Source organism: Azospirillum sp. Marseille-Q6669, from assembly GCF_965111635.1.
In genome coordinates this window covers 1316285-1429464 of record NZ_CBCOOP010000001.1, presented here as the reverse complement: position 1 = coordinate 1429464, position 113180 = coordinate 1316285, and the positions used below count along the sequence as shown (strand labels likewise).

Below are 113180 nucleotides of genomic sequence, written 5' to 3'. Positions count from 1 at the left end.
TGGCCCACGCCTGCCACGGCGACGAGCGGCCGGATTGCCCGATCCTGCGCGATCTGGAAGAGGGCGGGGAATGCTGCCATGGGGCGGAGCGCGATCATTGAGGGCTTGGCGTGCCTCCGCTGGCGCGGCGCAGCCCAAGGATTATATTGCAGGGCCATGCGCACCCTCCTCCTCGCCCTTTGCGGCATCCTCGCCGCCGTGCCCGGCTGGGCTGCCGGCCTGCACCATGACCTGACCGTCACGCTGGACCCCGCCGCGCGGCGGCTTGAGGTGGAGGACCGGCTGCGCCTGCCCGCCGGGACGCACCGGCTGGGGCTGGCGCCCGGGCTCGCGGTCGGCGAGGCCCGGCTCGACGGCAAGCCGGTGGCGGTGCGCGGCAACGCCCTGCCGGTCACCGTTCCGGAGGGCGGCGGCGAGCTTCGCCTGCGCTACGCCGGGACCCTGCCGCCCCTGACGCCGGAGTCGCGGGGCGGAGGTGGTGGGGCGGAGGGCGCCTATCTGCCCGCCGGGACCGGCTGGATTCCGACTCCTGAAAGCGGCGCGGCGGAGCCGCCTTCCTGGCGCCTGTCGGTGCGCGTGCCGGCGCCCTTCGTCGCGGTGGCGACCGGCCGTTTGGTCGAGGAGACGCACGATGGTGCCGTCTACACCGCGATCTTCGCCGAGGAGCGCAGCGTCGAGGAGCCGTCGCTCTTCGCCGGGGCGTGGCAGGTGACGGAACGGATGCACAATGGTCTTCGTCTCCGTACCTACTTCCATCCGGAGCAGGCCCCGCTGGCCGACGAGTATCTGGACCTCAGCGCCCAGACCATCGACGCGCAGGCGGCGCGGATCGGCGCCTACCCCTTCGCCGGTTTCGCCATCCTGTCGGCGCCGCTGCCCGTGGGGCTGGGCTTCCCCGGCCTGACCTACATCGGGCGGCAGGTGATGCCGCTGCCCTTCATCCGCGCCCAGTCGCTGCCCCACGAGATCCTGCACAACTGGTGGGGCAACGGGGTGCGTGTCGGCGGGGACGGCAAATGGCCCGGCAACTGGTCGGAAGGGCTGACCACCTTCATGGCCGACTACGCGGCGGCGGAGGCGCGCGGGGAGGACGCAGCGCGAGCGATGCGGCTGGACTGGCTGCGCGACTACGCCGCCCTTCCGGCGGAGCGTGACTCCGCCCTGACCGATTTCCGCGCCAAGGTCCACGACGCCGCCCAGATCGTCGGCTACGGCAAGGCGGCGATGCTGTTCCACATGCTGCGCGCCGAGATCGGGGCGGAGGCCTTCGACGCGGGAATCCGCCGCTTCTGGGAGGAGAAGCGCTTTCAGGACGCGGGGTGGGACGATTTGCGCCGGGCCCTCGCGTCGTCGTCGGGGCGGGACCTCGGTTCCTTCTTCGAACAATGGCTGACCCGCGTGGGGGCGCCGGCGCTGGAACTGGTGGAAGCGAGTGCCGACGGCGACGGGGTGGCGCTGACCCTGCGCCAGGGCGAGCCGGCCTATGGCCTGACCGTGCCAGTGGAGGTGCGAACCGCGGCGGGGACGGAGCGCCACGAGGTCCGCTTCGACGGGCGCGCGGCCACCGTGACGATCCCGACCGCCGCCGAGCCGCGGGCGCTCGCGGTCGATCCCGGCTTCGGCCTGTTCCGCCGTCTGGCGCCGGGGGAGGCACCGCCGACCCTGCACGACGTGACGCTGGACCACGCGGCCACCACCGTCATCGCCGCCGCTGACGGCCCGGCCGCCGAGGCCGCCCGTGCGCTGGCCGAGCGTCTGGCCGATGGCAAACCGCGCATTGCCGCCGCTGAGCGTTCCGATCCCGCCGCCCCGCTCGCCGTGATCGGGACGGCGGGGGAGGTCGACCGGCTGCTGGCCCGGCTCGGCCTGCCGCCGCTGCCGGACAGCCTCAAGGGGCGCGGCACGGCGCGGGTGTGGACCGCAAGAACCCCGCAGAGTCGCCCGCTGCTGGCGGTGGCCGCGGACGACGCGGCGGCGCTCCAGGCGCTGTTGCGCCCGTTGCCTCATTACGGCCGGCAGAGCTGGCTGGTCTTCGAGGGCGCACGCGCCGTGGACCGCGGCGTCTGGCCCGCCGGCAACAGCCCCCTGCGTGTGTCTTTCGAGTAGTTCCGCCCGCCCATCCTCTGCCCATGGAGCATACCCCGCCTTTGCCTGTTGTAGGGGAAACGGCGCGCAATGCGCGCGTTCTGCGGGAGAATGCACATGTCTCGGATGACGAAGACTTTTCTCGGAACCCTGGCCGGCCTCGGCGTGGCGTTGGCGTTGGCCCTGCCCGCGGCGGCGGCCTCCGGCGACATTCACACGGTGACCGGTGAAAAGGTGAACCTGCGCGCGGCCCCGTCCGACAACGCCTCGGTCCGCTCCACGGTCACCCGCGGCGACGAGGTGATCGAGCTGAAGCAGGAGGGCAACTGGATCGGCGTGCGCTCGATGCGCACCGGTGAGGAGGGCTGGGTCTTCGGCGACCTCGTGAAGCGGCAGACGCCGAGCACGCTGGGCGGCGCGTCCTCCGCGGCGTCGGACGCCGGGTTCGGGCGCATATCCTCGGGCTTCGACGGGCTGCTGGCCGGCATCAACAACCAGCTCGGCTACCGCTTCGCGGAGCGGGTGGAGCAGTCGGGCAACGGCGCGTTGCGCGTCATCCCGACCCAGGAATGGCTCTACAACACCAGCCGCGAAGCCAAGATCTACGCGGCGCTGGCGCTCTACGAGATGTGGAAGAACCACAACAACGGGCGCCCCGTCAGCGTGGCGCTGGGCTCCCCCGGCTCCTCCGCCATCGCCATCGAGGATTCGGGGCGGGGGCCGGAGCTGTCGCTGCCCGTGATGGGCGCCTCGAAGTAAGGGCGTTCGCGGCGCGGCGGTCGTGATGCCGCCGCGCCGCGCCCCATTCTTGATCCGCATCAACGCCAGCGCTCGCCGCCACCGTCCATATGCCGTGACGGCAGGCGGAAGGGGCTGGAGCGATGAAGTACGTCGATGAATTCCGGGACGCGGCGCTGGCCCGCGGCATCGCCGCCGCCATCGCGCGGGAGGCGGCGACCGGGCGCGCCTATCACCTGATGGAGTTCTGCGGCGGCCACACCCACGCGGTGTCCCGCTACGGCATCCCCGACCTGCTGCCGGACAATGTGCGGATGATCCACGGGCCGGGCTGTCCGGTCTGCGTTCTGCCGGTGGGGCGGATCGACGACGCCATCGCCATCGCGCGCCAGCCCGGCGTGATCCTATGCACCTACGGCGACGTGCTGCGCGTGCCGGGATCGGGGCGGATCAGCCTGCTGAAGGCGAAGGCCGAGGGGGCGGATGTGCGCATGGTGCTGTCCACCATGGACGCTCTGCGCATCGCCGAGGAGAATCCGGACCGCGAGGTGGTCTTCCTGGCCATCGGCTTCGAGACGACCACACCGCCGACCGCGGTGGCCGTTCATGCGGCACAAGCCAAGGGCCTCCGGAATTTCAGCGTCTTCTGCAACCACGTCCTGACCCCCGCGGCCATCCGGGGCATCATGGACAGCCCGGAGGTGCAGGAGATGGGCACGCTGCCACTCGACGGCATCGTCGGGCCGGCGCACGTCTCCGTGGTCATCGGCAGCCGCCCCTACGAGTTCGTGGCGGAGGCTTACGGCAAGCCGGTGGTGATCGCCGGGTTCGAGCCGCTGGACGTGCTCCAGGCCATCCTGATGCTGATCCGTCAGGCGAACGACGGGCGGGCGGTGGTGGAGAACCAGTTCACCCGCGCGGTGACCCCGGACGGCAACCGGAAGGCCCAGCGGCTTGTCGCCGACACCTTCGACGTGCGCTCCGGTTTCGAATGGCGGGGCCTCGGCTCGCTTCCTGACAGCGGCCTGCGGTTGAAAGAGGCGTTCGCCGCCTTCGACGCGGAGCGGCGCTTCGCCGTGCCGGGCCGCGCGGTGCCCGACCACAAGGGCTGCGAGTGTGGCGACATTCTGCGCGGGGTTAAGAAACCCAGCGATTGCAAGTTGTTCGGCACCGTCTGCACGCCGGAGAACCCGATGGGCTCCTGCATGGTGTCGGCGGAGGGGGGCTGTGCCGCCCATTACACCTATGGGCGGTTCCGCGACCACCAATTGGCGGTGCTGTAACCGTTGGTTTCAACCGCAAACCGTTTGTCACGAAATATTTCGTCGGGGAAGCTATTCGCCCATTGCACGGCTAACCTTTTGCGAGGGTTCGGAGGACGCTGATAGGTTCGTTCCTGAACAAAAGAACAGGAGGGGACTTCCCGTATGAAACGCCGTTCGTTCCTTGCCAGCGCCGGTGTCGGCGTCGCGGCCAGCACCCTGGCGGCTCCGGCCATCGCGCAGAGCACGCCTGAGGTGCATTGGCGTCTCGCGTCCAGCTTCCCGAAGAGCCTGGACACCATTTACGGCGCCGCCGACGTGATTTCGCGCCGCGTCGCCGCCATCACCGACAACAAGTTCACGATCCGCCCCTTTGCCGCCGGTGAGATCGTCCCCGGCCTCCAGGTGCTCGACGCCGTGCAGAACGGCACGGTCGAGTGCGGCCACACCGCCAGCTATTACTATGTCGGCAAGGACCCGACCTTCACTTTCGATTCGACGGTCCCGTTCGGCCTGAACGCCCGCCAGCAGAACGCCTGGATTCTCCAGGGCGGCGGCATGGAGCTGCTGCGCGACTTCTTCAAGGGCTACAACGTCGTCAACTTCCCGGCGGGCAACACCGGCACCCAGATGGGCGGCTGGTTCCGCAAGGAGATCAAGACGGTCCAGGACCTCAGCGGTCTGAAGTTCCGCATCGGCGGCTTCGCCGGTCAGGTGCTGACCAAGCTGGGCGTCGTTCCGCAGCAGATCGCCGGCGGCGACATCTACCCGTCGCTCGAAAAGGGCACCATCGACGCCGCCGAGTGGATCGGCCCCTACGACGACGAGAAGCTCGGCTTCAACAAGGTCGCCAAGTACTACTATTACCCCGGTTGGTGGGAAGGCGGCTTGAACGTGTCGCTGCTGGTCAACCAGCAGAAGTGGGAAGAGCTGCCGAAGCCCTATCAGGCGGCTCTGGAAGCGGCCTGCTTCGAGGCGCTGGCGATCATGAACGCCAAGTACGACGCCGACAACCCCGCCGCCCTGAAGCGTCTGGTGGCCGGCGGCGCCCAGCTCCGTCCCTTCCCGCGCGAGGTGATGGAGGCCTGCTACAAGGCGGCCTACGAGCTGTACGACGAGACGGCCAAGAACAATCCGAAGTTCGCCAAGATCTACGAGCCGTGGAAGAAGTTCCGCGACGAGGAATTCCTGTGGTTCCGCGTCGCCGAGAACAGCTTTGACAACTTCACCTTCACCGCTGGTCAGCGCCGGTAGGGAAGGGAAGGCCGGTGCGGCGCTTCACGGCGCCGCACCGTTTCGGCCGTTACTGGGCCGCCACTTTCTGGGACAGGCGTTGCAGATCCTGCGACGCGCGGTCGGCGATGCGCTGGGCGGCCACCAGCGTGTCCGTCAGATTGCCGACGTCCGGCGCGATCTCGCCCGCGGCATCGGACATCTCGTTCAGGGCCTTCACCGCGCTGTCGATCAGGCGGATGACCAGCCCCGCGGGGCCGTCGGCGTTGTCGTACCCAGCCATTCCAAAGTCTCCAAGGTTGCGCAACTCAGCCCGAACGACACGGGAACGAGTTTCCATGGAGGGGGCAGGCCGCGCAAGCCGCTTGTTGCGGCGCACGCGTTCCCGCCCCGGCCGGCCGGCGTCAGTGGATGCCCGGCGCCTCCTGCCCGGTGCTCGCCACATACTCGGTGTAGCCGCCGCCATACTGGTGGATGCCCTCCGGCGTCAGTTCCAGCACCCGGTTCGACAGGGCGGCAAGGAAATGCCGGTCGTGCGAGACGAACAGCATGGTGCCCTCATAGGCGCCCAGCGCCGAGATCAGCATCTGCTTGGTGTCGAGGTCGAGGTGGTTGGTCGGCTCGTCCAGCACCAGGAAGTTGGGCGGGTTGAACAGCATGGTCGCCATGACCATCCGGGCCTTCTCGCCGCCGGACAGGACGCGGCACTTCTTCTCCACATCGTCGCCGGAGAAGCCGAAGCAACCGGCCAGCGCGCGCAGCGACCCCTGGCTCGCCTGCGGGAAGGAGGCCTCCAGCGATTCGAAGATGGTCTTGTCGCCGTCGAGCAGGTCCATGGCGTGCTGGGAGAAATAGCCCATGCGCACGCTGCCGCCGACCGCGACGGTGCCGCTGTCCGGCTCGGTGGCACCCGCCACCAGCTTCAGCAGCGTCGATTTGCCGGCGCCGTTGACGCCCATGACGCACCAGCGTTCCTTGCGGCGGATCGTCAGGTCCAGCCCCTCGTAGATGGTCCGGCTGCCGTAGCCCTTGTGCACGTTCTTCAGCACCGCGACGTCGTCGCCGGAGCGCGGGGCCGGCGGGAAGTCGAAGGTCACGATCTGGCGGCGCTTCGGCGGCTCGAACCGCTCGATCTTGTCGAGCTTCTTCACCCGGCTCTGCACTTGGCTGGCGTGCGAGGCGCGGGCCTTGAAGCGCTCGATGAACTTCAGCTCCTTGGCCAGCATGGCCTGCTGGCGTTCGAACTGCGCCTCCTGCTGCTTCTCGCGCAGCGCCCGCTGGCGCTCGTAGAAGCCGTAGTCGCCGGAGTAGCTGGTCAGCGACCCGCTGTCGATCTCAATGATCTTGTTGACGATGCGGTTCATGAACTCGCGGTCGTGCGAGGTCATCAGCAGGGCACCCTCGAAGCCCTTCAGGAAGCCTTCCAGCCAGATCAGGCTTTCGATGTCCAGATGGTTGCTGGGCTCGTCGAGCAGCATGACCTCGGGCCGCATCAGCAGGATGCGGGCCAGCGCCACGCGCATCTTCCAGCCGCCGGACAGCATGCCGACGTCCATGTCCATCATCTCCTGGCTGAAGCTGAGGCCGGCCAGCACCTCGCGCGCCTTGCCCTCCAGCTCATAGCCGCCCAGCTCGTCGAAGCGGGCCTGGACCTCGCCGTAGCGCTCGATGATGGCGTCCATCTCGTCGGCGCGGTCGGGGTCGGCCATGGCGGCCTCCAGCTCAGCCAGCTCCGCGGCGACGGTGCTGACCGGGCCGGCGCCGTCCATCACCTCGGCGACGGCGGAGCGGCCGGACATTTCGCCGACGTCCTGGTTGAAGTAGCCGATGGTCGCCTGCTTCTCGATCGCCACCTGACCGGTGTCCGGCAAATCCTCACCGGTGATCATGCGGAACAGCGTCGTCTTGCCCGCCCCGTTGGGACCGACCAGACCGATCTTTTCGCCCCGGTTCAACGCCGCCGATGCTTCGAGGAAGAGGATTCGGTGACCATTCTGCTTGCTGATGTTGTCGAAGCGGATCATGTGCGGCTGCGTTCCTGCGGCGTTGTTCCCATGGCGTGGCGGGGGCTCTTATGCCACAGGATGCGCGGTGCAATGGAGTCCTGATCGGCGCCATGCGAAAATCGCAATCCGGAAACGATGTCATGGGAAGGATCGCCGCCATGGGGCGTCCGCCGCAGGTTTGGGACTATTGGCGCCCCACCGGCAGTGGCAGCGGCGGCGGCATTGTCGAGCTGGGGACGGTGCGCGGGCTCGACGTGGCCCTGCCGGTGCATTTCCATCGCGAGGATCAGCTGACCTTCGTTCTGGCGGGGCGGCGGCGCTTCGTCATCGCGGGCGACCTGCGCGAGGCCGGTCCCGGCGAGGGTGTGCACATCCCGGCGGGAACGCCGCATCGCTCGCTGTGCGGGGCGGACGAGGTCGTCTGCATCAACCTCTACACACCGCCCGGCCTGTACGCCGCGCCGGATATGGTCGCCGGGCTGGCCCGGCACTGGCGGAGGATGGGCGGGTTGGGCTGGGCGGACCTGACGCTGATCGCCGAGGATCATCGCCGCTGCATCGGGACCGGGGTGGAGCCCGTATCCATGTTTGCGGGGAGCGAAGCGTGGGACAGCGTCGGCGAGGCGGCCCGCCGCGCCGGGATGAGCCGCGAGGGCTACACCCGCCGGTTCCGCAAGCACCACGGCGTCCCGCCCCACGCTTTCGGGCTTCAGGAGCGGCTGAACGAGGCGCGGGGTCTGCTCCGCGCCGGGGAGTCCATCGCGGCGGTCGCGGCGGACACCGGCTTTGCCGACCAGAGCCATTTCGGCCGTTGCTTCCGCCGCGCCTTCGGCGTGACGCCGGGCCGCTACCGGGCCGGGTAGGTCACATCCGTACCAGACCGCCGCCGCTCCGCCTGCTACCCATCCGCCGGAGAGCGCCGCACGGACACGGTCCGGCGGCGCGCCCATAGGCAATCTTGGGAGCATGGCATGTCCATCGCAGTGTCCGCCGTCTCGTACCTCCTGGTGGTCGGCGCCGGGGTCAGCGTCGCGTTGCAACAGGTCCTCAACGCCAACCTCAGGGCCGACCTCGGCTCGCCCTGGTGGGCGGGCTTCGTCAGCTATGTCGTCGGCATGCTGGCGATGCTGGCGGTCGCGCTCTTCGCACCCGGCCCCCGCCTTGCCGAAGCAGTGAGCGGGGTGGGGTCATGGGTCACCTGGACCGGCGGGCTGTTCGGGGCGCTGTTCATCGGGACGGCCATCTTGATGGTGCCCCGCCTGGGGGCGGCGACGGTGCTGGCGCTGATCGTGGTCGGCCAGATGCTCGGCTCGCTCGCCTTCGACCATGTCGGCCTGCTCGGGCTGCCGCAGCAGCCGATCAGCCCGACCCGGCTGGCCGGCGCCGCCTCCCTGATCCTCGGCGTCGTCCTGATCCGGCTGTAGCGCGCCTAAGCGGTACGGTGCAGGGCGAAGCCCGACGCGCCAGGGGCTTCCAGTCCCGGGCGGAGTTCGAGGCTGGGGATCGCATAGTCGCCGCCGTTCTGGCGGCGGAAGGGGATCGGCGGCGTCGTCTCCAGCGTCTGCATCCGCTCCCGCAATTGCTCCGCCGCCTGCGCGAAGCCGGCCTCGTCGAAGCGGTCCACCCGGTAGGCGACGAAGGGCGGCAGCACGTCGTAGCCGGGGTAATGCAGGATGCCGTGGTTGATCGGGAACAGCAGGTCGTCGATCGGGCCGTTGATGCCGCGCGGCGCGTAATGCTCGGCCCAGCCGCCCGTCGTCACCACCAGCATAGCGCGCTTGCCGGCGAAGCGGCCCTCGCCGTAGCGGTCGCCCCAGCGGCGGTCGCTGTGCTCGCCGACGCCATAGGCGAGGCCGTAGGCGTAGACACGGTCGACCCAGCCCTTGAGGATCGCCGGCATGGTGAACCACCAGAGCGGGAATTGCAGGATCAGCGCGTCGGCCCACAGCAGCTTCTCCTGCTCGGCCTTCACATCGTCGGTCAGCGCGTCGGCGGCGAAGGCGGCGCCGGAGGCGGCGGCCACCTTCAGGCGCTCCCTCTCGCCGAGGCTGGGGAAGTCGGCGTGGTCCACCGTGGCCTTCCAGTTCATGGCGTAGAGGTCGGAGTCCCGCACCGTATGGCCCTGCGCCTCCAGCTCCGCGACGGCGGCATCGCGCAGGGCGGCGTTGAGGGAGCGGGGATCGGGATGGGCGAAGACGATCAGCACGTTCATCACAGGCACCTGTTCGCTTGAAGCACGTGCGCTCCAAGCTATGCGCGCGGCGATTGATCCGGTAGATTAGGTGAATGAATAGAACTCTGCCGTAAAATGGATCAATCGCTCGCCACAGCCGCCAACGTCACGCTGGACCGCATGCGGACCTTCGTCCGCGTCGCCGAACGGGGGAGCCTGTCGGCGGTGGCGCGCGAGATGGCCATCGGGCAATCGAGCGTCACCCGGCACATCCGCGAACTGGAAGAGGCGCTGGGTGTCGCCCTGTTCAGCCGCACCACCCGGCGTGTCGCGCTGACCGTGGAGGGCGAGCGCTACTATGCCAACACCGTCCAGATCCTGCGCCTCGTCGAACAGGCGGGCGACGAGGCACGCGACACTGGCCGCGCCTCGGCCGGGACGGTGCGGGTGTCCTGCACGGCAGCGCTCGGCGTCCGGCACATCAGCCGGCTGGTCTTCGCCTTCCAGGACCGCCATCCGGACATCGCCGTCGATCTCGGCCTGACCGACGAGCGCATCGACCTCGTGCGTGACGGCGTTGACATCGCCATCCGCCTCGGCCCGCTCACCGACAGCTCCCTGAAGCGGCGGGCGCTCGGGCTGAGCCGGCGCGTCCTCGTCGGGTCGCCGGCCTGTCTGGAGCGGCACGGCCGGCCGGTGACGCCGGCCGACCTCGCGGGGTTCGAGGGCGTTCGCATGTCGAACATCGCGGGAAGCGACCGGCTGACGCTCGAAGGGCCGGACGGCGCCCTCCACGCCGTTTCCCTCGGGGGACGGCTGCGGGTCGATCATGGGTTGGCCGCGCGCGAGGCCTACCTCGCCGGGCGCGGCATCGGCCCGGCCCATGTCTGGCTGGTGGACGACCTGCTCGCCGACGGCCGCCTGGAGGTTCTCCTGCCGGACCACGCGCCGCCCGCCGTGCCGCTCAACCTGTTGATCGTGCCGGAACGGGCCGGCATCGCGCGGGTCCGGCTGCTGGTGGAGTTCCTGGTGGAAACGGTCGCAACCATCCCCGGGATCGCGCGGTCGTCCCGGGGATAGTCGATAGGGCGATTACGGGGCCGCCCCCTCGGTCACCGCCCCTTTTCTTACCGTCAGGCTGCGGCGCGGCAGGCGCAGGCGCCCGTTGAGGACGAGATGGGCGACGAGGCCGATCAGCAGTCCCCAGAACGCACCGCCGATGCCGAGCAGCTTGATGTTCGCGGCGGACGCCAGGAAGGTGATCAGCGCCGCCTCGCGGGACGCCGGGTCGGCCATCGCCCCGGCCAGACTGCCGCCGATGGTCCCGAGCAGCGCCAGACCGGCGAGCGCGGGGATGAAGGTCGCGGGGAAGGCCATGAAGACGGCGGCCAGCGTCACCCCGAACACGCCGACGAGCACGTAGAAGACGCCCGCGGCGATCCCGGCGATCCAGCGCTTGGACGGGTCCTCGTGCGCCTCCTTGCCGGTGGCGATGGCGGCGGTGATGGCGGCGATGTTGAAGGCGTGGGAACCGAACGGGGACATGAGCAGCGAGCCGAGGCCGGTCACGGTCACGATGGGGTTGGCGCTCGTCTTGAAGCCGTCGTTCCGCAGGACCAGCATCCCCGGCATGTACTGGCCGGACAGCGTGATCAGGAACAGCGGCAGAGCGACCGACAGCAAGGCGTTCAACGAGAATTCCGGCGCGGTGAAGACCGGGGCGGCGAACTCCAGCGACAGCCCCGACAGATCGACGCGGCCCTGCGTCAGCAGGAAGGCCAGCCCGAAGACGAGGATGCCGACCACGGCGTAGCGGGCGGAGAACCGCTTCAGCGCGACATAGGCGACGATCAGCAGGCCGACCAGCAGCGGATCGACGCTGGCCCCGCCGAACGCCCCGATGCCGAAGGGAAGCAGGATGCCGGCAAGAAGGCCCGAGGCGATGCCGGGCGGGATCAGCCGGATGACCTTCTCGAAGCAGCCCGACAGGCCGAGCGCGACGAAGGCCGCCGCCGAGATCATGTAGGCGCCGACCGCCTCGGCGTAGGGCGTCGTCGCCAGCGCGGTGACGAGGAATGCCGCGGCCGGGGTGGACCAGGCGGTGATGATCGGCTCGCGATGGCGCCAGCTCAGGAACAGCCCGGTCAGCCCGACGCCGATGGAGACCGACCAGACCCAGGAGGCGGTGAGGTCGGGGCTGAGGCCCGCGACCTTCGCCGCCTGGAAGACCAGGATGAAGGTGCCGCCGTAATTGACGATGACGGAGATCAGGCCCGCCACGACGGGGTGGGTGAGGTCGTTGAGGCGAATGGGAGCGGAATTGGGTGGCATGGTTGCGCGGGACCTCCGGACGGTTCGAGCCGTAAGGGCGATGAGCGGCCTTGACAACTAGCCGACCAATGGCCTGATGTGCCCATCCGCTTTATCGAAGAAGGCCAGACCATTTGTTCCGACACTCCCAGCTTGAGTCCGTGAAGGCGTGGATCGCCAACCCCGCCCACGCGGCGATGCCGCTCCACGCGCGGATTCAGCGGGCCGTCCGACAGCTCATCGTCGACGGCGCGCTTGGGCCGGGCAAGCCGCTGCCCGCCTCGCGCGCGCTCGCCGCCTCGCTGGGGGTGTCGCGCGACACGATCGAGGCGGCCTACGCCCAGCTTCACGCCGAAGGCTTCATCGACCGGCGCGTCGGCAGCGGCAGCTTCGTCGCGGAGATCACCGAGTTCACCCCCGGCCGCCGCCGGTCCCGGGGCGACACGCTCCCGAGCGACCCGGCGCCGGCTCTCAGCCGGCGCGGCGCCGCCGTGTTCGAGGGCGGCGGCGTGCGCGAGATGCCGGCGCCGCGGCCCTTCGCCCACGGCGTTCCGGAAACCCGGACCTTTCCGCTCGCGCTCTGGGAGCGTCTGGAACGGCAGGTGCGCAAGGAGGTCGGCACGCAAAGCCTGTTTCACGGTGATCCGCAGGGGACCGAGCCGCTTCGCCGTACCATCGCCGATTATGTCAACCTCGAACGCGGCGCGCGCGCCACCGCCGACCGCGTTCTGGTGCTGACCAGTTCGCAACAGGCGATGTCGCTCTGTGCGACCCTGCTGTTCGACCCCGGCGACGGGATCTTTCTGGAGGACCCGGCCTATTACGGCGCGCGCAAGGCGTTCGAGGCGGCGGGGTTGGACTGCGTTCCGGTCCGCGTCGATCGGCAGGGCATCGTCGTCGATCACATCCTGGCCGAGCCGCAGCGGGCGAAGGCGGTGTTCCTGACGCCGTCCCACCAGTTCCCGACCGGCGCGACGCTGGCGCTGGACCGCCGTCTGGCCCTGATCGAGTGGGCGGCCCGGCATCGGGCCTGGATCATCGAGGACGACTACGACAGCGAGTTCCGCTACGCGGGCAAGCCCACCGCCTGCGTGCAGGGGCTCGATCCCCATGGCCGCACCATCTACATCGGCACCTTCACCAAATCGCTCTTTCCCGGGCTGCGGATCGGCTACGCCGTGCTGCCGCCCCAGCTCGTGAAGCCGATGACCGTCGCGCGCACCTTGCTGGACGGGCACACGGCGCCGATGGCCCAGCTCACGCTGGCCCGCTTCATGGAGGGCGGGCATTTCGGGGCGCATGTCCGGACCATGCGCGGCGTCTACGCCGAGCGCCTCGACGCGCTGGCGGGCCTCGTCGCCAAACACCTGTCGGATTTCGTCGAGCCGCAGGTTCCCATCGGCGGGCTGCAGATGCCCTGCCTGCTGACCGGCGACCTTACGGAACGCGCCGCCGTCGACGCGGCGCGGCGGGCCGGGATCGAACTGCTCGGCCTGTCGGCGCTGCACGCCGCCGGTGACGGCAGGGCCGGATTCCTGATGGGCTTCGCGGCTTACACGCCGTTCGAAATCGAGACCGCGGTCAGAAAGCTGGAGAAGGCGCTTCGCACGGCGACGACGCCGTAAATTCGGCGGGCCTCGGGGACAAGGAGAATTGGTCTGGACCATTGCGGGGAAATGGCTGGGCGCAGCGAACCATTCGTCTGATATTCGAGAGCCGACCAATCCACGACGTTCCCGGCGCGGGAGCGGGAGGCGACCCATGCACAAAACGGCACTGGCGATCCGGCACGTCCATTTTGAAGACCTAGGCATCTTCGGCGCGGTGCTGTCGGATGCCGGCTATTCGGTCCGCTATCATGATCTCGACGCGGCGCCGTTCGCGACGCTCGATCCGCTGGAGCCGGATTTGCTGATCGTCCTCGGCGGTCCCGTCGGGGTCTATGAAAGCGCCGCCTATCCCTATCTCGCCGAGGAATCCTCGCTCCTGGCGGCAAGGCTGGCCGCGGGGCGTCCGACGCTCGGCATCTGCCTCGGGGCGCAGCAGATCGCCAAGGCGCTCGGCGCGGCGGTGCGCCCCATGGGCCACAAGGAAATCGGATTCGGGCCGCTCACGCTGACCGATGCCGGTCGGGACGGGCCGCTTCGACATTTGGAGGGCGTTCCGGTGCTTCACTGGCACGGGGACGCCTTCCAGATCCCCGACGGGGTGGAGAGCTTGGCGTCGACGCCGCTCTGCGCAACCCAGGGGTTTTCGGTTGGCTGCCACACGCTGGCCCTGCAATTCCATCCGGAGGTCGATGTGGCCGTCGGCATCGAGCGATGGCTGACGGGCCATGCCGCCGAACTGGCCGGGGCTGGCATCGACCCGCGCGTGCTGCGCGGTCAAGCGGCTCGGATCGGCCCGGAATTGCGCGAGGCCGGGCAAAAGATGCTGGCCGAGTGGCTTCAGGCCGTGCCCTGATCCCTGTGCGATGAGGCGGGATGGCGTTTCCATCGATCTGCACGACACTGCCGATCTGTGGCACAGTCCGCTCCAACGAGCCGCCTCACAGGGAACCTGAATGAACCACGCAGCAAGGAATGTGCTGATCGACGGCATGGAGCGTTGGAGCGCCTTCATCGAAGCGAACGCCTCCTGGGCGGAGGTGATCTTCTTCCTGTGCGCCTTCGCGGAGTCCCTGGCCTTCGTCGGGTTCGTGGTGCCGGGCGTGGTGCTGATCGCCGCGGGAGGCGCGCTGGTCGCCTCCGGTGCCCTCGGCTTCTGGCAGGTCTACATCGCCCTCGCACTGGGCGCGGTGCTGGGCGACGCCGTGTCCTACTGGCTCGGCCGGGTGTTCGGCGATCGGGTCCCGGTCGTCTGGCCGTTCCGCCAGCGGCCCGAGCTTCTGGCGCGGGGCAGCCGCTTCTTCCTGCGCCACGGCGGCAAGAGCGTCTTCTTTGCCCGCTTCCTCGGTCCGCTGCGGCCGGTGGTGCCGATCACCGCTGGGATGATGGCGATGCCTCACCACAGCTTCCAGACCGCCAACCTGCTGTCCGCGGTGATCTGGGTGCCCCTGATGATGGCGCCTGGCATTGCCATCGCGAAGGGGGTCGGCATCGACGAACTCCTGTCCGGCGCCACGGCGACGCCGGCCGTCACCCGGAACGGAAACGACACGCCCTGCGTGCCGGCGCCGCCGATTTCCGGCGAGCCGTCGCGGTGCTGACCGCCCTCAGGCGCATCGCGAATAGCCGCAGTTCAGGCAGCTGTCGCAGCCTTCCTGCCGGATCAGGCCGGGCTGGCCGCATTTCGGGCATTGCCGGAGATTGGCCGGCTCGGCTCCGATAACCAACGGCGCGGGACCAGGGGCGGGGGCGGCGATCGGCAGCACAGTCGGCGTCCCGTCGGCGGCCCTTTCGTCCGGCAGCATGCCGATGGCCTTGAGGTGCCGTTCGATCACGTCACCGATGGCCGCCAGAAGGGACGGGACGTAGCGGCCCTGCATCCAGGCGCCGCCGCGCGGATCGAAGACCGCCTTCAACTCCTCCACCACGAAGCCGACCTCGCCGCCGCGGCGGAACACTGCGGAGATCATCCGCGTCAGCGCCACGGTCCAGGCGTAATGCTCCATGTTCTTGGAGTTGATGAAGACCTCGAAGGGCCGGCGGCGCCCGTTCTCCACGATGTCGTTGATGGTGATGTACATGGCGTGGTCGCTGTCCGGCCAGCGCACCTTGTAGGTCTCACCCGGCAGGGTCTCCGGACGATCGGGCGGCATGGCCGCCATGGCCGCCGGTGCTGCGGCGGGGTCGGGGGCCTGGGTCGGGGCGGGGTCGCGCCCTCCTTCTTCACCGACAGGACGGAGCCGGTGACCGCGTTCGGGCGGTAGGTGGTGCAGCCCTTGCAACCCAACTCGTAGGCTTGCCAATAGACGTCCTTGAAGGCGTCGAAGGGCAGGTCCTCCGGGCAGTTGATAGTCTTGGAGATGGAGCTGTCCACATGGCGCTGGGCCGCCGCCTGCATCACCACATGCTCCGCCGGGGTCAGCGACTGCGCGTCCACGAACCAGTCGGGCAGAGGCTGTTCGCTCCCGAACCGCGCGCGGAACAGGCGGTAGGCATGGTCGCTCACCTCCTCCGTCCGGCGGGTGCCGTCGGGCATCAGGACGGCGCGCTCGTAGCTGTAGGAGAAGACCGGCTCGATTCCCGACGACACGTTGTCGGCGAACAGCGAGATCGTCCCGGTCGGCGCGATCGAGGTCAGAAGCGCGTTGCGGATGCCATGTTCCGCGATCAGGCCGCGCACGTCCTCGTCCAGCCCGCGTACCATCGGGGCAGCCATATAGGCGTCGTGGTCGAAGAGCGGAAACGCGCCCTTCTCCGCGGCGAGCAGGGCGGAAGCGCGGTAGGCCTCGTTGCGGATGGTCCTCAGCCAGGACTCCGTCAGCGCGACCGCCGCCTCGCCGCCGTAGCGCGTGCGGCAGAGGATCAGCGCGTCGGCCAGCCCGGTGACGCCCAGCCCGATGCGGCGTTTGGCGTGGGCCTCCCGCGCCTGCGGCTCCAACGGGAAGCGCGAGGCGTCGACCACATTGTCCATCATCCGCACGGCGAGCGCCGTCAGTTCCTTCAGCCGGTCGGTGTCGAGCCGGGCCGTCTCCTCGAACGGGTCGATCACCAGGGCGGCGAGGTTGATCGAGCCGAGCAGGCAGGCTCCGTAGGGGGGCAGCGGCTGCTCCCCACATGGGTTGGTGGCGGAGATGGATTCGCAATAATTCAGGTTGTTCTGCCCGTTCACCCGGTCGATGAAGATGACGCCCGGCTCCGCATAGGCGTAGGTGGCCTGCATGATGCGGTCCCACAGGCCGCGGGCCCGCACCTCGCGATGGACCTGACCGTCGAAGACCAGCGGCCAGGGCCGGTCCGCGCGCACGGCGTCCATGAAGGCGTCGGTGACCAGGACCGACAGGTTGAACATGCGCAGCCGGCCGGGCTCGCGCTTGGCGTCGATGAAGTCCTCGATGTCGGGGTGGTCGCAGCGCAGGGTCGCCATCATCGCGCCGCGTCGGGCGCCCGCCGACATGATGGTGCGGCACATGCTGTCCCACACATCCATGAAGGACAGCGGGCCGGAGGCGTCGGCGCCCACACCCTTCACGAGGGCACCCTTGGGTCGCAGGGTGGAGAAGTCGTAGCCGATGCCGCCGCCCTGCTGCATGGTCAGCGCCGCTTCGCGCAGATGGGCGAAGATGGCGCCGAGGTCGTCCTCGATCCGTCCCATGACGAAGCAGTTGAACAGCGTCACCGTCCGCCCGGTGCCGGCCCCGGCCAGGATGCGTCCGGCGGGAAGGAACTCAAAGCGGGACAGCGCCCGTTCGAATCGCGGCGCCCACACCGCCGGATCGGACTCGGGCGCGGCGAGCGCCGTGGCGACGCGGCGCCAAGTGTCGGCGATGGTCTGGTCGATGGGGTCGCCCGCGGCGGACTTGAAGCGGTACTTCATGTCCCAGATCCGCTGGGAAATGGTGGCGATCCCCGTCATGCGTCTTCCCCTTGCGCGGGCGGCCGGTCAAAAACGCCGTCCCGCCGACAACCGTGTCCGAAGAGTAGGGGCCGCCCTTCCGAGGGTCAACCCGACCGTTCTTCTTGCGTTCCGGCCGTCAGTTGCTGATGCGGTCCCGCTGGTCCGGCATGGCCTTGAGCGTCGCCAGGATCCGCCCGGTGTCGGTGCCGGACCCGCACAGGCCGAGAGCGGTTTCGCCGAAGTCCATGAGGCTGTGGTGACGCGGGGCGGGCGCCCGCTCCAGCGGCACCAGCCACGCCGCGTGCCCGCGCTCCACCAGGGCGTCGAAATAGCCGCGCTGGGTGTGGAACGGAATGTTGGTCTCGCGCGGGTCGCCGATGACGAAGATGCGGCGTTCGGGATCGGGCGGGATGCGGTCGAGCGAGTCGGCGGGGTCAAACCAGCCCTGCGGGCGGGCCAGCACCCTCTGGAGTCCGCGCGCCTCCAGATAGGCTCGGTAGGCCGGCGCGCCGGAGGAGATGACCGCGCAGCGCAGGTCGTGGCGGCGGGCCAGGGACTCCGCGGTCAGCGTGCCGCCGGCGCTGTGGCCGCCCAGGGCCCATTCCTTCACGCCGTAGCGGGCCTTCAGGACGTCGAGCAGCGCGTTCATCAGGACCGCCTCGCGCGGCGTGTGGCGCGTCGTCCAGAAACGGCCGGAACTGCCATAGGCGCCGGGCCGGGCGAGGAACAGGAAAGGGATGCCGAACCGCTCCGCCAAGGTCCGTTCCTGGTCGATCATGGCGGCGACGCCCAGCCCTTCCTGGTGGCCGACGGAGGTCGGCTTGGTCCCCATGATGTCGCCGTGCATCCAGGCCGCGGCGATGGGGTTGGGGCCGGGGGCGGGGCGCAGGCCCGCCGCGTAGTAGCGCAGGCACTCCCCGCGCCCGTCCACCTCGACCCAGGCGGCGGTTTCCTGGGCCTCCAGCGCGGCGCAGGCCTTTCGGGTGATGGTGACGCCCTTGGTCACCGCGGCGTCGGAGAAGCGTTCCGCGCTCGGCTGCGACTGGGCGTGGGCGTCCGTCGCCGTCGCCATCGACATTGCCAGCACAGGACCGGCGAGGATGGCGAAGGCCGCGCCGCGCCGCATCAGGACGCGGTTTCGCTCACCGCGGCGGTGGCCGGTTCCGCCGCCTTCGGCCGCACGGTCGCCGGGCCGCCCGCGGCGACGACCAGCCGGTCGGTGGCCGCCTCCAGCCGCTCCTCCAGCTCCTGCATGGCCTTGGCGCGGCCCAGGCCCGGCGGGATGGGGGGCAGGAATTCCACGATGATGGTGCCCGGCCGCTTGATGAAGCTGTTGCGCGCCCAGTAGAGGCCGGCGTTCAGAGCCATCGGCACGATGGGGATGTCGAGATGGTCGTAGAGCACGCCGACGCCGATCCGGTAAGGGCGATAGGCGCCGACGGCGACCCGCGTCCCCTGCGGGAAGATCACGATGGGACGCCCCTCGTCCCGCACCGGGCGGGCGTTCCGGACCATGGAGGCGACGGCGCGCCCCTTGGCGCCGCGGTCGACGGCGATCATCCGGGACTTGGCGGCGTACCAGCCCCAGATGGGAATCCACAGAAGCTCGCGCTTCAGGATGATCGCCGGGTCGTTGACGAGGAAGTGCAGCTTCATCGTCTCCCAGGCCGACTGGTGCTTGGCGGCCAGGAGGAACGACCCGCTTTTGGGGACGTGCTCGCGCCCGCGCACCTCGTATCGGATGCCGGCGAGCGTGCGCTCCAGCCACGAGACGGTGCCGAAATACCACGTGATCACGCGGATCATGCTGCGTCGCGGCAGCAGCAGCGACCACAGGATGCCGACGCAGATGACCGCCGTCCACACATAGAAGGCGACGTTGAAGGCGAGGGAACGCAGGAAGATCATGGCCGGGAACTTGTCAGGATTCGATCAGCTTCTCAAGCGTGTAGCGAAGGCGCGTCACAATGTACTTGTTGTACTCGGTCATCAGCAGATTCGCCGTGCCCGGCCACAGCCACCAGTCGTTGAGATGCACGTTGGGGGAAGCGACGGGGTGGGGCACCACCTCGACCTGCGGGATCACCATGCGGAACTCCAACAGGCTGCGCATCATGTGGTAGTTGGCGGTGACCAGCCGCATTGAGGTGAAGCCCTGCTCGCGCAGCCAGTCCGCCGTCTCGTAGGCGTTGCCGATCGTGCTGTCCGCCGAATAGCCGAGCGTGATGCAGCATTCCATCTCGCCGGGGAACTGGCGGGAGCGCTTCAGCAACTCCTGCACCTCCAGCCCCTCGTAGACGCCGGAGACGAACAGCCGGTGCGCCCGCCCGTCGGCCAGCAGTTCAAGCCCGGTGCTCAGCCGGCCGCTGCCGCCGGTCAGCACCACGATGGCGTCGGTGTTGCGGGTGGCCTCGGCGCTGCCGGGTTGCGGCGGGCTGCGGGGGATCGACGCGGCGAACCAGAACAGCCCGCCGAGCCACGCCATCCCGCCCAGCATCGCCAGCAGCAGCAGCCGTCGCAAAGCCCGCAGGACCCGGGCGCGCCGCGAGTGGGCCATCCCTCAGCCTCCGGACGGACGGAGCGGGCGGGCGGTCACGGCATCGACTCCAGCGTGCGCAGCACCGTCCAGCGCGCGGTCAGCGCGGCCAGCAGGCAGGCGGCCAGCGGCACGGCGGCCAGCGCGGCGACGGCCCACCAGGGCGAGGTGGCGAGGTCGGGCAGCAGGCTGGCGTGAAGCCCGGCGGCGGCGTGGCCGATCCCACCCAGCGTGCCGGCGGCCAGCAGCAGCCCGGTCATGCCGCCGCGCAGGGTCAGGCCGATGACGTGCGATTCGAACTGCCGCGCCACGTAGCGGTCGGTTGCCCCCATCAGGTGCAGCAGCTCCACCACATGGCGGTGGATGGCGAGGCCGGAGCGCACGGCGAAGATCACCGCCATCACGCCCGCCCCGCCGATCAGCGCCACGATGCCCAGCGCCGCCAAGTGCATCGCTCCGGCGAAGCGGCGCAGGTCGGCCAGCCACACCGCGTGGTCGTCCAGCGTGGCGCCGGGGGCGGCGGAGGTCAGGCGCGCGGACAGCGCCGCCGTGTCCACCGGCCCGTTGGTCATCACGTCGATCAGCCGCGGCATCGGCAGCAGCGGGTCGGCGGCCTCCTTGCCCAGCCAGGGTTCGAGCAGCCGGCCGACGTCGCCGCTGGACAGGAGGCTGGCGGTGGCGATGCCGGGGGTAGCACGCAGAACGGTCAGCGCGGCCTCCGTCCGCTCCTCCAACGGGGCGGCCTGGGCGCTGTCGGGCAGCGGCATGATCTGCACCGTCAGCCCGCCGGCCAGACCGCTGTCCCAGCGCCGGGTCATGTCGGAGACGAGCAGCGCCCCGGCCAGCGCCAGCGCCGCCAGATAGACCATCAGCGCGGTCAGCCACATCAGGAAGCGCGAGGTCGGGTCCTTCGCCAGCGGCAGGTCGGAGTTTCGGCGGGTCAGTGGCGGCAGGGCCATGGCGTGTCTCCTTCCCTCCGCGTCACGCCCAGCGCGAGGCGTGCGCCGGCAGGACGTGCAGGCGCCCGTTCTCCAGCATCAGGCGCGGGTGCTCGAAGCGGCGGATCAGCGCCTCGTTGTGCGAGGCGATGACCACGGTGGTGCCCAGCTTGTGAAGCTCCTCGAACAGGTAGAGGAGGCGCATGCCGATGCCGTCGTCGACGTTGCCGGTCGGCTCGTCAGCCAGCAGCAGGCGCGGGCGGTTGATGACCGCGCGGGCGATGGCGACGCGCTGCTGCTGCCCGCCCGACAGGGTGGAGGGCAGGGAGTTCAGATGGTTGCCCAGCCCCACCCAGCGCAGGATTTCCGTGCAGTGCTCCACCACGTCGGACTCGCGCGCGCCGCCCATGCGCAGCGGCAGCGCCACGTTGTCGAGCGCCGAGAGATGGTCGAGCAGGGCGAAGTCCTGGAACACCACGCCGATCTGGCGGCGCAGCGCCGGCAGGTCGGTGCGCTTGACCCGCGCCATGTCCTTGCCGAACAGGGTGACCAGCCCGCGCGACGGACGGAGCGCCAGATACATCAGCTTCAGCAGCGACGACTTGCCGGCCCCGCTCGCCCCCGTCATGAAGTGGAACGAGCCGGGCGGCAGGGTGAAGCTGATGTCGCGCAGCACCTCCGGTCCGGTGCCATAGCGCAGTCCCACATTCTCGAAACGGATCACGGTCCCACCAAAGGCGCAACGGAAGGCCCCGGCGGCGTCCCGCCGGGTGCGCGGATGGACAATGCACCGGCAGGGGCCGGCGCGTCCACCGCTGTCCGCCTTGCCGCGCCCATTGCCTTGGTTGGAGCGGCCGCGCGCAGCGCCCGTGCGTTCCTTGCTTCACACCTCATGACTACCTATAAGGACAGTCTGCAAATTCGGTGACAACGATCGGCATCTATGATCATCACCTGCCCGGCCTGCGACACACGGTACACTCTTGCCGATTCGGCGGTTGGTCCGCAGGGCCGGAAGGTGCGTTGCGCCCAATGCGGCCACATGTGGTGGCAGTCGCCGCAGGACGATCCCGTCTTCCATCCCGATGCGGTGACCGAGTTCCACCCGGTCCCGCCGCCATCCTCCAAGACGCCGTCCTCCAAGACGAAGGCACCGGCCAAAACCCCGGCGGATCCCGGCGCCGGGCGCCGGGCGCTGGTCGGTTGGGGGGCCTTCGTGGCGGTGTTGCTGGCCATCGGTGCCGCCGGCTACTTCGGCCGCGCCACCGTGGTGCGGTTGTGGCCTCCGGCCGCGCTGTTCTACGAGACGGTCGGCCTGCCGGTGGAGCCGCCGGGCACCGGCCTCCAGCTTCAGAACGTCCGCTCGGAACAGAAGGCCGAGGACGGCAAGGCCGCTTTGCTGGTGGAGGGGCAGATCGTCAACGTCTCCGAGACGCTGCGTACGGTGCCGGCGCTGCGGGTCACCGCGCTGGGCGCCGACCGCCAGCCGTTGCGGAACTGGACCGTCGAGCCGATGCCGCCGCAGATCCTTCCCGGTGAGATCGCCACCTTCCGCGATGTCCAGGCGGACGCCGCCGGGGTGCTTGAGGTCATGATCACCTTCGACGGCAACACCCCCAATGGCGGTCGCTGAGGCGCGTGCCGGGCGCAGGCCCGTTATGGCGCGTAGCCCCGGATGATCAGGGAAACCGCGCCGTCGACGATCCGGGTCAACTGCTCCTCCGTCGGGCGTTCCGACAGGCACAGCATGAAGCGCAGATGCGTGTGCGACTTGACGAGTCCGACGAACTGCTCCGCCGCAAGCTGCGGGTCGGGGATGCGCAGCAGGCCGCGGCGGTCAAGGTCGGTCATGAAGGCGCTGATGTGCTCCATGGTGCGGGCCGGGCCGGCCTCGTAGAAGGCGCTCGCCAGCTCGGGGAAGCGGTGGGCCTCGCCGACCACCACGCGGTAGCCGGCCAGTGCCTGCGGCGACAGGATCAGCGTGACGAAATGGCGGGCGATCAGGCGCAGCCCGTCGGCCATGTCGAGCGCGCGCGCCTCCTCGCAGACGGCGGCCATCGCCTGCCCCTTGCATTCGCGGGCGACCATGACGCGGAACAGCTCGTCCTTGCTGCCGAAATGGGCGTAGAGCGTCGCCTTGGACACGTTGGCCGTCTTGGCGATGGCGTCCATGCTGACGGCGCCGTAGCCATGGTCCAGGAACAGCTTTCCGGCGGCCTCCAGGATCTGCGCGGGCTTCGATCCTGCCTCCGGGGTGGGGGCGACCAGCGTGCTCATGCGTTCCTCATGTCCTGAAGCCGGGTGTCCTGAAACCGGCCCTGCGTCCTGTTCTACCACGGTGCCGGCGGTGCTTGCGGGACTTCGTGCGCCGAGTCCCCGCTGCCGTAACGCGTTCCGCATTCAACCACAATCCCAAACGTTAAAACTAGACCGTTCAGTTCACTCTTGACAACAGGTAGGCCCGCGATCATCTTTTCGCAAGACTAAACTGAACGGTTCAGTTTCGGTGGGGCGGCGGCAAGCCGGACCGTGCCGGGCAAAGAACCGAAACGGGTGGGTTGGATCACGATGAAGGCCGTGCGGAAGATCGTTCTGTCGGGTGTTGCGGTGGCGGCGCTGGCCGGTGGCGGCTACGCCGGCTGGGAGTGGTGGACCGAAGGTCGCTTCTTCGAATCGACCGACAACGCCTATCTCCACAGCGACATCACGGTGGTGAGCCCCAAGGTGTCCGCTTATGTGCGCGACGTCCGGGTGGCGGAGAACCAGCAGGTCGCCGCGGGCGATGTTCTGGCGGTTCTGGACGACCAGGACTTCCGCGCCAAGGTCGCGGAGGCCGAGGCCAACGTCGCCGCGCAGAAGGCGGCGCTTGGCACCCTCGACAGCAAGCTGCAGCTCCAGAAGGCGATCATCGATCAGGCCGCCGCCTCGGTCGCCAGCGCCGAGGCCGAGCAGCGCCGCGCCCAGCAGGATTTCGACCGCACCCGCGCGCTCGCCAGCGACAGCTGGGCCAGCCGTCAGAAGTTCGAGACGGCCGACGCCGACCTGCGCAAGGCGACGGCGGAGACCGCCCGCAGCCGCGCCGCTCTGGTCGCGGAGCAGGATCAGGTCGGCGTGCTGAACGCCAGCCGCAGCGAGACCGACGCCCGCCTGCGTCAGGCGGAGGCCGCCCTGCAGACCGCGCGCAACGATCTGAACAACACGGTCATCCGCGCCCCGGTGGACGGGGTGGTCGGCAACCGCGGCGTCCAGGTCGGCCAGTACGCGCGTCCGGGCGTGCAGCTTCTCTCGCTGGTGCCGCTGCCCGACGTCTATGTGGTCGCCAACTTCAAGGAGACGCAGCTCGCCCGCATGCGTCCCGGCCAGCCGGTGACGGTGGAAGTGGACGCCTATCCGGACAAGCATCTGCTCGGCCGGGTGGAGAGCTTCGCCCCGGCGTCGGGTTCGCAGTTCAGCCTGCTGCCACCGGAGAACGCGACCGGCAACTTCACCAAGATCGTCCAACGCGTGCCCGTGCGGATCGCCCTGCCGCGCGACAGCGTGCTGTCCGGCCTGCTGCGCCCCGGCCTGTCGGTGGTCGCCGAGGTCGACACCCGCGGCGCCGAGGAGCAGCCGCACAACGCCGGCACCGTCATGGGCGCGCTGGTTCCCGGCCGCACGGTCGCATCGAAGTAAGCGCGCCCACAGCCGCTTTTGCATCAACCGTTTTCGTCCTGGAGAGGGCGACCATGACCGCCATCACCAACGACGACACGCCCACCGCCCGCAACGCCAATCCCCCGGCGGACGCGGGCGGCGAGACCGCCGCGTCCCGGCTCCAAACTCCCCCGCCCCCCGCGGGCCGGGGCGCGGCGGCTCCTTCCTCTTCCAACGCCGGGCCGCGCCCGGTGACCACCCGCGACTGGCTGGGCTTCCTGTCCATGGTTGTCGGGATGTTCATGGCGATCCTGGACATCCAGATCGTCTCCAGCTCCCTGTCGGAGATCCAGGCGGGCCTCGCGGCCAGCGCCGACGAGATCTCGTGGGTGCAGACCTCCTACCTCATCGCCGAGGTGGTGATGATCCCGCTGTCCGGCATGCTGGCGCGGATTCTCTCCACCCGCGTGCTGTTCACCATCGCCGCCGCCGGCTTCACCCTGACCAGCGTCGCCTGCGCCTTCACCTCCAGCATCGAATCGATGATCGTGTGGCGGGCGCTCCAGGGCTTCATCGGCGGCGCGATGATCCCGACCGTCTTCGCCACCAGCTTCTCCCTGTTCCCGCCGGAAAAGCGGGCCGGCGTGTCGGTGATGATCGGTCTGGTCGCCACCATGGCGCCGACGCTCGGTCCGACCTTGGGCGGCTGGCTGACCCAGAGCTTCTCCTGGCACTGGCTGTTCCTGGCCAACGTGCTGCCGGGCATCGCCGTGACCTCGCTGGTCTGGACGCTGGTCGACGTGGACAAGCCCAACCCGGCGCTGCGCAAGGGCTTCGACTTCATCGGTCTGGGGCTGATGGCCGCCTTCCTCGGCAGCCTGGAGTTCGTGGTCGAGGAAGGCCCGCGCCAGGACTGGTTCCAGGACGAGTATGTGGCGATCTTCGCGGTGGTCGCCGCGGTGTCCGCCGTCGGCTTCTTCTGGCGGGTCCTGACCTACGGCAATCCGATCGTCGAGCTGCGCGCCTTTCTGGACCGCAACTTCGCCATCGGCTCGCTCTACAGCTTCATCATCGGCATCGGGCTCTACGGGGCGGTCTATCTGCAGCCGCTGTTCCTGGCGCGGGTGCGCGGGCTGAACAGTTTGCAGATCGGCACGATCATGTTCGTGACCGGCGCCTTCCAGTTCCTGTCCGCCCCCATCGCCGGCGTGCTGTCCAAGAAGATGGACCTGCGGGTGATGCTGGCGCTGGGGCTGTGCCTGTTCGGCACCGGCGTCTGGCTGAACGCCCATCTGACCAACCAGTCCGGCTTCTGGGAGCTGTTCCTGCCGCAGGCGGTGCGCGGTCTGTCGCTGATGCTGTGCTTCATCCCGGTGAACACCATCGCGCTCGGCACCCTGCCGCCGGAGCAGCTCAAGAACGCGTCGGGCCTCTACAACCTGATGCGCAACCTGGGTGGCGCCATCGGTCTGGCGGCGATCAACACCGTGCTGTTGGAGCGGTCGGCCCTGCACATGAACCGGCTGGGCGACAACCTGAACCTCGCTCGCCCGCTGGTGCAGGAGACGCTGGACGGGCTGGCCGCCAAGTTCGACGGGCTGGTCGCCGATCCGCAGGCCGCCGCCATGAAGACGCTGGCCCGCATGGTCGAGCGCGAGGCGATGGTGCTGACCTTCAACGACTGCCTGCTGCTGATGGCCGGCGTGTTCTTCGCCGGGCTTCTGCTGATGCCGCTGGTGCGGCGGCCGGGCGGCAAGCCGGTCGCGGCGGATCACTGATCGCGGCTCGCCGCTCCGTTGTCGCGGTGAAGCGTCCCGGTGACCGGCGCCTGTCTTCGTGCTATAGGGCAGGCCGTCGCGTCGAGGGGTCTTTCCACCGTCATGAGCAAGCGCCAATACACCCGCGCCGAGGTCAAGGAACTGCTGTCCGCGCTGGAGCGCCAGTGCCGGGAAGCGTCGAAGCTCGCCCAGCTGGCCGAGCATGAGGCGAGCAAGCACAGTTTCGGCGCCTACCGCGAATTCCGCGACAAGGTGGGCGAGTTCCAGGCGCTGGTGATCCTGATCGAGCAGCGGTTGCGCAACCTCGTGGACACCCGCTCCGACGATCTGCGCGACCAGTTCGAGCGGCTGGACACGGTGATGCTGGCCCTTCTGGTGCGGGCCAGCATGCGCTTCTTCTTCGTGCTGTCGGCCAACCCGATCCTGCCGATGGGCGCCCGCGAGATCTTCGTGGCGGAGCTGCGCAGCCTGCACGACGCCCACGAGAAGCTGAAGCGTCCCAACTACGCCGGCAAGCTGGGCCAGGACCTGGAGCGCGATCTGGAGACCGCCTCCCTGATCCTGGAGGAGATCATCGACAAGGCGCCGAGCCTGCTCAACTTCCGCGGGGGATGACCGTGCCGGCGCTCAGCGCTGGATCAGGGCACTTTCCTTGCCGGACAGCACGAACACCTTGGCGTAGCTCTTGAGAAGCGCGTCGATCAGGGCGTTGACCTTCGGGCTGGACATGGCCCGGGGCTTGGCCGGATCGACATGGAGGACGCAGCTGTCCTTCACGTCGTTGAAGGCGGCCAAGGCGTTGATGCGGTCGGGCCGGAACTCGTCGGGGAAGTTCTCGTCCATCAGCCAGAAGCACTGGAAGTTCCGGCAGGATTGCGGACGCTCCTCATAGACGGTGCAGCCCTTGCCCTGGTCGCAGGACACGCACCACTTGGCCGAAGGCTTCTTCAGTTCGGGCACGCCCATCAGCTTGCAGCACAGCGTGCATTCTCCGCAGTTGCGGTCGGCCATAACGCAGAATCCCGATCTGTCCCGGTGAAAGAGCGCGGACACTCGCACAAAGAACGGTGCCGGGGAAAGTGTCCGTTGGATGGGGGCGGACGTGAGGATGCGGAGCCTTACGCCAGGCTGGGGAGGACCAGCGGTTCCTCCGCCTCGCGGAGCAGCAGCGCCTCGATGGCGTCGGCGGGGGCCGGGCGGGCGTAGAGATAGCCCTGCGCGTACTTGCACATGATGTCGCGCAGGAACTCCGACTCCATCTCGGTCTCCACGCCTTCGGCCACCGCCTCCATGCCCAGGATGGCGGCCAGCGTGGCGATCACCTGCACGATGGCGGCGTTGCCCTCGCCGGACGAGATGGCCTGGACGAAGCTGCGGTCGATCTTCAGCGTGTCCGCCGGGAACTTGTGCAGGTAGGACAGCGACGAATAGCCGGTGCCGAAATCGTCGATGGACAGGCGCACGTCCATGTCGCGGATGCCCTGCATCAGCACCCGGCACTTGGCGGGGTCCTTCATCAGCAGGCTTTCCGTGATCTCCAGCTTCAGGCTGGAGGGCGGGACCCGGCTTTCCTGGAGAACCTCGCTGACCAGCCCGATCAGGTCGTCGTCGCTGAACTGGCGGGAGGAAACGTTCACACTCATGAACAGCGGGGTGGAGCGCGGGAAGCGGGTCTGCCACTGGCCGAGCTGGCGCGCCGCCTCGCGCAACGCCCAGCGGCCCATCGGGACGATCAGCCCTGATTCCTCGGCCAGCGGGATGAACTCGCCCGGCGGGACCAGCCCGCGCTCGGGATGCTTCCAGCGCATCAGCGCCTCGAACCCGGCGATCTGGCCCGAGGAGAGGGCGACGATCGGCTGGTAGTAGAGGACCAGCTGATTCTGCTCCAAAGCCATGCGCAGGTCGGTTTCCGTGCGCATCTGGGCCATAGCCTGACGGCGCAGGTTGCTGTCGAAGACGTCGATGCGCGCCCGCCCGCCCGACTTGGCGCGGTACATGGCGAGGCTGGCGTCGCGCAGCATCTCCTCCGCCCGGTCGTAGCCGGAGACGCTGAGGGCGATTCCGATGGAGGCGGACAGCACCAGCTCGTGGCCGTCCAGCGCCAGCGGCCGCGCGACGGCCTCGCCCATGCGCTCCGCCGCGGACAGGGCGTCGCCCACATCGTCGATGCCGTCCAGCAGAACGGCGAATTCGTCCGCCGACAGGCGGGCCAGCGTGTCGCCCATGCGGCGGGTCTCGTCCAGCCGCTCGGCGATGGTCTTCAGCAGCCGGTCGCCGACGCTGGACCCCAGCGCGTCGTTGATCGACTTGAAACGGTCGAGATCGACGAAGATGACGGCGAAGGCCTTGCCGCCGGCCCGCCGGTTGCGGTCGAGCGCCTGGCCGATGCGGTCCAGCAGCAGGGTGCGGTTGGGCAGCCCGGTCATGCCGTCGTGGAAGGCGTCGAACAGGAGCTGCTGCTCCGCCCGCTTCTGGGCGGTGATGTCGGTCATCGAACCGGCGATTCGCACCGCCCGTCCCGACCCGTCCCGCACGGCGAGCCCGCGGACCAGCATCCACAGCTCGTCCCCGTCGGCGGCCTGGATGCGGAAAACGTGCTGGAGATGTTCGCGCTCGCCCGTCAGATGCAGGTCGAAGGCGGTGCGCAGCCCGGCCAGATCGTCGGGGTGCACGCGCTCGAACCATTCGCCGATGCGGTTGGACAGGCTGTCCATGGCAAAGCCGAGCATCGCCGCCCAGCGTGGGGAGTAATAGACCTCGTCCGTGTCCAGCCGCCAGTCCCACAGCCCGTCGTTGGCGCCCGCGGCGGCCAGCGCGTAGCGCTCCTCGCTCTGCAGCAGGCGTTGCTCGGCGGTCTTGCGGTCGGTGACGTCGGCCTGGCTGCCGACCAGCCGCACCGGCCGGCCCTGCGCGTCCAGAACAGCGGTGCCGCGGCAGGCCATCCAGCGGATGCCGCCGTCGGCGTGATGCACGCGGTACTCGATCTGGAAAACGGTGTTCTCGCCGCCCAGGGCGTCGAGCGCTTCGCGCAACGAACGGCGGTCGTCGGAATGGACGCGCTCCATCCATTCGTCCGGGCTGTTGCCGATGCTGCCTTCCTCAAGCCCGAGGAGCGACAGCCAGCGCGGCGAATAATAGGCGGTTCCGGCGTCGAGATCCCAATCCCACAGCCCGTCATTGCTGGCCGCGGCGGCCAGCGCGTAGCGCTCCTCGCTCTTGCGGAGCTGGGCTTCGGCGTGCTTGCGGTCGGTGATGTCGGCGACCGACCCGACCAGACGCACCGGATCGCCCGATTCGTCGGGCACCGCCATGCCGCGGCAGACCAGCCAGCGCCAGCCGGAGTCGCCATCGTCCGGCGATAAGCCGGCTCCGGCACGGCGGACTCGGTGTTCGATCTGGAAAGGAAGCGAGACGCCGACCATCTGGCCTTCAAAGGAGGCGTAGAGCCAGTCGATGTCGTCGGGGTGGACGTGGTCGAGCCAATCTTCCGGGCGATTGATCTCGCCCGGCGGCAGTCCGAGAAACTCCTTGAAGCGGGGAGACAGGAACATCGTATCGTTGCGAAGGTCCCAGTCCCACACGCCCTCGGAGCCAGCTTTCTCGGCCAGCAGATATCGCTCGATCGTGCTGCTCAAAGCCCCCTCACCGCCGCGGCGCGCCCGCATTCCGTCACTCGCAACATAGTGCCCGAATGGTGAATGAGAAATGAAGCCCTGTTGCGAAGGATTTGCGCCATGCTGGCGGAAAGCGTGACCGATCCCGCCTTGCGGGCACTCCGGGGTATGCCTGGGCGCCGCGGGCGAGCCTCGCAGGTCCCGTCAACGTAAGGAAGCAGGCCTATGGAGTGGTCCGATCAGGGCGTCGTGCTGTCGGCCCGGCCGCATGGCGAGACCTCGGCGGTCGTCACCCTGCTGACGCGTGACCACGGGCGGCACGCCGGCATGGTGATGGGCGGGCGGTCCAGCCGCACACGGGCGGCGCTGGAGCCCGGCACGCTGGTGTCGGCGCGCTGGCGCGGGCGCCTGCCGGAGCATCTGGGCAACCTGACGCTGGAGGTGGTGCAGGGCTATTCCGCCGCCTTTCTCGATGATCCGTTGCGACTCGCGACCCTGACCGCCGCCTGCGCGCTGGCCGAGGCCGCCCTGCCGGAGCACCAGCCGTACCCGGCGCTGTTCGACGGGCTGCTGGCCCTGTTCGGCCTGCTGGGCGGCGACGCCTGGGCCGAGTCCTACGTGCGGTGGGAGGTCGGGTTGCTGGCGGAACTCGGATTCGGGCTGGATCTCGACCGTTGCGCGGTCACCGGAGCCAACGATTACCTCGCCTATGTCAGCCCGCGCACCGGGCGCGCGGTGTCGGCCTCGGCCGGAGAACCCTACCGCGACCGGCTGTTGCCGCTGCCCGGATTCCTGATCGGTCTGGGCGGCGGCGGGCCGCAGGCGGTGGCGGAGGGACTGCGTCTGACCGGTCATTTCCTGGAGCGCCATCTGCTCAACGGCCCGCTGCCGCCCGCAAGGCTGCGATTAAGAGAACGTTACGAGAACGCTGTGGCGCGTGGCCGCTAGATTTGGTATCCAGACGCAATGACGTCCCAAGACCCCGTCCTCGACATCCAGGAGAAGCCGCTCCGCGACGCGCTGAGCGAGCGGTATCTGAGCTACGCGCTGTCCACCATCATGGCGCGGTCGCTGCCCGACGTGCGCGATGGGCTGAAGCCGGTGCACCGGCGTCTGCTCTACGCCATGAGCCAGCTGCGGCTCGACCCCTCGACTCCGCCGAAGAAGTCGGCGCGCGTGGTCGGCGACGTGATCGGCAAGTTCCACCCGCACGGCGACACCTCCGTCTACGACGCGCTAGTCCGTCTGGCGCAGGACTTCGCGGTGCGCTACCGGCTGGTGGACGGGCAGGGGAACTTCGGCAACATCGACGGCGACAACGCCGCGGCCATGCGTTACACCGAAGCGCGTCTGACCGACGTCGCCAAGGCCCTGCTGGAAGGCATCGACGAGGACGCGGTCGATTTTCGCCCGACCTACGACGGCGACGGGGAGGAGCCGGCGGTTCTGCCGGCCAATTTCCCCAACCTGCTGGCCAACGGCTCCAGCGGCATCGCCGTCGGCATGGCGACCAACATCCCGCCGCACAACGCCGCCCAGCTCTGCTCCGCCCTGCGGCTGGTGCTGAAGCACAAGCTGGACTGCGTCAAGGCGGCGCTGGCCGGCAAGGAGAAGCCGGCTCCGACGAAGATCGAGGATCTGGTCACCCTGATCTCCGGCCCCGACTTCCCGACCGGCGGCGTGCTGGTCGAGCCGCGGGCCAACGTCGTCGAGGCCTACCGCACCGGCCGCGGCTCCTTCCGCCTGCGCGCCCGGTGGGAGGTGGAGAAGCTGGGGCAGGGCACGTGGCAGGTCGTCGTCACCGAGATGCCCTATCAGGTGCAGAAGGCCCGGCTGGTCGAGAAGATCGCCGAGCTTCTGACCAACCGCAAGCTGCTGCTTCTGGAGGATGTGCGCGACGAGTCGGCGGAGGATGTGCGCCTCGTCCTCGTGCCGAAGAGCCGCAACGTCGACCCCGAGGTCCTGATGGCCTCGCTGTTCCAGACGACCGATCTGGAAATCCGCTTCGCCATGAACATGAACGTGCTGGACAAGGACAATGTCCCGCGCGTCATGAACCTGTTCGAGGTACTCGACGCCTTCCTCGACCACCGGATGGAGGTGTTGGAGCGGCGGTCCCGCCACCGGCTGGCCAAGATCGACCACCGGCTGGAGGTCCTGGGCGGCTACCTGATCGCCTATCTGAACCTGGACGAGGTCATCCGCATCATCCGCGAGGAGGACGAGCCCAAGCAGGAGCTGATGCGCGCCTTCTCCCTGACCGAGGTGCAGGCCGAGGCCATCCTCAACATGCGGCTGCGCAACCTGCGCAAGCTTGAGGAGATGGAGATCCAGCGCGAGAACGACGCGCTGACCGCGGAGAGGGCCGGCCTGACGGAGCTGCTGGCGGACGAGAGCCTGCGCTGGAAGACCATCGGCAGGGAGACGGAGGAGACGCGCAAGCGCTTCGGCGAGGACCGCCGGACCCTGGTCGCCGAGGCCACGGCCGTCATCGACATCCCGGTCGACGCCATGGTGGAGCGCGAGCCGCTGACCGTGCTGTGTTCGCAAAAGGGGTGGATTCGCGCGGTGCGCGGCCATCTGACCGACGCCGAGCGCCTCGACGTCAAATACAAGGAAGGCGACAAGGAAGGCTTCTGGGTCCATTGCGAGACCACCGACAAGCTCCTTGTCTTCGGCACCAACGGCAAATTCTACACGCTGTCCGCCGACAAGCTGCCGCGCGGGCGCGGCTTCGGCGAGCCGGTGCGGCTGATGATCGATCTCGGCAACGAGGCGGACATCATCACCCTGTTCAAGCACCAGCCCGACCGCCGCCTGCTGGTCGCGTCGGAGGACGGGCGCGGCTTCCAGGTGGAGGAGAACGAGGTCGTCGCCCACACCCGCTCCGGCAAGCAGGTCCTTAACCCCGACGACAACAAGGACGCCAAGATCTGCATTCCGGCGGAGGGCGACCATGTGGCCGTCATCGGCAACAACCGCCTGCTGCTGGTCTTCCCCCTGGAGCAGGTGCCGGTGATGGCCCGCGGCAAGGGCGTGCAGCTTCAGAAGTACAAGGATGGCAGCCTGTCCGACCTGAAGGTCTTCACCATCGCCGAAGGGCTGAGCTGGAAGCACGGCGAGCGGCAGTTCAACGTCACCAACCTGACCGGCTGGCTGGGCAACCGCGCCGGCGTGGGCAAGATGCCGCCCAACGGCTTCCCCAAGGTCAACCGGTTCACCTGAACCTCTATTACCTAACGTTGCACGCAAATGGGGGGCTTTCGGCCCCCCGTTTCACTTTTGGCGGAATTTCCGACGGAAAATTCCCGAATTGGTAGGGTCGAGCCATGCTCGGGCTTGAAGTCTGCCCCGCGATTCCGGCATAGTCGTCGTATCAAAAGGAACTCGGTGCCGCCGACCGAAGGAGTGCCCCGAAGGGGGCGCCATGGGCCGGAGGAACACCGGGCGACAGGGAGGCACGCGCATGGTCACCACAGATCCGTGTGAAGGCACAGCGGCGGCTCAGGGCCCCATCGACTCCGGCAGCCCCGGTCCGTGACCCGCACGGTGACGTCGATCCGGCGTTGCCAGACAACTTCCTCAAAAACAACAGCCTTTCGGTTCGCATGCCGCGCTCCCTTTCCGGGGGCCGGAACGGCGGTGTGCGCCCACGCCGGGACGAGAGGACCCAAGGAGACCGCCATGAAACGCCGTACCTTCATCACCAGCGCCGGTGTCGGTGTCGCCGCCAGCACTTTGGCCGCGCCCGCCATCGCGCAGAGCAACCCCGAGATCAAGTGGCGCTGCGCGTCGAGCTTTCCCAAGAGCCTGGACACCATCTACGGCGGGGCCGAGCGGGTGGCCAAGCGCGTCGCCGAGATGACCGAGGGCAAGTTCCAGATCCGCACCTTCGCCAGCGGCGAGATCGTCCCCGGCCTGCAGGTGCTGGACGCCGTGAAGGATGGCACCGTGGAGTGCGGCCACACCGTCTCCTATTATTACGTCGGCAAGGACCCGACCTTCGCCTTCGACGCGGCGATGCCCTTCGGCCTGAACGCGCGTCAGCAGAACGCCTGGATGACCCATGGCGGCGGCATGGAACTGATGCGCGAGTTCTTCAAGGGCTACAACATCGTCCAGTTCGCGGCGGGCAACACCGGCACCCAGATGGGCGGCTGGTTCCGCAACGAGTTGAAGTCCGTGGAAGACCTGAAGGGCCTGAAGTTCCGCATCGGCGGCTACGCCGGCACCATCCTGCAGCGCCTGGGCGTCGTGCCGCAGCAGATCGCCGGCGGCGACATCTACCCGGCGCTGGAGAAGGGCACGATCGACGCGGCGGAGTGGGTCGGCCCCTACGACGACGAGAAGCTCGGCTTCAACAAGGTCGCCAAATACTACTACTACCCCGGTTGGTGGGAGGGCGGACCGCAGGTGTCCTTCCTCGTCAGCCTGCCGCAGTGGGAGCAGCTTCCCAAGCATTACCAGGCGATTCTCGAAGCGGCCTGCGCCGATGCGACCGCTGACATGGTCGGCAAGTACGACGTGGTGAACATGCACGCGCTGAAGCGTCTGGTCGGCGCCGGCACCGTGCTGAAGCCCTACCCGCGCGACATCCTGCAGGCTTGTTACCAAGCAACCTTCGATGTCTACGAAGAGGAAGCCGCGAAGAACGAGAAGTTCCGCAAGGTCTACGAGCAGTGGCGCAAGTTCCGCGACGAGGAATACCTGTGGTTCCGCGTCGCCGAGAACACCTTCGACAACTTCGTCTACTCCGCCCCGACGCCGAAGAAGAAGTCGTAAGGAGAAAAGCCGGACACGAAAAAGCCCCGCGAAAGCGGGGCTTTTTTGTTGCCGATAAGCGGGCAGGCTTTCCGGTTCCTCCCCCACCAAGCGGGGGGGAGGGAGTGGATGGACCGGTTACTTGTCCTGCAACTGCCGCATGAGGTCGGCGTTGGGGTCCTCGGCGGGCTGTTCCGGCGCGCCGAACGGCGGCGGCGGCTCGCCCGAATCGAAGGCCGGGATCTCGATCTTCACGTTGTCCAGATCGATCGGCTCGCCGCGGTCCAGGCCGGAGAAGACCATTTCCGGGAACATGATGACCAAGGCCACCATGATCAGCTGGATGCAGACGAACGGCACAGCGCCCCAGTAGATCTGGCCGGTGGTGATCTTCTTGATGATCTTTCCGGTGATCTTGTCCTTGTAATCCTCGCGTGGAGCGACGCTTCGCAGGAAGAACAGGGCGAAACCGAAGGGCGGATGCATGAAGGAGGTTTGCATGTTGACGCCCAGCAGGACGCCGAACCAGATCAGATCGATGCCCAGCTTCTCCGCGACCGGAGCGAGCAGCGGCACGATGATGAAGGCCAGCTCGAAGAAGTCGAGGAAGAAGGCGAGCAGGAAGACCATGATGTTGACGACGATCAGGAAGCCCAGTTCGCCGCCCGGCAGGCCGGTCAGCAGATGCTCCACCCACAGGTCGCCGTTCACGGCGCGGAACACCAGACCGAAAACCGTCGAGCCGATCAGGATGAAGATGACGAAGGAGGACAGCTTGGCCGTCGTGTCCATCGCCTGACGCATCAGCGACCAGCTCAGCTGCCGCTTGATGAGCGCCAGGATCATGGCGCCCGCGGCACCCATGGCGCCGCCTTCCGTCGGCGTCGCGATGCCGAGGAAGATGGTGCCCAGCACCAGGAAGATCAGGACCAGCGGCGGCACCAGCGAGGTCAGCACCCGGAACAGCAGCTGGAAACCGCGCAGGGAGCGGGCCTCCAGCGGCAGGGCCGGGGTGAACTCGGGGCGGACGATGCTGGTGACCAGGATGTAGCCGGCATAGAGACCGGTCAGCACCAGTCCGGGGACCAGGGCGCCGGCGTACATGTCGCCGACCGAGCGGCCGAGCTGGTCGGCCAGGATGATCAGCACCAGCGACGGCGGGATGATCTGGGCCAGCGTGCCCGACGCCGCGATGACGCCGGTGGCGACCCGCCGGTCATAGCCGTAGCGCAGCATGATCGGCAGCGAGATCAGGCCCATCGAGATGACCGACGCGGCCACCACGCCCGTCGTGGCGGCAAGCAGCGCGCCGACGAAGATCACCGCGTAGGCCAGACCGCCGCGCAGCGGGCCGAAGAGCTGCCCGACCGTGTCGAGCAGGTCTTCGGCCATGCCGGATCGTTCGAGGATCAGCCCCATGAAGGTGAAGAAGGGAATGGCCAGCAGCGTGTCGTTGCGCATGATGCCGAAGACGCGCTCCGGCAGCGCCTGGAACAGCGCCGGGGTCAGGAGACCCAGCTCGATGCCGATCAGACCGAAGAGAAGGCCGTTCGCGGCGAGCGCGAAGGCGACCGGAAAACCCATCAATAGGAAAAGAACAAGCGCCGCGAACATCAGCGGCGCCATGTTCTCAATGAGGAAGGCGGCCATCGTGTGTGGTCCCCGGTCTCTTAGGAGTGGCTGTGCATCTTCTCGCCGGGCTGGTCAATAAGACCGGCCAGGAAGGCGACGCGCTTGATCAGCTCGGACACCGCCTGCATGGTCAGCAGGAAGAAACCGGCGGGAACCAGGATCTTGGCCGGCCAACGGATCAAGCCGCCGGCGTCGCTCGACATTTCCTTGGTGATGAAGCTGTCCCAGAACATCGGCCAGGAGAGCCACATGATCAGGATGGCCATCGGGAACAGGAAGAAGAGGATCCCGAAGATGTCCACCATGCACTGGACACGCCTTGAGAAACGGCCGAGCACGATGTCGATGCGGATGTGTTCGTTGCGCAGGAAGGTGTAGCCCGAGCACAACAGGAAAATCGCGGAGAACAAGTACCATTGCAGCTCAAGCCAAGCGTTGGAGCTGTAATGGAGGCTGTAGCGTATGATCGCGTTGCCGGCGCTGACAATCACGGCGACCAGCACCAGCCAATAGACGAGCTTGCCGATGCCGTCGTTGACAGCATCGATCAGCCCGCTGATTCGGAGCAGGAACCTCAACGGAGAGCCTCCCTGTTGGTTTGGAACGGGTGTATCCCCGTCCGTTCCTTTTGTTGCCCTGTGAACGGTGGCGCTGGGCGCCGGTTCAATCTTTTATGGTAACACCATGGGGTGTTTGCTGCGGCAATATTCCGCAGGAGACCCCGGCAGCGCAAGAGCTTGAAAGCCTTTATACGTGATTGCCCCAATAGTCACCGATCACAGGCAATCCGGCGGTCGGTCGGTCAGTCTTCCGGATCGTTCGGCAGGCGGAACCAGCCGTCACGGCCCAGCGCCTCCAGCGGGCGGAACTTGGCCTTGTAGGCCATCTTGCGGCTCTGGGCGATCCAATAGCCGAGATAGACGTAGGGCAGTCCGTCCGTTTGGGCGCGTTCCAGCAGGCTGAGGATCATGAAGCTGCCTAGGCTGCGGCGGTCCTGGCGGGGGTCGTAGAAGCTGTAGACCGCGGAATAGCCGTCGGTCAGCCGGTCGGTCAGCATGCAGCCGACCAGCCGCCCCTCCGTGTCGCGGGCTTCGAACAGGCTGGTGTCCGCCCGCCCCTCGTCGATCATGGCGGCAAAGTCGGCCATCGCCATGCGCGCCATGTCGGACTCGCCGTGGCGGGAGTTCTGGTAAAGCGAGAACAGCCGGTACTGCTCCGTCGTGGCCGCGGCGGGCGCCTCCGCCAGGGTCAGGTCGCCGTTGGCCCGGCGGACGCGCTTCTGCGACCGGGTGGGGACGAAGGACCCGACCGGGATGCGGACCGGAACGCAGGCCTGGCAGTTCGGACAGACCGGCCGATAGACGATGTCGTGGCTGCGCCGGAAGCCGGCGCGCGACAGGGTGGAGTTGACCTCCGCCGAATAGGGGCCCAACAGCCGGGTGAACAGCTTGCGCTCCACCCGTCCCGGCAGATAGGGGCAGGGCATCGGCCCGGACCGGAAGAACTGCTGGAGCGGGCGGAGTTGCGGCTGGATGACCGACATCGGCTGGCTGACTTCTGAATCACCGGCCCGGGGGCCGGCTGTTGGGGTTCGGCGGCTGGAAGAGGATGCTGAACAGAGGTTATTGGGATTGGCTCTGGGTCATGACGACGGTGTCCTGGCCGAAGAAGGCGCGTCCGATCTCGGTGGTGATCCCGCAGAGCTGGGCCTGCACGCCGTCCAGATACTCGTGCAGGCCGAACTGGATCACCTCCTCGATCGGGCGGGCCAAAAGCGCGCCGAGCAACTCGTCCACCTTCTCCATCGCGTCACTGCCGTTGCGCAGGGTGTAACGGGACTTCAAACGGGTCAAGAGGCCGTCGATCTGTCGCACACACATCACAACGGATCGCGGGAAGCCCTCGTTGAACATCATGAAGCCGGCGACCGTGGTGGGCGACATGCCGCGCGGGTAGACTCGCCGGAAGGCGTGGTACCCGGCGGCGGAGCGCAGCACCGTCGTCCACTGGCTCATGTCCAGCGTGGAGCCGACCACCACGGGGGAGGGCAGCAGCGTGTGGTACTTGATGTCGAGCAGGCGGGTGGTCTGGTCCGCCCGCTCGATGTACTTGCCGAGCTGGTAGAAGTACCAGCCCTGGTCGCGGTAGAAGGTGCCCTCGGTGATGCCGGTGTGGGTTTGGCACTCCTCCTTGATCCAGGTACAGACCTTGGACAGGTTGGACAGAGCGACGTCCTTGCCGTTCATCTCCACCAGCTTGTTGTGGAACACGTTGATCTGCGTCCACATTTCGGTGGAGATCCACGGGCGCAGGACGCGGGCATTCTCCCGCGCCATGCGCAGCATGGACACCAGCGAGTTCGTGTTCTGGGTGTCGAACATGTAGTAATGGACCACCGCTTCCGCCGTGGGGCGGTCGTGGCGGCTGAAGAAGTCCTTCTCGTCGGCGTTGAGCTGGACGATGGAGAACCAGTTGGTCATCCCCCGCGTGTCGCGCGCGAAGGTCTCATGCACGTCCAGGATCCGGGCGAGATTCTCGGCGCGCTCCATGTAGCGCGCCATCCAGAAAATGCATTCGGCGTAACGGGCCAGCAGATTCACGACGCGCTCCCTTCCTGTGACCCATCCTGGAGGACCCAGGTGTCCTTGGACCCGCCGCCTTGCGACGAGTTGACGATCAGCGTGCCCTTCTTCAACGCCACGCGGGTCAGACCGCCGGGCAGGACCCAGGTGTTCTTTCCCGTGATGGCGAAGGGGCGCAGGTCGACGTGGCGGGGATCGATGCCGTCGTCGGTCACGGTGGGGCAGACCGACAGGTCGACCACCGGCTGGCTGATGTAGTTGGACGGATCGGCCAGCAGCTTGGCCCGGCAATCCGCCAACTCCTCCTTGCTGGCGCGCGGGCCGATGGTGATGCCGTAGCCGCCGGCCTCGCCGACCGGCTTCACCACCAGCTTGTCCAGGTTGTCCAGCGTGTACTGCAGCGCGTCGGCCTCGCGGCAGATGCGCGTGTCCACGTTGGGGATGATCGCCTCCTGGTCCAGGTAGTATTTGATCATCCGCGGGACGTAGCAGTAGATCGCCTTGTCGTCCGCCACGCCGGTGCCGATGGCGTTGGCCAGCGCCACGTTGCCCTTGCGGTAGGCCTCCATGATGCCCGGCACGCCCAGCATGCTGTCCGGGTTGAAGGCCTTGGGGTCGAGGAAGGCGTCGTCGATGCGGCGGTAGATCGAATCGACTCGCGCCAGACCGTTGGTGGTCTTCATGTAGACGCGGTCGTTCTCCACCACCAGATCGCGGCCCTCGACCAGCGGCACGCCCATCTCGCGCGCCAGGAAGATGTGCTCGAAATAGGCGGAGTTGTAGGAGCCGGGCGACAGCAGCACGACCTGCGGGTCGGCCACGTCCTGCGGCGCGATCTCCATCATCGCGTCGAGCAGCTTGTGTCCGTAATTGTCCACCGGACGGATGCCGATGTCCTGCATCAGGTCGGGGAACACGCGCTGCATCATGTGGCGGTTCTCGACCACGTAGGATACGCCGGACGGCACGCGCCCGTTGTCCTCCAGCACGCGGAAGGTCCCCTCGCGGTCGCGGACCAGATCCGTGCCCATGATGTGGATGTAGGTGTCGAACGGCACGTCCAGCCCGACCATCTGCGGCCGGAAGCAGCCGTTGCCCAGCACGAGGTCGGCGGGGATCACCCCGTCCTTCAGGATCTTCTGGTCGTGGTAGATGTCGTGGAGGAACAGGTTCAGCGCCGTGACGCGCTGGGTGATTCCCGCCTCCAGATGCGCCCATTCCTTGGCCGAGATGACCCGGGGAATGATGTCGAAGGGAAGAATCCGGTCCACCGCATCCTTGTTCGAATAAACGAGGAAGGTGATGCCCAGATTGTACAGTTCACGTTCGGCGTCCTGCGACCGCCGCAACAGATCCCCGAAGTTCAGACCGGCAAGTCTCTGCCGGATCAGCGCCGAGTGCTCGGCTGGATAATCACGGCCTCCGAACAATTCGTCGTAGTAAAGACCGGGATCATAGTTCGTCAAAAGGTCATTCGCCTTGCCTTCGGGTACGCTCACAGACTCCCCCGCAGCTAACGCCCTTGATTGACCGATGCCGTATGGCAATGGTGTCTGCCGCGAAGTATGAACCATCGCTTCGCCTTTTGAACAGGGCAAACATTCCCCGCGTTGTGCGGCGCATCGACAAAACAAGAAGAGGTACGTTCAAAGGCAAGGAACTAACGCCTTGGTACCAGCGCCGCATCAGCTTTGGTATCAATTCGTGGCGGCGGGTGCGGCTGCGGTCTTGCTTTCGCGCAGCAACACCATGCTGATGCGGCGGTTGCGCGGACTGCCCGGCTGCTCGGGCACCAGCAGATCGCGGTCGGCGCGGCCGATCACGTCTTGGACGCGCTCCTCCGGGATGCCGCCGGCGATCAGGGCGCGGCGGGTGGCGTTGGCGCGTTCGGTTGAGAGGTCCCAATTGTCGCGCCCGGCCCCGGAGGTGAAGGGGATGCCGTCGGTGTGGCCGCTGATCGACAGCTTGTTGGGCAGCTTGGCGAGCGCCTTGGCCACCTGCATGACGAGCTGGCGGGTCTGCGGGTACATCTGGCCCGACCCGCCGGGGAACATCGAGACGCGGTCCTGGTCGACGATCTGGATTCGCAGGCCCTCGGGCGTCTGGTCGATCATCAGGTTCTGGGCCAGCGGCTCCAGCTCCGGCACGGATTGGATGGCCTGACGGATCTCGGTGGCGGCCTGCTGGAACTGGCGGGCTTCCTTCTGGGCGTCCTGCAGCTTCTCGCCGCCTTCCTTCACCCGTTCCGCGAAGTCGGACAGCCGTTCCCCCGGCTTCTGGCCAGGAATGCCGAGTTGCTTGGCCTGCTCCTCCAGTCGCTTCTGGTAGTCGAGCCGCGACTCGTTGGATTTCTGCTCGGCGGTCGATGCGGGCGGTGGCGGGGCGGCGTCGGTCGGGTCGTTCGCCTCGTCGTCCTCCTGAGTCGAATGGCCGGGCGGGCCGGAGACCGGAACGTCGGCGGACATCGGGGACGAGGGAGAGATCTGGGCGCCCGGCGCGGTGATGGTGCGCCCGCCCAGCATGCCGCCGGACCCGGAGCTTTCACGGCTGACCGACGTCGGCGAGAAATAGTCCGCGATGCCCTTGCGCTGGTCCGACGTGGTGACGTTGAGCAGCCACAGCAGCAGGAAGAAGGCCATCATCGCCGTCACGAAGTCGGCATAGGCGACTTTCCACGCGCCGCCATGATGGCCGCCGTGGCCACCCTTCTTCTTCTTGATGATGATCGGCCGTTCGCCGCCGGACGGGTTCGCTGACATGAAGCCTTGGCTGAATGGGGCCTTGAGGTCGGGAATTCGCGGCCAGTGCGGACGCCCGAAGGGTGGGCCATCATCCTTAAGATCCATTTAATGCGATGGATGGCGGCTTCCGGCCAACGCGGCAGGCGGCCGCTTCCGTGCGGTCCGGGGCAGATGCGGCTTGCACCGAGGGTCCGGCTGGGATAATCCCGCTGTTTCGCCGTCGCACCCTCGCCCCAATAACCGACGAGCCCACACAGGCCGCCATGACCATCGACTCTCGGGCATTCCGCAATGCCCTCGGATGCTTCGCCACCGGCATCGCCGTGGTCACCACTGTCGCCCCGGACGGCGAGCCGATCGGCGTGACCGTCAACTCCTTCTCGTCGGTGTCGCTCGACCCGCCGCTGGTGCAGTTCTGTCTGGGCCGCGCGGCCATGTCGTTCGAGGCCTTCACCACCGCGCCGTCCTTCGCGGTGAACATCCTGGCCGAAGGGCAGGCGGAGCTGTCCAACCGCTTCTCGCGCCGCGACCTGCAGGAACGCTGGGACGGGGTGGGTGTCGAGCGCTGGGACAGCGGCGTGCCGATCCTCACCGGCTGTCTCGCCAGCCTGGAGTGCGGCCGGGAGCATGTCTATGACGGCGGCGACCACGTGATCATCGTGGGCCGCGTCCGCCGCCTGTCCGGCAGCGAGGACGGGAAGCCGCTGCTCTATTTCCGCGGCGCCTATGCGCAGCTTCCCTGAGCCGGGTCCAGGTCAGGAAATATCCGTCATCAGCTCCGTCGGAAAGCCCGCCTCCTCCATGTGGGCGACAAGGCGCTGGACGTGGCTGCGCCCGCGGGTTTCCAGCACCACGTCGATCTCGGCCATGCGCACCGGCACGTCGTGGAACAGGCGCTGGTGGTGCACCTCCACGATGTTGGCGCCGGCCTCGCCGAGCAGGCGGGCGACCCGGGCGAGCGCGCCGGGGGCGTCGGTGATGCCGATGCGCAGCCGCACCATGCGCCCCTCGTAGACCAGCCCGCGCGTCAGCACCTGCGCCAGGATGCGCGCGTCGATGTTGCCGCCGGAGACGACGACGCCCACCCGCTTGCCGCGGAAGCGCTCCGGGTCGTCCAGCACAGCGGCCAGCCCCGCCGCTCCGGCGCCCTCGGCGACCAGCTTCTGCACGGTGGCGAGGCGGTAGACGGCCTCTTCCAGCCGTTGCTCGCCCACCTCCACCACCACGTCCACATGCCGGCGGACCAGCGGCAAGGTGACGGCGCCGGGGGCCTTGACGGCGATGCCGTCGGCGATGGTGGCGCCGCCGCAGGTGATGGGCTGCCCGGCCAACGCCTGTCGCATGGACGGGAACATGGCGCACTCCACCCCGATCACCGCGATGTCCGGCTTCAACGCCTTGGCCGCCACCGCCATGCCGCCGATCAGCCCGCCGCCGCCCACCGGCACCACCAGCATCTCCAGGTCCGGCGCGGCGTCGAGCAGCTCCAGGGCGGCGGTGCCCTGGCCGGCGGCGATCAGCGGGTCGTCGTAGGGGTGCACGAAGGTCAGCCCCTCGCGCGTCGCCAGCTCCTGGGCGTAGGCCGCCGCGTCGCTCAGCGTCTCGCCGTGCAGTTCGACCCGCGCGCCGAGGCTTTCCGTGCGCTCCACCTTGGTGAAAGGGGTGAAGGAGGGCATCACGATGACCGAGCGGATGCCCAGCCGCGTGGCGTGGCAGGCCACCGCCTGGGCGTGGTTGCCCGCCGACATGGCGATCACCCCCGCCCGCCGGTCCGCCTCGCCCAGCGACAGCAGCTTGTTGAGCGCCCCGCGTTCCTTGAAGGAGCCGGTGAGGTGCTGGTTCTCCAGCTTCAGGACCACCGAGCAGCCGGTGATCTCGGACAGGCGGGGCGAGGCCTCGGTGGGGGTGACGGGGAGGTGGCCCGCGATCCGCGCGGCGGCGGCGCGGACGTCGTCCAGGGTTAGAGTCGGTGCTGGCTCGGTCATTGGGAACTCTCTGGACGGGTGGGGGAAAGCGTCAGCAGCGTGGCGCCGTCGCGGGCGAGCGTGCCGCGGTCGCCGGCCAGCCGCAGGCCCGCCCCGTCGCGCCATCCCTGCACCAGATCCCCCCAATGGGGCGACAGCGGGTTGCCCGACTGGCCGGTGGCGATGGAGAAGCGGGAGTTGCCGAGGTCCGCCAGATCGTAGACCGCGCGCAGCCCCGGACCATGAACGTGGGAGAAGGGGACCTGTGGGTCGCGCACGCGGGTGGTGCCGCGGTTGACGGTGAAGGCGCCGCCGCCGGTCGGGATGGACAGGTCGAACAGTTGGCCGAGCAGCGGCACTTGGCCCAGCAGCCGGTGGTTCAGGGCGGCCTTGTGCTCCGCCCCCCAGCGCCAGTTGGTCATGTCCGCTCCGTGGCGCCGCTCGATCTCCGCCAGCGCCGTCTTCAAGGCTCCGGCCAGCATGGCGGTGCAGTCCTCGCGGGCCGGCGTCGTCCGGTCGTCACACCACTGCGGCGCCTGGGTCAGCACGCGGTGCAGGGCGCGGGGGCGCAGGTCCCAGTAGCTCTGGAACAGCGGCCCCAGCTCGTCGGCGAAGACGCTGCGCACCAGTTCCCGCTCCCACCAGGAGAAGATCAGCGGCTCGGCCCGGTCGCGATCCATCCGTCCGTCCCAGCCGGCCAGACGGTCCAGCGCGGCGCGGGCCTGTCCGTTGAGATCGGGCACGCTGCGCAGCGGCTCCAGCATCAGGAGCAGCAGGTCGCGCGCCGGCAGGGACAGCTCGTCCATCTGCTGGGCGGCGACCTCCTCCACCGTGTGCGGGCCGTCGCCGAGCATCTGCACGATCCGCTCGGCGCGGGCGGGGTCCGGCCATTCGGTCGCCAGGGCGTAGGGGTAGCCGGGGCCGACCACCGCGTTGTTGGCGTTGACGAACTGGCCCGACGGCGGATCGACCGCCTGGGGCAGAGCGTCGAAGGGGATGTAGCCGATCCAGTCGTATTCGCCGGTCCAGCCCGGCACCGGAACGCGTCCGTCGCCGCCGCGCCGCACCGGAACCAGCGCCGGCGACAGGAAGCCCAGCGTCCCCGCCGTGTCGGCGTAGACGACGTTCTGCTGCGGCGCCACGTGGAGGAACAGCGCCTCGCGCACCGCCGCGGCGTCGGCGGCGTGGTTGAGGCGGTACAGCGCCTCCGCCGTGGTGTCGGCGGCGGTCAGGCCGGGGAAGGCCAGCGCCAGCACATGACCCTCCGGCGCGGCGTCGGCGGCGTCCGGCGTGGTCAGCACCGGGCCGTGCCGCGTCTCGCGCACCGTCAGCGTCTCGTCCGGCTGGCCGGCGATGCGGATCGTCTCCTGGCGCGTCTCGAAGGCCGCGCTGCCGTCCGGGGTCAGGTAGCGACCGGGGTCTTGCGGGTCGAGCTTCTCGATGAACAGGTCCTGGGTGTCGCTGTGGGTGGTGGTGAAGCCCCAGGCGACGCGCCCGTTGTGCCCCAGGATGTGAAGCGGCACGCCGGGGATGGTCGCTCCGGCGATGCGGTGCTCCGGAGTCACGATGCGCGCCAGATACCATAGGATCGGCGCCTCCAGCCCGAGATGGGGGTCGTTGGCGATGATCGGCTTGCCGGTCGGGCTGCGCGCCCCGGTCAGCGCCCACTCGTTGGACGCGGTGTCGAAGCCAAGATCGGGCAAGGCGGCCAGCGCGCCCCGCAGGTCCATGCCGTCGAGCGTCGCCGCCAGGGTCACCGGGGCGGCGGGGTCGGAGTCCGGGAACAGGTCGTGCATCTGCTCCGGCGTCAGGCTTTTCAGGGCGCTGGCGCGGAACAGCTCGTCCCGCGAATCGCCGGAGAGTTGGAGCGCCATCAGCTTGCCCCAGACGAGGCTGTCGGCGGGGCGCCAGGGCTCCGGCGTGTGGCGCAGGAGTTGGAATTCGATGGGCAGCGCCTCGCGGCGCGTCTCCATCCAGGCGTTGACCCCGGCGGCGTAGGCGTCGAAGGCCGTGCGAGCCTCCGGCGACAGCTCCTCATAGGCTTCCTCGGCCCGGCGGTGGACGCCCAGCGTGCGCATGGAGCGGTCGAGCCGCAGCGCCCAGTCGCCGAAGCGCGTGCCGACCAGCTCGGCGAGCCGCCCGGCGGCACCGCGCCGCATGGTCTCCATCTGCCACAGCCGGTCCTGCGCGTGGACGTAGCCGAGCGCGAAATAGGCATCCCGCTCGGTGGCGGCGAAGATGTGCGGGATGGCGTTGCGGTCGCGCAGGATCTCCACCGGGCCCTCGATCCCCGGGACGGTGACCGCGCCTTCGTAGGCCGGAGTCTGCTGGCGAAGCCACAGCAGGAATCCGCCCGCCCCCAGCACCGGCACCGCGATCACCAGGGCGAGAACGGCGAACAGCATGGCCAGGGGCTTGCGGACGGCGCGGGGAATCATTTGGGGCCAGGGCTCTGAATGGGGGCTCAACAGACAGAGATGGGGATGGGGGCGGCCCGGGGCCATGCTCGCCGATCTCGATCGCTTCCGCCCGCGATCCCGGACTTATGGCGCCGTGGCTTCCCTCAGATAGGCGACCAGATCCCGGCGGTCAGCCGCGCTGGTGATGGTCTGCATCGGCATCTTGCTGCCGGGGGTCATCACATCGGGGCCGATCTCGAACAGCCGGGCCACCGCCACCTCGTCCCAGACGATGCCGCTGCCCTTCAGCGCCGGGGAATAGTGATAGCCCTCCACCGCTCCGGCGGGGCGCCCGAACAGCCGCCACAGCGTCGGGCCGGCGCGGTTGCCGCCGTCCGGAGTGAGCGTGTGGCAGAAGGCGCAGGCGCGGAACAGCGTCTTGCCGCGCTCCGGATCGGGCGCGTCGTCACCCAGCGCGGGGCTGCCGGCGGCCAGCAGGAGGAGGGCGGCCAGCGGCAGTTTCCCGCTCATGGCGCGTCGTCTGGATCGGTGACGGTCAGCGCGACCACGGATGTGTTGATGAGCAGCTTCCCGGCGTTCTCGAAATTCACGGTGACGCGGTCGCCGATGGCCGACTGCACCTGCCCCAGGCCCCAGTCGGGACGGGCGGGGTGGCGCACCCAGGCGCCGGGAACCAATGAATCGTCCATGCCGCGCCTCCTGCATCCGCCGGAATTGGTTATCGCTTTCGCGGGATGACCGTGGAAAAGCGGCGGCATCCGCGCTCCTGGAATGATACAAACGAACGTCGCCGCCGGCCATCCCCATGGGGCACCGGCATGCAACAGAATGCCGCCCGGCCAGGGTAAGTTCCCAGGGCTGCGGCCATGGTCGCCACCCGGTTTGCCGGAGGTCGGCCGTCAACGATCTGGAGACCACCCGTGCCGCTTGACATCCGCGTGATCGAGCTTGTCGCTTCCCGCATCTGCCACGACCTCGTGAGCCCGGTGGGAGCGATCCGCAACGGGTTGGAGCTGATCGAGGAGATGGAGGACGAGCCCGCCGGTGGCTTCATGGGCGAGGCTGTGAAGCTGATCGAGCATTCCTCCGGGCAGGCCGACCGGCGGTTGCGCGTCTTCCGGCTGGCCTACGGCCTCGCCGGGCGCGAGCAGAAGGGCTTTGGCGACACCCGCTCCTCCGCGCAGGGGTTGCTGGAAGGCGGGCGCACCACGTTGGACTGGCCGGCGGGGGTGCCGAACGACCAGCTCGCCTTCAAGCGCGGCGCGTCGAAGGTGCTGCTCAACGTCATCATCCTGGCCGACGAGGCGCTGACCCACGGCGGCACCATCACCGTCGCGGCGGAGGGGGACGAGCAGGCGGGGCGCTTCACCATCACCGCCGCCGGGCGTCCCGGCGCCCTCAAGGACGAGTCCGCGGCGGCGCTGGCCGGCACGGTGGCCGCCGCGGACCTGACCCCGCGCAGCATCCACGCCTACATGACCGGGCGCTTCGCGGAGGACGACGGATACCGCGTCGCCGCCACCCCGGCCGGGCCGGACCGGCTGGTCTTCACCGTGGAGTGGTGACGCGGCCCCCACCGGGGGCGTGACCCGCGCATCGACGTGTTTCAAACCGCCGCCGGTCCGGTGCGCGGCACTTCGTCATGGCTGCGTGGAGCGTGCTCTGCGGTCATAGGCCGCCGCGCCGGCGCCGGCCGCGCGGGCTGTGACTTTTGGCCGGTGGGCTCGGCACGACGGCGGAGCCCGAGAGTGGTATCGAAGGAGGTAAGGTTCTCTTAATCAGTGTTTGACAGGCTCCCACCGTAGCTGGAAAGGCCCGTACCGGCGGCGTCGCGCACGCCGCCCTCCGGACGGCCCGGCCGGAAACGGATACAATTGCGGGCGTGGGGATCGTGACATGGATGATCTGCTCTCCGAATTCCTGACGGAAACCAACGAGAACCTGTCGGTTCTCGACGTGGAACTGGTCCGTCTGGAGCAGAATCCCAACAATCCGGAACTTCTGTCGAACATCTTCCGTCTGGTGCACACCATCAAGGGCACCTGCGGCTTCCTCGGCCTGCCGCGCCTGGAAAAGGTCGCGCACGCCTCGGAAAACGTGTTGGGCAAGTTCCGCGACGGTGAACTGACCATCAACCCGGAAGCGGTCTCGCTGATCCTCCAGGCGCTGGACACCATCAAGAGCCTGCTGGCGGTGCTGGAGGCGACGGAGGCGGAGCCGCCGGGCGACGACCTGCCGCTGATCGAGCGGCTGAACCTGTGCGCCGAAGGCAAGCTCGGCGCCGGCGCTGCTCCGGCCAAGCCCGCCGCGGCCCCCGAGCCCCCGCCGGCCCCCGCGGTCGCGGCGGCGGAGGTGGCTCCGGTCTCCTCCTCGGGCAACCTCACGCTGGACGAGCTTGAGGCGATCTGGAACGCCACCCCCGGCCCGACCAGCACCGCGCTGGCCCCGGTCGCCGCGGAGCCGGCGGAAGAGCCCGCCCCCTCGCACGATCTGGTGGTGCCGGACCCCGATCCGGTCCCCGCCGCCGCCAAGATGCCCGCTCCCGCCGCGGAGGCCGCGTCCGGCGCCGGTGCGGGCGGCGAGGCCGCGACCAAGGAATCGGCGGTCGCCGCGCAGACCATCCGCGTCAACGTGGACCTGCTCGAAAACCTGATGACCATGGTGTCGGAGCTGGTGCTGACCCGCAACCAGCTCCTCCAGATCCTGCGGTCGCAGAAGGAGAGCGAGTTCGCCGCCCCGCTGCAGCGCCTCAACCACGTGACGTCCGAGCTGCAGGAAGGCGTCATGAAGACGCGCATGCAGCCCATCGGCAACGCCTGGGCCAAGCTGCCGCGTCTGGTGCGCGACCTGTCGCACGAACTGGGCAAGAAGATCGACCTCCAGATGCTCGGCGCCGACACCGAGCTGGACCGCCAAGTGCTGGAGCTGATCAAGGACCCGCTGACGCACATGGTGCGCAACTCCGCCGACCACGGCCTGGAGGTGCCCGCCGACCGTCTGCGTTCGGGCAAGTCGGAGACCGGCCGCATCACGCTGAACGCCTATCACGAGGGCGGCCACATCATCATCGAGATCCAGGACGACGGTAAGGGCCTGGCGATCGACCGCATCAAGCAGAAGGCGATCCAGAACGGGATGGCCTCGGAAGGCGAGCTGGCGGCGATGTCCGACCAGCAGATCATCCAGTTCATCATGAAGCCCGGCTTCTCGACCGCGGCGAAGGTCACCAACGTGTCGGGCCGCGGCGTCGGCATGGACGTGGTCAAGACCAACATCGAGAAGATCGGCGGCACGATCGAGATCAAGTCCCAGCAGGGCAAGGGCTCGACCTTCGTCATCAAGATCCCGCTGACGCTGGCCATCGTTTCCGCCCTGATCGTGGAGTGCGCCGGCGAGCGCTTCGCCATCCCGCAGATCAGCGTGGTCGAACTGGTTCGCGCCGCCGCCGACAGCGAGCACACCATCGAGCGGTTGAAGGGCACGCCGGTCCTGCGCCTGCGCAACCGCCTGTTGCCGCTGGTCTCACTGCAGGAGCTGCTGCGGCTGGACGACCAGGAGGGTGGCGAGAAGAAGACCGACGAGACCTTCATCGTGGTCACGCAGGTCGGCACCTACACCTTCGGCATCATGGTCGACCGGGTGTTCGACACCGAGGAAATCGTGGTGAAGCCGGTGGCGCCGATCCTGCGCCACATCGAGATGTTCTCGGGCAACACCATCCTCGGCGACGGCTCGGTCATCATGATCCTCGACCCCAACGGCATCGCGTCGGCCACCGGCGAGATGGCTATGGGCGAGACCGCGTCGAAGGAGGCGACTTCCGTCCAGGCGGCCCGCCAGGAGGACAAGATGGCCCTCCTGCTGTTCCGTGCCGGGGCCGGCGCACCGAAGGCGGTGCCGCTGTCGCTGGTCGCCCGCCTGGAGGATGTCGACCTCGCCAGCGTCGAATCGTCCAACGGCATGCCGGTGGTCCAGTACCGCGGCAAGCTGATGCCGCTGGTGCCGATCGATCCGGGCTTCATGATCGGCCAGGAAGGCCGCCAGCCGGTTCTGGTCTTCGCCGACGGCGACCGCTCGATGGGCTTGATCGTCGACGAGATCGTCGACATCGTGGAGGAGCGTCTGGTGGTGCAGCTCACCGCCGACCGTCCGGGCCTGATGGGCTCGGCGATCATCGCCGGCAAGGCGACGGACGTGCTCGACGCGGGCTTCTTCCTGACCCAGGCCTACAAGGATTGGTTCGGCTCGTCCTCGACCGATGCGTATGAGGAGGAGAGGGCGCTGCAGCGCGTTCTGCTGGTCGACGACAGCCCCTTCTTCCGCAACCTGCTGACCCCGCTGCTGTCGGTCGCCGGCTACGACGTCACCGCCGTGGAGAACGCCAACGAGGCGCTGGCGCTGTGCGAGGCGGGCGAGGACTTCGACGTCATCGTCTCCGACATCGAGATGCCGGGGATGAGCGGCTTCGACTTCGCCGAGGCCGTCCGCCAGGGCGGCACCCGCTGGAGCGGCACGCCGATGGTCGCCCTGTCCAGCCACGCCTCCCCGCGCGACCTCGACCGCGGCCGTCAGGCCGGGTTCACCGACTATGTCGCCAAGTTCGACCGTGACGCTCTGCTGTACGCGCTGCAGCAGACCCTGTCCGAGCAGAAAGGTGCCGCATGAGCAACGCCAAGCTGCCCGCCACCACCAAGAAGTCCAAGGGCGACGAGATCACCTCCGGTGGCAGCCAGGACTATGTGACCATGACGATCGCCGACCAGCTGTTCGGCATCCCGGTTCTGCAGGTCCAGGACGTGCTGGGGCACCAGCGGATCACCCGCATCCCGCTGGCCCCGCCGGAGGTCGCCGGCTCGCTGAACCTGCGCGGGCGCATCGTCACCGCCATCGACGTGCGCCTGCGGCTCGGCCTGACCTCGCGTCCGAAGGATAAGCCGGGCATGTCCATCGTGGTGGACCTGCGCGGCGAACTGTACAGCCTGATGGTCGATTCGGTGGGGGAGGTGCTGAGCCTCTCCAACGACGACTTCGAGCGCAACCCGGCCACCCTCGACCCGCGCTGGCGCGAGGTGTCCACGGGCATCTATCGCCTGAACGGTCAGCTCATGGTGGTCCTGGACGTGCCGCGTCTGCTGAACTTCACCACGATGGAAGCGGCCTGAGGCGAAACCCCGGTCGGTGTGCAAAGCGAAGCCTGAGGCCCGTTCACAATGAAAGTTTGTCTGGTCGTCGACGACAGCCGCGTGGTCCGCAAGGTCGCGCGGAAGATCCTGGAAGAGCTGCACTTCGCCTGCACCGAGGCGGAGGACGGCAGGCAGGCCATGGAAGCCTGCGCGCAGAAGATGCCGGACGCCATCCTGCTGGACTGGAACATGCCGGTGATGACCGGCATCGAGTTCCTGCGCCGCCTGCGCAAGATGAGCGGCGGGGACATTCCCAAGGTCGTGTTCTGCACGACGGAGAACGACCTCGCCCACATCCAGGAGGCGCTGTCCGCCGGGGCGAACGAGTACATCATGAAGCCGTTCGACAGCGACATCATCCAGACCAAGTTCGAGCAGGTCGGGCTGCTGTGACGGGCGGGACCACCGCGCCGCGCATCGTTCCGACCCTGAAAGGCTGATTGCGTTATGTCCGATCGTTTCGGCAGACCTCCTCCCCCCGCGCCGCCGGGGCATCCGACCGGTGCGGCCGGCGGCGATCCCGTCCGGGTGATGGTGGTCGACGATTCCGCCGTCATTCGTGGCCTTCTGACCCGCGCTCTGGAAGGCGACACCGAAATCCGCGTGGTCGCGTCGGTCGGCGACGGCCAGATGGCGGTCAACGCCCTGCAGCGCAACTCGCTCGACGTCATCGTCCTCGACATCGAGATGCCGGTGATGGACGGGTTGACCGCCATCCCGAAGCTGCTGGCCGTGGCGCCGCAGGTGAAGATCATCATGGCCTCGACGCTGACGCTGCGCGGGGCCGACATCTCCATGCGCTGCCTGTCCGCGGGGGCCGCCGACTACATCCCCAAGCCGACCTCCACCCGCGAGATCGGCGGCGCGGACGCCTTCAAGCGCGAGCTGGTGTCGAAGGTCAAGGCGCTGGGCGCCGCCGCGCGCCGTGCCGGCTCCCGCACCCGCGGCGAGCTGCGCCCGCTGACCCCGGTGCCCGCCGCCTTCCTGAAGCGCGAGCCGCCGCCCGTCACGCTGCGCCCGGCCCCGGCCGTCGGCTCCGTCGGCCAGGTCAAGCCGGACGTGATCGCCATCGGCAGTTCCACGGGCGGCCCGCAGGCGCTGTTCGAGGTGCTGGCCCATCTGAAGACCGGCGTCACCCAGCCGATCCTGATCACCCAGCACATGCCGGCGACCTTCACCACAATCCTGGCCGAACACATCACCCGCCAGTGCGGGCTGAACGCCCAGGAGGCGAAGGACGGCGAGCCGGTCGTGTCGGGGCGCTGCTACATCGCGCCGGGCGACTTCCACATGCTGGTCACCCAGCGTGCGGGTGCCAACGTGATTTCGCTGACCAAGGACCCACCCGAGAACTTCTGCCGTCCGGCGGTGGACCCGATGATGCGGTCCATTCTCCGCGCCTTCGGCGGGCGCAAGGTTCTCGCCTGCATCCTGACCGGCATGGGGCAGGATGGGCTGAAGGGCTGCACCGATGTGGTGAACGCCGGCGGCACCCTGATCGCGCAGGACGAGGCGTCCAGCGTCGTGTGGGGCATGCCGGGCGCCGTCGCCCAGGCGGGCATCTGCTCGGCGGTGCTGCCGCTCAAGGAAATCGGTCCCTACATCCGCAAGTTCGCATCGAGGGCAGCATGAGAGTCGAAGATTTCGACATGTTCTCCACGCTGCTCAAGCAGCGTTCCGGTCTGGTCCTGACCCGGGACAAGGCCTACCTGCTCGAATCCCGGCTGATGCCGGTGGCGCGCAAGTGGAACATGAAGGGGCTGGAGGAACTGGCCTCCACCGTGCGGACGCGCAAGGACGAAGCGCTGCTGCGCGACATCACGGAGGCGATGACGACCAACGAGTCGTCCTTCTTCCGCGATCAGAAGCCCTTCGACCAGTTCAAGCAGATCGTCCTGCCCAAGCTGATGGCGGCGCGGTCCGCGAAGCGGTCGATCCGCATCTGGTCGGCGGCCTGCTCGTCCGGGCAGGAGGCCTACTCGCTGGCCATGCTGTTGAGCGAGGATGCGGCGAAGCTGGCCGGCTGGCGAATCGAGATCGTCGGCACCGACATCTCCGCGGAGATGGTGGAACGCTCCAAATCAGGCATCTACACCCAGTTCGAGGTGCAGCGCGGCCTGCCGATTCAAATGCTGGTGAAGCATTTCAAGCAGCAGGGCGACAAGTGGCAGATCAGCCAGCAGCTCCGCCAGATGGCCTCCTTCCGCGAGTTCAACCTTCTGGGCGACCTGTCCGGGTTGGGGCAGTTCGACATCGTGTTCTGCCGCAATGTGCTGATCTATTTCGACCAGCCGACCAAGACCAAGGTGCTGGAGGCCATCGCCCGCCAGATGCCGCAGGACGGCGTGCTCTATCTGGGGGGGGCGGAAACCGTGCTGGGCATCACCGACCGCTTCAAGCCTGTGGAAGGCCAGCGCGGCCTCTACAGCCTGGGTGGTTTCCAGGTGCCGAGCGGGCTGAAGGCGGCCGTCTGATCGGGGCCGTCTGATCAGGGCTGCGTGATGGTGAGGCGGTCGGCGGCGCCTTCCTCCATGATCCAGCGGCGGAAAGCGGCGATCTTAGGTCGGTCGGCGGTCACCTCCGGGCAGACGAGGTAGTAACCGAAGTCTCCCGGCAGCGCGAGGTCGAACAGCCGGGTCAGCCGCCCGCTCGCCAGCTCCTCCAACACCAGGGTGCCGCGCGCCATCGCGATGCCCTGGCCGTTCTCGGCGGCTTCGATGGCGATGCCGATCTCGTCGAAGACCATTTCGGAGCTTGGCTTCAAATCGCCGAGCCCGGCCATCGCCAGCCACGTTGCCCAATAGCTGTGGCCGGTTTCCTCGACCAGAACGTGATGGCGCAGGTCGGCCGGCTGCCCCAACGGCATCGGTCCTTGCAGCAGGGCCGGGCTGCACACCGGGAACACCGCGTCGTCGAGGAAGCGGTCGGCCCGCAAGCCCTCCCACACCCCGAGGCCGTGGCGAAGCCCGATGTCGATGTCGGCTTCGCGCTCGAAATCGATCTCGTGCTGGCTGACGCTGATGCGCAGGTGGATTTCCGGGTGGCGGGCGCGGAAGCGGCCGATGCGGCTCATCAGCCAGCGGCTGGCGAAGGAGGGCGAAACGCTCATCGTCAGCACGCCGGAGCGCTCATGCTCCATCACCCGCTCCAGGCCGGTGGCCAGCCGCGCGAAGGCGTCGCGCACGCTGGGCAGCAGGAGCTGGCCGGCGTCGGTCAGAACCAGCGCCTGATTCAGCCGGCGGAACAGCCGGATGCCCAGCCGATCCTCCAGCGTGCGGATCTGGTGGCTGATCGCGCTCTGGGTAACGTTCAGCTCCTCCGCCGCGCGGGTGAAGCTGAGATGGCGGGCCGCCGCTTCGAAGGCGCGCAGGCCGTTGAGGGGAGGGATCTGCATGGGTCCGCATCCGCCGGATTGTTGCCCGGCCGCATGAAATTCTCTCATGCAGGTTAGAGAAAGCATCCTTTGCGGACAACCCGATTCCGGGTGCATTCCTAGGGAACGGAATTCATCAAGCGGAGTGTCGGATCATGAGCAGGAGAGCGCTGGGCGCCGTTTCCGCAGACCGGGGCATGGTGTCCCTCGGGCAGGCTGGAATTGACGGCGCGCAGGGGGTTGTGAAGTGGGCGCTCGGGGAGGTGCTGGGAATGATCGAGCGCCACCGGCAGCGCCGCTCCCTGGCAGCTCTGGACGACCATCTGCTGCGCGACGTCGGGCTGAGCCGTACGGACGCCCGCCGGGAAGCCGACAAGGCGTTCTGGCAGGAATGATCGCGGATGGCGGCGGGCCTGAGCCCACCGCTTGCCGGCATGAATGTTAACCGTGATGGGCGGTCGGCGGTCAGCCGGCCGCCTGGGCCTGTTGGTGCGGGACGCGCGGGATCGGGGACGCGTCCTCGTGCGGGTCGCGCAGCACATAGCCGCGGCCCCACACCGTCTCGATGTAGTTGTCGCCCTGGGTCGCCGCGGCCAGCTTCTTGCGCAGCTTGCAGACGAAGACGTCAATGATCTTCAGCTCCGGCTCGTCCATGCCGCCATAGAGATGGTTCAGGAACATCTCCTTGGTCAGGGTCGTGCCCTTGCGCAGGGACAGCAGCTCCAGGATGCCGTATTCCTTGCCGGTCAGGTGGAGCGGCTGGTTGTCGACCTCCACCGTGCGGGTGTCCAGGTTCACGGTCAGGCGGCCGGTGCGGATGATGCTGTCGGAATGGCCCTTGGAGCGGCGGACGATGGCCTGGATGCGGGCGATCAGCTCGCGCTTGTCGAAGGGCTTGGTCAGGTAGTCGTCGGCGCCGAAGCCCAGACCCTTGATCTTGTGGTCCAGTTCCGACAGGCCGGAAAGAATGAGGATCGGCGTGGTCACACGGGCGGCGCGCAGGCGGCGCAGCACCTCGTAGCCATCGATGTCCGGCAGCATCAGATCGAGGATGATGATGTCGTAATCGTACAGCTTGCCGATTTCGAGCCCATCCTCACCGAGGTCGGTAGAGTCGACGATGTAGCCTTCCGACTGAAGCATCAGTTCGATGCTCTTGGCCGTGGAGGAGTCGTCTTCGACCAGCAGAACCCTCATGGCGATATCCCGATGTTAGATGGCGCGTTTCTGGCTTCCGATGCGGCGTTGCTGTCCCGCAGTTCCTTAACCAATTCCCTTAACAGATCGGCGCGTCCGTTTACACAAGTTAACAGACGATTCAGCTTAACGCCAGAGGCATAGCACTTCATTTAACGTTAATGTTTTTGGACGAGCATGACGCGGGCGGCATGGCGGCGGACTTCGAGCCCACCGCAAATTGCGCCGTCCGCACCCGGCTCACCCGTCCCAATTCCGTCCGCTGATCCGCAAGACCGTGCCCGCCGACGTCGCCCGCATCCTTCAGGAGATCGAGTCCGTCTCCGGCTACAGCCGGTTCGGGCGGGTCACCGCCGTGCTCGGCCTGCTGGTCGAGGTCGGGGGGATCGAGAAGGAGCTGTCGGTGGGCGGCCGCTGCATCGTGGAATCCCGTGATGGCCGGCAGGTTCCCTGCGAGGTTGTGGGCTTCCGCCAAGGCCGCGCGCTGCTGATGCCCTTCGGCTCCATCGACGGGGTCGGTCTGGGCTGCCGCGCGCTGGTGTCGGACAGCCAGCCCATGGTCTTCCCGACGGAGGCGTGGCTCGGCCGCGTCATCAACGCTCTGGGCGAGCCGGTGGACGGCAAGGGGCCATTGCCCAAGGGAACGCACGGCGTTCCCATCCGCAACAACCCGCCGCCCGCCCATTCTCGCGCCCGGGTGGGCGAGAAGCTGGACCTGGGCATCCGCGCCATCAACGCCTTCCTCACCTGCTGCCGCGGCCAGCGCATGGGCATCTTCGCCGGCTCCGGCGTCGGCAAGTCGTCGGTGATGTCGATGCTCGCCCGCTTCTCCGGCGCGGAGGTCGCGGTGATCGGGCTGATCGGCGAACGCGGGCGCGAGCTTCAGGAATTCATCACCGAGGATCTGGGGGAGGAGGGGCTGGCGCGCAGCGTCGTGGTCTGCGCCACGTCCGACGAGGCGCCGCTGATGCGCCGTCAGGCCGCCTACATGACTCTGGCCGTGGCGGAAGCCTTCCGCGACGCCGGCTGCAACGTGCTGTGCATGATGGACAGCGTGACCCGCTTCGCCATGGCCCAGCGCGAGATCGGCCTGTCGGCCGGCGAGCCGCCGACGACCAAGGGCTACCCCCCGACCGTCTTCGCCGAGCTGCCGCGCCTGCTGGAACGCGCCGGGCCGGGCCTCAGCGGGTCTGGCTCCATCACCGGGCTGTTCACCGTGCTGGTGGAAGGCGACGACCACAACGAGCCCATCGCCGACGCCGTGCGCGGCATCCTGGACGGTCACATCGTCCTGGAGCGCCAGATCGGCGAGCGTGGGCGCTATCCGGCCATCAACATCCTGCGCAGCGTGTCGCGCACCATGCCCGGCTGCAACTCCCCCATGGAGAACGAGCTGGTGAACCACGCGCGACGGCTGATGTCATCCTACGACAACATGGCGGAGATGATCCGCCTGGGCGCCTACCGCAAGGGCACCGACCCGCAGGTGGACGAGGCCATCCATTTCCAGCCGGCCTTGGAGGCGTTCCTCAAGCAGGGCAAGCGCGAGGCGACCGACCTCGACAACAGCTACGCCCAGCTTGCCGCCATCTTCGGCATTGAACAGTGGCCGCCGCAAGAATGAGCAGTCTGAAGACCATCATCCGCCTCCAGAAGTGGAAGCTCGACGAGAAGCGCCGGGCGCTGGCGGAGTTGCAGAATCTCGCCGACCGGCTCCAGGCCGAAATCGAGCGGCTGAAGGAGGAGATCGCGGCGGAGCGCGACACCGCCCGCGGCAACGTCGAATACGCCTTCACCTACAGCAACTACATCCAGGCGGCGATGGAGCGCGGCAAGCGGCTGACCCAGTCCATGGGGCAGGTGGAGGCCCAGATCGCCGTCGCCACCGACGAGATGGCCGAAGCCTTCCAGGAGCTGAAGCGCTACGAGCTGGCCGAGGAGGAGCGGCTGAAGCGCGAGAAGGAAAAGCTCAAGCGCAAGGAAGCCAACATGCTGGACGAGACCGCTCTGGTCGGCTTCCGACGCCGTCAGCAGGAGGAGAGCGGCGTCGAATCCTGACGGGCCGACCTGTTCCCGTCAGCCTGTTCCCGTCCACCGCTTCAGGTCGCCATGGCGTTGCCGGTGGGAAGATCCGAAGTGGGAAGATCCGAATAGGACACCACGCGCGCGCGGCCGGCGCGTTTGGCGGCGTACAGCGCCCGGTCGGCGTTCTGGAGCGCCACGGACAGGTCCGCGGCATCCGCCGGCCAGAGCGCCACACCGATGCTGCACCCGATCCGGACATCGAACCCGTCGGCGGTGATCGGAGCGGAGACGCTGCCGATGATCCGTCGGGCCACGTCCATGGCGTAGTGCGCCTGATGGCCGTCCGCCAGGGAGAGCAGCACGGCGAATTCGTCACCGCCGAGGCGCGCGGCGAAATCCCCCTGGCGCACGCAACGGGCCAGCCGGTCGCCGATCTCCTTCAACACCAGATCGCCGGTGTGGTGGCCGTGTTGGTCGTTGATCGGCTTGAACCCGTCGAGATCGATGTAGAGGATGGCGATCGCGGTCTGATCCTGCGCCGGCTGGTCCCGAAGGCGCTCCACATGAGCCTCGAAGAAGCGCCGGTTGGCGAGCCCGGTCAGGCGATCCTCGAAGGCGATGGCGCTCAGCGTCCGTCCCATCGTCCGCATCGCCTGGGCGACTTGGCTGAATTCGGACGGGTGGACCGGCGCGGGCGTGCAGGGGGCGTGGGGATCGAAGAGGTCCGACGACAGGAACGCCGCCGACGCCTTGAGATCCCGCAGGCGGCGCAGGACCATCACCTCCATCAGAACCCAGACCCCGACGACGATGAGGAGCACCACGCCGGCCATGACGCCGGTTCCCAGCAACAGGTTCCGGTCGGCCGCAGCCAGGATGTCGTCGCGCGCGACGGCGACGACGATCTTGGCACCGGTTTCCTCCAGGGTCGAGAAACCGCTGATCCGGGGAATGCCGTCCAGACCGTCGTCCTCGATGATCCCGGCCTCCTCCTCCATGATTTTTCGAACCATCGGGTGATCGGTCATCGATCGCCCGACAATCCCCTGCGGGTCCGGCACGCGCGCGAGGATCGTCCCTTCGGAATCGAACAACGATACGGTTCCACCGGACTCATGAGCGATTTCGACGGACAGTTCCGCAAGCCAGTTCAAGTCCACCCCGGCCAGCAGGACGCGGATGACCGAACCATCGCCACCGAGAATCGGCAGGGCCGCGACCACGCGGGGTTGCTTGCTGTTCTGGCCGATCAGGAAGTTGCTGACCGTGAAGCCGCGCGTCGCCAGCGCCTCGCGGAAATAGTCACGGTCGCCCACGTTCATGGGCCGGCTCCTGTTGCTGCTGCACAACAGATTGCCATCGGGGTTGAACACCCCGAAGCCGGTGCTCCAAGGATAAAGGTCGGTCGCCTGTTTCAGCATCGTCGCGCAACGCTCAGGGCTCGCCTCCCGGATGTCGGGGACCAGGGTGAGGAGCTGGAGGACGCTGCGGGTCTGCTGAACGATCTGCGCCTGCTGCTGCGCCCCGCGGTCGGCCAGCAGGCGGGTGGCATCGCGCGCCCGCTCAATGTCCTGGTTGCGCTCTTGAAGCAGAAGGACGACGACCAGGCCCACCATCGGAAGAAGGGCGAGCAGGAGGAAGGCCTCGAGGCGCGCGCGAAGCCCAACGCGCGCCCAGAGGGTTTGGACGCGCCTTAATATTCCTGTACGTTTCAACGGACTCATCCACGCACCAGCCGACCCGCTTTATTCTCATGCGGGTTGAGGAAATCAAGCGGCGAAAGCTGTGACGTGGCGCGGTGCAGCCATGCTGGACGAAGGGCGAGGCGGGGATCGGAGGATCAGACGCGCCGCATCCGGGCGAAAAGATGCGGGTTGTCCCAACCGGGCTGGCGGTCCTCGATGACCACACGCTGGGGGATGGGCAGGGTCCGCTCCACCGTGACCTCCACCCAGCGGGGGATCAGCTCGTTGTTCAGGTCGTCCAGCACGGCGACGGCCAGCGCTTCCGGCCCGACGACCGCTGTGGTGTCGGACAGGGCGCCGAGATAGGCGGCGACGCCGTCCGGCGTCACGACCGCGCGGTCGGGGACGTAGCGCAGGGTCAGGCGGGTGCCGGGCGCCGGTTCCCCGTGCAGCTCCACCAGATAATCGTGGCGGGCGTCCGGGTTGGCGGCGGTGGTCAGACATTCGCGGCGGTGCATGGCGTCCAGGTTCGTCAGGCGGTGTAGCTGCTGCCCCCGGCCCCGACGCGGGTCAGCTTGACCCAGCATTTGGCGCCGGACTGGAAGGACAGGCCGCCGATGTAGCCCACGGCGCGGATGCTGTCCGCGAAAATCTGGATCAGGTCCAGGCGGATCTCCGGGGTCAGCGGGGTGTGGCTGCGCAGGATCAGGTCGAACCGGTTGGGCTGCACCAGCCCGTCGAGCTGCATCGGACCGAGACGGCTGAGATCCAGATCGAGCAGAAAGCGGCTCCCTTTGTCACCGCCCTTGCGGCCCGTCTTGCCGTCCTCTTCCGGATTTATGGGATGGATGTGCAGCTTGATCGGCAGCAGCCCGTTGGCGTCCATCATCGGCAGGGTGTAGGGGCGCCAGTCGCCGGGCAGGGGATCGCCCGCCTGCTGCTGGAGGCTGCGGAACTCGCGCTCCAGCTGGGACAGCAGGCTTCCCTGGCCGGATTTCTCCAGGGCCGAGGCGGCGTCCTCCCCCAGCCAGCCGCGGGCGTCGCCGCCGCGGATCGCCGACAGGAAGAAGCTCATCGCCGCGCCCAGCTTGCGGTTCGGCTGCGGCAGGACCGTGCCGATCAGCGCCTGCGCGGCGGAGCGGTCCACCCCGGCCAGGGCGCTCAGGAGCTGGCGCATGGCGGGCCAGTCCCGTTCGCTCAGCGGCCCCGGTTCCGTGGCGAGCGGGGGCGGTGCGGTCTGGAGCGCCTTGGCCGGGTCGGTCAGGACGGCGGTGACGGCGCTGCCCTGCGGCAGGCTCGCCTGGACGTTCAGCGCCAGCATGCCCTGCGGCGTGGCGAGGATCGGCTGGCCCTGCGGCGTGCTGCCGGCCACCGTGCCCTTCAGCACCGGACCGTCGGGCGTTTCCAGCGAGGCGCCGGGGTCCGCACCGGGCATCGTGGGCGCTGCGGTCGGAGTTGCAGTGCCGCGGGGCGGGGCAGGGGCTGATTGCGGGGCCGCCGTGGATTGGGAAGCGGGTAGGGACGGGGCGCCGTCCTTGCGGGGCGGGTTGCCGGCGCTCTGGCCGTCCGATGGCGGACACCCATCGTCCGGCGGGGCGGCCGGCGGCTGGTCCGGCGGGGGCGTGACGGTGAGGATCTTCAGGGCGACGGTGCCGCCCTGGGTCAGGACCGGTTCGCCGGCTGGCTTCGTGGGGGTCGGTTTCGTGGGGGAGGCGGGCTCCGGCATATCCCCGCCGGGATGCGCCGCATCGCCGCCGAGTTCCACCGTGCTGTCGAGCATCGGCTTGCCGGGGAGCGGCGATGCGCCCGAAGGCGTGGGCGGCGCCTGCGGAGGGGCGGGGCTGCGTTGGGCTGGCCGGCTTGCGTCGGTGCCGGGGCTTGGCCGCTGCCGCCGTCCGTGAGGGGAAGCGGTGGCGGCGCTGCCGGTGTGGCGGTGGGCTGGCTGGGCAGGGCCGGGGCCGCACCGGGTGGAGCCGGCGGCTTCGGCGCCGCGGCGATGACCAGTGCTGGAACGATGGTGCCCGGCAGCAGCAGGGGAAGCAGCTGGCCCGCCGGTCCCACCGTCGGCGTGGCGGACGCCGGGCTGGGCAGGATCACCACCGGTGTCGCTGAACCCTGAGGGGCCGAACCCTGAGGGGACGTCGCTCCGGTCTGGCCGGGAACGGCCGGCGCCGGCCCGCCGGAGGTCGGCACACTTGGTGTGGTGGTCGAGGGGGTGCCCTGGGTCAGCACCAGAACCTTCGCCGCGAGGCTCTGTGTGGGGGAGGCCGCGGCGGGGTCGGTCGACGCGGCCTGGGCCTGTTCCAGAAGCACCTGCGCCGGGGTGATCTGGAGCGTCACCGGCTTGTCGGCGGGCAGCGGCGTCGGGGTTTGCACAAGCACCTCGCCGGCCTGGGTGCGCACGCGGGCGAGGCCCTCCGGCGTGGTGCCGACGACGGTGCCGGTCAGCACCACCGGGCGGGCGATGTCCTGCAACCGCTCCGGCAGGGCCTTGACCGTGCCCTCGGCGACCGCCACCGGGGCGGGCGCGGGGGTGGCCGCCGGGGCGGCGGGCGCGCCGACGGCCTGGGGAGGAAGGGCGCCCCCATCTCCGGACTTACTGGCCGTTGAGCAGCCGCTGGGCGATGGCCAGCACGTCCCGCGCAGCGTCGGAGCTGGGGGAGCGGGTCAGCAGCGGCGACTGGTTGCGGATGGCGTCGCGCACCTTCAGGTCGCGGCGGATGATGCCGGCCAGCGCGGGCTTGTACTTCAGGAAGTTTTGGCAGGCCTTCAGGATGGTGCCGTAGGTGCGCTCGCCGTCCTTCACGCTCTGCGCCATGTTGACCACGACGCGCAGGTCGGCGGTGGGGTTGGTGGCGTGGGTCAGCTTGATGAAGGCGTAGGCGTCGGTCAGCGAGGTCGGCTCGTCCGTCGTCACCACCAGCGTCGTTCCGGCCGGGCCGGACAGGGTGCGGACCGTGCGGTCGACGCCGGCGCCCATGTCCATGATGACGCAGTCGTAGCGCCGGGCCAGCTCCATAAGGTCGTTGCGCAGGCCCGACAGGCGCTGGCTCGGCAGCTGGGCGAGCGTCCCGGAGCCGGAGCGGCCGGCGATGATGTCGAAGCCGCCCTCGGTGTAGCGCTGGGCCGCGCGGCCGAGCGTCACGTCGCCGTTGATCACCGCGCCGAGATCGTTCTTGGGCTGGAAGCCGAGCTGGATGTCGACGTTGGCGAGGCCGAGGTCGCCGTCGAACAGCAGCGAGTTCTTGCCCATCTTGGTCAGCGCGTGGGCGAGCGTGATCGAGAACCACGTCTTGCCGACGCCGCCCTTTCCACTGGCCACGGCGATGACGTTGGCACCGCGCAGCGGATGAACGTTCTTGAGGGCGGCCGGAAACACCGGATCGGTCATGGGATGGTCCTCGACGAAGAACGAACGGCTTTGGTCTTGGCAGGGGCCGCCGGCTTGGGCCGGTTGCGCGCCGCCTTGTCCTCGGCGGGCATCATCAGGCGGGCGAAGGCCACCGGGTTCAGCGGTGTCAGCCCTTCGGCCACCTTGGAGGAAACGCTGGCGTTGCAGAAGGCCATGCGTGAACGGTGCGCCGTGCCGAGCAGGCTGCCCAGCCGCCGCGCCATGTCGAGCCGGGTGATCAGCATCCGCCGCACGCCCAGCGCCTTGAAGGATTGGGCGATGTCGGCGGCTTCCATGGCGTCCAGCCCGGCGGGCAGCACGAGGATCGGCTCGGCCACCCCGGCGGACAGCAGGGCCTTGAGGTCGGCCATGTCTTCCCGGTTGTAGGGGTTGCGTCCGGCGGTATCCACCAGGACGACGTCGGCGCCGCGGCTGACCTCGAACGCGCCCGCGAGCGCGTCGGGGTCTTCCACCGTCGCCAGTTTGATTTTCATCAGACGCGTGAAGGCGGCCAACTGTTCCATGCCGCCGGCGCGAACCGTGTCGGTGGTGATCACGCCGACCGAGCGTTTGCGGAACACCGCCTGGGCGGCCAGCTTGGCGACGATCAGCGTCTTGCCGCTGCCCGGCGGGCCGACCAGGATCAGCGGCTTGTTGCCGCCGCGCCGGTCCTGCAGCGGGCTGAAGGTGAACATGGAGTCGAGCGCGGCGCCCAGCGCCAGCGCGGGGTCGTCGGTGTCCAGCCCGGCGGCGGCGTCGATCAGCTGCTCGGCCAGGGCTGCGGGCACGCCGTGGCGGTGCAGCACGTCGGCCACCACCTCGCCCACGTCGATCTCCGGCTCCTCCTCGACCACCATCACGGGGCGGGAGGTCCGGGGCGGCTGGGCCGTGCGGACCTGCGCCATCTGCAGATCGTCGTCCTCCACCGCCGCGGTCACGCGAACGCCGCCGCCGTCCTCTTCGCGCGTGGCGACGATGATGGCATCGTCGCCCAGCGTCTGGCGGACCATGCGCATGGCTTCGGACATGGACTTGGCGTGGAACGACTTCAGCCGCATCGGCTCGCTCCCCGCCCGTCACACTGGTTCGTCATGGCCTGCATCAGATCTGCCCCAGGGTCTTGATCCGCGCCTTGGGGTGGATCTCGTTCTGCGACATCACCACGGTGGCCGGCCGGAACCGCTCGACGATCGAGCGGACGAAGGGACGGATCAGCGGGCTGGTCAACAGGACGGGGGTCTCGCCCATCATGGCGTGTCGCTCGAAGGTTTGGCGGACCGAAGTGATGAATTGCTGAAGCCGGCTCGGCGCCATCGTCAGTTGCCGGTCGTCGCCGTCGCCCACCAGCGATTCCGCGAACGCCTGCTCCCACTCGGGGGACAGGGTGACGAGCGGGATGACTCCCATCTCGTTGATGTTCGCGTCGCAGATCTGCCGCGCCAGGCGCGTGCGCACATGCTCGGTGATCTGTGTGATGCTGCGGGTTTGGCTTGCCGCCTCGGACACGCCCTCCAGAATGGTGGCAAGATCGCGTACCGAAACCCGTTCTGCAAGCAGGTTCTGCAACACCCGTTGCAATCCGCCCACAGTGATCTGCGCCGGCACCACGTCGGCGATCAGCTTCTGGTGCTCCTTGTCCAGCTCGTCCAGCAGCTTCTGCGTCTCGGTGAAGGACAGCAGCTCCGGCATGTTGTCCTTGATGAGTTCGGTCAGGTGCGTGGTGATGACCGTGGACGGGTCGACCACCGTGTAGCCCTTGAACAGCGCCTCCTCGCGGTAGCCCGGTTCGATCCAGATGGCCGGCAGGCCGAAGGTCGGTTCCACCGTCTGCTCGCCGGGCAGGCTCATCGCCTCGCCGCGCGGGTCCATGACCAGCAGCATGTTCGGGCGGATGTCGCCGCGCCCCGCCTCGATCTCCTTGACGCGGATGATGTAGGAATTGGGCGGAAGCTGCAGGTTGTCCTGGATGCGCACCGCCGGCATGACGAAGCCGACCTCGCCGGCGATCTGCCGGCGCAGGCCCTTGATCTGGTCGGTCAGCCGGTGGCTGCCCGCCTGCGGCTGGTTGATCAGCGACAGCAGGCCGTAGCCCAGCTCCAGCCGGATCAGGTCGATGGCCAGCGCCGTGGCGATCGGCTCGTCGGCCACCGGGGCGGCCCCGCCGCCCGGCCCGCCCATGCCCGCGGCCTCCGCGGCGGCGGCCTCCGCCTCCTCAGCCTCCTTCTTTGCGCGCATCTTCGGCAGATACCAGGCGGCGGCCCCGACGGCGGCGATCACCGGCAGGAAGGGCAGCATCGGCATACCCGGCATCAGCGCCAGCAGGGTGATGGCGCCCGCCGACAGGCCGAGCGCGCTGATGTGATTGGTGAGCTGTCCGACCACCGCCTTGTCGGTGGAACCGCCGGTGCCGGCCTTCGACACCAGGAAGCCGGCGGAAATGGAAATGACCAGCGCCGGGATCTGCGAGACGAGTCCGTCGCCGATGGTCAGCTTGGTGAAGGTGTCCAGCGCCTGCAGGATCGGCATGTCGTAGCGCAGGACCGCCAGCGACACGCCGCCGATGATGTTGATGAACATGATCATCAGGCCGGCGACGGCGTCGCCCTTCACGAACTTCGACGCACCGTCCATGGAGCCGAAGAAGGCGCTTTCGTCCTCCAGCTCCTTGCGCTTGGCGCGGGCGGTGGTCTCGTCGATCATGCCGGCCGACAGGTCGGCGTCGATGGCCATCTGCTTGCCGGGCATGGCGTCCAGGGTGAAGCGCGCCGCCACTTCGGCGATGCGGCCCGAACCGGCGGTGATGACCTTGAAGTTCACGATCGTCAAAATCGCGTAGACGATCACGCCGATGATGAAGTCGCCGCCCATGACGAAGCCGGCGAAGGCTTCGATCACATGGCCCGCCGCGGAGGTTCCCTCGTGCCCCTGCGTCAGGATCAGGCGGGTCGACGCCATGTTCAGCGACAGGCGCAGCAGCGTCGTGATGAGCAGGATGGTCGGGTAGGACGACAGCTCCAGCGGTTTCTCGATGAACAGCACCACCATCAGGATCAGGATCGAGATGGTGACGTTCAGCCCGAGCATCATGTCGAGCAGCATCGGCGGCAGCGGCAGGATCAGCCCGACGACGATCAGCATGATGCCGGCCGCCATGATGAGGTCGCCGCGCTTCAGCGCCCCCTTGGCGACGGCCACCATGTCGGTCAGCGCGGACATGTTGCCCCCGCCGCCCGTTCGCGCTCCAGGATTGTGTTCGGTCAGTGCCATGCCGCCGCTCCTCCGCCTTTCCTCCGATCAGCGGATCAATAGGCCGCCCGTTCCTCGCTGCCCGGCGGCGGCACCGGCACGCCCTCCTCGCTGTACTGCTTCAGCTTGTTGCGCAGCGTGCGGATCGAGATGCCCAGGATGTTCGCCGCGTGGGTGCGGTTGCCCAGGCAGTGGGACAGCGTGCCGATGATCAGGTCGCGCTCGACCTCCGCCACCGTGCGCCCGACGAGTCCCTGGACGGCTGGGGCGCCGGACGCCGCTCCGGCGTTGCCATAGGACGACGCTCCGGCGTTGCCGTAGGCCGCGGCCCCCGCGGCGTGGCCCGGAGGCGGCGCGTAGGAGGTCGGGTAGCCGGGAGCCGGCTGCCCATAGCCGCGCGGCGCCTGAGGCACCGTGCCGCCCGGCCCGGCGAAGGGGTTGGCGACCGGCGAGTTGGTCGGGATCGACGCCTGCGCCGAGCCTTCCGGAGCGAGCAGTTGGCTGGTCAGCATGATCGCGTCCGGCCCGACCGTCTCCGACTTGGAGAGGAGGACGGCGCGGTGCATGGTGTTTTCCAGCTCGCGCACGTTGCCGCGCCAGTGGTGGGCGCGCAGCATCAGCAGCGCGTCGTCCGACAGCCGCTTCTCGCCCAGCCCGTTGGCCTGTGCGTATTTCTTCAGGAAATGGTCGGCGATCATCGGAATGTCGGCCGGCCGTTCGCGCAGGGACGGTATGGCGACGCTGAAGACGTTGAGCCGGAAATAGAGGTCCTCGCGGAAGTTGCCGGCGCGGACCTCGTTCTCCAGGTTGCGGTTGGAGGTGGCGACCAGACGGACGTTGACCTTCACCGGCTGGGACGAGCCGATGCGGTCGATCTCCTTTTCCTGGATGGCGCGCAACAGCTTGGCCTGGAGCCGCGGGTGCATCTCCGACAGCTCGTCGAGCAGCAGGGTGCCGCCGTTGGCCTCCTCGAAGCGGCCCAGCCGGCGCGCGACGGCGCCGGTGAAGGCGCCCTTCTCGTGGCCGAACAGCTCCGATTCCAGAAGGTTCTCCGGGATGGCCGCGCAGTTCACTGCGACGAAGGGCGCGTCGGAACGGCGGCTCTTGCGGTGGATGTAGCGGGCCATCAGCTCCTTGCCGGTGCCGCTCTCGCCGGTGATCAGGACGGAGGCGTCGCTGGGCGCCACCTGGTCCGCCAGCCGCAGAGTCGCCAGCATGGCCGGGTCCTGGCAGACGATGGCGTGGCTTTCCTCCGCCACCGCTTCCAGCACGGCGGCGATCAGCTCCGCGTCGGGGGGCAGGGGAATGTATTCCTTGGCGCCGGCGCGGATCGCCTTCACCGCCGCCGCCGCGTCGGTGCCGATGCCGCAGGCCACCACGGGAATGGTGATCCGTTCCGCCTTCAGGCTCTCGATGAAGGTCGCGATGTCGAGTTTGACGTCGATCATCACGAGGTCCGCCCCCGCCGCCGCGCGCAGGGCGTTCAGGGCGCCCTCGATGCTGTCGGTGTGGGACACCTTCGCCCCGCGCTGCATGGCGATCTTGCCAGCGGCGGTGATGTACCCTTCCAACGTTCCAACGATCAGCAGACGCATCTTACGCTCCCCTCGGAGAACCCCGGTCGGAGTCCCGGTCGAAGTACTGAATCCGCTTTCCAGGCGGAAGAACGGCGTTCAGGAGCATCTCCAGACGCCGCGGATTTTCCTGACGCGCGATGGATACCGCGCCGATGGTGTAGAGAGTCTTGACGAGCGCGTCCTCCTCCGCCGTCCGCTCCACCTTGGCGGCCAGCGGGGCCAGCGCGACGTTGCCGAGCACCGCCCCGTAGAAGGTGGTCAGCAGAGCCAGCGCCATCGCCGGGCCGATGCTCGACGGGTCGTTCAAGCTGCCCAGCATCTGGACGAGGCCGACCAGCGTGCCGATCAGCCCCATGGCCGGCGCCACCTCCGACGCGCGGCGCAGCACGCCGGCGCTCTTGACCTTGCCGGCGCCCGACGCCTCGACCTCGCCGATCAGCATCCGCTCGATGTCGTCGGGCGGCAGCCCCTCGGCCACCAGAGTGACCGAGCGGTGCAGGAAGGACTCGTGCTTCAGCTCCGGCAGGACGTTGCGCAGCGTCTCCGGCGCGCGCCGCGCCGCCTCGGCGAGCAGGAGCACCTGCCGGGCCACGCCGCGCGGGTCGCTGGTCCGGTGGATCAGCACCGCCCCGGCGTCGCGCCAAGCGATGGCCACGTCGTGCAGCGAGAAGGAGGCGGTGGTGACCGCCAGCGTGCCGCCCAGCACGATGATGAGCGACGGCGGGTCGACGAAGGCGCGCAGACTGCCGCCCGACGCCATGGCGACGAAGATGACCACGGCGGCGGCGGCCAGACCGACCAGCGTCGCCATGTCCACCCCGCCGCGCGGACGGGCGGAACGCCCACCCCGGCGGGACGCTTCAGCGCTGTCTCGTGTGAGGCTCATCCGCGGTCCGACTTGATGATTTCGGTCATGGTGATGCCCAGCCGGTCTTCCACGACCACGACCTCGCCGCGGGCGACCAGACGGTTGTTCACGTAGATGTCGATGGCCTCGCCGACCTTGCGGTCCAGCTCCACCACCGCGCCGCGCCCGAGCTTGAGCAGCTGGCTGACCTGCATGGTCGATTTGCCGAGCACGGCGGAGATCTGGACGGGGATGTCGTAGACCGCTTCCAGATCCTTGGCTGGACCCAGGCCGGTCTCATACTCCGCAATGTCGCTGCGGCCGCCGCCGTCCAACTCGTCGAGGGAGAAGCTGTCCTTGGCCATCGAAGTCTCCAGAAGCCCTTAGAACCTTGAAAATCCTGTCCGCCGTCCAACCCGCGGGGATGTCAGCCCGGCGGCGCTTCCAGCAGGCCGGCCATCCGCCGTTCGATCTGGGAGAGCAGGCCGGCGGTGTCCCGCTCCACCCCGCCTTCGGCCCACTCGATCCGGCAGCTTCCCGGCGCGAGGCCGGAATCGCCCACCACCATCAGCTTGGCGCCGAAGCCGCGGGCCGCGATCACCTGATCCAGATGCTCGCGCACCGCGTCCACCATGTCGTCGGCGACACGCACCACCAGGCGCGGCTCGTCGATCAGGTCGGTCAGGCAGGCGCGCACCAGCCCTTCCACCTCCATCAGCCCGCCGCGCCGCGCCAGTTCCGGCATCAGCTTGCGGACGATGGCCAGGGCGATGTGCACGGGCTGGTCGGCCCGCTGGGCGCTGGTGGCGTAATGCTCGTTCAGCAGATGCTGCACGCCGTTGCCGACGGTTTCCAGCGCGTTGGCGATCCGCGCCTGCACCGTCGCCTCAATCTCGACGCGGGCCTGCTCGTAGCCGTCCTTGCGGCCGGCGTTGTTGCCGTCCACGAAGCCCTTGCCGTAGCCCGTCGACTTGCCGGCGGTCTCGCCCTCCGCGAAGCCGGCGGCGCGGGCGGCGGCCAGATCGGCTTCGCCGAACACCGGGGGCGGCGGCTCGGACGGCAGCTCCGGTTCCGGCTCGGGCTCCGGTTCCGGCAGGGGGATGTTGTCGAAATAGTCGTCGTCGGCCTGGAACTGGCGACGCGGCGGCGCGTCCACATCGAAGGATTCGTCGAACAGGAATTTGCGGACCGAACTCATCGCGTCAGCTCTCCTGATACAGCCAGTTGCGCAGGATCGACACCGCTTCCTCCGGATGCTTCTCGACGATCTCGCCCACCTTGCGCAGCGAGGAGGCGCGGACGCGGCCTTCGACGCGGTTGATGTCGATCATCTGCTCCAGCTCCTCGTCGGCCTGGGCAGCCTCCAGTGCGAGATCCTGGGCCAGCGCGCCGGTCGGCGCGGCCAGGGCGGCGGGCATGCCGCTCTGGTCGGCCAGCAGGCGGTCCATGTCGTCCTCCTCCTGCTGGTCGGCCTTCTCGAAGGCACGGGTGATCAGCGGGCGGATGACCAGCAGGATGATGAGGACGGCGACGATGCCCAGAACGACCATCTCCGCGATGCGGAACAGGTCGTCCTTGGTCATGCCGAGGAACAGTTCCTCCGGCTTCTGGACGTCGTCTTCCGGCGACCAGAAGCGCATGTTGATGACTTCCAGCGTGTCGCCGCGCACGGCGTCGAGGCCGACGGCGGAACGGACGAGCGCCTTGATGCTCTCCAGCTCCTGCTCCGGCCGCGGCTGGTAGGCCGCCGGGTTGCCGTCCTTGGGCAGGCTGTAGGTGCCGTCGACCAGAACCGCGACCGACAGGCGGCGCACCTGCCCGGATTCACGGACATGGTTCTTGGTGGTCCGGCTGATCTCGTAGTTGATCGTCTCTTCGCTGCGGTTCTGCTTGTTCTGCGAGATCGGTCCGGCGTTGTTGCCCGACTGTGCGGTCGGCAGGTTCTGGTCCACGGTGACCGGCGATAGCGGGTCGCGGTCGTGGCTCTCGTTCGCCTCCGTCACCGTCTGGGTGGAGCGGACGACTTGGCTTTCCGGATCGAAGATCTCGGACTGCGTGGTGATGCGGTCGAAGTCGAGATCGGCCGAAACCTCCGCCCGCACCTTGCCGTAGCCGACGGTGCGGCCCAGCAGATCCTCGATGATGCGGGCGATGCGGCTCTCGTAGGCGACCTTCTTCTCCTCTGCCGAGGCCAGCATGGCGTCCGCGCTGTCGTTGCCGGTCCCGCGGGCGAGCAGGGTGCCCTTGTCGTCGACGATGGAGATGCGGCTGGGATCGAGGTTCGGCACGGAGGCGGCGATCAGGTGCTGGATCGCCTGGATGTTCTCGCGCGACAGCTGGGCGCCGGGGCGCAGCTTTATGAAGATGCTGGCGGTCGCCGGATTCTGCTGACGCGCGAACAGCTCGCGCTTGGGCAGCACCAGATGGACGCGGGCGCTCTGCACCCCGTTCAGCGTCTGCACCGTGCGCGCCATCTCGCCTTCCAGGGCGCGCAGATGGTTGATGTTCTGCATGAAGCTGGTGGCGCCGAAGCCTTCGCCCTTGTCGAACAGCTCGTAGCCGATCGAACCGCCCGAAGGCAGGCCGGCGGCGGCCATCCGCATGCGCGTCGGCCCCACCTGCTCGGCGGCGACCATGATCTTCGTGCCGGTCTTGTCGACCGTGAAGGGGACCTTCGCCTCCTCCAGCTTCTTGGCGATGGCCGCGGCCTCGGTGGGCTGGAGTTCGGCGTAGAGAAGCTCCATCTCCGGGGTGGAGAGGCGCGTCATCAGATAGACGAAGAATCCGATCAGGAGCAGGCCGACCCCACCGATGGCGGCCAGGCGCGCGGGACCCAGGTTGCGCAAGGTCTGCAGAAGGTTGTTCACGCGCTAGTCCCCGATCGGATGCCCCGGTGGATCTCCGGGAAGTTCTTGATTTCGCAGACGCAAAAAAGGAATTTGCAAAAACCGCGCCGGTCCTTGCCTTAAGCGCGCATGCTGGGCTTTCTTGATGAAGAGAGCGTTAATTCGTGGGCAGAAATTGCCCAGTGCCCGGCAAAATGTGCCTATCGATGCGCGTTGGCAACGCTCTTCTGCCCACCTACGAGCGAGGAGGAGGGGGGTGATTCGCCGCGAAAGGGCATGTGTCAGATTGTTTCTTCTTTGAGCAATTTGAAATTACCTCGAAAGAAGGAATAATGCGCGTGTACATAACCCTTCTATTTCTGTGGTTTGTTGGGACGTAGGTAGTAAATGCCGGAACGGTGGTTGACTTTGCACCGCCGACGTCATAGCTGAGTTGCAATGGTCGCTTGTCCGATACCAAAAAGATCGTGGCACAAGCGCGTCGGAATCTTTCCAACGCAGAACCGAATGTTGCTTCGCGCGACATGAGGCTTTGCCACTTTTTTTGATGGGGGAATGTTGTGAAAAAACGTGGACGTGAGAAGAAGGAAGGCCTCAACGAGGTCGATGTGTTTGTTGGGCAGCGTCTGCGCGAACTGCGCATGCTCGCCGGCCTGAGCCAGAGCGATGTCGCGTCGGCTCTGGGCCTGACGTTCCAGCAGCTTCAGAAGTACGAGCGCGGCTTCAACCGGGTCTCGGCCAGCCGTCTGTTCAAGCTGGCCCAGTTCTTCCGAGTGCCGGTCTCCGTCTTCTTCGAGGGGCTGGAGGAACGCCACGCTGCCCAGGAGGCGGGGGTCGCCAACCCGCAGGCGGAGGAATCGGAAGGCACTCTGCGGTCCCGCGAGGCGCTGATGCTCGCCCGTTACTTCCAGAACATCCGCGACCCGCAGATCCGCGGGGCGATCCGCGAACTGGCGGAGCGCTGCGCCGACCAGGCCGACGGTGTCGGCGGCCCGGCGCTCGACGAGGATGCGGAGTCGATCGACCCGACCACCGTCCGTGGACGCCGCGGGCGCAACGCCGGCCACAGCGTCGGTCAGGCGTGAGGAGCGGGCGGCGTCGCCGTTGGGGCCCGGCCCCATGCGGTTCACCCGCCCGGTTTCGTGGGTAGGCCCGGCCCCGGTGTCTCCGCTGGGCCGCGTCGGTTCGCGCCGCCCTGCCGCCTTGGCCCCCCCGTGAGGCGGTCGGGCGCGCGCGTTTGCTCCGATTGGGTTCGCGTCGACCGTCGATGACGGAGCCCGACACGAGCGGGCAGGAATTTTGTCGACGCTCGCCGTGTCCGGCTGGTTCCGCCACGTCCCCCGCCGCCGCATGCTCTTGAAACAGGAGGCCGCGCACAGCGCCTCGGTCGGGAAACCCCGCCGAGGCGCTGGACGAACGGCTGCAATCCGTCGATAAGGCAAGCCGGAACAAGGCTGGTGCGACGACCGCTGAATTCCGTCCGTTCGATCCGCGATCCGAGACGGGCGGCGCGCTCCCGATATGGCCGGTCACCGATCAGCCACCACGGAACTCACCCAACCACACCGACGGTGTTCGATGCAAAATTCCGGAGAATCGAAGACAGGCTTCCTTGGTCGGCGGGAGCTTGACCTCCCGGTCACGATCTTCGAGGTGATGTCCCGCCTGTCGGACGAGCACAAGGCGATCAATCTCGGCCAGGGCTTTCCCGATGAGCGCGGTCCCGCCGACGTGCTGGACGTGGCGGCCAAGGCCATCCTCGAAGGGTGGAACCAGTACCCGCCGATGATGGGCACGCCGGACCTGCGGCAGGCGCTGGCCGCCCACGGCCGGCGGTTCTACGGGCTGGACATCGATTGGAAGACCGAGGTGCTGGTGACCTCCGGCGCCACCGAGGCGCTCACCGCCAGCCTGCTCGGTCTCATCGAGCCGGGTGACGAGGTGGTGCTGTTCCAGCCCATGTACGACAGCTACCTGCCGATCGTCCGGCTGGCCGGCGGCGTGCCGCGCTTCGTCAGCCTGAAGGCCCCGGACTGGAGCTTCACACGGGCGGACCTGGAAGCGGCCTTCTCGCCGAAGACCAAGCTGGTTCTCATCAACGACCCGCTGAATCCCGCGGCCAAGGTTTTCAGCCGCGCCGAACTGGAGCTGCTCGCGGAGTTCGTCCAGCGCTTCGACGCTTTCGCCGTCTGCGACGAGGTGTACGAGCACATCGTCTTCGACGGGCGTCAGCACATTCCGCTGATGACGCTGCCCGGCATGCGCGACCGCTGCCTGAAGATCGGCTCCGCGGGCAAGACCTTCTCGCTGACCGGCTGGAAGGTCGGCTACGTCACCGGCGCGCCGCACCTGCTCCAGCCCGTCGCCAAGGCGCACCAGTACATTACCTTCACCACGCCGCCCAACCTTCAGACGGCGGTCGCCTATGGGCTGGGCAAGGGCGACGCCTATTTCGCCGGGTTGTCCAGCGGGCTCCAGGCCAAGCGCGACCGGCTGGCCGACGGGCTGCGCGCCGTGGGGTTCGAGGTGCTGCCGTCCGCCGGCACCTATTTCGTGGTCGCCGACGTGTCGCCCTTCGGTTTCGACGGCAACGACGAGGCCTTCTGCCGCCGTCTGACCGCCGAGGCCGGGGTGACGGCCATCCCCGTCGGAGCCTTCTTCGTCCAGGACGCGCCGCGAAGCTTCATACGCTTCTGCTTCTCCAAAAGGGACGAAATCCTCGATGGCGCGGTTGAGCGGTTGAGGGCGTATTTCACGCGGAAATGACATGAAGACCTCTGCCGTCAACGCTGGATGGAGAGGCTTGCCGGAGACTTCGGTGGCGTGATACCCCTTGTCCTCTAGGGTCGATACCGGGCCGGAACGGATCAACGTCCGGACCCGCCCCGGTGGGCCGCCTGTGGAAAGACCGGGATGCGTCTGCCGATCTCGTTCCGCTGGTGCGTGTTCGCCATCGCCGCCGTTGCGATCACGGTGGTCTGGGGAGCCTACGCGCAGGTGGCCCGCGAACTGCTGGACGGCCAGACGCGGGAAGCGGTGGCGAAGGCCGAGATCATGGTCCGGGCCTTCGCCAAGAGCACCCACCGCGCGGTGCACGAGGTGGACATCACGTTGCGCTCCCTGGCGCTGGAGTTCGGGGAGAACGGCCTGCCCGGCATCCGCAACTTCCTCGACCAGACGCTCTACGATCCGACGCTGATCCATCACTTCACCGTGCTCGACGCCGACGGGACCGTGCTGTTGCGCAGCGAAGGTCCGGGCGGGCGGGCGAACGAGCGGGACGAGGCGGCCTTCGCCTTCCATCAGGGCACCGGGCGCGACCTGATGCACATTGGAACGCCCTTTCCCGGAACGACCGGCGGCGGCCCCCTGCTGCGCCTCAGCCGGCGGTTGACCGACGGGGATGGCGGCTTTGCGGGCATCGTGATCGCCAACATCGATCCCGACATCCTGGCGGAGTTCTACCAGCAGGCCAATCTGGGGCCGCAGGGGGCGGTGACCCTGATCGGGATGGACAAGGTGATCCGCGCCCGCGGCGCCTCGCGCGGTGTCGAGGCGGTCGGACTCGCCATCCCCCAGTCCCGCCTGTGGGGGGAACTGGGCCGGTCGCTCGCCGGCGTCTACTGGCAGGAGTCGCAGACCGACGGCGTCCTGCGCGCCTTCGCCTATCGCGTGGTTGAGAGCTATCCGCTGGTCGCCACCGTCGGCGTCGCGCAGGTGGATATCGAGGCGGGGGTGGCAGACCTGCGCAACACGCTGTTCCTGCTGGCGGCGATCCTGACCGCGTCCATCCTGCTGGTGACGCTGTTCCTTCTGGTGCAGCACCGCACCGCGGAGCGGTTGCGCGCCGCGCTGGCGCTGAACCGCAACTTCCTGGCCCGCGTCAGCCATGAGCTGCGCACGCCGCTGAACGCCATCCTCGGCTTCTCGGAGATCATCCGCGATCAGATGCTGGGGCCGCAGGCCGGCGGGCGTTACGCCGACTACGCCCACGACATTCATGAATCGGGGCGGCACCTGCTGGGGCTGATCAACGACATCATGGATCTGTCGCGGCTCCAGGCGGGGACGTTGCCCCTGCATCGGGAGGATCTCGACGTTGCTCCGGTCGTCGAGTGGGCGTTCCGCATGGTGGCGCCGCAGGCCGACGCCAAGGCCATCCGCGTGGACATGCATGTCGAGCCGGGACACCACAGCGTCTCGGCGGACGAGCGCGCCCTGAAGCAGATGCTCCTGAACCTGCTGACCAACGCCGTCACCTTCACGCCGGAGGGCGGGCGCATCCTGGTGACGGTCGGCGGCGGAGCGGACGGCGGATGCCGCGTGCGGGTGACGGACAACGGCATCGGCATGACCCCGGAACAACTCCACCAAGCCGCGGAACCCTTCGGGCAGCCCGCGGTGCATGTGGCGTTGCCGGGGCAGGGCGGCGGGCTGGGGCTGCCCATCGTCAAGTCCCTGATGGAGGCCCATGGCGGGCGCCTGCGCATCGACAGCCGGCCCGGCGAGGGCAGCCAGTTCACGCTGGAATTCGCCGCCTGATCCGAACCCCATCCGCAGCCAAATCCGCCTTGCGGGATTTTCCGGGCGGGGCCGCAAAGCCGTGGCGAAACCAGGGGCGCTTCGGCATACTCCGCGCCGGTTTGCCGAAAACAATGTTTTCGCAGGCCCCAAGTTTTCGCATAGGCCCGCGCGCGCCGCGCCGGGCGGCTGGTCCAGGGAAGATCGAATGTTGCGTGCAGTGGCGCGTGTCTGTGCCGTCCTCGTCGCGTCCTCAACCCCCGTCATCGCCGCCGACGCGCCGCCCGAGCCGGTGCCCTTCGGCGTGTCCTCCGCCGAGGTGGTGGCGGAGCGCGACGTGCCGCAGGCCTGCTTCACCTTCACCGACCGGCTGGAGAAGTCGCGCGCGGTGAACTACCGCGACTATGTGGAGGTGACGCCTGCTGGGGGCGGGGCGGCCTTCGACGGGACCGCCGTCGCCCGCGACCGCACGCTCTGCGTCGAGGGGCTGAAGCACGGGCAGAGCTACCGCATCACCCTGCGCGACGGCTTGCCGGGCAGCGACGGGAAGCGCCTGCCCAACCCCGACGCGCGCGACATCGAGGTGCCGAACCGCAAGCCGGCGCTGGCCTTCCGCGGGGCGGGCTACATCCTGCCGCGCATCGGCGCCGACGGGCTGCCGCTGCGCTCCATCAACCTCGACCGGGCGAAGCTCCAGGTGCTGCGGATCAACGACCGTAGTCTGGTCGAGAAGATCTATTTCGGCCGCATCGGCCAGCAGATGTCCGACCACGAGGTCGGCGAGATCCTCGACCGCTCCGGCCAGGAGGTGTGGCGCGGGGAGATGGCGATCAGCAACAGCCGCAACCAGGCGGTGGTGACGCCCTTTCCGATCGACGCCGTGCTGGGCCGGCTGGGGCCCGGCGTCTACATTGCCGTGGCCAGCACCGAGGATATCAAGCCCGGCGGCTGGGACCACAAGGCGACCCAGTGGTTCGTCGTCTCCGACCTCGGCCTGAACGCCATCACCGGCGAGGACGCGCTGGTCGTCTTCGCCCGCTCCGTGAAGGGGGCGACCCCGGAGGCCGGCGTCGAGCTGCGCCTGCTCGCCCGCAACAACGAGGAGCTTGGCAAGGCGCTGACCGGCGCGGACGGGCTGGCGCGCTTCGACCTCGCTGCCCTGCGCGCCGCCGGGCGGGAACCGGTGCAGGCGCTGTTCGCCTACCGCGGGGCGGGGGACTTTGGCTTCCTCGACCTCGTGACACCGACGCTGGCCAACGCGCCTCCGGCAGGCGGGGCGCCGAACGCGGCGCCGGGCGGTGTCGCGGCGGCGGTCCCGGCGCGCCCGGTCCCCGGCCAGCCCGACGCCTTCCTCTACACCGAGCGCGGCATTTACCGCCCCGGTGAGACGGTGCATCTGGCGATGCTGCTGCGCGACGCCGACGCCAAGCCGGTCACCGGCCGTCCCGTCACGCTGAAGATCCAGCGCCCGGACGGCTTCGAGGTGGACCGCCGTCCGCTCGCCGAATCCGGCGGCGGCAGCTTCGCCGCCCGCGTCGAGATCCCGGCCAACGCCATGACCGGCACCTGGGCCGTCACCGCCCACGGCGAGCCGGAGGCGGGGAGCCAGCCGAACACGATGGGTCCGGTGCTGGGCCGCGCCGAATTCCTGGTCGAGGACTTCGTGCCGCCGCGCCTTGAGGTCGCCCTGGCCGCCGAGGCGGCGGAGCTTCCGGCGGATGGCAAGACGACCCTGACCATCGACGGGCATTTCCTCTACGGCGCCCCGGCGGCGGGCCTGCCGGGCGAGCTGGCGGTGACGCTGCGCGCCGCGGCGAATCCCTACCCGAACCTGCCCGGCTACCGCTTCGGCCTCACGCAGGAGGAGGTGAAGCCGCTGCGCAGCGACCTGCCGGGTTTCACGACCAACCGCAACGGGCAGGCCAAGGCCGATCTCGCGCTGCCCAAGGCGCCGGAGAGCACCAAGCCGCTGGAGGCGGTGGTCCGCGCCACCCTCCTGGACATCGGGGGCCGCTCGGTCAGCCGCGATCTGGTCCTGCCGGTGCGCCACCAGCCCTTCGCCGTCGGCATCTGCCCGCGCTTCGAGGGTGATGGGGTGCCGGAAGGCGCCACTGCCGGCTTCGACGTGGTGGCGGTCGGACCGGATGGCCAGCCGATGGACAAGGAGGACCTCTCCTACGAGCTGTTCGAGGAGGAGTACGACTACGCGTGGTTCGAGGCGAACGGGCGCTGGGACTACAAGGTCACGGTGCGCGACCAGCGGGTGACCGGCGGCACGCTCGCCGCCCAGGCGGCCAAGCCGGCTTCCGTGGAGGCCCCGGTGACCGCCGGGCGCTACCGGCTGGAGGTGTTCGACCCCAAGACGGGCGTGGCGAGCAGCCTGCGCTTCGCCGCCGGCTGGTGGATGACCCCGACCGCCGGCGAGCGTCCCGATCAGGTGGACGTGACCGTCATGCTGCCCGCCTACAAGGGCGGCGAGACCGCCTGGGTCTACGTCAAGCCGCCCTACGACAGCGAGGTGCTGATCACCGTCGCCGACCGCAAGATCCGGCAAGCTTCGACCCGCCGCATCGGGCCGGAGGGGGCGTTCCTGGAAATCCCCGTCGATCCGACCTGGACCGGTGGCGTCTATGTGCTGGCGACCGCCTTCGGCGCGCCGGACGCGGCGGGCGGCCCGTCGAAGGGCGTGGCGCGCCGCGCCGTCGGCCTGTCCTGGCTGGCGGTGGACGGGGACGAGCGGGCGCTGGACGTGCGCGTCGCCGCCCCGGCGCAGACCGAGCCCCGCCGCTCCGTTACCGCTGAGGTGGTGGTGGAGGGCGCGCCGGAAGGCCAGCCGGCCTATGTGACGGTCGCCGCGGTGGATGACGCCGTGCTCCAGCTCACCGACCAGCATTCGCCGAACCCGATCGACCATTATCTGGGCAAGCGCCGCCTGGGCGTGGAGCTGCGCGATTCCTTCGGGCGGCTGATTGATCCGGCGGTCCTGGACGCCACCCGCACGCGCCCCGGCGCCGCTCCGCGGCTGCGTCAGGTCGGCGTCACCGTTCCGCAGAAGTCGGAGCGCGTCGTCTCCCTGTTCTCCGGCGTGCTGACCGTGGGGCCGGAGGGCAAGGTGGCGGTGCCGCTGGACGTCCCCGATTTCCAGGGCCGGCTGCGCCTGATGGCCGTGGCCTGGAGCGGGGACAAGCTCGGCCGTTCCGAATCCTCCATGCTGGTCGCCGATCCGGTGCTGGCCGACCTGGGCCTGCCGCGCTTCCTGGCGCCGGGGGACCGGGCGGTGGTCCCGGTGACGCTCGACAACGTCGGGGGGCCTGCGGGCGCCTACACCATCTCCCTGATCGCCAGCGGCGCCGTGTCGCTGAGCGAAGGCAACATCGCCGTGCCCGAATTGGGCAAGGGCAAGCGGGCCACCGCCGGGAGGGTGCTGACCGCCAACGGCGTCGGCACAGGGCACGTGGCGCTGGACGTGACCGGGCCGGACGGCCTGCGCATCACGCGCCAGTGGGAAATCCCGGTGCGCCCGGCCTCGCCGCTGGTCACCCGCCGCACCGCCTCCATGCTGGCCCCGGAGCGCAGCGTCGAGCTGCCCCCCGACCTGCTGAACGGCCTGCGGCCGGAGACCGCGACGGCGGCCCTGTCGCTCGGCAACCTGCCCGAGCTCGACATTCCCGGCCTGCTGACCGCGCTGGAGCGCGGCGGCCCCGGCGGGCTGGAGATGACGGCCAGCCGAGCGCTGCCCCTGCTGTCGCTGGGCGACGTGGCGGTGGCGCTGGGCGTCGCCTCGGACGAGCGGGTGAAGGCGCGGGTGCAGCGGTCGGTGGACCGGGTGCTGACCTTCCAGCGGATGGACGGCGCCTTCGCCGCTTGGTCGCCGAAAGGGGAGGCCGATTCCTGGCTGACCGCCTACGCGCTGGACTTCCTGGGCCGCGCCAAGGCCGCCGGCTACCGAGTGCCGGAGGGGCCCTATCGCAAGGGGCTGGACGGGCTGCGCGGCGCGCTCGACAACGCCTGGGTGGAGGCCGACGAGCAGCCGGCCCGCGCCTACGCGCTCTATGTGCTGGCCCGCGCCAAGATGATCGACGCCGGTGCCGTCCGCTACTTCCAGGAGACCTTCTGGGACAAGCTGCAGACCGACTTCGCCCGCGCCCAGGTCGCCACGGCCATCGCCGCGCTGGGCGACAAGGACCGCGCGGCGGAAGCCTTCGGCCGGCTGTCCGGCGCCCGCGTCGTGTCGGCCAGCCTGCGCGATTATGGTTCGTCCCTGCGTGACGAGGCCGGCGTGGTGGCGCTGATGGGCGAGAGCGGCGTGGTCGAACGGGATCGCCTGACCCAGGCAACCGAGCGCCTGTCCAAGACCTACGCCGCCGTCCGCACCACCGGCGTGCAGGAGCAGGCATGGCTTCTCCAGGCGGCCAAGGCGCTGATCGACCGTGCGCCGTCGATGAAGATCGCCCAGAAGGACCAGCAAGGGGCCGAACAGGTCACCGAGGGGGCGAAGCCGCTGTTCCAGCGCATCGACCCGGCGGCCCCGCCGGCCATCCGCAACGCCGGGGGCGAGCCGTTGCGCCAGATCCTGTCGGTGTCCGGCATCGCCGATGCGGCGCCGGGCGCGGAGGAGCAGGGCATGACCGTCACCCGCAGCCTGTTCGATATGACCGGCCGCCCCGCCGATCCGGGCGCCGTCCGTCCGAACGACCGGCTGGTGGTGATCCTGGAGGGCAGCGCCTCCGATCCGATGGACCGGCAGGTTCTGGTGTCCGATCCGCTGCCCGCCGGCTTCGAGATCGAGGCCGCCCGCTTCGCCGGGGGCGGGGCGCCGCTGGGGGACCTGTCCTGGCTGGGCGAGCTGACCGCGCCACGCGCCGTCGATTACCGCGACGACCGCTTCGTCGCCGCGCTCGACATGACGAAGCAGGCGCCGCGTTTCCGGCTGGTCTATCTGGTGCGCGCGGTGACGCCCGGCGACTACGTCCAACCCGGTGCGATGGTGGAAGACCTCTATCGCCCGCACCAGTCGGCCCGCACCGCCGTGTCGCGCCTGCGCGTCCTGCCGGAGTAGGCGGCCCAAACGGAAAAGCCCCATCGTCCGCCGTGCGCGGGCGGTGGGGCTTTTGCTTTTCCCGAACCGGCTTTTCGCAGACGGGCCTTTCCGAGCTGGCTTTTCCGGTTCGGCCGGTCTGATACCGACGGCGTGTGAAGGCTTCCTTTGAGGCGAGCCCGATCCACCTGATTTGGCATGGGCAGCAAGGTTCACCTGGTTCATCACCTTGACGCCAATGAGTTGCATCGGCTGTACAAGGCCGCGACGGATGCGACGGAGCGGACGCATCTGCAAATCATCTGGCTGCTGACCAGTGGGCGCTCGGCCCAGTTCGTGGCCGAGGTGACGGGGTACACGCCGCGCTGGGTCAGCGTCATCGTGGGACGCTATAACGAGGCCGGGGTTGCGGGGCTGGGTGACCAGCGCCAGTTCAACCCCGGCGCCAGACCGCTGCTCGACGAAAACCAGCGACAAAGCCTGAGGACTAGCCTGGCCGATCCGCCGCCCGGCCGCGGTTTGTGGACGGGCCACTCGGTCGCCCAGTGGATCGCCGGCATGCTTGGCCGGCTCGTCTCACCCCGGCGCGGCACCGATTATCTGGGCCGGCTCGGCTTCACCCGCCAAATACCGCGCCCCCGCCATGCCGAAGCCGATCCCTTGGCCCAGGAGGTCTTCAAGGCCCGGTTCCGCCGCCGTGTGCAGGCCCTCCAGCAGGAAGACCCGGACACACCCTTGGAGGTGTGGGCGATGGATGAGCATCGCGTCGGGCTGAAGCCGGTGCTCCGCCGAGTGTGGGCGCCGCGCGGCCGCCGGCCGGTGGCGCGCGGCCACCAGCGCTTCGAGTGGATGTATCTCGCGGGCTTCGTACGGCCGAGCACCGGACAGGTGATCTGGTTTCTCGTCGATGGCCTCGATGCGCCCATGTTCGGTGCTATCCTGGACGCCTTTGCCCGCGAGGTCGGGGCCGGGCCCACCAAGCAGGTGCTCATCGTCCTCGATGGCGCGGGCTGGCATGTCGCCGGCTCGCTGGACATCCCGGAGAGCATCACGCTGGAGTTCTTACCCCCGTATTCCCCCGAATTGCAGCCCGCCGAGCATCTCTGGCCACTGACCAACGAGACGATCGCCAACACCTACTTCGAGGATCTCGATGCCCTCGATCAAGCACTCGCCGATCGCTGCTGCGGTCTCGCCGATGATCCCGACCGTATCCGCGCCGCCACATGGTTCCACTGGTGGCCGCAATTCGCATGAATTCCAAGCAATGGAAGCCTTCATGCGCCATCGGTATCAGACGATCTTTTTGTGCTCGTCCTCGCGGTGGCGGGAGATGATCATCATGATGACCACCACGACCGCGAAGAAGGCGGTCAGCGCCACGTAGAACAGCAACGCGACCCCGACCGTCAAAGTGCCGATCAGCACCATGGCGAGTATCCAGACGCCCAGCGATACGATGGCGCGCGACGACATCGGCTGTCCCAACCCTGCTTGCCGTTACTCCGGTTTGTCCTGCCCTGTAACCGGCCGTTGCGCCCGGCCATTCCTGGCCCGGGTTCGCCGGCGGCTTTTTTGTTGAGTGATCCGAGCCTGCCATAGCTGGGCAGGCTCATCGCCCGTGGCATGCTGTCACAGCGCGCCCGCGCCGCACCCCGGATGGACAGCGGGAGGGCGCCCGAATGGGAGCGGGCAGCCCGCTTGACAGCGCATGGCAGGCGCCTTACCTTTACGTAAACGTCAACCCGTGACGATTAAGGGCAATGACGATCAAGGGAAGGGTGGGGAATGTCGCAACCCGCAAGGTTGATGGGGCTGGGCACGCGCGCCGACGTCGGGCTGGATATCGGGCTGGACCCCGGCGCGGACGGTGCCGGGCGCTCCTTCGCCATCGGTGAACTGGCCGACGAATTCGGGCTGACCCACCGCACCATCCGCCATTACGAGGACGAAGGGCTGCTGGCGCCGCAGCGCGACGGCACCGCCCGTGTCTACGGCCACCGCGACCGCGCGCGCCTCGCGCTGATCTGCCGGGGCAAGCGGCTGGGCTTCAGCCTCGCCGAGATCAAGGAATTCCTCACCCTCTACGACGCGGACGAGATCCAGAAGGAGCAGATGCGCTTCATGCAGCGCATCGCCCGCCGCCGCATCGCCGACCTGGAACGGCAGCTTCAGGACGTCCAGCAGACGCTGGGCGAGCTGCGCATCATCGACACCCAGATCTCCGACCATTTCCGCAAGAACGGAATCACGGAGACGCACACCCCGGAGGACTCGCAACCATGACCTCGGCGCCTTTGACCACGCCCGCCAATCCGGTCGTCATCGCCGGCTACGCCCGTTCCCCCTTCGCCTTCGCCAACAAGGGCGAGCTGGCGAAGGTCCGCCCCGATGACCTGCTGGCCCATGTCGCCGCGGCGCTGGTCGAGCGCACGGGCGTCAACCCGCAGGACATCGAGGATGTGGTCGTCGGCTGCGCCTTCCCCGAGGGCGAGCAGGGCATGAACATCGCCCGCACCGTGTCCTTCCTGGCGAAGCTGCCGCTGACCGCCGGGGCCACGACGATCAACCGCTACTGCGGCTCCTCCATGCAGGCGATCCATCTGGCGGCCGGCGCCATCCAGATGGGGGCGGGCGAGGTCTTCCTGTGCGGCGGCATCGAGTCGATGAGCCGCGTCCCGATGATGGGCTACAACCCGCTGCCCCATCCGGGCCTGAAGGACCAGTATCCGGAGGCCTACTGCTCGATGGGCGTCACGGCGGAGAACGTCGCCCGCCGCTACGGGATCGCCCGCGCCGACCAGGAGGCGATGGCTGCCGAGTCCCATGCCAAGGCCGCCGCGGCCCAGCAGGCCGGGCGCCTCGCCGAGGAGATCGTCGCCATCCAGACCGCCGCCGGCCTCGTGGAGCGCGACGGCTGCATCCGCCCCGGCACCAGCGGCGAGACGCTGAGCGCCCTGAAGCCCGCCTTCCTGGCCGACGGCTCGGTCACCGCCGGCACCTCCTCCCCGCTGACGGACGGCGCCTCGGCGGTGCTGGTGACGACGGAGGCTTACGCCAAGGCCAACGGCCTGCCGATCCTCGCCCGCATCCGCTCGGTCGCGGTGGCCGGCTGTGCGCCGGAGGTGATGGGCCTCGGCCCGGTCCCGGCGGCGCAGAAGGCGCTGGCGCGCGCCGGCCTGTCCATCCGGGACATCGACGTGATCGAGCTGAACGAGGCCTTCGCCGCCCAGGCCATCGCCTGCATGCGCGACCTCGACATCGACCCGGCCAAGGTGAACCTCGACGGCGGGGCCATCGCGCTCGGCCATCCGCTCGGCGCCACCGGCGCCCGCATCACCGGCAAGGCTGCGGCCCTGCTGAAGCGCGAGGGCAAGCAGTTCGCTCTCGCCACCCAGTGCATCGGCGGCGGCCAAGGCATCGCCACGGTCCTGGAAGCGGTCTGACGGCGGCGGCACAGGGAGGCACCAACCATGCAGATCAAACGCGCCGCCGTGATCGGCTCCGGCGTGATGGGCAGCGGCATCGCCGCCCATTTCGCGAACGCCGGCATCCCCGTCGTTCTGCTCGACATCCCCGCCAAGGAGGGTGACGACCGCAGCGCCATCGCCAAGGGGGCCATCCAGAGGCTCCTGAAGACCGACCCCGCGCCCTTCATGCACCCGAAGAACGCCAGGCTGGTGACTCCGGGCAATCTGGAGGACGACCTCGCTCTGCTGGCCGACGTCGACTGGATCGTCGAGGCCATCGTCGAGAATCCGGCGGTCAAGGCCGACCTCTACCGCCGCATCGACCCGGTGCGCAAGGACGGCTCCGTGGTGTCGTCCAACACCTCGACCATCCCGCTGGGCGTGCTGGTCGAGGGGCAGTCGGACGCCTTCAAGCGCGACTTCCTCATCACCCACTTCTTCAACCCGCCGCGCTACATGCGGCTGCTGGAGATCGTCGGCGGCGAGGCCACCCGGCCCGACGCGCTGGCCGCCGTCGCCGACGTCTGCGACCGCGCGCTGGGCAAGGGCGTGGTCCGCTGCAAGGACACGCCAGGCTTCATCGCCAACCGCATCGGCGTCTACTGGATCCAGACGGCGATCAACGCCGCCGTCGATCTCGGCCTGACGGTGGAGGAGGCCGACGCCATCGTGGGCCGTCCCATGGGCATTCCGAAGACCGGTGTGTTCGGTCTGGTCGATCTCGTCGGACTCGACCTGATGCCGCACATTGCGAAGAGCCTGCTGGCGACCCTGCCGGAGAACGACCCCTACCGCGCCGTCTTCCGCGAGCACCCCGTCATCACCCGGATGATCGCGGAGGGTTACACGGGCCGCAAGGGCAAGGGCGGCTTCTACCGCCTGAACCGGGAGGGCGGCGCCAAGGTCAAGGAGGCCATCGACCTGTCCTCCGGCGCCTACCGCCTCTCCGACAAGCCGAGGCTGGAAAGCGTGTCGGCCGCCGGGCGCGACCTGCGGGCGCTGGCCGACTTCCCCGACAAGACCGGCCAATACGCCCGCCGGGTGCTGGCCCACACGCTGTCCTACGCCGCGTCGCTGGTGCCGGAGATTGCCGACAGCATCGTCGCGGTCGATGAGGGGATGCGGCTGGGCTACAACTGGAAGCAGGGTCCGTTCGAGCTGATCGACCGGCTGGGCACCGCCTGGTTCGCCGACCTCTGCCGCAGCGAGGGCATCCCCGTCCCGCCGCTGGTCGAACAGGCCGCCGGGCGGCCCTTCTACCGGGTGGAGGACGGCAAGCTCCAGCATCTGACCACCGCCGGCCTCTACGACACGGTGGTGCGTCCCGACGGTGTTCTGCTGCTGTCGGACATCAAGCGGGCGTCGAAGCCGGTGTGGAAGAACGGCTCGGCCAGCCTGTGGGACATCGGCGACGGCGTGCTGTGCGTCGAGTTCACCAGCAAGATGAACGCGTTGGACGGCGACGTCATGGCCGCCTACGGCAAGGCGATGAAGCTGATCGGCGATGGGAAAAGCGACTGGAAGGCCCTGGTCATCCACAACGAGTCCGCCAACTTCTCGGTCGGCGCCAATCTTGGCCTCGCCCTGTTCGCCCTCAACGTCGGGCTGTGGCCGCAGATCGAGGAGTTGGTGGAGGGCGGGCAGCGCACTTACCGCGCCCTGAAATACGCTCCCTTCCCGGTGGTCTCGGCGCCCAGCGGCATGGCGCTCGGCGGCGGCTGCGAGATCCTGCTGCATTCCGACCATGTGCAGGCCCACGCCGAGACGTACATGGGACTGGTCGAGGTCGGCGTCGGGCTGATCCCCGGCTGGGGCGGCTGCACGGAAATGCTGGCCCGCCACGCCGCCAACCCGCGCACGCCCAAGGGGCCGATGCCGCCGATCGCCGGAGCCTTCGAGACCATCAGCCTCGCCAAGGTCGCCAAGTCGGCGGCGGAGGCCAAGGACCTGCTGTACCTGCGCCCCAGCGACGGCATCACCATGAACCGCGACCGACTGCTGGCCGACGCCAAGGCCAAGGCGCTGGAGCTGGCCACACACTACACCCCACCCGAGAAGGTCACCTACACGCTCCCCGGCCCCAACGGCCGCGCCGCGCTGGAGCTGTTCCTGGAAGGCTTCGCGCTTCAGGGCAAGGCGACGCCTCACGACATGGTGGTCTGCGGCAAGCTGGCCGGAATCCTGACGGGCGGACCGAAGGCCGACGTTACCCAGCCGGTGACCGAGGACCAGATGCTGGCGCTGGAACGCCGGGCCTTCATGGAGCTGGTGCGCACCGAGGGCACCATCGACCGGGTGGAGCACATGCTGACCACCGGCAAGCCGCTGCGGAACTGATGGGGGAGGACTGAGCAATGCCGATCTACAAGGCTCCGCTGGAGGATGTCCGCTTCGTTCTCGACGAGATCGTCGGGGCGGGGAAGCTGGCCGAACTGCCGGGTTACGAGGACGCCACCCCCGACCTGATCGCCCAGGTCCTGGAGGAAGGCGCCAAGCTGTGCGAGGAGGTGCTGTTCCCGCTGAACCAGTCCGGCGATGGCGAGGGCTGCAGCTTCGAGAACGGCGTGGTGCGCACGCCCAAGGGCTTCAAGGAGGCCTACGCCACCTACATCGAGGCGGGCTGGCAGGGCCTGTCCTGCGACCCGGCCTATGGCGGGCAGGGTCTGCCGAAGCTGGTGAACACCATGCTGGAGGAGTTCATCTGCTCCGCCAACCTCAGCTTCGGCATGTATCCCGGCCTGTCGCTGGGCGCCTACAACGCGCTCTCCACCTATGGGTCGGAGGAATTGAAGCAGCGCTTCCTCGGCCGGCTGGTCGACGGCACCTGGGCGGGCACCATGTGCCTGACCGAGCCGCATTGCGGCACCGACCTGGGGCTGATCCGCACCAGGGCCGTCCCGCAGAAGGACGGCAGCCACAGGATCACCGGTACGAAGATCTTCATCTCCGCCGGCGAACATGACCTGACCGAGAACATCCTGCATCTGGTGCTGGCGCGCCTGCCCGATGCGCCGGCCGGGACGCGCGGCATCAGCCTGTTCCTGGTGCCGAAGTTCCTGCCCAAGGATGACGGTACGGTCGGGCCGCGCAACGGCGTCGCCTGCGGCTCCATCGAGCACAAGATGGGCATCAAGGCGTCGGCGACCTGCGTCATGAACTTCGAGGACGCCACCGGCTGGCTGGTCGGCGAGCCGCACAAGGGCATGCGGGCGATGTTCGTGATGATGAACGCGGCCCGCCTCGCCGTCGGCATCCAGGGGCTGGGGGTTGCCGAGGTCAGCTACCAGAACGCGGTGGCCTACGCCAGGGAGCGGCTCCAGGGCCGTTCGCTGAAGGGCACGGCGCACCCCGACAAGCCCGCCGACCCGATCATCGTGCATCCCGACGTGCGGCGGAACCTGCTGACCGCCCGCGCCTACACCGAGGGCGCCCGCGCGCTCGGGGCGCTGGTCGGCTACAAGCTGGACGTGGCGGAGAAGCACGCGGACGAAAAGACGCGCAAGGAGGCGGACGAATTCGTCCAGCTCATGACGCCGATCGTCAAGGCTCTGTTCACCGACATCGGCTTCGAGTCGGCCAACATCGCCGTGCAGGTGCATGGCGGCCACGGCTTCATCTGGGAAACCGGGGTGGAGCAGTATGTCCGCGACGCCCGGATCTGCCAGATCTACGAGGGCACCAACGGCATCCAGGCGCTGGACCTCGTGGGGCGCAAGCTGCCGCAGGACATGGGCCGGCTGCTGCGCCGCTTCTTCCACCCCGTCGGTGCCGAGATCGAGGCCGACATGGAGACGGAGGAGCTGGCCGAATTCGTCCTGCCGCTCGCCAAGGCCTTCGCCAAGCTCCAGCAGGCGACCGCCGTCATCGCGCAGAAGGGAATGAAGGACCCGGAGGAGGCGGGGGCGGCCGCCACCGACTATCTGCGGCTGTTCGGTCTGGTGGCGCTTGGCTGGATGTGGCTGAGGATGGTCAAGGCCGCCAAGACGAAATTGGCGGCGGGGGATGGCAATGCGGCCTTCCTTGAGGCCAAGATCAGGACGGCCCGATTCTACACCGCGAAACTGCTGCCGCAGACCAACGCCCTGTTCGTCATCATCATGGCGGGGTCCAGTTCCCTGATGGAGATGGACGAGGCCGCCTTCTGAGGATCAGCCTTACGGGGTCTATGTCTTTGGGCCGGGATCGGTGTATGCTTCACCCGTTCCGGCCCTTTCGCTTCGAGAGATGCGAAAGATAGAAAGTACGAAAACGACGGTTCTTTGTCATGAGCAAGCCTATGGCTTGATACATTCGTGCTCACTTTCGTCATGGGCGGACGTCGCGTAAAATGGATATTGCTGTCACGCAGCAATGCCATTGCTCAGAGCCTGCCATGTGACAAAGGTTAAATTCGGGTTGTCCACCCCCACCGGAACGTGGTACATCTGATGTGACATTACCCTGCATAAGGACTTTCTATACCTTTTGGAATTGGGTCATATGATGCTTGAAAATGACCTGCATTTTTTCCGAAACTGAGGGTTGGAACACTGGCCTTGTGTCAGGGCTGTACGTTCGGACCATTGAAAGCACTGAGTACGGGGGCACCACCAGATGAAAATCCTGATCGGAGACGACCATGTGCTTTTCCGGGAGGGATTGCGCAGGCTGCTCGAGCAGCTGAAGGAGGGAGCCAGCTTTGAGGAAGCCAGCAACTTTGATGAGCTTCTGGAAAAGGCTGGCAAGGGCGAGACCTACGATCTTGTCCTGACCGATCTGCGCATGCCCGGTTGGCCCGGCTTCTCCGGCATCCAAGACCTGCGGGAAAAGCAGCCCGACTCCAAGGTCGTGGTCGTGTCGGCGTCCGAGGCGCATCACGATGTTCGCGACGCGCTGGAGCATGGCGCCGCAGGCTACATCCCGAAATCCTCCAGCGTGAAGATCATGCTCAGTGCGCTGGATCTCATCTTCTCCGGTGGCGTCTATGTGCCGCCGACCGTGCTGCGTGAATCCGGGGAGGCGGAGGTGCGCGTCGGCGCCATTCCGCCCAGCGACCCGCAACTCGACCATCTGCTGACCCAACGTCAGCGCGAGGTTCTGGACCGCCTGCGCGAAGGCAAGTCCAACAAGCAGATCGCCCATGAGCTGGGCCTGTCGGAAGGCACGGTGAAGATCCACATGACGGCGATCTTCAAGTCGCTGGGTGTGCGCAACCGCACCCAGGCCGCCATGGCCTTCCCGCAGTCGCACTCTGCCTGATCGTTCGGCTGCCCTACCTTTGAAAACGCCCGCGGGACCGTCCGCGGGCGTTTTCGTTTATGGGATGATGGGCTGAGTCTCAGCCCATTCCGGCGACGTAGCCGCGCAGGGACTCGACCTCCAGTTCCGCGTCGTCCAGCCGCGCCTTCACGATGTCGCCGATGCTGACCAGCCCGACGAGTTCGCCGTCCTCCAGGATCGGAAGATGGCGGATGCGGCGTTGCGTCATCACGCTCATGATCTGGGACACCGTGTCGGCCGGGCTTCCAGTAACGAGGTCGCGGGTCATCAGATCGCCGACGGGCCGCTCCAGGGCGGCGGCCCCATCCGCGGCCACGGCGCGGACGATGTCGCGTTCCGACAGGATTCCGGCGGGGCGGCCGTCATCCTTCATCACCAGGACGGCGCCGATTTTGTGATGGGCGAGCTTGCGGGCGACCGCGTCGATCCGGTCGTCCGGACTGGCGGTGATGATCTCCGTGCCCTTCCTTTTCAAGACGGCGGCAATGTGCATGGTTGTGCTTCCTCCCGCGCGGATTCGCGAAAGGGAATGCTCCTCCACTGTCGCCGCTCAAGGAAGTCGCAAAAAGGAACAGGCCGGCTACTCCTTTCGGGGTAACCGGCCTGAATCCAGCGGTTTCGCGAAGCCTCCCGCGAGAGGCTCCGAACAAGCCGATTAGAAGCGGTAGCCGACGCCGATGCCGATCAGCCACGGATCGATCTTGACGTCCGAAGTGACCGGAACGCCGCTGACGTTGGCGGTAACGTCGGTCTTCAGGAAGATCTTCTTGACGTCGAGGTTCAGCGACCAGTTGCCGGTCAGGGCAACGTCGACACCAGCCTGCAGGGCCCAGCCGAAGCGGTTCTTGTAGTCGACGGTGTTGGTCGTGAAGCCGTCCGCGTTGGTGCTCCGCGCGGCGGTCTCATCGTAGAACCAAGTGTAGTTGATGCCGGCGCCGACGTAGGGGCTGACACGCTCCTTGGTGAAGAAGTGGTACTGGGCCGTCAGGGTCGGCGGCAGCAGCGACACCTTGCCCACGTCGATGTCGTGGCCGGTGATCAGCGAACCGGAAACCTTGTGACGGGTGGTGCCGGCGATCAGCTCCAGAGCGATGTTGTCGGTGATGAAGTAGGAGACATCGAGTTCGGGGATGTAGTCGTTCTCGATGTCCACGCTGCCGATGTTGCTGCCGCCGAACGGACCGCCGCCGATCAGGTCGCCATTTTCCTGCGGGATCACGGCCAGGGCGCGCGCGCGCACCAGGATGTCACCGGCGGACTTGCCCTTGAAATCCTGGGCCAGCGACGGGGAGGAAACGGCGGCGAGAGCCGTGGTCGCCAGCAGGGCGGCGGCGGCGCGCTTCAGGAAAGTCATGGGATTCGCTCCAGGGCAGAATTAGCTGATGTCGTTTTTTTGGCTTAAAGCCTGGAGATGTATTACCAGAGTTTTTTTAGGGTTGCTATGCCACCTCAACCAAAACGTCATAGTGAGGCGGCTTTGCAACAGCGACGAGTTGTCGCATGGACTGGAACTCTTACCGCGCTGGGGCCATGGAGGGTTGTGGGGACTGGGAAGGGACTTGCGCCAGGCAGTTCTGTACGATCACGTAGCATTGGCCGAGTCGGCTTCCGCCGCTGGACGATCCGCCATAGACAATGCGCTCCACCGCGCCGTTACGCAGGGTGAAGGTGGCCTCGCAGTCGACGCTGGTCACGTCGTAGCCGTAGCCGCCCCAGGCGCCGTAGGGATAGCCCCAATAACCGCCGTAGCCACCCCAGGCCGGGTAGGAGATCAGACGGTTGCTGCGGTAGGTGAAGAATTCCAGGTCTCCGGCGGTGGCCTGGCGTTCGGGAACCCCGGCGCAGGACAACAGGGTCTGTTTCGGCATGCCGACCAACGCGTTCTGCGCGACCATCGCCTGATCGGCGGCCGGGTTGGCGCAGCCGCCCAGAAGGCCGCCAACCAGAAGAACCGCAACGCAACCGATTCTCGTCATCGTACCGCGCATCGCCGTGTCTCCCGTCAGGGGCGCCGCAGCCGGGCCGGCGCCAGATCCTCCACACGCACGCCGAGCGCCGCAACCTCCGGCGGCAGGCCGCGTCCGGTCGCCAGGGCCGCCGCGGTGCGGCCCATGGCCGGCGCCGTCTGGATGCCGTAGCCGCCCTGACCGGCCAGCCAGAAGAAGCCGGCCGCGGACTCGTCGTAGCCCACCACCATCACCTTGTCGGCGACGAAGCTGCGCAGGCCCGCCCATTTGTGCGTGATACGTCGAACGGAAAACCGCACCGCCTGTTCCATGCGGTCGATGGCGACGGCGATGTCCAACTCCTCCGGTTGAACGTCGCAGGGCTCTACGGGCGTCTCGTCGGCGGGGGAGAGCAGCAGCCGGCCCGATTCCGGCTTCATGTAGAACTGCTCGTCCACATCGATGGTCATGGGCCAGCCGGCGAGCCCCGCCCCGTTCGCCGGGTCGGCGGACACGGGATCGGCAAACACGGGATCGGCAAACACGGGATCGGCAAATACGGGATCGAAGGTGATGGCGGTGCGCCGCTTCGGCACCAGCCCGACGGGGCGCGCCCCGGCCATCCCCGCCAGAACATCGGCCCAGGCGCCAGCGGCGTTGACCAGCACCGGGGCAGCGAAGTCGCCCGCCGGGGTCGAGGCGATCCACATCCCGTCGCGCCGCTCCAGCGCCGTCACTCCGGCGTCGGTCACCAGCCGGCCGCCACGCGCCTTCAAGCCGCGCAGATAGCCGCTGTGGATGGCGTGGACGTCCATGTCCATGGCCGCCGGCTCCCACACCGCACCATCCACATAATCGGCCTTGAGGAAAGGGGCGCGGGCAAGTGCCTGGGCGCGGTCGAGGCGCTCCACGGTCGGGGTCAGCCGGCGGCCTTCGGCAAAGTCGCGGTCCAGCGCAGCGCTCTGGTCGGCGCGCCCGATCAGCAGGACGCCGCGCGGAGTCAGCAGGGGATGTTCCGAAAAGCCCTGCGGCGGGTTGGTGTAGAAATCCCAGCTCGCCACCGTCAGCGCACGGACCACCGGATGCCCGTAGGTCTGGGTGTAGAGCGCCGCCGACCGTCCGGTGGAGTGGTAGCCGGGCTGGCTCTCCCGTTCCAGAACGGCGACGCTGCCGTGCGCCGCCAGCTCATAGGCCGCCGAGGCGCCGGCCATGCCGCCGCCGACGATCAGGTAATCCACCCGTTCCACGTCCATTCTCCCTTTCCGGCGACCGGCCGGTCATTCATCCGCCTTATCTTATGCGTCCGGGAGAGCGGAATGAAGCCGTGAAAGCCAGAGAATGGGAATTGGAGCCGGTTACGCCGCCCCGCGCAATTCCTCGGCCTTCTGCAGGTCCACGCTGACCAACTGCGACACGCCCCGTTCGACCATGGTCACGCCGAACAGCCGGTCCACGCGGGCCATGGTCAGGCGGTGGTGGGTGATGAGAAGGAATCGGGTGTTGCCCTCCCGCGCGATGTCTTCCACCAGATCGCAGAAGCGGCCGACATTCGCTTCGTCCAGCGGCGCGTCGACCTCGTCCAGCACGCAGATCGGGGCGGGGTTGGAGCGGAAGACGGCGAACAGCAGCGACAGCGCCGTCAAGGCCTGCTCGCCGCCGGACAGCAGCGACAGCACCTGAAGCTTCTTGCCCGGCGGGCTGGCGTAGATCTCCAGCCCGGCCTGCAGCGGGTCCTCGGCGTTGACCAGCTCCAGATGCGCCTTGCCGCCGCCGAACAGGCGGATGAACAGCTCCTGGAAGTTGCGGTTCACCGTGTCGAAGGAGGCGACCAGACGCTCCCGCGCCTCGCGGTTCAGGCTGGCGATGCCCTGGCGCAGGCGGGCGATGGCGCTGACCAGATCCTCGCGCTCGGTCTGCAGCGTGCCGATCTGCGTTTCCAGTTCCGCCGCCTCGATCTCGGCGCGCAGATTGACCGGACCCATGTTCTCCCGCTCGCGGGTCAGCTTGTCGAGGCGCGATTCCACGACCGCCACGTCGGGCATCGCCTCGTCGGGAGGAAGGTCGGCGGCGGCGCGGGTCTGCTCGGGGCGGCAGTTCAGCCGCTCGGCGATGCGCTCCGTCAGGGATTGGCCGTTCTGCAGAGCGGCGGAGACGGCGGCCTCGGCGTGGGCGCGGGCCTCGCGGGCGTCGGCCAAACCGGACTCGGCCTGCTTCAGCAGCTTCTCGGTCTCGGCCAGCCGGTTCTCGGCATCGGCCAGGGCATCGGCGGCGCGCTTGCGGGCACGCTCGGCCTCGCTGATCCGGCCGAGCAGGGCCTGCCGGTCGGCCCCGATCGCCGCCGGTCGGCTTTGCAACTGGGCGAGGTCTGTTTCGGCGGCGGCGGCGCGCTGCTTCAACTCGGCCACGCGTCCGCCAGCCCCGGCGGAGCGGGTGCCCCAGGAGGCGACGTCCTGCTGGATGGCGGACAAGCGCTGACGGCGGGACTGCGCCTCACGGGTCAGGCGATCCAGCGCGTTCTGCTTCTCGGCGAGGACGGCGCGGTGCTCGGCGAGCGTGGCGCGGCGGTCGTTGACGGCGTCGCGGCCCTCGCGCGGGTCGGGCAGGGCGTCCAGCAGCTCCCGTGCCTCCTCCAGAGCGGCCTCGGCCTCCTGCCGGTCGGTGTCCAGCCGCGCGATGCCTTCGACCACCGCCGCCAGCTTCGACGCGGCGGCGTCGGCCTCGCGGGCCAGCTTGGCGTGGCGGTCGCGGGCGGTGGTCACCCCGGCGAAGGCGTCGCGCACCGCGTCGCGGGCGCGGCGGTCGGCCTGGGCGGCCTCCTCCACGGCGCGCTTGGCCTCGTCCAGGGTATCGCGGGCGACCTCCAGCCGCTCGTCGGCGAGGTCCAGCTCGCCGCGCAGCTCGTTCAGGCGGTTGCGCTGCTTCAGGCGGACGGCGGCGGCGGTCGGCGCGCCGGCCTGGACGGTCAGCCCGTCCCAGCGCCATGCCCCGCCATCGCGGCTGACCAGGGTCTGGCCGGGGGCGAGGCCGGCGGCAAGAGCCGCACCCGCCGCGTCGTCGGCGACCACGCCGATGTGCGACAGGGCACGGGCGGCGGCCTCCGGTCCCTGGACGCGGTCGGCCAGCGCTTCGGTCCCGACAGGCAGCGCAGCGGCATCGGGGTAGGGCGGCAAGTGGCGCCAGTGGACCGGAGCCGCCTCGTCCAGGGGGGCGGTCAGCGCGTCGCCCAGCGCCGCGGCCAGGGCGCCCTCATATCCGGGAGCGACGGTCACCGCATCGACCAGCGGCGGAAACAGGTCACCGGCTCCGGCGGAGAGAAGTTCAGCCAGCGCCTTCTCCTCCGCCTTCAGCTTGGCACGGGCGGATTCGGCGGCCTGCAGGGCCTCGCGGGCGCGGGCCTGGGCGGGTTCGGCGTCGGTCTTGGCGCGCTCGGCACGTTCGGCGGCTTCGCGGGCGTCCTCCAGCCGCTGTTCGGCCAGCTCGACGGCCAGCTCGGACTCGGCCACGTCGGCGCGGGCAGCGATCTCGCGCTCCAGCGCGTCGCGCTGCGCCTGCTGCTCAGCGAGGCGCTTGGCGAGCCCGGAGGCCCGTGTTTCAAAATCAGCGACCTGCCGCTGGGTGGCGGCGCGGCGCGCCTCGTCGGCGGCGGTCTGCTCGGTCAGGCGGATCAATTCGCGGTCGAGCGCGTCCACTGCCTCCCGCGCATCGGCCAGCGCCTCCCGCGCGGCCTCCTCCAGCATCTCCTCGTCGGCCTGGGCTTCGAGAAGCCGGTCGCGCTCGGCCTCCAGCCGGGCCAGGGCGTCCCCGGCGTCGGCGGCGAGCGCCTCCTCGCGGCCGAGGTCGCCGGCGATCTGCTGAAGGCGGGAGAGCAGGGCGCGCTGCTGCTCGGCAACGCGCTTCTCCTCGGCGTCGAGCTGTTCCTTGGCGATGATCAGCCGTTGCAGGGCCGCCGCCGCCGCCGCTTCGGCTTGGCGCTTTTCCGGCAGCCCGGCAGCGTCGTCGGTGCGGCGGGTGGTCAGCTGGGTGACCGCCAGCATCAGCTCCCGCACCGCGCCCTCGGCCTTGGCGAAGGCGCCGCGGGCGCGGGCCAGCTCGCCTTCATGGGCAATCCAGCGCAGGTGCCAAAGCACCGCTTCCGCCTTGCGGATCTGCTCCGACAGGTTGCGGTAGCGGGCGGCCTGCCGCGCCTGCTTCTTCAAGCTCTGAAGCTGGGTGTCCATGGCCCCGATCACGTCGTCGAGGCGCATGAGGTTGGCTTCGGCCGCCCGCAGCCGCAGCTCCGCCTCGTGCCGGCGGGAGTGCAGGCCGGTGATGCCCGCCGCCTCCTCCAGCAGCATGCGGCGGTCCTGCGGCTTGGCGTTGATGATCTGGCCGACCTTGCCCTGGCTGACCAGTGCCGGGGAGCCGGCGCCCGAGGCGTTGTCGGCGAAGAGGAGCTGGACGTCGCGGGCGCGCACCAGCTTGCCGTTGATGCGGTAGTCGGAGCCGTTGCCCCGCTCGATCCGCCGCGTCACCTCCAGCTCGTCGTGCTCGTTGAAGCCGGCGGGGGCGGTGCGCGTGCGGTTGTCGATGAGGAGGGCGACCTCGCCCAGATTGCGCGCCGGACGATTGGCCGTGCCGCCGAAGATGACGTCGTCCATGTCGTCGCCGCGCATCCGCTTGGCGGAGGTTTCCCCCATCACCCAGCGCAGCGCCTCCACCAGATTCGACTTGCCGCAGCCGTTGGGGCCGACGATGCCGGTCATGCCCGGCTCGATCACCAGATCGGTGGCGTCGACGAACGACTTGAAGCCGGACAGGCGGAGGCGCGTGAAGTGCACGGGATCGAAGCCTTCTGCCCGGTCCTTACTTCACCAGCTTGTCGATGGCGGCGGCGAAGGTCTCGAAGGACTGCGCGCCGCTGATGGTGGCCGCGCCCTCGTTGAGGACGAAGGTCGGGGTGGCCTCCACCTTGTACTTGTCCTGGCCGACCAGCCGGCTCTGCAGGATGCCGTCGGCGAGCGCCTGGTTGGCCATGCAGGCGTTGATCACCTGCTCGCTCATGCCGGCGAGCTTGCCGTACTGGGCCAGCGCCTTGACCGGGTCGGCGGCGCGGCTCCACTGGCCCTGGCTCTTGAACAGCACGTCGAGCAGCGGGTAGTAGCGCTCCGCCGGGGCGCAGCGGGCCAGCATGGAGGCGCGCAGCGCCGCCTGATCGAAGGGGAAGTCGCGGAAGATCAGCTTCGCCTTGCCGGTGTCGATGTAGGCTTCCTTGATCTTCGGCAGCGTCTCGGTGTGGAAGGCGGCGCAGTGCGGGCAGGTCATCGACGAATAGTCGAGGATCGTCACCGGCGCGTTGGGGTTGCCGAGCACCCGGTCGGCCAGCAGGTCGGCCGTGGAAGCGGCGGGAGCTTGCGCCGTCTGCACGGGAGCCGTCTGCACCGGCAGAGTCTGCCCGTTCGACGGCCGGGAGCCGACCACGGCGAGCCCGACGATCAGCGTCATGCCGACCGCGATCAGAGCAACGATGCCCAAAAGGTTGCGGTTCACTTTGGCCTCATCCCTACCAGATGTTGATGGTATAATCGAAACTCCCCTTTTGCGGCAAGAGTATGGCCCAGCCCGAGCCGGCTCCTGCCCCAAGGGGTCGCATGACGGCTAGCGGCGGCGCGGCGCCGGACGCGGGCGGGCCAGCAGCGACCGCCCGAAGCGCTCCAGCGTGGCCCGCAATTCCTCGTCCTCCACCGTGGCGGTGGTGGTCATCACCGACAATTCCTCATCCATGGTCAGGTCGCGCGGGCGCACCGTCGGCTTCTGTATGGTCAGCGGGGCGGCGTGGATCAGCTTGATCTTCGCCACCGCGCGGTAGCCGAAGAAGCTGTTGATCCGCTCCACGATCTGCGGTTCCAGATGCTGAAGCTCCAGCGCGATGGCGCCCATGGCGCGGATGTGCAGGACGGCGTCCTCGCGCTTGCCGCGCGGGAAGCTCAGCTTGTCGGGGGCGGTGCGCAGGCTCAGCTGGTGGCCGACGATGGACGGCCAGTCGTTGATGAGCGAGCCGAAGGCCAGCCCGCGCTTGCCCAGCGCCTTTCCGGCCACCTCGGGGACGGTCTGGCCGATTCGCCGCGGTCCGTTCATGTCAAGGCTTCCTGGTCGGGGCTTCCTGGTGATCGTCCGCGCACCCTAGCGCAAGCGGGCGGGACTTCGCCAGCGTGCCCGCGGGTGTTCCTTTCTCGGCAGGCCTTTATCGGCGGCCCTTTATCGGTGCCTGGGTTCGCCCTATGTCTTGCCGCCATGACGACGCCTCCCCACACCGCCCCGAAGAGTGCCCCCAGGGACGCCGCCCCACGGCTGCTCTCCTGGTACGATCACAACCGCCGCGACCTGCCTTGGCGCGCCAAGCCGGGGGAGGTCGCCGACCCCTACCGGGTCTGGCTGTCGGAGATCATGCTGCAGCAGACCACGGTGCCCGCCGCGGCTCCCTATTTCCGCGCCTTCACGGAGCGCTGGCCGACGGTACGCGACCTCGCGGCGGCACCGCTGGACGACGTTCTGGTGGCCTGGGCCGGGCTCGGCTACTACGCGCGGGCGCGCAACCTGCACAAATGCGCGCAGGTGGTGGCGGCGGAGCGGGCGGGGCGCTTCCCCGACAAGGAGGTGGCTCTGCTGGACCTGCCGGGCATCGGCGCCTACACCGCGGCGGCGATCACCGCCATTGCCTTCGGCCACAAGGCGACGGTGGTGGACGGCAATGTGGAACGGGTGGTTTCCCGCGTGTTCGCCGTCGAGGAACCGCTTCCCGGCGTGAAGCCCAAGCTGCGCGCGCTGGCCGCCCTCCTGACGCCGGACGAGCGGCCCGGCGACTACGCCCAGGCGATGATGGATCTGGGCGCAACGGTCTGCACGCCGCGCAAGCCGAAATGCATGCTCTGCCCCTGGTCGGACTGGTGCGCCGCCCGTGCCGCCGGCATCCAGGAGCAGCTTCCCCGCAAGGCCGCCAAGGCGGACAAGCCGACCCGGCGCGGCGTGGCCTTCTGGCTGCTGAACCCGGAGGGAGCCGTTCTGCTGCGCCGCCGGGCGGAGGAGGGGCTGCTGGGCGGCATGACCGAAGTGCCCTCCACCCCCTGGGCCGGCCACGCGCCGACCGATGCGGAGATTGCGGCGGCGGCGCCGCTGGATTTGTCCTGGCGCCGCCTGCCGGGCGTGGTCCGCCATACTTTCAGCCATTTTCACCTTGAACTTGAGGTCGTCGCGGCCAAGGCCGGCGACGGCTGGCGGATGGCCGAGGGGCTGTGGGTTCCGGTGGACCGGCTGGGCGGGCAGGCCCTCCCTTCCGTCATGATGAAGGTGGTGCGCCACGCCCTGGCTCACGCGTAAACGGGGCGCACGCGTAAACGGAAGGTGGACGGAGCGACATGAGGCGGCGGACGATCCTGGCCCTGCCGGCCTTCCTGGCCGGCGCGTGGCTTGCCGGCCCCCTGCGGGCGGAGTTGCCCCAACGGGCGGAGCCCAAGGCGAAGAAGGTTCCGGCACCCGCCGGGCGTCGCGTCGCCCTGGAACTGGTTTTGGCGGTGGACGGGTCGGCCTCCATCACCGATGGGGATCTGGAGTTCCAGTTGCAGGGCCACGCCGCGGCCTTCCGCGATCCGGACGTCCGCGACGCGGTGACCGCGGGTGGCGTTGCGGCGACCCTAGTGGTCTTCTCAGGCCCGCACAGCCTGCGCGTCCTGGTGCCCTGGACTCCGCTGACCAGTGCGGAGGAGGTGGCCGCCTTCGCGGACCGGATCGACAAGTCGCCGCGTGGTTTTCAGGGGGATTCCACGGCGCTGGGCAGCGCCATCGACGAATCGGCGAAGCTGTTCGCCGGCAACGGCTTCGACGCCGCGCGCAAGGTCATCGACATCGTTTCGAACGGCTTTTCCAACAGCGGTCCGGACCCCGCGGGTGTGCGCGACCGGGTCGAGCGGCAGGGGATTACCATCAACGCCCTGGCCATCCTCGACGAGTTTCCGTGGCTGGAAGAGTATTATCAGGAGAATGTCGTCGGCGGCATGAATGGATTCGTGAAAACGGCAATGGACCGCAGCAGCTTCGTCGAAGCGCTCCGGCAAAAACTCATCCAGGAAATCGCCGCTCTTCCTGCACCGCGCTCGGTTATCACCGCAGCTAATTTTTGAGCAATGCCGCTCAACGGCGCTGAATTTTGGAAAATCGTCTGGAGGAACGAGGCCAAATCGGGCTACTTTACCGTTGTTTGCAAAACTCCATTCATGCGCATCGCTTGAAGTGTCTTTTCGTGCGAGTGGCGTCCTGGGCGATGCGCTGGAATGGTGGGATGGACAATCGAAAGCCGGTGGGGCCGGGCGATATCGTGGCGGCGGCCGGCGCGCCGGTCACCGGGAGCGCCGACGCCCATGGCGCGGTTCCCCCTCCCAACGGTCCCTCTCGCGACGTTCCAACGGTTGGGGCGGTCAACCGCTCCGGGGGCAAACCCCGTCTGCAGGCTGTGGCGATGATGCTGGCCGCCGCCGTGGTCCTGGTGCTGGGGACTCTGATGGTGGTGGTCGGGTCGGCCTTCCTCGGCATCGCCGGCATCGCGGAGGAGGCGCGCAACGTCACCATGCCGCGCGCCGGCGCGCAGCACCGCGACGCCCTGACCGCCGCCGAGCTGAGCCGGCTGGCCGAGGTGATCCTCAACAGCCGGGACCACGCCCGCCGCGCCGCCGCCCTGGACGAGGCTGAGGCGTTGGCCAGCCGGTTCGCCCTGGTGGTCGATGCCGACGTCTTGGACAAGCTCGACCGTGCGCTGAGCGCCGTGCGGCGCAGCAACCATCGCGCCAACCTGATCGACTCGCTGTCCGCCAGCATCCGCGAGCAGTTGGCCGGGGTCGACGAAGCGCTGGCCGGCGCCACCGCGCTGCTGGCGGAGCCGGACAAGGCGGTCCAGGACTATGCCTTCCTCAGCAACCTGTACCATCTGCGCCGGCTCTACGGGCAGGCGGCGGCCGGTGAAACGGCGCAGCAACTCGTGCTGCTGGACAGCGAGGTCATGGGGCTGCTGCGCAACCAGCAAGCCTTGCTGGACAGCCTCTCCAGCATGAGGACGGGGCCGACGGTCCAACCCAACCGGCTTGCCATCCTTCTGGACCGGTTCGCGGCGGCGCGCACGGTGATCGACCTGCAACGCGGGCGCCTGTCCGTGCTGGCACAGGTTCGGCAGGACGGCGACCTCGTTTATCGTCAACTGAGAACGCTGGCCGACAGCCTGTCCAGCGACGCCGCCGCGACCACCCTGCTGATGACGGACCGCATCGTCGCCGATGGCTGGCGCGGGTTGTGGACCGGGGTGGCGGGAATCGCTGCGGCCATCCTGCTGTTGGTCATCGTGACGGCGCTGCTGCGCCGCCATGTGGTGGCTCCGGTGCTGCGCGTCAGCGACACTCTGCACGCCTTGCAGAAGAGCCCGCAGACGGTGGCCTTGCCGCCGGCCTCGCTGGAGGAATTCGATCGCATCGGCAATGCGGTGGAGCGGTTCGCCGAGGCGATCGGCGCGCTGCACCGCCAGTCCGCGGCTTTGCGGGCGAGCGAAGGGCGGCTGAACGTCATTCTGCAGTCCTCGCCCTTTCCCATCGTCATCGCGCGGGGTAGCGATGGGCGCATCCTGTTCGCGAACGCTTCCGCCGCGGAGCTTCTGGAAACCACGGGCACCGTCCTGCTGGAGCGCGCGATGCCGGATTTCCTGGAGACTTCAGCTGATTGGCAGGGATTCGCCGATGGCGTGTTCCGCCGCGGACGGCGGCCGGATGTCGAGACGCGGCTGAGAACCGCCGAAGGGCGTCCCTTCTGGGGTGTGTTGTCGGCAATGGCGATGGATCACGACGGTGTGGAATCGCTCTTCGTGACTCTTCACGACATCTCCGCTCGCAAATACGCCGAAAAGGCGCTGGTCGCCGCGAAGGAGGAGGCGGAGCGCGCGCTGCGCGACCTCCGGAGGACCCAAAGGAGCCTCGTCCAGGCGGAGAAGCTGGCGTCGCTGGGGGCACTGGTGGCTGGAGTGGCGCACGAGATCAACACGCCCGTGGGAATCGGCGTGACCGCCGCCAGCCATCTCGCCGAGCAGGCGCGGCAGTTCAGGGCCGGCCTGGCGGATGGCCAGCTGCGCCGCCGCGACATGGAGGACTTCGTGGACCGGATCGAGGAGGGGGCCTCCATCGTCCTGGGCAATCTGGAGCGCGCCTGCGCGCTGGTGCAGAGCTTCAAGCAGGTGGCCGTGGACCAGACGTCGGAGGCGCGGCGGCCGTTTGAACTGCGCGGCTATCTGGACGGCGTGCTCGGCAGTCTGGCCCCACAGCTGAAAGGCACCGGGCATCGGGTGACGCTGGACTGTCCGGACGGGTTGATCATGGACAGCTATCCGGGCGCTCTGTCGCAGGTCGTGTCGAATCTGGTCATCAACGCGCTGCTGCACGCCTTCCGGCCCGACGTGCCGGGGACCATCACCATCGCCGCTGGCACCGGCGGTCCGTCCTCCGCCGGCGCGGGGAGCGTCGTGCTGGACGTCGCCGACGATGGCCGCGGCATTCCGCCGGATCAGATCGAGCGTATTTTCGAGCCCTTCTTCACCACGCGCCGCGCCGAAGGCGGCAGTGGGCTCGGCCTGCACATCGTCTACAACATCGTCACGGGAACACTTGGCGGGCGCATCGCCGTGGCGTCACAACCGGGGTCCGGCTGCCGCTTCACCATCCATTTGCCGCTGACCGCGTCACCCATGGCGCCGCCCGCCGTCACCGCCGGCCGCGTGACGGTGGAGGAGACGGAACCCGCCTGACGGGTCAGGCGCGGGCGCGTTCGATCTCGACGCCGACGCTGGCGGCGTCCGGGAACACGTCCAGCTTCTCCACCCGCACCTTGACGCTGGCGATCCGCTCGTCGGACAGGCAGCGCTCGGCGATCCGTTCGGCCAGCGTTTCGATCAGGGTGACGTGGCCCTGGCTGACCAATCCCTTCACCACCGCCGCCATGTCCTCGCCGGTGACGCCGGGGGCGACGACGTCCAGGTCGAGGCTCAGGCGGATGCGCTGCGGCTTGATCCGTTCGTGGGCATAGACGCCGATCAACGCATCCATGACCAGATCGCGCACGAAGCAACGGGTGGAAAGCGCCGCCGGGGCCGAACGGGGCGCCGGAGCGGTGACGGTGGCGAAGAGCTTGTTCATGGCGGACACGCCTATCACGCCGTCCCCGTCCTGCCAAGGCATGCGGGCGGCGCTTGATGAGGGGCTCCAATGCCGAACTCGCGGGAACGGGGCGGCGTGAACGGCCGCTCCGTCTCCAGTCCGGCGCCGGGGATCAGGCGGAGGCTTCGGAGCGGATGCGCTCGCGCAGCACGTCGATGGGGCGCAGGTCGCCGCCGTCCTCATAGTGCCAGAAGGTCCAGCCGTTGCAGGCCGGCAGCCCGGCCATGGCGGCCCCCACCTGATGGATGGAGCCGCGATGCTCGCCGCGCGGGCCGGCCCCGATCAGCGTGCCGTCGGCGCGCACGCGGGCGACCACCCGGCGGCGCAGGTCGAACAGCGACGTGCCGGGTCGCAGCAGGCCGCGCTCCACCACCCAGCCGAAGGGAATGCGCGGGGCCGACCGCTTCGGCGGCGTGTCGAGAACGGCGGCGTCGGGCGCCTCCTCCACCGCCTCGATGCGGGCGGTGGCCGCCTTGGCGTAGGTCGGGTCGCGCTCCAGCCCGATCCAGTTGCGGCCCAGCCGCTTCGCCACCGCACCCGTGGTGCCGGTGCCGAAGAAGGGGTCCAGAACCGTGTCGCCGGGGCGGGAGGAGGACAGGATGACGCGGTAGAGAAGCGATTCCGGCTTCTGCGTCGGGTGGGCCTTGCGGCCGTCCTCGTCGCGCAGGCGCTCCGCGCCGTTGCAGATCGGCAGCAGCCAGTCGCTGCGCATCTGCAGGTCGTCGTTCAGCGCCTTCATGGCGTCGTAGTTGAAGCGGTAGCGGGCGTCCTTTTCGCGCGAGGCCCAGATCATGGTCTCATGCGCGTTGGCGAAGCGCGTGCCGCGGAAGTTCGGCATCGGGTTGGTCTTGCGCCACACGATGTCGTTCAGAATCCAGAAGCCCAGATTCTGCAGCGTGGCGCCGACACGGAAGATGTTGTGGTAGCTGCCGATCACCCACAACGATCCCTCGGGCTTCAGGATGCGGCGGGCAGCGGCGAGCCAGTCCCGCGTGAAGCGGTCGTAGGTCTCGAAATCCTCGAACTTGTCCCAGTCCTCCTCCACTCCTTCGACACGGGAGTGGTTCGGGCGCAAGAGTTCGCCCCCCAGCTGGAGGTTATAAGGCGGATCGGCAAAGACAAGGTCCACCGATTCAGCCGGCATTTCATTCATGAGGGCGATGCAATCGCCCACGAGAATTTTGTTCAGGGGGAGCATTGACGAAACCAAAACAGCGAATCAGTCGTTGGGACAATGATTCGCCGCCGAGTCGCCGTCAACTGATTTCTTATCCCGGAATCGCGGCGGTCAGCCGGCCCGCTCGATTTGGGCGCGGACTGGTGCAAAAGTGACTCGGTGGTGGGGCGTCACGCCGTGGCGGCGCAGCGCCTCCAGATGCTCCGGCGTCGGGTAGCCGGCGTTGCGGTCCCAGCCATACTCCGGGTGAAGCTCGGCCAGCCGTATCATCTCGCGGTCGCGCGCCACCTTGGCGACGATGGAGGCGGCCGCGATCGACTGGCTGCGCCCGTCGCCCTTGACGATGGCTTCCATCAGGCAGGACAGGTCGGGCTTGAACTTGCCGTCGATCAGCGCGACGGCGGGCGGCTCGCCGGGCAGCGCCTCGTAGGCGCGCTTCATGGCCAGCAGCGTGGCCTTGTGGATGTTGAGGGCGTCGATTTCCGCCGCGGACGCCTCGGCGAGCGCGACGGCCAGGGCGTGGGCGCGGATCTCCGGCTCCAGCGCCTCGCGGGCGCGCAGGCTCAGCGCCTTGCTGTCGTTGATGGCACGGGCCAGCGCGTCGGGCAGGCCGCCCGTCGGCAGCACCACGGCGGCGGTGACCACAGGGCCGGCGAGCGGGCCGCGCCCCACCTCGTCGATTCCGCAGACCAGCCGCCCCTGGCCCAGCGCGGTTTCGAAGGACAAGTCGGGCTGCGGGCGGGGAACTTTCGGGCGGGCGGTTTTGACGCGGACGGCTTTGGTGGTGGTCTTGGGCGTCATGGAGGGTCGGTTCTTGCGGGTTCGGCGTGGTGGGGCAGGAGCCGTCTGCCGGACAGCTGTTCGATGTAGATGCGCGTCAGCGAGCGCAGGATGGGCGGCATCGTCTCGATGGCTTTGGCGAACTGGTCCTTGCGGATGATTTCGCAGACCGTGGCCTCCAGCGCAACGACGGTGGCGGCGCGCGGCCGGTTTGCGAGGAGAGCCAATTCCCCGAAGATGCGTCCCGGCCCCAGCACGCCGAGGTCGGTCCCGTCGCGCCGAACGCCGACCGAGCCGGACTGGATCAGGTAGGCCGCCGTTCCCTCGTCCCCCTGGCGGAAGAAGCTGTGGCCGTGGCGGAACATGCGGCGGTCCGCCACCGTGGCGAAGGAATCGGAGGAGCGGATGGCGGCGCCGCCCTCCTGCCGCTCGGGCTGGGACAGGCCGTAGCTGCGGCGGATCGCGGCGACGAGGCTTTCCAGCAGGTAGGAGGTCAGCGGCGGGCAGCGGCCGCGCAGCGCGCGGAAGGTGCCGCGGGACAGTTCCACCGCCTCGACGGTGGTCAGGGCGCGCACCGTGGCGCTGCGCAGTCCGTCGTCCAGCAGGGCCATCTCCCCGACGATGGCGTTGGCGCCGACGGTGCCCAGGTGGCGCGGGCCGTCCGGACCGTCCAGCAGAACCTCCAACTCGCCCGACTGGATCAGCCAGGCGCAGTCCCCGGCCTCGCCCTGGCGGATCAGCACGGTGTCGGCGGCGATGCGCCGCGTGGGAAGGTCGGGTCCGCGTCTGGTCATCACCGGTTCCATCGCTCCGGGCCGGGCGCCCCTGTTTTGTACAGGTTAGCGCGAATGCCGGTCCGGTTCAGGCGAATTTGCGGCGGCCAATTCACGCGGCCAACCGGCGGCGGCCGTGACGCTTGGCGGGGCGCGCCGGCTGCGCTATGCATGGCGCCCTCAAATCGAGAGGCCGGAAGTCATGACCACCACCGCCACCACCGAATGCCCCTGCCGCTCCGGCAAGCCCCTGGACGCCTGCTGCGGCCCCTATCTGGACGGCAGCGCGCTGGCGCCGACCGCCAAAGCGCTGATGCGGTCGCGCTATTCGGCCTTTGCCTGCGGGAAGATCGACTATCTGCAGGAGACGCTGCTCCCGGAGACCCGCGAGGACTTCGACCGCAAGGAGATCGAGACCTGGGCCGCCAACAGCCAGTGGACCGGCCTCGAGGTCCGCAGCACCGAGGCCGGCGGGGTGCAGGACGAGGACGGCGTGGTCGAGTTCGTCGCCCACTTCACCATGAACGGCAAGCCGCAGAAGCATCATGAGACCAGCCGCTTCACCAAGCGGGACGGCCGCTGGTACTATGTGGACGGCACTCTGGGCGCCCGCCCGCGCAGCGGCCCCAAGGTCGGCCGGAACGATCCCTGCCCCTGCGGCAGCGGCAAGAAGCACAAGAAGTGCTGCGGGGCGGTCTGACGGTCCAGTTCTGATAGGGCGGTCTTGAGCGCCCGGACTTGACCGGTAATCCGCCGATTCTCGCAGCAATTGCGATATTTTTGGTCGCCCGGTGACCGCCGGGCGGCCTTCGGCTGGGTTTTTGCCGAATCTTTCTTTCCGGCGCGCGCGATCTCAATTGAAAAGCGCGGCGGAACGGATCATCTTCGGAGGGCCATGTTCCGCCTGTTGGGGCATGGCCTATCACGACAGATGAGACCACGTATGTTCGACCGTCCGCAGCGCAACAGCTTCCGCGCTCCCGAGATCACCCAGCGCAACATCCGCGCCACCGTCAAGTGGTTCAACGCGACGAAGGGCTTCGGCTTCGTCACGCCCGAAGACGGCTCGCCGGATGCCTTCCTGCATTCCACGGTTCTGCAGTTCTGCGGACACGACAGCCTGCCCGAGGGTGCCACCATCACCTGTGACCTGTCCCGCGGCCCGAAGGGCCCGCAGGTCGCCACCATCCACGACGTCGACACCTCGACCGCCAGTGAGTCCCCGCGCCCGGCGGCGCGCGCTCCGCGCGGCGACAGCTACGGCGGCGGTTACGGCGGCGGCGGCAGCTACGGCGGCGGCAGCAGCTACGGCGGCGGCGCCGGCGGCGCCGAGGAGACGGTCGACGGCACCGTGAAGTGGTTCAACGTGTCCAAGGGCTTCGGCTTCATCGCCCCGTCCACCGGCGGCAAGGACATTTTCATCCACATCCGCGCTCTGGAGCGCTCGGGCCTGGACGTGCTCGCCGACGGCGAGCAGGTGCGGGTGACCGTCCGCCAGGGCGTCAAGGGTCCGGAAGCGCAGCGCGTCGAAGTGGTCTGACGTCGAACAGCCGGGTTTGAGGGGGCGGGGCGGACCCATCCCCTCACGTCCGGTCGCGGAAGCAGCACCATTTCCCCCGCCGTCGCGATCCGCCAACACGGTTCGAGACGGTGAGTGGGGCACAAAGAAAAAGCCCTCCGTTCCAGTGGAACGGAGGGCTTTTTTGTTGGGCCTCGCCGAGGAGAGGGGCTTTTACTTATGGCCGCCCGATCAGCGTGCCCATTAGGCGGGTGCGGATGGCGGCGACGGCGCAGTCCAGCGGGCGGTCGGCGTCGGGCTTCGACGGGGCCGCGGCCACGTCCGGGCACAGGTCCTCGATCCTCCAGGCGCGCGGCGGCGGCGGCGGGGTGGCGTGCGGGTCGCAAGTCGCCGGGTCGGGATGCGTTTCCTCGCTGTTGTCGTTGGCCGGCTTGATCTCCAGGTTTGGCGACACGCCGAAGCAGTCGACCAGTCCGCCGGACGGGCGGAAATAGCGTGCGGTGGTCAGGCGAATACCGATGTCGCCGGACAGCGATGAGATGGTCTGCACCGAGCCCTTGCCATAGCTGCGCGTGCCGAACAGCAGCGCCCGGCTGTGGTCCTGAAGGGCGCCCGCCACGATCTCCGACGCCGAGGCCGACCCGCTGTTGATCAGCAGGACGATGGGCAGCCCGGCCAGCAGGTCGCCCGGCGTGCCGGTGTAGCGGCGGTTTTCGTCCGGATCGCGGCCCCGCACCGACACGATGTCCACCGCCTCCAGGAAGCGGTCGGCGACGTTCACCGCTTGGTCGAGCAGGCCGCCGGGGTTGTTGCGCAGATCCAGCACCGCCCCGGCCAGCCGGCCATGGGCCTGCCGGCGCATCTCCTCCACCGCCTCGTCCAGCGCGTGGGAGGTCTGCTGATTGAAGGCGGCGATGCGGATATAGGCGACGTCGCCCTCCAGCCGGTAGCGCACGGGCTGGATCTTCACGATCGCGCGGGTCAGCGACACCCGGAAGGGAGCGTCGGGACCGCCGTTCCCGCTGTTGCCGCCGTTGCGCCGCATGGTCAGGGCGACCGAGGTGCCGACCGGGCCGCGCATGCGGGCCACCGCGTCGCGCAGGTTCATGCCCTTGACCTGCGCCTCGTCGATGCGGGCGATCAGGTCGCCGGTGCGCAGTCCGGCGCGGGCGGCGGGGGAGCCGTCGATGGGCGATACGACGCGGATCAGGCCGCTGTCCTCGTCCATGGTCACCTCGATGCCCAGCCCGCCGAACTCACCCTGGGTCTGCTCCCGCATGTAGCGGAAGTGCTCCGAGTCGAGAAAGGCCGAATAGGGATCGAGGGAGGTCAGCATCGCGTCCAGCGCCGCCTCGGTGAGCGTCCGGTCGGTTGCCCCCGGCTCCTCCTTCTTCTTCTTCTGAAGGCCGGCGACGGCCTTTTCGACCAGAACCTGCGGCGTGCCCGGCTTCACATGTTCGGCCAGCACGCGGCGCATGACGTCGGAGAAGAGGAGATAGTTGCGGTCCGCCGGGGAGGGGAGGGTGGAGGTGCCCTTGGCTTTTGCGAATTCCTGCCGGTAATGCTCCAGCGCGATGCTGGTGTCGGCGCGGGAAGCGGGCACCACCGCACAGGCGGGTCCCATCGCCACCATCAGCAGCAACAGCGCCGCCAGCAGTTTCGCCATCCTGCGCCCCTCTTGACTGACCGGCCCGGCCGGCGGAATCAAAGCCATCAACGCGACTGCAAGCCTTATTGTACCAGGGGTTTCGCCTGTCGGACGCCCAAGGCCGGTGCGTCTGTGCTTTCGTACGGCGGAGCATGGCCTTTCGGCCGGTCCCGCCGGTCGTCCATTCGCAACCTAGCACGTTGACCGGGCAATCTCAAATCCTGCCCCCTGGTGCCGCGGGGCCCGTCGCCTCGCCCAGGATAGGATATGTGTCTCTGCCCTCCGCGCCGCCACTCTCCGGGCGAGGGAGGGCGGCGGCGCGGGGATTCTACGCCTTAATAGGCACCTTTTCCGCTGAGCATCACGCCGACCGTGCGCAGCAGGATGCGGAAGTCGCCCCAGAAACTCCAGCCCAGCAGATAAGCGGTGTCGAGCTGGACGCGCCGGCCATAGTCCACGTCGTTGCGGCCGCTGACCTGCCACAGTCCGGTCAGGCCGGGGCGGCAGCGCGTGTAGAAGGGGAAGCAGACGTGATAGCGCGCCACCTCCTCCTGCACGATGGGGCGTGGGCCGACCAGACTCATATCGCCGGTCAGGACGTTGAAGAGCTGCGGCAACTCGTCCAGGCTGGTGCGGCGCAGGAAACGGCCGATCCAGGTGATGCGGGGATCGTTGCGCAGCTTGCGCGTGGCCTCCCATTCGGCGCGGGCCTCCGGATCGGATTCGATCAGCTTTTCGAACACCTCAGGTGCGTTGACGACCATGGAGCGGAACTTCCAGCAGGTGAAGTCCCGACCCTCCGTCCCGATGCGCCGGTGGCCGAACACCGCGGGGCCGCCGTCCAGCGTGATGAGGAGCCCGACGATCAGCATCAACGGTCCGAAGAACAGAATCAGCCCGACCGCCCCCACGAGGTCAAAGGCCCGTTTCACCCGGTTGCGGTGCAGCGGTGCCGTGGCCGGCAAGCGCGCGACCAGCTCAGCGGCGGACGCCGTGCCGGCGAGCGTCGCCGGCTCCAGCGGTGCAGCACCCAACTGGATGGACTGCGGAATACCCATCGATCCCCCGTACTCACAATTCGGCTGGCGGAAACACGACCGCCTTCCGGGGGAGGCAACGCGTGAGGCGCGTCCGGGGTCCCCCGGCTGGGCCGATCCGCCACAGTTCCATTGCGGTACGCCGGGTGGCGTGAGCGAAGCCGACGGGGTGCCTCTTTCGGCGCAAGCGGAGGCTCAGCAGATGCGGGGAAGCTGGTCGCCAGACAGCCAATCGACGATGCGCTTGCCGCCGAAGCGCGTCTCCATCTGCACGAAGCGGTGGGAGTCCTCGACCACCGTGCCGATGGCCGCGGCATCGACCCCCAGCGGATGGACGCGCATGGCCGCCAGCAGGTGCGCGGCATCCTCCGCCGCGCAGATGGCGATCAGCTTGCCCTCGTTGGCGACGTAGAGCGGGTCGAGCCCGAGCAGTTCGCAAGCGGCTGCGACCTCCGCCTTCAGCGGGATGTCGGCCTCGCGCAGCAGCATGCCGACTCCCGACTGGTGGGCGATCTCGTTCAGCGTCGTTGCCAGACCGCCGCGAGTCGGGTCGCGCAGGACATGCACGTCCGGCACCGCCGCGACCATGCTGGCGACCAGCCCGTGCAGCGCCGCGCTGTCCGACCGGATGTCCGTCTCGAAGCTGAGATTCTCGCGGGTGGACATGATGGCGACGCCGTGGTCGCCCATGGTGCCGCTGAGCAGGATCGCGTCGCCGGGCCGCGCCCGCTCGCCGGACGGGGCGACGCCGGGCGGCACCACGCCGATGCCGGTGGTGGTGATGAAGACGCCGTCGCCCTTGCCGCGCTCCACAACCTTGGTGTCACCGGTCACGATGGACACGCCGGCCTCGCGCGCGGCGTGGGCCATGCTGTCCACCAGCCGCTTCAGGTCGGCCAGCGGGAAGCCTTCCTCCAGGATGAAGCCGGCGGTCAGATAGAGCGGCACCGCCCCGGCCATGGCGACGTCGTTCACCGTGCCGTGCACGGCCAACGAGCCGATGTCGCCACCGGGAAAGAACAGGGGCGAGACGACGAAGCCGTCGGTCGTCACCACCATCCGTCCGGCGGGCGGGTCGAAGGCCGCCTGGTCGTTGCCCTGGTCGAGCAGCGGGTTGGCGAAGGCGGCGGCGAACAGCTCCCGCACCAGCTGGGCCATGGCCTTGCCGCCGGATCCGTGGCTCATGTCCACGGTGCCACGGGCGAGGTCGAGCTTGCGGGTGAAGAGACGGCGGTCGGTCATGGCGGGGTCCACAAAGTCAGGCGGCATCCGAGGCGGGCGGCAAGGCACCGGTGCCAGTGCCGGTTTCGGCGAGCAGGGCAAGCGTGCGCTCTGCCTCTTCCGGGTCGAGCTTGGACAGGGCGTAGCCGACATGCACGATGACGTAGTCGCCCACCGCCACGCCCTCGACCAGCGCCAGGGAGCAGGCGACCTTCACCCCGCCCAGGCTGACGGTGGCGCGGTCGTCCTCCAGAAGCTCGATCACGCGGGCGGGAACGGCGAGGCACATGGGGGCGGTCCTTCCTCAAGCAAACTCTGCATGGCGACCCAGGCCTGTCCCAGGCTGAGCCCGCCGTCGTTGGCCGGTGCCTGGCGCGGCAGCAGCGCGGTGACGCCGCGCGCCGCGAAGCCGGCGCTCAACCTCTCCGCCAGAACGGCGTTCATCAGGCAGCCGCCGGACAGGGCGATGCGGTCGAGGCCGCGCGCCGTCAGCGCCGGCATGGCCCAAGCGACCAGCGCCGCGGCCAGGGTGCCATGGAACCGGTCGGCCCCCTCCTGCGCATTGATCTGCAACAAACTTTCCAGGAGGGGGGTGATATCCAGCACGCCGCCGTCGATCCGCCAGCCGCCCTCCAGCACCGTGGGGCGGCGCACCAGCGATTCCAGGGCCATCGGCGCCTCGCCCTCGAAGCCGGCGACGGCGCGAATCCCCAGCAGGCCGCAGGCGGCGTCGAACCAGCGCCCGCAGGAGCTGGTGGGCGGCGCGTTGACGCCGGCCTCGATCATCCGCCGCACGCCGTCCGCCGGCCCGCAGGAGGCGAAGCGCCCGGTGATCTCCGCGCCGCGCCCCATGCGGGCCAGCGCCGCCGCCGCCATGCGCCAGGGCTGGCGCGCAGCGACATCGCCGCCCGGCTGGGTCAGCGGTGCCAGATGGCCGAGGCGCGTGAAGCCGGTGCCCTCCGCCAGCAGCATCTCCCCGCCCCAGGACCCGCCGTCCGTCCCCAGCCCGAACCCGTCCAGCGCCAGCCCCAGCGCCGGGCCGTCCAGGCCGTGTTCGGCCAGCACCGCGGCGATGTGGGCGTGGTGATGCTGCACCGGCAGGGTCGGCAGGCCGAGCGATTCGGCGAGGCGGGTGCTCTGGAAGTCGGGGTGGAGGTCGTGGGCGACGGCCACCGGCTCCACCGCCAGGATGCGGCGCAGATGGGCGACGCTGTCCTCAAGGAACGCTACGGTCGCGGCGTTGTCGAGATCGCCGATGTGCTGGCTGAGGAAGGCTTCGTCGCCGCGGGTCAGGCAAACGGTGGCCTTCAGGTGCCCGCCGACCGCCAGCACCGACGGTCCGGAGCGCGGCAGACGGATGGGCACCGGCGCATGGCCCCGTCCCCGCCGCAGGAACGCCGGCGCGCCTGCCACCACCCGCATCACGCTGTCGTCGGCGCGGATCAGGATGTCGCGGTCATGATCGACGATCAGGTCGGCGATTCCTGCCAGCCGTTGCCGCGCCTCGGCGTTGCCGATGGCGAGCGGTTCGCCGCCTGGGTTGGCGGAGGTCATGACCAGGGCGAGGTCCTGCGGCCGCTCCAGCCACGCCGTGCCGTCCGGGCGTCCGGCGGCCTCGTGGAACAGCAGATGATGGATCGGCGTGTAGGGCAGCATGACGCCCAACCAGGCGAGACCGGGAGCGATGGCGTCGGGAAGTGTGGGGGCGCCGTCCCGCCGCCGCAACAGCACCACAGGCCGCTCCACCCCCTCCAGCAACGCCCGTTCCGCCTCCCCGATTTCCACGAACCGCTCCGCGGAAGCAGCGTTGGCGACCATCAGGGCGAAGGGCTTGCCGTTGCGCCGCTTGCGCGCTCGCAGCCGTTCCACCGCCGCCGCGTTGAACGCGTCGCAGGCGAGGTGGAAGCCGCCCAGCCCCTTGATGGCAACGATCCGTCCGCCGCGCAGCGCGGCCAGCATTTCCTCGATGGAATGGGACAGGCGCGGGCCGCAGGCCGGGCAGGCGGTCGGCTGGGCGTGGAAGCGGCGGTTGGCGGGATCGGCGTATTCGGCGGCGCAGTCCGGGCAGAGCGGAAAGCCCGCCATGGCGGTCTGCGGCCGGTCGTAGGGCAGGGCGCGCGTGATGGTGAAGCGCGGCCCGCAATGGGTGCAGTTGAGGAACGGATAGCGGTGGCGCCGGTCCGCCGGGTCGAACAGCTCGGCCAGACAGGCTGGGCAAACGGTGGCGTCGGGGGCGACTCCGGTGGTCACCGTTCCGTGCCGCGACGCAAGGATGGCGAAACCCGCCTCGTCGGGGC

General features: G+C 68.7%; 96 protein-coding genes and 2 pseudogenes (2 of these 98 running past the window's edge). 44 read left to right on the top strand and 54 right to left on the bottom strand.

Going from position 1 to position 113180, the window contains the following annotated elements:
• The 5 genes from cueR to ACWPXE_RS06205 all read left to right on the top strand — a co-directional run.
• Nucleotides 1–101, top strand: partial view of a Cu(I)-responsive transcriptional regulator gene (cueR, locus tag ACWPXE_RS06225; protein ID WP_454017103.1) — the 3' portion only. The gene continues 337 nt to the left of window position 1, outside the view; only the last 101 of its 438 coding nucleotides appear in the window; its start codon lies beyond the left edge, outside the window; its stop codon occupies nt 99–101.
• A gap of 55 nt (nt 102–156) precedes the next feature.
• Nucleotides 157–2106, top strand: coding sequence for a M1 family metallopeptidase (locus tag ACWPXE_RS06220; protein WP_454017102.1), 1950 nt, complete (start codon nt 157–159; stop codon nt 2104–2106).
• 96 nt (nt 2107–2202) lie between these two features.
• Nucleotides 2203–2844: an SH3 domain-containing protein gene (locus ACWPXE_RS06215; RefSeq protein ID WP_454017101.1), complete on the top strand. Its 642-nt coding sequence runs from the start codon at nt 2203–2205 to the stop codon at nt 2842–2844.
• 122 nt (nt 2845–2966) lie between these two features.
• Entirely contained in the window at nt 2967–4106 is a 1140-nt protein-coding gene (hypD, locus tag ACWPXE_RS06210) for a hydrogenase formation protein HypD (RefSeq protein ID WP_454017100.1), read from the top strand.
• 144 nt (nt 4107–4250) lie between these two features.
• Nucleotides 4251–5339 carry a TRAP transporter substrate-binding protein gene (locus tag ACWPXE_RS06205; RefSeq protein ID WP_237905245.1) on the top strand — a complete coding sequence of 363 codons (1089 nt, stop codon included), beginning with the start codon at nt 4251–4253 and terminating at the stop codon, nt 5337–5339.
• Nucleotides 5340–5388: 49 nt separating this feature from the next.
• On the opposite strand, the gene ACWPXE_RS06200 is transcribed toward ACWPXE_RS06205, so the two are convergent.
• Together ACWPXE_RS06200 and ACWPXE_RS06195 are read right to left on the bottom strand one after the other, a co-directional pair.
• Nucleotides 5389–5601, bottom strand: a complete 213-nt coding sequence (locus tag ACWPXE_RS06200; protein WP_237905244.1) for a hypothetical protein — start codon at nt 5599–5601, stop codon at nt 5389–5391.
• Between the two features lie 121 nt (nt 5602–5722).
• A complete protein-coding gene (locus ACWPXE_RS06195) occupies nt 5723–7342 on the bottom strand; it encodes an ABC-F family ATP-binding cassette domain-containing protein (protein ID WP_109138816.1) in 1620 nt (539 codons plus the stop codon).
• A gap of 122 nt (nt 7343–7464) precedes the next feature.
• Between ACWPXE_RS06195 and ACWPXE_RS06190 the strand changes: the two genes are divergently transcribed.
• The gene (locus tag ACWPXE_RS06190) at nt 7465–8187 is read left to right on the top strand and encodes a helix-turn-helix domain-containing protein (RefSeq protein ID WP_454017099.1); all 723 of its coding nucleotides are present in this window, start codon (nt 7465–7467) and stop codon (nt 8185–8187) included.
• Between the two features lie 108 nt (nt 8188–8295).
• Nucleotides 8296–8748 (top strand): DMT family transporter, encoded by a 453-nt coding sequence (locus tag ACWPXE_RS06185; protein ID WP_454017098.1) that lies wholly within the window; start codon nt 8296–8298, stop codon nt 8746–8748.
• Between the two features lie 5 nt (nt 8749–8753).
• Here ACWPXE_RS06185 and ACWPXE_RS06180 read toward each other — a convergent pair whose 3' ends face one another.
• On the bottom strand, nt 8754–9536 hold the full coding sequence (locus tag ACWPXE_RS06180) for an NAD(P)H-dependent oxidoreductase (RefSeq protein ID WP_454017097.1): 783 nt from the start codon (nt 9534–9536) through the stop codon (nt 8754–8756).
• A gap of 96 nt (nt 9537–9632) precedes the next feature.
• On the opposite strand from ACWPXE_RS06180, the gene ACWPXE_RS06175 reads away from it, so the two are divergent.
• Nucleotides 9633–10577 (top strand): LysR family transcriptional regulator, encoded by a 945-nt coding sequence (locus tag ACWPXE_RS06175; RefSeq protein ID WP_454017096.1) that lies wholly within the window; start codon nt 9633–9635, stop codon nt 10575–10577.
• Between the two features lie 12 nt (nt 10578–10589).
• Here the strand turns inward: ACWPXE_RS06175 and ACWPXE_RS06170 are convergent, their stop codons facing one another.
• Nucleotides 10590–11828 carry a benzoate/H(+) symporter BenE family transporter gene (locus tag ACWPXE_RS06170; RefSeq protein WP_454017095.1) on the bottom strand — a complete coding sequence of 413 codons (1239 nt, stop codon included), beginning with the start codon at nt 11826–11828 and terminating at the stop codon, nt 10590–10592.
• 113 nt (nt 11829–11941) lie between these two features.
• Between ACWPXE_RS06170 and pdxR the strand changes: the two genes are divergently transcribed.
• The 3 genes from pdxR to ACWPXE_RS06155 all read left to right on the top strand — a co-directional run bounded on the left by pdxR (nt 11942) and on the right by ACWPXE_RS06155 (nt 15015).
• Nucleotides 11942–13432 (top strand): MocR-like pyridoxine biosynthesis transcription factor PdxR, encoded by a 1491-nt coding sequence (gene pdxR / locus ACWPXE_RS06165; protein WP_454017094.1) that lies wholly within the window; start codon nt 11942–11944, stop codon nt 13430–13432.
• Nucleotides 13433–13568: 136 nt separating this feature from the next.
• Nucleotides 13569–14270: a glutamine amidotransferase gene (locus tag ACWPXE_RS06160; RefSeq protein WP_454017093.1), complete on the top strand. Its 702-nt coding sequence runs from the start codon at nt 13569–13571 to the stop codon at nt 14268–14270.
• 100 nt (nt 14271–14370) lie between these two features.
• Nucleotides 14371–15015, top strand: coding sequence for a DedA family protein (locus ACWPXE_RS06155; RefSeq protein ID WP_454017092.1), 645 nt, complete (start codon nt 14371–14373; stop codon nt 15013–15015).
• Between the two features lie 6 nt (nt 15016–15021).
• On the opposite strand, the pseudogene ACWPXE_RS06150 reads toward ACWPXE_RS06155, so the two are convergent.
• The 6 genes and pseudogenes from ACWPXE_RS06150 to ftsE all read right to left on the bottom strand — a co-directional run bounded on the left by ACWPXE_RS06150 (nt 15022) and on the right by ftsE (nt 21507).
• Nucleotides 15022–17327: pseudogene (locus ACWPXE_RS06150) on the bottom strand (adenosylcobalamin-dependent ribonucleoside-diphosphate reductase).
• Between the two features lie 118 nt (nt 17328–17445).
• The gene (locus tag ACWPXE_RS06145; protein ID WP_454017091.1) at nt 17446–18435 is read right to left on the bottom strand and encodes an alpha/beta hydrolase family protein; all 990 of its coding nucleotides are present in this window, start codon (nt 18433–18435) and stop codon (nt 17446–17448) included.
• A complete protein-coding gene (locus tag ACWPXE_RS06140; RefSeq protein WP_454017090.1) occupies nt 18435–19217 on the bottom strand; it encodes a lysophospholipid acyltransferase family protein in 783 nt (260 codons plus the stop codon). Before ACWPXE_RS06140 ends, ACWPXE_RS06145 begins: the two co-directional genes overlap by 1 nt.
• A gap of 13 nt (nt 19218–19230) precedes the next feature.
• Nucleotides 19231–19866, bottom strand: coding sequence for a YdcF family protein (locus ACWPXE_RS06135; RefSeq protein WP_454017089.1), 636 nt, complete (start codon nt 19864–19866; stop codon nt 19231–19233).
• Between the two features lie 35 nt (nt 19867–19901).
• Nucleotides 19902–20804, bottom strand: a complete 903-nt coding sequence (locus ACWPXE_RS06130; RefSeq protein ID WP_454017088.1) for a cell division protein FtsX — start codon at nt 20802–20804, stop codon at nt 19902–19904.
• A gap of 22 nt (nt 20805–20826) precedes the next feature.
• On the bottom strand, nt 20827–21507 hold the full coding sequence (gene ftsE, locus ACWPXE_RS06125) for a cell division ATP-binding protein FtsE (protein WP_014198283.1): 681 nt from the start codon (nt 21505–21507) through the stop codon (nt 20827–20829).
• Nucleotides 21508–21726: 219 nt separating this feature from the next.
• Here ftsE and ACWPXE_RS06120 point away from each other — a divergent pair.
• Together ACWPXE_RS06120 and ACWPXE_RS06115 are read left to right on the top strand one after the other, a co-directional pair.
• Nucleotides 21727–21819 (top strand): annotated as a pseudogene (locus ACWPXE_RS06120) (zinc-ribbon domain-containing protein); the annotation flags it as partial.
• Nucleotides 21820–21825: 6 nt separating this feature from the next.
• On the top strand, nt 21826–22416 hold the full coding sequence (locus ACWPXE_RS06115) for a zinc-ribbon domain-containing protein (RefSeq protein ID WP_454017929.1): 591 nt from the start codon (nt 21826–21828) through the stop codon (nt 22414–22416).
• Nucleotides 22417–22439: 23 nt separating this feature from the next.
• Here ACWPXE_RS06115 and ACWPXE_RS06110 read toward each other — a convergent pair whose 3' ends face one another.
• Nucleotides 22440–23060 carry a TetR/AcrR family transcriptional regulator gene (locus ACWPXE_RS06110; RefSeq protein WP_014198285.1) on the bottom strand — a complete coding sequence of 207 codons (621 nt, stop codon included), beginning with the start codon at nt 23058–23060 and terminating at the stop codon, nt 22440–22442.
• 291 nt (nt 23061–23351) lie between these two features.
• Between ACWPXE_RS06110 and ACWPXE_RS06105 the strand changes: the two genes are divergently transcribed.
• The 3 genes from ACWPXE_RS06105 to ACWPXE_RS06095 all read left to right on the top strand — a co-directional run bounded on the left by ACWPXE_RS06105 (nt 23352) and on the right by ACWPXE_RS06095 (nt 26809).
• On the top strand, nt 23352–24455 hold the full coding sequence (locus ACWPXE_RS06105) for an HlyD family secretion protein (RefSeq protein ID WP_454017087.1): 1104 nt from the start codon (nt 23352–23354) through the stop codon (nt 24453–24455).
• A 53-nt stretch (nt 24456–24508) separates the two neighbouring features.
• Nucleotides 24509–26194, top strand: coding sequence for a DHA2 family efflux MFS transporter permease subunit (locus ACWPXE_RS06100; protein WP_454017086.1), 1686 nt, complete (start codon nt 24509–24511; stop codon nt 26192–26194).
• A gap of 102 nt (nt 26195–26296) precedes the next feature.
• Complete coding sequence (locus ACWPXE_RS06095) at nt 26297–26809, top strand: hypothetical protein (protein WP_237905227.1); 513 nt, start codon at nt 26297–26299, stop codon at nt 26807–26809.
• 12 nt (nt 26810–26821) lie between these two features.
• On the opposite strand, the gene ACWPXE_RS06090 is transcribed toward ACWPXE_RS06095, so the two are convergent.
• Entirely contained in the window at nt 26822–27205 is a 384-nt protein-coding gene (locus ACWPXE_RS06090) for a hypothetical protein (protein WP_040135007.1), read from the bottom strand.
• A gap of 107 nt (nt 27206–27312) precedes the next feature.
• On the bottom strand, nt 27313–29829 hold the full coding sequence (locus tag ACWPXE_RS06085) for a sensor domain-containing protein (RefSeq protein WP_454017085.1): 2517 nt from the start codon (nt 29827–29829) through the stop codon (nt 27313–27315).
• Between the two features lie 204 nt (nt 29830–30033).
• On the opposite strand from ACWPXE_RS06085, the gene recO reads away from it, so the two are divergent.
• The 3 genes from recO to ACWPXE_RS06070 all read left to right on the top strand — a co-directional run bounded on the left by recO (nt 30034) and on the right by ACWPXE_RS06070 (nt 34590).
• Entirely contained in the window at nt 30034–30756 is a 723-nt protein-coding gene (recO, locus tag ACWPXE_RS06080; RefSeq protein WP_454017084.1) for a DNA repair protein RecO, read from the top strand.
• Between the two features lie 18 nt (nt 30757–30774).
• Nucleotides 30775–33033: a DNA topoisomerase IV subunit A gene (gene parC, locus ACWPXE_RS06075; RefSeq protein ID WP_454017083.1), complete on the top strand. Its 2259-nt coding sequence runs from the start codon at nt 30775–30777 to the stop codon at nt 33031–33033.
• A gap of 459 nt (nt 33034–33492) precedes the next feature.
• Nucleotides 33493–34590 carry a TRAP transporter substrate-binding protein gene (locus ACWPXE_RS06070; RefSeq protein ID WP_237905223.1) on the top strand — a complete coding sequence of 366 codons (1098 nt, stop codon included), beginning with the start codon at nt 33493–33495 and terminating at the stop codon, nt 34588–34590.
• Nucleotides 34591–34707: 117 nt separating this feature from the next.
• Here ACWPXE_RS06070 and ACWPXE_RS06065 read toward each other — a convergent pair whose 3' ends face one another.
• The 6 genes from ACWPXE_RS06065 to ACWPXE_RS06040 all read right to left on the bottom strand — a co-directional run bounded on the left by ACWPXE_RS06065 (nt 34708) and on the right by ACWPXE_RS06040 (nt 41542).
• The gene (locus ACWPXE_RS06065) at nt 34708–36219 is read right to left on the bottom strand and encodes a TRAP transporter large permease (RefSeq protein WP_454017082.1); all 1512 of its coding nucleotides are present in this window, start codon (nt 36217–36219) and stop codon (nt 34708–34710) included.
• 20 nt (nt 36220–36239) lie between these two features.
• Complete coding sequence (locus tag ACWPXE_RS06060) at nt 36240–36779, bottom strand: TRAP transporter small permease subunit (RefSeq protein ID WP_237905221.1); 540 nt, start codon at nt 36777–36779, stop codon at nt 36240–36242.
• Nucleotides 36780–37003: 224 nt separating this feature from the next.
• Entirely contained in the window at nt 37004–37744 is a 741-nt protein-coding gene (locus ACWPXE_RS06055) for an arginyltransferase (protein WP_454017081.1), read from the bottom strand.
• A 79-nt stretch (nt 37745–37823) separates the two neighbouring features.
• On the bottom strand, nt 37824–38801 hold the full coding sequence (locus ACWPXE_RS06050) for an alpha-E domain-containing protein (RefSeq protein ID WP_454017080.1): 978 nt from the start codon (nt 38799–38801) through the stop codon (nt 37824–37826).
• A complete protein-coding gene (locus tag ACWPXE_RS06045) occupies nt 38798–40249 on the bottom strand; it encodes a circularly permuted type 2 ATP-grasp protein (RefSeq protein WP_454017079.1) in 1452 nt (483 codons plus the stop codon). Before ACWPXE_RS06045 ends, ACWPXE_RS06050 begins: the two co-directional genes overlap by 4 nt.
• A 231-nt stretch (nt 40250–40480) precedes the next feature.
• Entirely contained in the window at nt 40481–41542 is a 1062-nt protein-coding gene (locus ACWPXE_RS06040) for a flagellar motor protein MotB (protein WP_237905217.1), read from the bottom strand.
• 245 nt (nt 41543–41787) lie between these two features.
• Here ACWPXE_RS06040 and ACWPXE_RS06035 point away from each other — a divergent pair, with 245 nt between their 5' ends.
• Nucleotides 41788–42267 (top strand): flavin reductase family protein, encoded by a 480-nt coding sequence (locus ACWPXE_RS06035; protein ID WP_454017078.1) that lies wholly within the window; start codon nt 41788–41790, stop codon nt 42265–42267.
• A 12-nt stretch (nt 42268–42279) separates the two neighbouring features.
• Here ACWPXE_RS06035 and ACWPXE_RS06030 read toward each other — a convergent pair whose 3' ends face one another.
• The 4 genes from ACWPXE_RS06030 to ACWPXE_RS06015 form a co-directional block, all read right to left on the bottom strand.
• Entirely contained in the window at nt 42280–43509 is a 1230-nt protein-coding gene (locus ACWPXE_RS06030; protein ID WP_454017077.1) for a threonine ammonia-lyase, read from the bottom strand.
• On the bottom strand, nt 43506–45926 hold the full coding sequence (locus ACWPXE_RS06025; RefSeq protein ID WP_454017076.1) for a penicillin acylase family protein: 2421 nt from the start codon (nt 45924–45926) through the stop codon (nt 43506–43508). Before ACWPXE_RS06025 ends, ACWPXE_RS06030 begins: the two co-directional genes overlap by 4 nt.
• Before the next feature lie 105 nt (nt 45927–46031).
• Nucleotides 46032–46418 (bottom strand): c-type cytochrome, encoded by a 387-nt coding sequence (locus ACWPXE_RS06020; protein WP_454017075.1) that lies wholly within the window; start codon nt 46416–46418, stop codon nt 46032–46034.
• On the bottom strand, nt 46415–46597 hold the full coding sequence (locus ACWPXE_RS06015; RefSeq protein WP_014198307.1) for a DUF3553 domain-containing protein: 183 nt from the start codon (nt 46595–46597) through the stop codon (nt 46415–46417). Before ACWPXE_RS06015 ends, ACWPXE_RS06020 begins: the two co-directional genes overlap by 4 nt.
• A 231-nt stretch (nt 46598–46828) precedes the next feature.
• On the opposite strand from ACWPXE_RS06015, the gene ACWPXE_RS06010 reads away from it, so the two are divergent.
• The 6 genes from ACWPXE_RS06010 (at nt 46829) to ACWPXE_RS05985 (ending at nt 53565) form a co-directional block, all read left to right on the top strand.
• Nucleotides 46829–47473: a histidine phosphotransferase family protein gene (locus ACWPXE_RS06010; RefSeq protein ID WP_014198308.1), complete on the top strand. Its 645-nt coding sequence runs from the start codon at nt 46829–46831 to the stop codon at nt 47471–47473.
• A gap of 331 nt (nt 47474–47804) precedes the next feature.
• A complete protein-coding gene (locus ACWPXE_RS06005) occupies nt 47805–50573 on the top strand; it encodes a hybrid sensor histidine kinase/response regulator (RefSeq protein ID WP_454017074.1) in 2769 nt (922 codons plus the stop codon).
• A complete protein-coding gene (locus tag ACWPXE_RS06000) occupies nt 50570–51070 on the top strand; it encodes a chemotaxis protein CheW (RefSeq protein WP_014198311.1) in 501 nt (166 codons plus the stop codon). The genes ACWPXE_RS06005 and ACWPXE_RS06000 overlap by 4 nt, the downstream gene beginning before the upstream one ends.
• A 48-nt stretch (nt 51071–51118) precedes the next feature.
• Nucleotides 51119–51484, top strand: a complete 366-nt coding sequence (locus ACWPXE_RS05995; protein WP_035678531.1) for a response regulator — start codon at nt 51119–51121, stop codon at nt 51482–51484.
• 138 nt (nt 51485–51622) lie between these two features.
• Nucleotides 51623–52723 (top strand): protein-glutamate methylesterase/protein-glutamine glutaminase, encoded by a 1101-nt coding sequence (locus ACWPXE_RS05990; RefSeq protein WP_454017906.1) that lies wholly within the window; start codon nt 51623–51625, stop codon nt 52721–52723.
• Nucleotides 52720–53565, top strand: coding sequence for a CheR family methyltransferase (locus ACWPXE_RS05985; RefSeq protein ID WP_237905212.1), 846 nt, complete (start codon nt 52720–52722; stop codon nt 53563–53565). Before ACWPXE_RS05990 ends, ACWPXE_RS05985 begins: the two co-directional genes overlap by 4 nt.
• A 14-nt stretch (nt 53566–53579) precedes the next feature.
• Here the strand turns inward: ACWPXE_RS05985 and ACWPXE_RS05980 are convergent, their stop codons facing one another.
• Nucleotides 53580–54485 carry a transcriptional regulator GcvA gene (locus ACWPXE_RS05980; protein ID WP_454017073.1) on the bottom strand — a complete coding sequence of 302 codons (906 nt, stop codon included), beginning with the start codon at nt 54483–54485 and terminating at the stop codon, nt 53580–53582.
• Nucleotides 54486–54619: 134 nt separating this feature from the next.
• Between ACWPXE_RS05980 and ACWPXE_RS05975 the strand changes: the two genes are divergently transcribed.
• Complete coding sequence (locus tag ACWPXE_RS05975; protein ID WP_454017072.1) at nt 54620–54859, top strand: DUF1127 domain-containing protein; 240 nt, start codon at nt 54620–54622, stop codon at nt 54857–54859.
• 70 nt (nt 54860–54929) lie between these two features.
• On the opposite strand, the gene ctrA is transcribed toward ACWPXE_RS05975, so the two are convergent.
• Nucleotides 54930–55661 (bottom strand): response regulator transcription factor CtrA, encoded by a 732-nt coding sequence (gene ctrA, locus ACWPXE_RS05970; protein ID WP_014198317.1) that lies wholly within the window; start codon nt 55659–55661, stop codon nt 54930–54932.
• Nucleotides 55662–55938: 277 nt separating this feature from the next.
• Here ctrA and fliI point away from each other — a divergent pair, with 277 nt between their 5' ends.
• The gene (gene fliI / locus ACWPXE_RS05965) at nt 55939–57285 is read left to right on the top strand and encodes a flagellar protein export ATPase FliI (RefSeq protein ID WP_454017905.1); all 1347 of its coding nucleotides are present in this window, start codon (nt 55939–55941) and stop codon (nt 57283–57285) included.
• Nucleotides 57282–57719 (top strand): flagellar export protein FliJ, encoded by a 438-nt coding sequence (locus tag ACWPXE_RS05960; RefSeq protein ID WP_014198320.1) that lies wholly within the window; start codon nt 57282–57284, stop codon nt 57717–57719. The genes fliI and ACWPXE_RS05960 overlap by 4 nt, the downstream gene beginning before the upstream one ends.
• Before the next feature lie 41 nt (nt 57720–57760).
• Here the strand turns inward: ACWPXE_RS05960 and ACWPXE_RS05955 are convergent, their stop codons facing one another.
• The 12 genes from ACWPXE_RS05955 to fliF all read right to left on the bottom strand — a co-directional run bounded on the left by ACWPXE_RS05955 (nt 57761) and on the right by fliF (nt 71299).
• Entirely contained in the window at nt 57761–59302 is a 1542-nt protein-coding gene (locus ACWPXE_RS05955) for a diguanylate cyclase domain-containing protein (RefSeq protein WP_454017071.1), read from the bottom strand.
• Nucleotides 59303–59526: 224 nt separating this feature from the next.
• Nucleotides 59527–59889 carry a hypothetical protein gene (locus tag ACWPXE_RS05950; protein ID WP_454017070.1) on the bottom strand — a complete coding sequence of 121 codons (363 nt, stop codon included), beginning with the start codon at nt 59887–59889 and terminating at the stop codon, nt 59527–59529.
• 14 nt (nt 59890–59903) lie between these two features.
• Nucleotides 59904–61151 (bottom strand): hypothetical protein, encoded by a 1248-nt coding sequence (locus ACWPXE_RS05945; protein WP_454017069.1) that lies wholly within the window; start codon nt 61149–61151, stop codon nt 59904–59906.
• The gene (locus ACWPXE_RS05940; protein WP_454017068.1) at nt 61034–61888 is read right to left on the bottom strand and encodes a hypothetical protein; all 855 of its coding nucleotides are present in this window, start codon (nt 61886–61888) and stop codon (nt 61034–61036) included. The genes ACWPXE_RS05945 and ACWPXE_RS05940 overlap by 118 nt, the downstream gene beginning before the upstream one ends.
• Before the next feature lie 79 nt (nt 61889–61967).
• Nucleotides 61968–62762, bottom strand: coding sequence for a MinD/ParA family protein (locus tag ACWPXE_RS05935; RefSeq protein WP_014198325.1), 795 nt, complete (start codon nt 62760–62762; stop codon nt 61968–61970).
• Entirely contained in the window at nt 62759–63820 is a 1062-nt protein-coding gene (locus ACWPXE_RS05930; protein ID WP_454017067.1) for a GTPase, read from the bottom strand. The genes ACWPXE_RS05935 and ACWPXE_RS05930 overlap by 4 nt, the downstream gene beginning before the upstream one ends.
• A 43-nt stretch (nt 63821–63863) precedes the next feature.
• Complete coding sequence (flhA, locus tag ACWPXE_RS05925; protein WP_237905205.1) at nt 63864–66029, bottom strand: flagellar biosynthesis protein FlhA; 2166 nt, start codon at nt 66027–66029, stop codon at nt 63864–63866.
• Nucleotides 66030–66064: 35 nt separating this feature from the next.
• The gene (locus ACWPXE_RS05920) at nt 66065–67603 is read right to left on the bottom strand and encodes a sigma-54-dependent transcriptional regulator (RefSeq protein ID WP_454017066.1); all 1539 of its coding nucleotides are present in this window, start codon (nt 67601–67603) and stop codon (nt 66065–66067) included.
• Between the two features lies 1 nt (nt 67604).
• A complete protein-coding gene (locus ACWPXE_RS05915; protein ID WP_454017065.1) occupies nt 67605–68471 on the bottom strand; it encodes a motility protein A in 867 nt (288 codons plus the stop codon).
• Nucleotides 68468–68797, bottom strand: a complete 330-nt coding sequence (fliN, locus tag ACWPXE_RS05910) for a flagellar motor switch protein FliN (RefSeq protein WP_014198330.1) — start codon at nt 68795–68797, stop codon at nt 68468–68470. The genes ACWPXE_RS05915 and fliN overlap by 4 nt, the downstream gene beginning before the upstream one ends.
• 62 nt (nt 68798–68859) lie before the next feature.
• Nucleotides 68860–69630 (bottom strand): FliH/SctL family protein, encoded by a 771-nt coding sequence (locus tag ACWPXE_RS05905; protein WP_454017064.1) that lies wholly within the window; start codon nt 69628–69630, stop codon nt 68860–68862.
• 4 nt (nt 69631–69634) lie between these two features.
• Nucleotides 69635–71299 (bottom strand): flagellar basal-body MS-ring/collar protein FliF, encoded by a 1665-nt coding sequence (gene fliF, locus ACWPXE_RS05900; protein WP_454017063.1) that lies wholly within the window; start codon nt 71297–71299, stop codon nt 69635–69637.
• A gap of 539 nt (nt 71300–71838) precedes the next feature.
• Between fliF and ACWPXE_RS05895 the strand changes: the two genes are divergently transcribed.
• From ACWPXE_RS05895 to ACWPXE_RS05875, 5 genes are all read left to right on the top strand, one after another.
• The gene (locus ACWPXE_RS05895) at nt 71839–72363 is read left to right on the top strand and encodes a helix-turn-helix domain-containing protein (protein WP_454017062.1); all 525 of its coding nucleotides are present in this window, start codon (nt 71839–71841) and stop codon (nt 72361–72363) included.
• 493 nt (nt 72364–72856) lie between these two features.
• Nucleotides 72857–74044, top strand: a complete 1188-nt coding sequence (locus ACWPXE_RS05890; RefSeq protein ID WP_454017061.1) for an aminotransferase — start codon at nt 72857–72859, stop codon at nt 74042–74044.
• Nucleotides 74045–74191: 147 nt separating this feature from the next.
• The gene (locus ACWPXE_RS05885; RefSeq protein WP_454017060.1) at nt 74192–75820 is read left to right on the top strand and encodes a cache domain-containing sensor histidine kinase; all 1629 of its coding nucleotides are present in this window, start codon (nt 74192–74194) and stop codon (nt 75818–75820) included.
• Between the two features lie 187 nt (nt 75821–76007).
• Entirely contained in the window at nt 76008–80858 is a 4851-nt protein-coding gene (locus tag ACWPXE_RS05880; RefSeq protein WP_454017059.1) for an alpha-2-macroglobulin family protein, read from the top strand.
• 177 nt (nt 80859–81035) lie between these two features.
• A complete protein-coding gene (locus ACWPXE_RS05875; RefSeq protein WP_454017058.1) occupies nt 81036–82094 on the top strand; it encodes an IS630 family transposase in 1059 nt (352 codons plus the stop codon).
• 36 nt (nt 82095–82130) lie between these two features.
• Here ACWPXE_RS05875 and ACWPXE_RS05870 read toward each other — a convergent pair whose 3' ends face one another.
• Nucleotides 82131–82313: a hypothetical protein gene (locus tag ACWPXE_RS05870; RefSeq protein ID WP_454017057.1), complete on the bottom strand. Its 183-nt coding sequence runs from the start codon at nt 82311–82313 to the stop codon at nt 82131–82133.
• A gap of 312 nt (nt 82314–82625) precedes the next feature.
• Here ACWPXE_RS05870 and ACWPXE_RS05865 point away from each other — a divergent pair, with 312 nt between their 5' ends.
• The 5 genes from ACWPXE_RS05865 (at nt 82626) to ACWPXE_RS05845 (ending at nt 89545) form a co-directional block, all read left to right on the top strand.
• On the top strand, nt 82626–83123 hold the full coding sequence (locus ACWPXE_RS05865; RefSeq protein ID WP_454017056.1) for a MerR family transcriptional regulator: 498 nt from the start codon (nt 82626–82628) through the stop codon (nt 83121–83123).
• The gene (locus ACWPXE_RS05860) at nt 83120–84283 is read left to right on the top strand and encodes a thiolase family protein (protein WP_454017055.1); all 1164 of its coding nucleotides are present in this window, start codon (nt 83120–83122) and stop codon (nt 84281–84283) included. Before ACWPXE_RS05865 ends, ACWPXE_RS05860 begins: the two co-directional genes overlap by 4 nt.
• 27 nt (nt 84284–84310) lie before the next feature.
• A complete protein-coding gene (locus tag ACWPXE_RS05855; RefSeq protein ID WP_454017054.1) occupies nt 84311–86644 on the top strand; it encodes a 3-hydroxyacyl-CoA dehydrogenase NAD-binding domain-containing protein in 2334 nt (777 codons plus the stop codon).
• A 17-nt stretch (nt 86645–86661) separates the two neighbouring features.
• Nucleotides 86662–88452 carry an acyl-CoA dehydrogenase C-terminal domain-containing protein gene (locus ACWPXE_RS05850; RefSeq protein WP_454017053.1) on the top strand — a complete coding sequence of 597 codons (1791 nt, stop codon included), beginning with the start codon at nt 86662–86664 and terminating at the stop codon, nt 88450–88452.
• 448 nt (nt 88453–88900) lie between these two features.
• Nucleotides 88901–89545, top strand: a complete 645-nt coding sequence (locus tag ACWPXE_RS05845) for a response regulator (protein WP_237905191.1) — start codon at nt 88901–88903, stop codon at nt 89543–89545.
• Nucleotides 89546–89624: 79 nt separating this feature from the next.
• On the opposite strand, the gene ACWPXE_RS05840 is transcribed toward ACWPXE_RS05845, so the two are convergent.
• The 7 genes from ACWPXE_RS05840 to ACWPXE_RS05810 form a co-directional block, all read right to left on the bottom strand.
• The gene (locus ACWPXE_RS05840) at nt 89625–90059 is read right to left on the bottom strand and encodes a CBS domain-containing protein (RefSeq protein ID WP_454017052.1); all 435 of its coding nucleotides are present in this window, start codon (nt 90057–90059) and stop codon (nt 89625–89627) included.
• 162 nt (nt 90060–90221) lie between these two features.
• Entirely contained in the window at nt 90222–90920 is a 699-nt protein-coding gene (locus ACWPXE_RS05835; RefSeq protein WP_014198347.1) for an OmpW/AlkL family protein, read from the bottom strand.
• A 160-nt stretch (nt 90921–91080) separates the two neighbouring features.
• Nucleotides 91081–91542, bottom strand: a complete 462-nt coding sequence (locus ACWPXE_RS05830) for a hypothetical protein (protein ID WP_454017051.1) — start codon at nt 91540–91542, stop codon at nt 91081–91083.
• A gap of 26 nt (nt 91543–91568) precedes the next feature.
• Nucleotides 91569–92765 carry an NAD(P)/FAD-dependent oxidoreductase gene (locus ACWPXE_RS05825; RefSeq protein ID WP_454017050.1) on the bottom strand — a complete coding sequence of 399 codons (1197 nt, stop codon included), beginning with the start codon at nt 92763–92765 and terminating at the stop codon, nt 91569–91571.
• A 102-nt stretch (nt 92766–92867) separates the two neighbouring features.
• Nucleotides 92868–96329 (bottom strand): chromosome segregation protein SMC, encoded by a 3462-nt coding sequence (gene smc / locus ACWPXE_RS05820; RefSeq protein ID WP_454017049.1) that lies wholly within the window; start codon nt 96327–96329, stop codon nt 92868–92870.
• A gap of 25 nt (nt 96330–96354) precedes the next feature.
• Complete coding sequence (locus ACWPXE_RS05815; RefSeq protein WP_454017048.1) at nt 96355–97038, bottom strand: DsbA family protein; 684 nt, start codon at nt 97036–97038, stop codon at nt 96355–96357.
• 108 nt (nt 97039–97146) lie between these two features.
• The gene (locus ACWPXE_RS05810; RefSeq protein WP_014198352.1) at nt 97147–97626 is read right to left on the bottom strand and encodes a DUF721 domain-containing protein; all 480 of its coding nucleotides are present in this window, start codon (nt 97624–97626) and stop codon (nt 97147–97149) included.
• A gap of 156 nt (nt 97627–97782) precedes the next feature.
• Here ACWPXE_RS05810 and mutY point away from each other — a divergent pair, with 156 nt between their 5' ends.
• The 3 genes from mutY (at nt 97783) to ACWPXE_RS05795 (ending at nt 102319) form a co-directional block, all read left to right on the top strand.
• On the top strand, nt 97783–98865 hold the full coding sequence (gene mutY / locus ACWPXE_RS05805) for an A/G-specific adenine glycosylase (protein ID WP_454017047.1): 1083 nt from the start codon (nt 97783–97785) through the stop codon (nt 98863–98865).
• Nucleotides 98866–98903: 38 nt separating this feature from the next.
• A complete protein-coding gene (locus tag ACWPXE_RS05800) occupies nt 98904–99665 on the top strand; it encodes a DUF1194 domain-containing protein (RefSeq protein WP_454017046.1) in 762 nt (253 codons plus the stop codon).
• A 158-nt stretch (nt 99666–99823) separates the two neighbouring features.
• The gene (locus tag ACWPXE_RS05795; RefSeq protein WP_454017045.1) at nt 99824–102319 is read left to right on the top strand and encodes a sensor histidine kinase; all 2496 of its coding nucleotides are present in this window, start codon (nt 99824–99826) and stop codon (nt 102317–102319) included.
• 4 nt (nt 102320–102323) lie between these two features.
• On the opposite strand, the gene ACWPXE_RS05790 is transcribed toward ACWPXE_RS05795, so the two are convergent.
• The 4 genes from ACWPXE_RS05790 to ACWPXE_RS05775 form a co-directional block, all read right to left on the bottom strand.
• A complete protein-coding gene (locus tag ACWPXE_RS05790) occupies nt 102324–102707 on the bottom strand; it encodes a dihydroneopterin aldolase (RefSeq protein WP_040134860.1) in 384 nt (127 codons plus the stop codon).
• Nucleotides 102708–102840: 133 nt separating this feature from the next.
• A complete protein-coding gene (locus tag ACWPXE_RS05785; RefSeq protein ID WP_145627156.1) occupies nt 102841–103926 on the bottom strand; it encodes a site-specific DNA-methyltransferase in 1086 nt (361 codons plus the stop codon).
• Between the two features lie 90 nt (nt 103927–104016).
• Nucleotides 104017–104706, bottom strand: coding sequence for a ribonuclease HII (locus tag ACWPXE_RS05780; protein WP_454017044.1), 690 nt, complete (start codon nt 104704–104706; stop codon nt 104017–104019).
• Nucleotides 104703–105479: a cyclic nucleotide-binding domain-containing protein gene (locus tag ACWPXE_RS05775; RefSeq protein WP_454017043.1), complete on the bottom strand. Its 777-nt coding sequence runs from the start codon at nt 105477–105479 to the stop codon at nt 104703–104705. The genes ACWPXE_RS05780 and ACWPXE_RS05775 overlap by 4 nt, the downstream gene beginning before the upstream one ends.
• A 181-nt stretch (nt 105480–105660) precedes the next feature.
• Here ACWPXE_RS05775 and ACWPXE_RS05770 point away from each other — a divergent pair, with 181 nt between their 5' ends.
• The gene (locus ACWPXE_RS05770; RefSeq protein ID WP_454017042.1) at nt 105661–106158 is read left to right on the top strand and encodes a YchJ family protein; all 498 of its coding nucleotides are present in this window, start codon (nt 105661–105663) and stop codon (nt 106156–106158) included.
• A gap of 243 nt (nt 106159–106401) precedes the next feature.
• Nucleotides 106402–106998: a cold-shock protein gene (locus ACWPXE_RS05765; RefSeq protein WP_145627150.1), complete on the top strand. Its 597-nt coding sequence runs from the start codon at nt 106402–106404 to the stop codon at nt 106996–106998.
• Nucleotides 106999–107194: 196 nt separating this feature from the next.
• On the opposite strand, the gene ACWPXE_RS05760 is transcribed toward ACWPXE_RS05765, so the two are convergent.
• The 5 genes from ACWPXE_RS05760 to hypF form a co-directional block, all read right to left on the bottom strand.
• Entirely contained in the window at nt 107195–108643 is a 1449-nt protein-coding gene (locus ACWPXE_RS05760) for a S41 family peptidase (RefSeq protein ID WP_454017041.1), read from the bottom strand.
• Between the two features lie 317 nt (nt 108644–108960).
• Nucleotides 108961–109683 (bottom strand): sugar transferase, encoded by a 723-nt coding sequence (locus ACWPXE_RS05755; protein ID WP_237905177.1) that lies wholly within the window; start codon nt 109681–109683, stop codon nt 108961–108963.
• 174 nt (nt 109684–109857) lie between these two features.
• A complete protein-coding gene (hypE, locus tag ACWPXE_RS05750; protein ID WP_454017040.1) occupies nt 109858–110904 on the bottom strand; it encodes a hydrogenase expression/formation protein HypE in 1047 nt (348 codons plus the stop codon).
• Between the two features lie 16 nt (nt 110905–110920).
• Entirely contained in the window at nt 110921–111172 is a 252-nt protein-coding gene (locus ACWPXE_RS05745) for a HypC/HybG/HupF family hydrogenase formation chaperone (protein ID WP_454017039.1), read from the bottom strand.
• Nucleotides 111145–113180 carry the 3' portion of a carbamoyltransferase HypF gene (gene hypF, locus ACWPXE_RS05740; RefSeq protein ID WP_454017038.1) on the bottom strand. Its footprint extends 232 nt past the window's final position, so 2036 of the gene's 2268 nt are visible here — the last part of the coding sequence; its start codon lies off the right edge, out of view — the gene reads right to left on this strand; it ends in the stop codon at nt 111145–111147. Before hypF ends, ACWPXE_RS05745 begins: the two co-directional genes overlap by 28 nt.

What these genes read in the sequence shown, in the direction of transcription:
- ACWPXE_RS05950 (WP_454017070.1), bottom strand. Translation starts at nt 59,889, where the DNA reads ATGCACCGCCGCGAATGTCTGACCACCGCCGCCAACCCGGACGCCCGC.
- ACWPXE_RS06160 (WP_454017093.1), top strand. Translation starts at nt 13,569, where the DNA reads ATGCACAAAACGGCACTGGCGATCCGGCACGTCCATTTTGAAGACCTA.
- ACWPXE_RS05835 (WP_014198347.1), bottom strand. Translation starts at nt 90,920, where the DNA reads ATGACTTTCCTGAAGCGCGCCGCCGCCGCCCTGCTGGCGACCACGGCT.
- ACWPXE_RS05760 (WP_454017041.1), bottom strand. Translation starts at nt 108,643, where the DNA reads ATGGCGAAACTGCTGGCGGCGCTGTTGCTGCTGATGGTGGCGATGGGA.
- ACWPXE_RS06015 (WP_014198307.1), bottom strand. Translation starts at nt 46,597, where the DNA reads ATGGACGATTCATTGGTTCCCGGCGCCTGGGTGCGCCACCCCGCCCGT.
- ACWPXE_RS06140 (WP_454017090.1), bottom strand. Translation starts at nt 19,217, where the DNA reads ATGATCTTCCTGCGTTCCCTCGCCTTCAACGTCGCCTTCTATGTGTGG.
- ACWPXE_RS06020 (WP_454017075.1), bottom strand. Translation starts at nt 46,418, where the DNA reads ATGAGCGGGAAACTGCCGCTGGCCGCCCTCCTCCTGCTGGCCGCCGGC.
- ACWPXE_RS06035 (WP_454017078.1), top strand. Translation starts at nt 41,788, where the DNA reads ATGACCATCGACTCTCGGGCATTCCGCAATGCCCTCGGATGCTTCGCC.
- ACWPXE_RS05775 (WP_454017043.1), bottom strand. Translation starts at nt 105,479, where the DNA reads ATGACCAGACGCGGACCCGACCTTCCCACGCGGCGCATCGCCGCCGAC.
- ACWPXE_RS06090 (WP_040135007.1), bottom strand. Translation starts at nt 27,205, where the DNA reads ATGGCCGACCGCAACTGCGGAGAATGCACGCTGTGCTGCAAGCTGATG.
- ACWPXE_RS05865 (WP_454017056.1), top strand. Translation starts at nt 82,626, where the DNA reads ATGTCGCAACCCGCAAGGTTGATGGGGCTGGGCACGCGCGCCGACGTC.
- ACWPXE_RS06205 (WP_237905245.1), top strand. Translation starts at nt 4,251, where the DNA reads ATGAAACGCCGTTCGTTCCTTGCCAGCGCCGGTGTCGGCGTCGCGGCC.
- ACWPXE_RS05880 (WP_454017059.1), top strand. Translation starts at nt 76,008, where the DNA reads ATGTTGCGTGCAGTGGCGCGTGTCTGTGCCGTCCTCGTCGCGTCCTCA.
- ACWPXE_RS05975 (WP_454017072.1), top strand. Translation starts at nt 54,620, where the DNA reads ATGAGCAGGAGAGCGCTGGGCGCCGTTTCCGCAGACCGGGGCATGGTG.
- flhA (WP_237905205.1), bottom strand. Translation starts at nt 66,029, where the DNA reads ATGGCACTGACCGAACACAATCCTGGAGCGCGAACGGGCGGCGGGGGC.
- ACWPXE_RS05785 (WP_145627156.1), bottom strand. Translation starts at nt 103,926, where the DNA reads ATGCTCCCCCTGAACAAAATTCTCGTGGGCGATTGCATCGCCCTCATG.
- ACWPXE_RS05790 (WP_040134860.1), bottom strand. Translation starts at nt 102,707, where the DNA reads ATGAACAAGCTCTTCGCCACCGTCACCGCTCCGGCGCCCCGTTCGGCC.
- ACWPXE_RS06115 (WP_454017929.1), top strand. Translation starts at nt 21,826, where the DNA reads ATGTGGTGGCAGTCGCCGCAGGACGATCCCGTCTTCCATCCCGATGCG.
- ACWPXE_RS06200 (WP_237905244.1), bottom strand. Translation starts at nt 5,601, where the DNA reads ATGGCTGGGTACGACAACGCCGACGGCCCCGCGGGGCTGGTCATCCGC.
- ACWPXE_RS05985 (WP_237905212.1), top strand. Translation starts at nt 52,720, where the DNA reads ATGAGAGTCGAAGATTTCGACATGTTCTCCACGCTGCTCAAGCAGCGT.
- ACWPXE_RS06130 (WP_454017088.1), bottom strand. Translation starts at nt 20,804, where the DNA reads ATGGCCCTGCCGCCACTGACCCGCCGAAACTCCGACCTGCCGCTGGCG.
- ACWPXE_RS06040 (WP_237905217.1), bottom strand. Translation starts at nt 41,542, where the DNA reads ATGTCAGCGAACCCGTCCGGCGGCGAACGGCCGATCATCATCAAGAAG.
- ACWPXE_RS06005 (WP_454017074.1), top strand. Translation starts at nt 47,805, where the DNA reads ATGGATGATCTGCTCTCCGAATTCCTGACGGAAACCAACGAGAACCTG.
- ACWPXE_RS05845 (WP_237905191.1), top strand. Translation starts at nt 88,901, where the DNA reads ATGAAAATCCTGATCGGAGACGACCATGTGCTTTTCCGGGAGGGATTG.
- ACWPXE_RS05920 (WP_454017066.1), bottom strand. Translation starts at nt 67,603, where the DNA reads ATGCGTCTGCTGATCGTTGGAACGTTGGAAGGGTACATCACCGCCGCT.
- ACWPXE_RS06195 (WP_109138816.1), bottom strand. Translation starts at nt 7,342, where the DNA reads ATGATCCGCTTCGACAACATCAGCAAGCAGAATGGTCACCGAATCCTC.
- ACWPXE_RS06155 (WP_454017092.1), top strand. Translation starts at nt 14,371, where the DNA reads ATGAACCACGCAGCAAGGAATGTGCTGATCGACGGCATGGAGCGTTGG.
- ACWPXE_RS05800 (WP_454017046.1), top strand. Translation starts at nt 98,904, where the DNA reads ATGAGGCGGCGGACGATCCTGGCCCTGCCGGCCTTCCTGGCCGGCGCG.
- ACWPXE_RS05855 (WP_454017054.1), top strand. Translation starts at nt 84,311, where the DNA reads ATGCAGATCAAACGCGCCGCCGTGATCGGCTCCGGCGTGATGGGCAGC.
- ACWPXE_RS05960 (WP_014198320.1), top strand. Translation starts at nt 57,282, where the DNA reads ATGAGCAGTCTGAAGACCATCATCCGCCTCCAGAAGTGGAAGCTCGAC.
- ACWPXE_RS05990 (WP_454017906.1), top strand. Translation starts at nt 51,623, where the DNA reads ATGGTGGTCGACGATTCCGCCGTCATTCGTGGCCTTCTGACCCGCGCT.
- ACWPXE_RS06105 (WP_454017087.1), top strand. Translation starts at nt 23,352, where the DNA reads ATGAAGGCCGTGCGGAAGATCGTTCTGTCGGGTGTTGCGGTGGCGGCG.
- ACWPXE_RS06055 (WP_454017081.1), bottom strand. Translation starts at nt 37,744, where the DNA reads ATGTCGGTCATCCAGCCGCAACTCCGCCCGCTCCAGCAGTTCTTCCGG.
- ACWPXE_RS06000 (WP_014198311.1), top strand. Translation starts at nt 50,570, where the DNA reads ATGAGCAACGCCAAGCTGCCCGCCACCACCAAGAAGTCCAAGGGCGAC.
- ACWPXE_RS06175 (WP_454017096.1), top strand. Translation starts at nt 9,633, where the DNA reads ATGGATCAATCGCTCGCCACAGCCGCCAACGTCACGCTGGACCGCATG.
- ACWPXE_RS05980 (WP_454017073.1), bottom strand. Translation starts at nt 54,485, where the DNA reads ATGCAGATCCCTCCCCTCAACGGCCTGCGCGCCTTCGAAGCGGCGGCC.
- ACWPXE_RS05930 (WP_454017067.1), bottom strand. Translation starts at nt 63,820, where the DNA reads ATGCGGCTGAAGTCGTTCCACGCCAAGTCCATGTCCGAAGCCATGCGC.
- ACWPXE_RS05840 (WP_454017052.1), bottom strand. Translation starts at nt 90,059, where the DNA reads ATGCACATTGCCGCCGTCTTGAAAAGGAAGGGCACGGAGATCATCACC.
- ACWPXE_RS05780 (WP_454017044.1), bottom strand. Translation starts at nt 104,706, where the DNA reads ATGACGCCCAAGACCACCACCAAAGCCGTCCGCGTCAAAACCGCCCGC.
- parC (WP_454017083.1), top strand. Translation starts at nt 30,775, where the DNA reads ATGACGTCCCAAGACCCCGTCCTCGACATCCAGGAGAAGCCGCTCCGC.
- ACWPXE_RS05915 (WP_454017065.1), bottom strand. Translation starts at nt 68,471, where the DNA reads ATGAGCCTCACACGAGACAGCGCTGAAGCGTCCCGCCGGGGTGGGCGT.
- ACWPXE_RS05885 (WP_454017060.1), top strand. Translation starts at nt 74,192, where the DNA reads ATGCGTCTGCCGATCTCGTTCCGCTGGTGCGTGTTCGCCATCGCCGCC.
- ACWPXE_RS06070 (WP_237905223.1), top strand. Translation starts at nt 33,493, where the DNA reads ATGAAACGCCGTACCTTCATCACCAGCGCCGGTGTCGGTGTCGCCGCC.
- ACWPXE_RS06190 (WP_454017099.1), top strand. Translation starts at nt 7,465, where the DNA reads ATGGGAAGGATCGCCGCCATGGGGCGTCCGCCGCAGGTTTGGGACTAT.
- ACWPXE_RS06215 (WP_454017101.1), top strand. Translation starts at nt 2,203, where the DNA reads ATGTCTCGGATGACGAAGACTTTTCTCGGAACCCTGGCCGGCCTCGGC.
- ACWPXE_RS06180 (WP_454017097.1), bottom strand. Translation starts at nt 9,536, where the DNA reads ATGAACGTGCTGATCGTCTTCGCCCATCCCGATCCCCGCTCCCTCAAC.
- ACWPXE_RS05870 (WP_454017057.1), bottom strand. Translation starts at nt 82,313, where the DNA reads ATGTCGTCGCGCGCCATCGTATCGCTGGGCGTCTGGATACTCGCCATG.
- ACWPXE_RS06145 (WP_454017091.1), bottom strand. Translation starts at nt 18,435, where the DNA reads ATGCGGCGCGGCGCGGCCTTCGCCATCCTCGCCGGTCCTGTGCTGGCA.
- ACWPXE_RS06185 (WP_454017098.1), top strand. Translation starts at nt 8,296, where the DNA reads ATGTCCATCGCAGTGTCCGCCGTCTCGTACCTCCTGGTGGTCGGCGCC.
- ACWPXE_RS05795 (WP_454017045.1), top strand. Translation starts at nt 99,824, where the DNA reads ATGGACAATCGAAAGCCGGTGGGGCCGGGCGATATCGTGGCGGCGGCC.
- fliN (WP_014198330.1), bottom strand. Translation starts at nt 68,797, where the DNA reads ATGGCCAAGGACAGCTTCTCCCTCGACGAGTTGGACGGCGGCGGCCGC.
- ACWPXE_RS05955 (WP_454017071.1), bottom strand. Translation starts at nt 59,302, where the DNA reads ATGGTGGGCCTGGTCGTCGTCCTTCTGCTTCAAGAGCGCAACCAGGAC.
- ACWPXE_RS06065 (WP_454017082.1), bottom strand. Translation starts at nt 36,219, where the DNA reads ATGGCCGCCTTCCTCATTGAGAACATGGCGCCGCTGATGTTCGCGGCG.
- ACWPXE_RS06025 (WP_454017076.1), bottom strand. Translation starts at nt 45,926, where the DNA reads ATGATTCCCCGCGCCGTCCGCAAGCCCCTGGCCATGCTGTTCGCCGTT.
- ACWPXE_RS05995 (WP_035678531.1), top strand. Translation starts at nt 51,119, where the DNA reads ATGAAAGTTTGTCTGGTCGTCGACGACAGCCGCGTGGTCCGCAAGGTC.
- ACWPXE_RS05770 (WP_454017042.1), top strand. Translation starts at nt 105,661, where the DNA reads ATGACCACCACCGCCACCACCGAATGCCCCTGCCGCTCCGGCAAGCCC.
- ACWPXE_RS05755 (WP_237905177.1), bottom strand. Translation starts at nt 109,683, where the DNA reads ATGGGTATTCCGCAGTCCATCCAGTTGGGTGCTGCACCGCTGGAGCCG.
- ACWPXE_RS05825 (WP_454017050.1), bottom strand. Translation starts at nt 92,765, where the DNA reads ATGGACGTGGAACGGGTGGATTACCTGATCGTCGGCGGCGGCATGGCC.
- ACWPXE_RS05905 (WP_454017064.1), bottom strand. Translation starts at nt 69,630, where the DNA reads ATGAGTTCGGTCCGCAAATTCCTGTTCGACGAATCCTTCGATGTGGAC.
- ACWPXE_RS06135 (WP_454017089.1), bottom strand. Translation starts at nt 19,866, where the DNA reads ATGGCCCACTCGCGGCGCGCCCGGGTCCTGCGGGCTTTGCGACGGCTG.
- ACWPXE_RS05810 (WP_014198352.1), bottom strand. Translation starts at nt 97,626, where the DNA reads ATGAACGGACCGCGGCGAATCGGCCAGACCGTCCCCGAGGTGGCCGGA.
- ACWPXE_RS05765 (WP_145627150.1), top strand. Translation starts at nt 106,402, where the DNA reads ATGTTCGACCGTCCGCAGCGCAACAGCTTCCGCGCTCCCGAGATCACC.
- ACWPXE_RS05875 (WP_454017058.1), top strand. Translation starts at nt 81,036, where the DNA reads ATGGGCAGCAAGGTTCACCTGGTTCATCACCTTGACGCCAATGAGTTG.
- ACWPXE_RS05850 (WP_454017053.1), top strand. Translation starts at nt 86,662, where the DNA reads ATGCCGATCTACAAGGCTCCGCTGGAGGATGTCCGCTTCGTTCTCGAC.
- ACWPXE_RS06095 (WP_237905227.1), top strand. Translation starts at nt 26,297, where the DNA reads ATGAGCAAGCGCCAATACACCCGCGCCGAGGTCAAGGAACTGCTGTCC.
- ACWPXE_RS06030 (WP_454017077.1), bottom strand. Translation starts at nt 43,509, where the DNA reads ATGACCGAGCCAGCACCGACTCTAACCCTGGACGACGTCCGCGCCGCC.
- ACWPXE_RS05945 (WP_454017069.1), bottom strand. Translation starts at nt 61,151, where the DNA reads ATGCTCGACAGCACGGTGGAACTCGGCGGCGATGCGGCGCATCCCGGC.
- hypE (WP_454017040.1), bottom strand. Translation starts at nt 110,904, where the DNA reads ATGACCGACCGCCGTCTCTTCACCCGCAAGCTCGACCTCGCCCGTGGC.
- ctrA (WP_014198317.1), bottom strand. Translation starts at nt 55,661, where the DNA reads ATGAGGGTTCTGCTGGTCGAAGACGACTCCTCCACGGCCAAGAGCATC.
- ACWPXE_RS06110 (WP_014198285.1), bottom strand. Translation starts at nt 23,060, where the DNA reads ATGAGCACGCTGGTCGCCCCCACCCCGGAGGCAGGATCGAAGCCCGCG.
- ACWPXE_RS05935 (WP_014198325.1), bottom strand. Translation starts at nt 62,762, where the DNA reads ATGACCGATCCGGTGTTTCCGGCCGCCCTCAAGAACGTTCATCCGCTG.
- ACWPXE_RS06170 (WP_454017095.1), bottom strand. Translation starts at nt 11,828, where the DNA reads ATGCCACCCAATTCCGCTCCCATTCGCCTCAACGACCTCACCCACCCC.
- ACWPXE_RS05890 (WP_454017061.1), top strand. Translation starts at nt 72,857, where the DNA reads ATGCAAAATTCCGGAGAATCGAAGACAGGCTTCCTTGGTCGGCGGGAG.
- hypD (WP_454017100.1), top strand. Translation starts at nt 2,967, where the DNA reads ATGAAGTACGTCGATGAATTCCGGGACGCGGCGCTGGCCCGCGGCATC.
- recO (WP_454017084.1), top strand. Translation starts at nt 30,034, where the DNA reads ATGGAGTGGTCCGATCAGGGCGTCGTGCTGTCGGCCCGGCCGCATGGC.
- mutY (WP_454017047.1), top strand. Translation starts at nt 97,783, where the DNA reads ATGACGACGCCTCCCCACACCGCCCCGAAGAGTGCCCCCAGGGACGCC.
- ACWPXE_RS05745 (WP_454017039.1), bottom strand. Translation starts at nt 111,172, where the DNA reads ATGTGCCTCGCCGTTCCCGCCCGCGTGATCGAGCTTCTGGAGGACGAC.
- ACWPXE_RS05830 (WP_454017051.1), bottom strand. Translation starts at nt 91,542, where the DNA reads ATGACGAGAATCGGTTGCGTTGCGGTTCTTCTGGTTGGCGGCCTTCTG.
- ACWPXE_RS05860 (WP_454017055.1), top strand. Translation starts at nt 83,120, where the DNA reads ATGACCTCGGCGCCTTTGACCACGCCCGCCAATCCGGTCGTCATCGCC.
- ACWPXE_RS06220 (WP_454017102.1), top strand. Translation starts at nt 157, where the DNA reads ATGCGCACCCTCCTCCTCGCCCTTTGCGGCATCCTCGCCGCCGTGCCC.
- ACWPXE_RS06100 (WP_454017086.1), top strand. Translation starts at nt 24,509, where the DNA reads ATGACCGCCATCACCAACGACGACACGCCCACCGCCCGCAACGCCAAT.